113 protein-coding genes, 2 tRNA genes, 1 other RNA gene and 1 pseudogene (2 of these 117 cut by a window edge) are annotated in these 108604 nt (G+C 61.5%); 59 read left to right on the top strand and 58 right to left on the bottom strand.

Going from position 1 to position 108604, the window contains the following annotated elements; genetic code table 11:
- From RHP75_RS01045 to RHP75_RS01060, 5 genes are all read right to left on the bottom strand, one after another.
- Positions 1 to 66, bottom strand: partial view of a hypothetical protein gene (locus tag RHP75_RS01045; protein WP_311090086.1) — the 5' end (the start) only. It extends 333 nt beyond the left edge of the window; only the first 66 of its 399 coding nucleotides appear in the window; it begins with the start codon at positions 64 to 66; its stop codon lies beyond the left edge, outside the window.
- A 76-nt stretch (positions 67 to 142) separates the two neighbouring features.
- Complete coding sequence (locus RHP75_RS01050; RefSeq protein ID WP_311090087.1) at positions 143 to 565, bottom strand: hypothetical protein; 423 nt, start codon at positions 563 to 565, stop codon at positions 143 to 145.
- Between the two features lie 84 nt (positions 566 to 649).
- A complete protein-coding gene (locus RHP75_RS21135) occupies positions 650 to 1045 on the bottom strand; it encodes a lysozyme inhibitor LprI family protein (RefSeq protein ID WP_409079692.1) in 396 nt (131 codons plus the stop codon).
- A 104-nt stretch (positions 1046 to 1149) separates the two neighbouring features.
- Complete coding sequence (locus tag RHP75_RS01055) at positions 1150 to 1500, bottom strand: hypothetical protein (protein WP_311090088.1); 351 nt, start codon at positions 1498 to 1500, stop codon at positions 1150 to 1152.
- A gap of 167 nt (positions 1501 to 1667) precedes the next feature.
- Positions 1668 to 2633 carry a LysR family transcriptional regulator gene (locus RHP75_RS01060; RefSeq protein ID WP_311090089.1) on the bottom strand — a complete coding sequence of 322 codons (966 nt, stop codon included), beginning with the start codon at positions 2631 to 2633 and terminating at the stop codon, positions 1668 to 1670.
- Positions 2634 to 2792: 159 nt separating this feature from the next.
- Between RHP75_RS01060 and RHP75_RS01065 the strand changes: the two genes are divergently transcribed.
- The 4 genes from RHP75_RS01065 (at position 2793) to RHP75_RS01080 (ending at position 5590) form a co-directional block, all read left to right on the top strand.
- Positions 2793 to 3956: an MFS transporter gene (locus tag RHP75_RS01065; protein ID WP_311090090.1), complete on the top strand. Its 1164-nt coding sequence runs from the start codon at positions 2793 to 2795 to the stop codon at positions 3954 to 3956.
- An 84-nt stretch (positions 3957 to 4040) separates the two neighbouring features.
- Positions 4041 to 4610 (top strand): hypothetical protein, encoded by a 570-nt coding sequence (locus tag RHP75_RS01070; RefSeq protein WP_311090091.1) that lies wholly within the window; start codon positions 4041 to 4043, stop codon positions 4608 to 4610.
- A complete protein-coding gene (locus tag RHP75_RS01075) occupies positions 4603 to 5004 on the top strand; it encodes a hypothetical protein (RefSeq protein ID WP_311090092.1) in 402 nt (133 codons plus the stop codon). The genes RHP75_RS01070 and RHP75_RS01075 overlap by 8 nt, the downstream gene beginning before the upstream one ends.
- The gene (locus RHP75_RS01080; protein ID WP_311090093.1) at positions 4997 to 5590 is read left to right on the top strand and encodes an SCO family protein; all 594 of its coding nucleotides are present in this window, start codon (positions 4997 to 4999) and stop codon (positions 5588 to 5590) included. The genes RHP75_RS01075 and RHP75_RS01080 overlap by 8 nt, the downstream gene beginning before the upstream one ends.
- A 100-nt stretch (positions 5591 to 5690) precedes the next feature.
- Here the strand turns inward: RHP75_RS01080 and RHP75_RS01085 are convergent, their stop codons facing one another.
- Both RHP75_RS01085 and RHP75_RS01090 read right to left on the bottom strand, forming a co-directional pair.
- Complete coding sequence (locus RHP75_RS01085) at positions 5691 to 7175, bottom strand: M20 family peptidase (protein ID WP_311090094.1); 1485 nt, start codon at positions 7173 to 7175, stop codon at positions 5691 to 5693.
- 16 nt (positions 7176 to 7191) lie between these two features.
- Entirely contained in the window at positions 7192 to 9567 is a 2376-nt protein-coding gene (locus RHP75_RS01090) for a penicillin acylase family protein (protein WP_311090095.1), read from the bottom strand.
- 206 nt (positions 9568 to 9773) lie between these two features.
- On the opposite strand from RHP75_RS01090, the gene RHP75_RS01095 reads away from it, so the two are divergent.
- Entirely contained in the window at positions 9774 to 10826 is a 1053-nt protein-coding gene (locus RHP75_RS01095; protein WP_311090096.1) for an AraC family transcriptional regulator, read from the top strand.
- 34 nt (positions 10827 to 10860) lie between these two features.
- Positions 10861 to 11646, top strand: a complete 786-nt coding sequence (locus RHP75_RS01100) for a transporter substrate-binding domain-containing protein (RefSeq protein ID WP_311090097.1) — start codon at positions 10861 to 10863, stop codon at positions 11644 to 11646.
- Here RHP75_RS01100 and RHP75_RS01105 read toward each other — a convergent pair whose 3' ends face one another.
- Positions 11647 to 12255: a DUF6436 domain-containing protein gene (locus RHP75_RS01105; protein ID WP_311090098.1), complete on the bottom strand. Its 609-nt coding sequence runs from the start codon at positions 12253 to 12255 to the stop codon at positions 11647 to 11649.
- A gap of 85 nt (positions 12256 to 12340) precedes the next feature.
- On the opposite strand from RHP75_RS01105, the gene RHP75_RS01110 reads away from it, so the two are divergent.
- Positions 12341 to 13273: an alpha/beta hydrolase gene (locus tag RHP75_RS01110; protein WP_311090099.1), complete on the top strand. Its 933-nt coding sequence runs from the start codon at positions 12341 to 12343 to the stop codon at positions 13271 to 13273.
- Here RHP75_RS01110 and RHP75_RS01115 read toward each other — a convergent pair whose 3' ends face one another.
- Complete coding sequence (locus RHP75_RS01115) at positions 13274 to 14041, bottom strand: hypothetical protein (protein ID WP_311090100.1); 768 nt, start codon at positions 14039 to 14041, stop codon at positions 13274 to 13276.
- A gap of 84 nt (positions 14042 to 14125) precedes the next feature.
- Between RHP75_RS01115 and RHP75_RS01120 the strand changes: the two genes are divergently transcribed.
- Positions 14126 to 14749 carry a 2OG-Fe(II) oxygenase gene (locus RHP75_RS01120; RefSeq protein ID WP_311090101.1) on the top strand — a complete coding sequence of 208 codons (624 nt, stop codon included), beginning with the start codon at positions 14126 to 14128 and terminating at the stop codon, positions 14747 to 14749.
- A 6-nt stretch (positions 14750 to 14755) separates the two neighbouring features.
- On the opposite strand, the gene RHP75_RS01125 is transcribed toward RHP75_RS01120, so the two are convergent.
- Positions 14756 to 15313, bottom strand: a complete 558-nt coding sequence (locus tag RHP75_RS01125) for a DUF6160 family protein (protein WP_374529349.1) — start codon at positions 15311 to 15313, stop codon at positions 14756 to 14758.
- A gap of 221 nt (positions 15314 to 15534) precedes the next feature.
- On the opposite strand from RHP75_RS01125, the gene RHP75_RS01130 reads away from it, so the two are divergent.
- The gene (locus tag RHP75_RS01130) at positions 15535 to 16023 is read left to right on the top strand and encodes a DUF523 domain-containing protein (protein WP_311090102.1); all 489 of its coding nucleotides are present in this window, start codon (positions 15535 to 15537) and stop codon (positions 16021 to 16023) included.
- Between the two features lie 136 nt (positions 16024 to 16159).
- On the opposite strand, the gene serA is transcribed toward RHP75_RS01130, so the two are convergent.
- On the bottom strand, positions 16160 to 17389 hold the full coding sequence (serA, locus tag RHP75_RS01135) for a phosphoglycerate dehydrogenase (RefSeq protein WP_167146271.1): 1230 nt from the start codon (positions 17387 to 17389) through the stop codon (positions 16160 to 16162).
- A gap of 185 nt (positions 17390 to 17574) precedes the next feature.
- On the opposite strand from serA, the gene RHP75_RS01140 reads away from it, so the two are divergent.
- The 5 genes from RHP75_RS01140 to RHP75_RS01160 all read left to right on the top strand — a co-directional run bounded on the left by RHP75_RS01140 (position 17575) and on the right by RHP75_RS01160 (position 22434).
- Positions 17575 to 18969 carry an FAD-binding oxidoreductase gene (locus RHP75_RS01140; RefSeq protein WP_311090103.1) on the top strand — a complete coding sequence of 465 codons (1395 nt, stop codon included), beginning with the start codon at positions 17575 to 17577 and terminating at the stop codon, positions 18967 to 18969.
- Positions 18970 to 19240: 271 nt separating this feature from the next.
- Positions 19241 to 19906: a fumarylacetoacetate hydrolase family protein gene (locus RHP75_RS01145; protein ID WP_311090104.1), complete on the top strand. Its 666-nt coding sequence runs from the start codon at positions 19241 to 19243 to the stop codon at positions 19904 to 19906.
- Positions 19907 to 20056: 150 nt separating this feature from the next.
- Positions 20057 to 20992 carry an SdiA-regulated domain-containing protein gene (locus RHP75_RS01150; protein WP_311090105.1) on the top strand — a complete coding sequence of 312 codons (936 nt, stop codon included), beginning with the start codon at positions 20057 to 20059 and terminating at the stop codon, positions 20990 to 20992.
- 84 nt (positions 20993 to 21076) lie between these two features.
- On the top strand, positions 21077 to 21424 hold the full coding sequence (locus tag RHP75_RS01155; RefSeq protein ID WP_311090106.1) for a NirD/YgiW/YdeI family stress tolerance protein: 348 nt from the start codon (positions 21077 to 21079) through the stop codon (positions 21422 to 21424).
- 89 nt (positions 21425 to 21513) lie between these two features.
- Entirely contained in the window at positions 21514 to 22434 is a 921-nt protein-coding gene (locus RHP75_RS01160; protein ID WP_311090107.1) for an SdiA-regulated domain-containing protein, read from the top strand.
- On the opposite strand, the gene RHP75_RS01165 is transcribed toward RHP75_RS01160, so the two are convergent.
- Entirely contained in the window at positions 22415 to 23812 is a 1398-nt protein-coding gene (locus RHP75_RS01165; RefSeq protein WP_311090108.1) for a NorM family multidrug efflux MATE transporter, read from the bottom strand. The genes RHP75_RS01160 and RHP75_RS01165 overlap by 20 nt on opposite strands.
- Positions 23813 to 23950: 138 nt before the next feature.
- Between RHP75_RS01165 and RHP75_RS01170 the strand changes: the two genes are divergently transcribed.
- Both RHP75_RS01170 and RHP75_RS01175 read left to right on the top strand, forming a co-directional pair.
- Positions 23951 to 24877 (top strand): LysR substrate-binding domain-containing protein, encoded by a 927-nt coding sequence (locus tag RHP75_RS01170; RefSeq protein WP_311090109.1) that lies wholly within the window; start codon positions 23951 to 23953, stop codon positions 24875 to 24877.
- Between the two features lie 328 nt (positions 24878 to 25205).
- Positions 25206 to 25994, top strand: a complete 789-nt coding sequence (locus RHP75_RS01175; protein WP_311090110.1) for a gamma-glutamyl-gamma-aminobutyrate hydrolase family protein — start codon at positions 25206 to 25208, stop codon at positions 25992 to 25994.
- Between the two features lie 57 nt (positions 25995 to 26051).
- Here the strand turns inward: RHP75_RS01175 and RHP75_RS01180 are convergent, their stop codons facing one another.
- On the bottom strand, positions 26052 to 27551 hold the full coding sequence (locus RHP75_RS01180) for a YifB family Mg chelatase-like AAA ATPase (protein WP_311090111.1): 1500 nt from the start codon (positions 27549 to 27551) through the stop codon (positions 26052 to 26054).
- Between the two features lie 39 nt (positions 27552 to 27590).
- Entirely contained in the window at positions 27591 to 27860 is a 270-nt protein-coding gene (locus RHP75_RS01185; RefSeq protein ID WP_311090112.1) for an accessory factor UbiK family protein, read from the bottom strand.
- A 426-nt stretch (positions 27861 to 28286) separates the two neighbouring features.
- Between RHP75_RS01185 and glnK the strand changes: the two genes are divergently transcribed.
- From glnK to sutA, 4 genes are all read left to right on the top strand, one after another.
- On the top strand, positions 28287 to 28625 hold the full coding sequence (glnK, locus tag RHP75_RS01190) for a P-II family nitrogen regulator (protein WP_021700071.1): 339 nt from the start codon (positions 28287 to 28289) through the stop codon (positions 28623 to 28625).
- Between the two features lie 36 nt (positions 28626 to 28661).
- Positions 28662 to 29975 (top strand): ammonium transporter, encoded by a 1314-nt coding sequence (locus RHP75_RS01195; protein ID WP_160086663.1) that lies wholly within the window; start codon positions 28662 to 28664, stop codon positions 29973 to 29975.
- Positions 29976 to 30053: 78 nt separating this feature from the next.
- Positions 30054 to 31304, top strand: a complete 1251-nt coding sequence (locus tag RHP75_RS01200) for an ammonium transporter (RefSeq protein WP_311090113.1) — start codon at positions 30054 to 30056, stop codon at positions 31302 to 31304.
- A 329-nt stretch (positions 31305 to 31633) separates the two neighbouring features.
- Positions 31634 to 31963 (top strand): transcriptional regulator SutA, encoded by a 330-nt coding sequence (sutA, locus tag RHP75_RS01205; protein WP_160014953.1) that lies wholly within the window; start codon positions 31634 to 31636, stop codon positions 31961 to 31963.
- Between the two features lie 160 nt (positions 31964 to 32123).
- Here the strand turns inward: sutA and RHP75_RS01210 are convergent, their stop codons facing one another.
- Genes RHP75_RS01210 through lptM form a run of 6 tightly spaced genes read right to left on the bottom strand, consistent with a single transcriptional unit; the run spans position 32124 to position 36664 of the window.
- Positions 32124 to 32819 (bottom strand): HAD-IA family hydrolase, encoded by a 696-nt coding sequence (locus RHP75_RS01210; RefSeq protein ID WP_311090114.1) that lies wholly within the window; start codon positions 32817 to 32819, stop codon positions 32124 to 32126.
- Positions 32816 to 33712, bottom strand: a complete 897-nt coding sequence (gene xerC / locus RHP75_RS01215; protein WP_311090115.1) for a tyrosine recombinase XerC — start codon at positions 33710 to 33712, stop codon at positions 32816 to 32818. Before xerC ends, RHP75_RS01210 begins: the two co-directional genes overlap by 4 nt.
- A gap of 38 nt (positions 33713 to 33750) precedes the next feature.
- Positions 33751 to 34449, bottom strand: a complete 699-nt coding sequence (locus RHP75_RS01220; RefSeq protein ID WP_311090116.1) for a DUF484 family protein — start codon at positions 34447 to 34449, stop codon at positions 33751 to 33753.
- Positions 34446 to 35276, bottom strand: coding sequence for a diaminopimelate epimerase (dapF, locus tag RHP75_RS01225; RefSeq protein WP_311090117.1), 831 nt, complete (start codon positions 35274 to 35276; stop codon positions 34446 to 34448). The genes RHP75_RS01220 and dapF overlap by 4 nt, the downstream gene beginning before the upstream one ends.
- Positions 35277 to 35281: 5 nt before the next feature.
- Positions 35282 to 36529: a diaminopimelate decarboxylase gene (gene lysA / locus RHP75_RS01230; RefSeq protein WP_311090118.1), complete on the bottom strand. Its 1248-nt coding sequence runs from the start codon at positions 36527 to 36529 to the stop codon at positions 35282 to 35284.
- A gap of 9 nt (positions 36530 to 36538) precedes the next feature.
- Positions 36539 to 36664 carry an LPS translocon maturation chaperone LptM gene (gene lptM, locus RHP75_RS01235; protein ID WP_090387640.1) on the bottom strand — a complete coding sequence of 42 codons (126 nt, stop codon included), beginning with the start codon at positions 36662 to 36664 and terminating at the stop codon, positions 36539 to 36541.
- A 413-nt stretch (positions 36665 to 37077) separates the two neighbouring features.
- Here lptM and RHP75_RS01240 point away from each other — a divergent pair, with 413 nt between their 5' ends.
- From RHP75_RS01240 to RHP75_RS01260, 5 genes are all read left to right on the top strand, one after another.
- On the top strand, positions 37078 to 38118 hold the full coding sequence (locus tag RHP75_RS01240) for an AraC family transcriptional regulator (protein WP_311090119.1): 1041 nt from the start codon (positions 37078 to 37080) through the stop codon (positions 38116 to 38118).
- A gap of 52 nt (positions 38119 to 38170) precedes the next feature.
- On the top strand, positions 38171 to 38503 hold the full coding sequence (gene cyaY, locus RHP75_RS01245) for an iron donor protein CyaY (RefSeq protein WP_090254611.1): 333 nt from the start codon (positions 38171 to 38173) through the stop codon (positions 38501 to 38503).
- Positions 38484 to 38690 (top strand): DUF1289 domain-containing protein, encoded by a 207-nt coding sequence (locus RHP75_RS01250; RefSeq protein ID WP_289238443.1) that lies wholly within the window; start codon positions 38484 to 38486, stop codon positions 38688 to 38690. Before cyaY ends, RHP75_RS01250 begins: the two co-directional genes overlap by 20 nt.
- A 118-nt stretch (positions 38691 to 38808) precedes the next feature.
- Positions 38809 to 39219 carry a nucleoside diphosphate kinase regulator gene (gene rnk / locus RHP75_RS01255; RefSeq protein ID WP_311090120.1) on the top strand — a complete coding sequence of 137 codons (411 nt, stop codon included), beginning with the start codon at positions 38809 to 38811 and terminating at the stop codon, positions 39217 to 39219.
- A gap of 39 nt (positions 39220 to 39258) precedes the next feature.
- Complete coding sequence (locus tag RHP75_RS01260) at positions 39259 to 40059, top strand: lipase family protein (protein WP_311090121.1); 801 nt, start codon at positions 39259 to 39261, stop codon at positions 40057 to 40059.
- Here the strand turns inward: RHP75_RS01260 and RHP75_RS01265 are convergent, their stop codons facing one another.
- The 6 genes from RHP75_RS01265 to argH all read right to left on the bottom strand — a co-directional run bounded on the left by RHP75_RS01265 (position 40060) and on the right by argH (position 45945).
- Entirely contained in the window at positions 40060 to 42915 is a 2856-nt protein-coding gene (locus tag RHP75_RS01265; protein ID WP_311090122.1) for a class I adenylate cyclase, read from the bottom strand.
- A gap of 165 nt (positions 42916 to 43080) precedes the next feature.
- Positions 43081 to 43326, bottom strand: a complete 246-nt coding sequence (locus RHP75_RS01270; protein ID WP_090254617.1) for a TIGR02647 family protein — start codon at positions 43324 to 43326, stop codon at positions 43081 to 43083.
- 177 nt (positions 43327 to 43503) lie between these two features.
- Complete coding sequence (locus tag RHP75_RS01275; protein WP_311090123.1) at positions 43504 to 43773, bottom strand: hypothetical protein; 270 nt, start codon at positions 43771 to 43773, stop codon at positions 43504 to 43506.
- Between the two features lie 17 nt (positions 43774 to 43790).
- A complete protein-coding gene (locus RHP75_RS01280) occupies positions 43791 to 44270 on the bottom strand; it encodes a GNAT family N-acetyltransferase (protein ID WP_311090124.1) in 480 nt (159 codons plus the stop codon).
- A gap of 6 nt (positions 44271 to 44276) precedes the next feature.
- Complete coding sequence (locus RHP75_RS01285; protein ID WP_311090125.1) at positions 44277 to 44519, bottom strand: hypothetical protein; 243 nt, start codon at positions 44517 to 44519, stop codon at positions 44277 to 44279.
- Between the two features lie 31 nt (positions 44520 to 44550).
- Positions 44551 to 45945, bottom strand: a complete 1395-nt coding sequence (gene argH, locus RHP75_RS01290) for an argininosuccinate lyase (RefSeq protein ID WP_311090126.1) — start codon at positions 45943 to 45945, stop codon at positions 44551 to 44553.
- 254 nt (positions 45946 to 46199) lie between these two features.
- Between argH and RHP75_RS01295 the strand changes: the two genes are divergently transcribed.
- The 8 genes and pseudogenes from RHP75_RS01295 (at position 46200) to rsd (ending at position 53530) form a co-directional block, all read left to right on the top strand.
- Entirely contained in the window at positions 46200 to 47282 is a 1083-nt protein-coding gene (locus RHP75_RS01295) for a sensor histidine kinase (RefSeq protein WP_311090127.1), read from the top strand.
- A complete protein-coding gene (locus tag RHP75_RS01300; protein WP_160014938.1) occupies positions 47279 to 48025 on the top strand; it encodes a LytTR family DNA-binding domain-containing protein in 747 nt (248 codons plus the stop codon). The genes RHP75_RS01295 and RHP75_RS01300 overlap by 4 nt, the downstream gene beginning before the upstream one ends.
- A gap of 92 nt (positions 48026 to 48117) precedes the next feature.
- The gene (gene hemC / locus RHP75_RS01305) at positions 48118 to 49056 is read left to right on the top strand and encodes a hydroxymethylbilane synthase (RefSeq protein WP_311090128.1); all 939 of its coding nucleotides are present in this window, start codon (positions 48118 to 48120) and stop codon (positions 49054 to 49056) included.
- Positions 49056 to 49760 (top strand): annotated as a pseudogene (locus RHP75_RS01310) (uroporphyrinogen-III synthase); the annotation flags it as partial. The gene hemC and the pseudogene RHP75_RS01310, both read left to right, overlap by 1 nt.
- Before the next feature lie 81 nt (positions 49761 to 49841).
- Positions 49842 to 51047: a uroporphyrinogen-III C-methyltransferase gene (locus RHP75_RS01315; RefSeq protein WP_311092013.1), complete on the top strand. Its 1206-nt coding sequence runs from the start codon at positions 49842 to 49844 to the stop codon at positions 51045 to 51047.
- The gene (locus RHP75_RS01320) at positions 51044 to 52294 is read left to right on the top strand and encodes a heme biosynthesis HemY N-terminal domain-containing protein (protein ID WP_311090129.1); all 1251 of its coding nucleotides are present in this window, start codon (positions 51044 to 51046) and stop codon (positions 52292 to 52294) included. The genes RHP75_RS01315 and RHP75_RS01320 overlap by 4 nt, the downstream gene beginning before the upstream one ends.
- A gap of 23 nt (positions 52295 to 52317) precedes the next feature.
- Entirely contained in the window at positions 52318 to 52860 is a 543-nt protein-coding gene (locus RHP75_RS01325) for a DUF3833 domain-containing protein (RefSeq protein WP_311090130.1), read from the top strand.
- Positions 52861 to 53056: 196 nt separating this feature from the next.
- Positions 53057 to 53530 (top strand): sigma D regulator, encoded by a 474-nt coding sequence (gene rsd / locus RHP75_RS01330; protein WP_311090131.1) that lies wholly within the window; start codon positions 53057 to 53059, stop codon positions 53528 to 53530.
- A gap of 12 nt (positions 53531 to 53542) precedes the next feature.
- Here rsd and RHP75_RS01335 read toward each other — a convergent pair whose 3' ends face one another.
- Positions 53543 to 54187, bottom strand: a complete 645-nt coding sequence (locus tag RHP75_RS01335; RefSeq protein WP_311090132.1) for an FKBP-type peptidyl-prolyl cis-trans isomerase — start codon at positions 54185 to 54187, stop codon at positions 53543 to 53545.
- A 125-nt stretch (positions 54188 to 54312) separates the two neighbouring features.
- Here RHP75_RS01335 and RHP75_RS01340 point away from each other — a divergent pair, with 125 nt between their 5' ends.
- On the top strand, positions 54313 to 55224 hold the full coding sequence (locus RHP75_RS01340) for an AlgP family protein (RefSeq protein ID WP_311090133.1): 912 nt from the start codon (positions 54313 to 54315) through the stop codon (positions 55222 to 55224).
- On the opposite strand, the gene RHP75_RS01345 is transcribed toward RHP75_RS01340, so the two are convergent.
- Positions 55221 to 55685 (bottom strand): TIGR02444 family protein, encoded by a 465-nt coding sequence (locus RHP75_RS01345; RefSeq protein ID WP_311090134.1) that lies wholly within the window; start codon positions 55683 to 55685, stop codon positions 55221 to 55223. The two genes, RHP75_RS01340 and RHP75_RS01345, sit on opposite strands and share 4 nt — an antisense overlap.
- 50 nt (positions 55686 to 55735) lie before the next feature.
- Here RHP75_RS01345 and RHP75_RS01350 point away from each other — a divergent pair, with 50 nt between their 5' ends.
- From RHP75_RS01350 to rhtB, 4 genes are all read left to right on the top strand, one after another.
- Entirely contained in the window at positions 55736 to 57646 is a 1911-nt protein-coding gene (locus tag RHP75_RS01350; protein ID WP_311090135.1) for an ATP-binding cassette domain-containing protein, read from the top strand.
- Between the two features lie 29 nt (positions 57647 to 57675).
- Positions 57676 to 58230: a mechanosensitive ion channel domain-containing protein gene (locus tag RHP75_RS01355; RefSeq protein ID WP_409079753.1), complete on the top strand. Its 555-nt coding sequence runs from the start codon at positions 57676 to 57678 to the stop codon at positions 58228 to 58230.
- A gap of 5 nt (positions 58231 to 58235) precedes the next feature.
- A complete protein-coding gene (locus RHP75_RS01360; protein WP_311090136.1) occupies positions 58236 to 59003 on the top strand; it encodes a TerC family protein in 768 nt (255 codons plus the stop codon).
- A gap of 79 nt (positions 59004 to 59082) precedes the next feature.
- Positions 59083 to 59712, top strand: coding sequence for a homoserine/homoserine lactone efflux protein (gene rhtB, locus RHP75_RS01365; protein WP_269383251.1), 630 nt, complete (start codon positions 59083 to 59085; stop codon positions 59710 to 59712).
- 15 nt (positions 59713 to 59727) lie between these two features.
- Here the strand turns inward: rhtB and RHP75_RS01370 are convergent, their stop codons facing one another.
- Positions 59728 to 60501 carry an SDR family NAD(P)-dependent oxidoreductase gene (locus RHP75_RS01370; RefSeq protein WP_311090137.1) on the bottom strand — a complete coding sequence of 258 codons (774 nt, stop codon included), beginning with the start codon at positions 60499 to 60501 and terminating at the stop codon, positions 59728 to 59730.
- Positions 60502 to 60622: 121 nt separating this feature from the next.
- Here RHP75_RS01370 and RHP75_RS01375 point away from each other — a divergent pair, with 121 nt between their 5' ends.
- Both RHP75_RS01375 and RHP75_RS01380 read left to right on the top strand, forming a co-directional pair.
- Positions 60623 to 62515 (top strand): FTR1 family protein, encoded by a 1893-nt coding sequence (locus tag RHP75_RS01375; RefSeq protein WP_311090138.1) that lies wholly within the window; start codon positions 60623 to 60625, stop codon positions 62513 to 62515.
- A 63-nt stretch (positions 62516 to 62578) separates the two neighbouring features.
- Complete coding sequence (locus RHP75_RS01380) at positions 62579 to 63031, top strand: YaiI/YqxD family protein (protein WP_311090139.1); 453 nt, start codon at positions 62579 to 62581, stop codon at positions 63029 to 63031.
- A 4-nt stretch (positions 63032 to 63035) separates the two neighbouring features.
- On the opposite strand, the gene RHP75_RS01385 is transcribed toward RHP75_RS01380, so the two are convergent.
- Both RHP75_RS01385 and elbB read right to left on the bottom strand, forming a co-directional pair.
- Positions 63036 to 63506, bottom strand: coding sequence for a thioesterase family protein (locus RHP75_RS01385; protein WP_311090140.1), 471 nt, complete (start codon positions 63504 to 63506; stop codon positions 63036 to 63038).
- 136 nt (positions 63507 to 63642) lie between these two features.
- Positions 63643 to 64305 carry an isoprenoid biosynthesis glyoxalase ElbB gene (gene elbB, locus RHP75_RS01390; protein WP_311090141.1) on the bottom strand — a complete coding sequence of 221 codons (663 nt, stop codon included), beginning with the start codon at positions 64303 to 64305 and terminating at the stop codon, positions 63643 to 63645.
- Positions 64306 to 64497: 192 nt separating this feature from the next.
- On the opposite strand from elbB, the gene RHP75_RS01395 reads away from it, so the two are divergent.
- The 3 genes from RHP75_RS01395 (at position 64498) to ppk1 (ending at position 69213) form a co-directional block, all read left to right on the top strand.
- On the top strand, positions 64498 to 65733 hold the full coding sequence (locus RHP75_RS01395) for a sterol desaturase family protein (RefSeq protein WP_311090142.1): 1236 nt from the start codon (positions 64498 to 64500) through the stop codon (positions 65731 to 65733).
- 243 nt (positions 65734 to 65976) lie between these two features.
- On the top strand, positions 65977 to 66990 hold the full coding sequence (gene hemB / locus RHP75_RS01400) for a porphobilinogen synthase (RefSeq protein ID WP_160086719.1): 1014 nt from the start codon (positions 65977 to 65979) through the stop codon (positions 66988 to 66990).
- Between the two features lie 18 nt (positions 66991 to 67008).
- Entirely contained in the window at positions 67009 to 69213 is a 2205-nt protein-coding gene (ppk1, locus tag RHP75_RS01405; RefSeq protein WP_311090143.1) for a polyphosphate kinase 1, read from the top strand.
- Between the two features lie 61 nt (positions 69214 to 69274).
- Here the strand turns inward: ppk1 and ppx are convergent, their stop codons facing one another.
- A complete protein-coding gene (gene ppx, locus RHP75_RS01410) occupies positions 69275 to 70777 on the bottom strand; it encodes an exopolyphosphatase (RefSeq protein WP_311090144.1) in 1503 nt (500 codons plus the stop codon).
- Between the two features lie 279 nt (positions 70778 to 71056).
- Here ppx and trxA point away from each other — a divergent pair, with 279 nt between their 5' ends.
- The 4 genes from trxA to RHP75_RS01430 all read left to right on the top strand — a co-directional run bounded on the left by trxA (position 71057) and on the right by RHP75_RS01430 (position 75469).
- Positions 71057 to 71383, top strand: coding sequence for a thioredoxin TrxA (trxA, locus tag RHP75_RS01415; RefSeq protein ID WP_090241426.1), 327 nt, complete (start codon positions 71057 to 71059; stop codon positions 71381 to 71383).
- Positions 71384 to 71639: 256 nt separating this feature from the next.
- A complete protein-coding gene (rho, locus tag RHP75_RS01420; RefSeq protein WP_160014921.1) occupies positions 71640 to 72899 on the top strand; it encodes a transcription termination factor Rho in 1260 nt (419 codons plus the stop codon).
- Between the two features lie 135 nt (positions 72900 to 73034).
- Entirely contained in the window at positions 73035 to 74501 is a 1467-nt protein-coding gene (gene ubiD / locus RHP75_RS01425; RefSeq protein ID WP_311090145.1) for a 4-hydroxy-3-polyprenylbenzoate decarboxylase, read from the top strand.
- Entirely contained in the window at positions 74501 to 75469 is a 969-nt protein-coding gene (locus tag RHP75_RS01430) for a CDP-6-deoxy-delta-3,4-glucoseen reductase (RefSeq protein WP_311090146.1), read from the top strand. Before ubiD ends, RHP75_RS01430 begins: the two co-directional genes overlap by 1 nt.
- 54 nt (positions 75470 to 75523) lie before the next feature.
- Here RHP75_RS01430 and RHP75_RS01435 read toward each other — a convergent pair whose 3' ends face one another.
- Positions 75524 to 76501 carry an NADPH:quinone oxidoreductase family protein gene (locus tag RHP75_RS01435; protein ID WP_311090147.1) on the bottom strand — a complete coding sequence of 326 codons (978 nt, stop codon included), beginning with the start codon at positions 76499 to 76501 and terminating at the stop codon, positions 75524 to 75526.
- Between the two features lie 158 nt (positions 76502 to 76659).
- Here RHP75_RS01435 and RHP75_RS01440 point away from each other — a divergent pair, with 158 nt between their 5' ends.
- On the top strand, positions 76660 to 77076 hold the full coding sequence (locus RHP75_RS01440) for a flagellar basal body-associated protein FliL (RefSeq protein ID WP_311090148.1): 417 nt from the start codon (positions 76660 to 76662) through the stop codon (positions 77074 to 77076).
- A 28-nt stretch (positions 77077 to 77104) separates the two neighbouring features.
- Here RHP75_RS01440 and RHP75_RS01445 read toward each other — a convergent pair whose 3' ends face one another.
- Positions 77105 to 77554 carry an EVE domain-containing protein gene (locus tag RHP75_RS01445; RefSeq protein ID WP_311090149.1) on the bottom strand — a complete coding sequence of 150 codons (450 nt, stop codon included), beginning with the start codon at positions 77552 to 77554 and terminating at the stop codon, positions 77105 to 77107.
- 171 nt (positions 77555 to 77725) lie between these two features.
- On the opposite strand from RHP75_RS01445, the gene RHP75_RS01450 reads away from it, so the two are divergent.
- On the top strand, positions 77726 to 77860 hold the full coding sequence (locus tag RHP75_RS01450) for a hypothetical protein (protein ID WP_311090150.1): 135 nt from the start codon (positions 77726 to 77728) through the stop codon (positions 77858 to 77860).
- A gap of 51 nt (positions 77861 to 77911) precedes the next feature.
- Here RHP75_RS01450 and RHP75_RS01455 read toward each other — a convergent pair whose 3' ends face one another.
- From RHP75_RS01455 to RHP75_RS01470, 4 genes are all read right to left on the bottom strand, one after another.
- Positions 77912 to 78508, bottom strand: coding sequence for a 5-formyltetrahydrofolate cyclo-ligase (locus RHP75_RS01455; RefSeq protein ID WP_311090151.1), 597 nt, complete (start codon positions 78506 to 78508; stop codon positions 77912 to 77914).
- A gap of 49 nt (positions 78509 to 78557) precedes the next feature.
- Positions 78558 to 78736: non-coding RNA, 6S RNA (gene ssrS, locus RHP75_RS01460), on the bottom strand.
- Positions 78737 to 78778: 42 nt separating this feature from the next.
- Complete coding sequence (locus tag RHP75_RS01465) at positions 78779 to 79084, bottom strand: cell division protein ZapA (protein WP_311090152.1); 306 nt, start codon at positions 79082 to 79084, stop codon at positions 78779 to 78781.
- Positions 79084 to 79290, bottom strand: a complete 207-nt coding sequence (locus tag RHP75_RS01470; RefSeq protein WP_090254694.1) for a TIGR02449 family protein — start codon at positions 79288 to 79290, stop codon at positions 79084 to 79086. Before RHP75_RS01470 ends, RHP75_RS01465 begins: the two co-directional genes overlap by 1 nt.
- Before the next feature lie 280 nt (positions 79291 to 79570).
- On the opposite strand from RHP75_RS01470, the gene RHP75_RS01475 reads away from it, so the two are divergent.
- Genes RHP75_RS01475 through RHP75_RS01495 form a run of 5 tightly spaced genes read left to right on the top strand, consistent with a single transcriptional unit; the run spans position 79571 to position 84402 of the window.
- Positions 79571 to 80125, top strand: a complete 555-nt coding sequence (locus tag RHP75_RS01475; protein WP_311090153.1) for a YecA family protein — start codon at positions 79571 to 79573, stop codon at positions 80123 to 80125.
- A 33-nt stretch (positions 80126 to 80158) separates the two neighbouring features.
- Positions 80159 to 81493 (top strand): Xaa-Pro aminopeptidase, encoded by a 1335-nt coding sequence (gene pepP / locus RHP75_RS01480; RefSeq protein ID WP_311090154.1) that lies wholly within the window; start codon positions 80159 to 80161, stop codon positions 81491 to 81493.
- A gap of 3 nt (positions 81494 to 81496) precedes the next feature.
- Positions 81497 to 82684 (top strand): 2-octaprenyl-6-methoxyphenyl hydroxylase, encoded by a 1188-nt coding sequence (gene ubiH / locus RHP75_RS01485; protein WP_311090155.1) that lies wholly within the window; start codon positions 81497 to 81499, stop codon positions 82682 to 82684.
- A 3-nt stretch (positions 82685 to 82687) separates the two neighbouring features.
- Positions 82688 to 83170, top strand: coding sequence for a DUF4442 domain-containing protein (locus tag RHP75_RS01490; protein WP_311090156.1), 483 nt, complete (start codon positions 82688 to 82690; stop codon positions 83168 to 83170).
- Positions 83171 to 83184: 14 nt separating this feature from the next.
- Positions 83185 to 84402, top strand: coding sequence for a 2-octaprenyl-3-methyl-6-methoxy-1,4-benzoquinol hydroxylase (locus RHP75_RS01495; RefSeq protein ID WP_167146402.1), 1218 nt, complete (start codon positions 83185 to 83187; stop codon positions 84400 to 84402).
- A gap of 167 nt (positions 84403 to 84569) precedes the next feature.
- Here the strand turns inward: RHP75_RS01495 and dctM are convergent, their stop codons facing one another.
- The 5 genes from dctM to RHP75_RS01520 all read right to left on the bottom strand — a co-directional run bounded on the left by dctM (position 84570) and on the right by RHP75_RS01520 (position 91098).
- Positions 84570 to 85853 carry a C4-dicarboxylate TRAP transporter large permease protein DctM gene (gene dctM / locus RHP75_RS01500; RefSeq protein WP_311090157.1) on the bottom strand — a complete coding sequence of 428 codons (1284 nt, stop codon included), beginning with the start codon at positions 85851 to 85853 and terminating at the stop codon, positions 84570 to 84572.
- A complete protein-coding gene (locus tag RHP75_RS01505; RefSeq protein ID WP_160086748.1) occupies positions 85850 to 86482 on the bottom strand; it encodes a TRAP transporter small permease in 633 nt (210 codons plus the stop codon). Before RHP75_RS01505 ends, dctM begins: the two co-directional genes overlap by 4 nt.
- Positions 86483 to 86609: 127 nt before the next feature.
- Entirely contained in the window at positions 86610 to 87599 is a 990-nt protein-coding gene (gene dctP, locus RHP75_RS01510; protein WP_311090158.1) for a C4-dicarboxylate TRAP substrate-binding protein DctP, read from the bottom strand.
- A 293-nt stretch (positions 87600 to 87892) separates the two neighbouring features.
- On the bottom strand, positions 87893 to 89287 hold the full coding sequence (locus RHP75_RS01515) for a sigma-54 dependent transcriptional regulator (RefSeq protein WP_311090159.1): 1395 nt from the start codon (positions 89285 to 89287) through the stop codon (positions 87893 to 87895).
- Positions 89284 to 91098, bottom strand: a complete 1815-nt coding sequence (locus RHP75_RS01520) for an ATP-binding protein (RefSeq protein ID WP_311090160.1) — start codon at positions 91096 to 91098, stop codon at positions 89284 to 89286. Before RHP75_RS01520 ends, RHP75_RS01515 begins: the two co-directional genes overlap by 4 nt.
- A 168-nt stretch (positions 91099 to 91266) precedes the next feature.
- Between RHP75_RS01520 and RHP75_RS01525 the strand changes: the two genes are divergently transcribed.
- Complete coding sequence (locus RHP75_RS01525) at positions 91267 to 92892, top strand: methyl-accepting chemotaxis protein (RefSeq protein ID WP_311090161.1); 1626 nt, start codon at positions 91267 to 91269, stop codon at positions 92890 to 92892.
- On the opposite strand, the gene rfbD is transcribed toward RHP75_RS01525, so the two are convergent.
- The 15 genes from rfbD to RHP75_RS01600 form a co-directional block, all read right to left on the bottom strand.
- Positions 92889 to 93755, bottom strand: a complete 867-nt coding sequence (gene rfbD, locus RHP75_RS01530) for a dTDP-4-dehydrorhamnose reductase (protein ID WP_311090162.1) — start codon at positions 93753 to 93755, stop codon at positions 92889 to 92891. The genes RHP75_RS01525 and rfbD overlap by 4 nt on opposite strands.
- Positions 93752 to 94297 carry a dTDP-4-dehydrorhamnose 3,5-epimerase gene (gene rfbC, locus RHP75_RS01535; RefSeq protein WP_311090163.1) on the bottom strand — a complete coding sequence of 182 codons (546 nt, stop codon included), beginning with the start codon at positions 94295 to 94297 and terminating at the stop codon, positions 93752 to 93754. Before rfbC ends, rfbD begins: the two co-directional genes overlap by 4 nt.
- A 2-nt stretch (positions 94298 to 94299) precedes the next feature.
- Positions 94300 to 95166 carry a glucose-1-phosphate thymidylyltransferase RfbA gene (rfbA, locus tag RHP75_RS01540; protein WP_311090164.1) on the bottom strand — a complete coding sequence of 289 codons (867 nt, stop codon included), beginning with the start codon at positions 95164 to 95166 and terminating at the stop codon, positions 94300 to 94302.
- Positions 95167 to 95177: 11 nt separating this feature from the next.
- Complete coding sequence (gene rfbB / locus RHP75_RS01545) at positions 95178 to 96230, bottom strand: dTDP-glucose 4,6-dehydratase (RefSeq protein WP_311090165.1); 1053 nt, start codon at positions 96228 to 96230, stop codon at positions 95178 to 95180.
- Between the two features lie 129 nt (positions 96231 to 96359).
- A tRNA-Thr gene (locus RHP75_RS01550) sits at positions 96360 to 96435 on the bottom strand.
- Between the two features lie 248 nt (positions 96436 to 96683).
- Positions 96684 to 97958: a methyltransferase gene (locus RHP75_RS01555; RefSeq protein ID WP_311090166.1), complete on the bottom strand. Its 1275-nt coding sequence runs from the start codon at positions 97956 to 97958 to the stop codon at positions 96684 to 96686.
- Between the two features lie 34 nt (positions 97959 to 97992).
- Positions 97993 to 98763, bottom strand: a complete 771-nt coding sequence (locus RHP75_RS01560) for an ABC transporter permease (RefSeq protein WP_311090167.1) — start codon at positions 98761 to 98763, stop codon at positions 97993 to 97995.
- Complete coding sequence (locus tag RHP75_RS01565) at positions 98760 to 99455, bottom strand: ABC transporter permease (RefSeq protein ID WP_090254729.1); 696 nt, start codon at positions 99453 to 99455, stop codon at positions 98760 to 98762. The genes RHP75_RS01560 and RHP75_RS01565 overlap by 4 nt, the downstream gene beginning before the upstream one ends.
- 50 nt (positions 99456 to 99505) lie before the next feature.
- Complete coding sequence (locus RHP75_RS01570; protein WP_311090168.1) at positions 99506 to 100258, bottom strand: ABC transporter substrate-binding protein; 753 nt, start codon at positions 100256 to 100258, stop codon at positions 99506 to 99508.
- An 18-nt stretch (positions 100259 to 100276) separates the two neighbouring features.
- A complete protein-coding gene (locus RHP75_RS01575; RefSeq protein WP_311090169.1) occupies positions 100277 to 101050 on the bottom strand; it encodes an ABC transporter ATP-binding protein in 774 nt (257 codons plus the stop codon).
- A 256-nt stretch (positions 101051 to 101306) separates the two neighbouring features.
- Positions 101307 to 101382: transfer RNA gene (locus tag RHP75_RS01580), tRNA-Phe, on the bottom strand.
- Positions 101383 to 101514: 132 nt separating this feature from the next.
- Positions 101515 to 101787: an oxidative damage protection protein gene (locus tag RHP75_RS01585; protein WP_090379491.1), complete on the bottom strand. Its 273-nt coding sequence runs from the start codon at positions 101785 to 101787 to the stop codon at positions 101515 to 101517.
- Complete coding sequence (mutY, locus tag RHP75_RS01590; RefSeq protein ID WP_311090170.1) at positions 101784 to 102860, bottom strand: A/G-specific adenine glycosylase; 1077 nt, start codon at positions 102858 to 102860, stop codon at positions 101784 to 101786. The genes RHP75_RS01585 and mutY overlap by 4 nt, the downstream gene beginning before the upstream one ends.
- Positions 102857 to 105091, bottom strand: a complete 2235-nt coding sequence (locus RHP75_RS01595) for an AsmA family protein (protein WP_311090171.1) — start codon at positions 105089 to 105091, stop codon at positions 102857 to 102859. The genes mutY and RHP75_RS01595 overlap by 4 nt, the downstream gene beginning before the upstream one ends.
- Before the next feature lie 123 nt (positions 105092 to 105214).
- The gene (locus RHP75_RS01600; RefSeq protein ID WP_311090172.1) at positions 105215 to 106315 is read right to left on the bottom strand and encodes an NAD(P)/FAD-dependent oxidoreductase; all 1101 of its coding nucleotides are present in this window, start codon (positions 106313 to 106315) and stop codon (positions 105215 to 105217) included.
- 133 nt (positions 106316 to 106448) lie between these two features.
- Between RHP75_RS01600 and hisB the strand changes: the two genes are divergently transcribed.
- The 4 genes in view from hisB to hisA are tightly spaced (at most 36 nt apart) and all read left to right on the top strand, a layout consistent with a single transcriptional unit that may run on beyond the window.
- Positions 106449 to 107042 carry an imidazoleglycerol-phosphate dehydratase HisB gene (hisB, locus tag RHP75_RS01605; protein WP_090255169.1) on the top strand — a complete coding sequence of 198 codons (594 nt, stop codon included), beginning with the start codon at positions 106449 to 106451 and terminating at the stop codon, positions 107040 to 107042.
- The gene (gene hisH, locus RHP75_RS01610; protein ID WP_233685471.1) at positions 107043 to 107681 is read left to right on the top strand and encodes an imidazole glycerol phosphate synthase subunit HisH; all 639 of its coding nucleotides are present in this window, start codon (positions 107043 to 107045) and stop codon (positions 107679 to 107681) included. It abuts the gene before it with no gap.
- Positions 107682 to 107942: a DUF2164 domain-containing protein gene (locus RHP75_RS01615; protein ID WP_311090173.1), complete on the top strand. Its 261-nt coding sequence runs from the start codon at positions 107682 to 107684 to the stop codon at positions 107940 to 107942.
- A gap of 36 nt (positions 107943 to 107978) precedes the next feature.
- A protein-coding gene (gene hisA, locus RHP75_RS01620; RefSeq protein ID WP_311090174.1) for a 1-(5-phosphoribosyl)-5-[(5-phosphoribosylamino)methylideneamino]imidazole-4-carboxamide isomerase crosses the window boundary here: on the top strand, positions 107979 to 108604 show its 5' portion. Its footprint extends 112 nt past the window's final position; 626 of the gene's 738 nt are visible here — the first part of the coding sequence; the start codon lies at positions 107979 to 107981; its stop codon lies off the right edge, out of view.

The following is a 108604-nucleotide window of genomic DNA, read 5'->3' on the forward strand; positions in this document are numbered from 1 at the left end:
GGATGCAGTGCCTCCAGCGAAAGCCGAGGACGCAGCAATGATCAGAAGTGCGGCAACGTATTTCATCTTGATGCCTAACGATTAAGCTAAGGGGCCGGCTTCGCCGGTCCCAGCGAACGGAGTGAGCGCTTTGAGCGCATTGTTAGGTGTTGCTCCACTCAAGCTCTATGTTTGATTTTTCACCAGCGGCAAATTTTGAAAGCTGTTTCCCGAAGCTGTTTATTAGTGTTGCTTCGCATGGCATGTAGAAAAGGCCTTCTGCTTTTTCTGGTATTGCGCGCCGATTGTCATATTTTAGCTCGATAACTGGATGCCCGCTTAGGTTACGAAGCTTCGCGGAAAGCTTGAATAGGCAGCAGTAGCTTGGGTCGGTACCGTACTCAAAACTAGCTTGATTGTTCGGAGTAAACGGAAACTCTATAAGCGCTTTAGAAAAATCTGAAATTTCTTCTGGGTACGCATAGAACTCAATGGTCGTTGATTGCGGCCCATTTGAAGCTTGGAAGCTGACTTGGATCATGCCATCAGTATCGGTCCAAGTTTTGTGAAGGCGCATGTAGAACATCAGCTACACCTAACGTTTGGTTAAGGGGCCGGCTTTAGCCGGTCCCGAGTGAGCAAAGCGAACGACTTGAACCATTTGTTAGGGCTAGTACGGAGCATAGTTTGTAAGCTCCTTTATTCGCTGTTTGGCGCGCTCTTCTTTGCAGGCTAGATAGATACTGTTGCGAATAGTGCCTGATCTGTGCATTTCGTATTGAGCGGCGCAGTCCGCTTCTCTGAATTTAATCCATGCCCTTTGAGCGGTTAATAGATGTCTTCTGTATTCTGTGTAGTTGTCATATTCAGTGTTTGGTTGGGAAAGACTATTCACCAATTTCTTATACGTTAAATTCAGCTCTTTCTCTGTATTTTCGAGAGAGATAGATGCGCACTGCTCAATGTCTTGCGTTGAGAATGCATTGGTGCAGTCAATGTTTTTTTCAGGTTCTGCGTATGCCTCAATAGAGAAGGCTAGTAGGCCGGCAGCTAGTAAGCGGTACATTGAGTGCCCTAACTATAATTAGACGACATATCCATATCTGCACACTATTGCCATCGCTGGCAATAAGTATCTAAATCTGGCTATCTCGTATCCATATCTGACCATCAGCTATTGATGATCCGTTCTTGCAGCCCAAGCTCTACTGCTGCTTTGTAGCTCAGCAACCATGCCTTTTCTTCAGGCTGCCACTTACCGCCCGCCTGCTTTACCGCCAGTTGCATGTCTTTCTCATGAAAACTTACGCGCACGAATACCAACGCCGTTGCTTGTTTGGGCGTTTGGGCGCGTGTTTTCGGTGGTTTGTGTTTGCGTTCGACGATCAGTTCGACGGTGGTGTAGCTGATCTGTTGTTCGGCGTCGTGACGGTAGCGTACGGCAATCAGGTCGGCGCCGTAGCGTTCGACAAAGCGTTTGGTGCCGTTTTTACCTGGTTTGAGGCTTTTTACAACGTCCATATCGTGCCCCGCTGGCGTCAGTGTCCTGCAGGCAGTTTGCCCTCATCTGTATGGAGGCTCAAGCCGCGTGGTGTGTTGAGCCGAGCGTGTGTTATTGGCGCTCGCGTTGCGGCAATGCCGGGGCTGGTCCGAGAAAAATAGGGAGTTGTTCTCTATACCGACCTTAATTAACGCTGAGGAAACTCAACGAGTGGCGTTAATTTTTCTGCCCATGTGTGATGAGTGTTTTCCCCCATAGACTCCAGCGCGGCGGTCATAAATTCAGTAAATACTCTGACTTTGGCGGGCAAGTAATCGCGCTTGGGGTAAATCATAAATACGCCATTGTCCGGCTGTGGCGGTCTGTAGCACGGATAAAGCGAGACCAGTGTGCCACTGTCCAAGCCGGGCTTTGCCAGAAAGTGCGGAAGCTGGGCAATGCCCAGGCCATCTGCACACATGTATGCCATGGCCTCACCATCATCCGTGATATGTCGGCGCTCTAGCTCATAAGCAAGGTATTCGCCGTGTCGGTTCGGCAAGAATATCGGCTGCAGTTGTTGTGTTTCTTTGATGCGAAACCCAATCCAGCTGTGCGTGTGGAAATCATCCGCGTGTTGCGGTGTGCCTTGCGTGTTGAGGTAGTGCGGTGAGGCGCAGACGAGAAAGTCCATTGGGCTGAGTCGTCGGGCTATCAGGCGGCTGTCTTTCACGTAGCCGGTGCGCAGGGCGATATCAATGTCGTTGTCGATGACATCCAGGTGCAGGTCATTGATCTCAAGTTCCAGCTTGATCGCGGGATAACGCTGGCAGAACGCGTGTAACAGGGGGCGGACATAGAGGTGGCCGTAGCAGACCGCCGAGTTGATGCGCAGGGTGCCGCAGGGGGAGTCATTCAGGTGCCGCAGTTCGTCCTCGCAGGAGCCGAGGTCTTGGAGCAGCTTGCGTACGGTATCGGCATAGTGTTTTCCCGCCGTGGTGGTACGCAATTGCCGCGTGCTGCGTTGAAACAGTGTGAGTTGCAGTTGAGCTTCCAGGCGGGCAATGGCTTTGCTGACGGTGGAAGGGTCGGTGTCACATACCTTCGCGGCGGCGGCGAAACTGCCGCCATCATGGGTGGCCAGGAATAGTTCTAATAAGCGCAGTTTGTCCATGGGCGAGTAGGCACATGCAGTTTGTCCGTGGGCGGAGCCTAGCATGAGCATTCGTGAATAGTATTCACGACTGATAGGGCAGGCGACCGTATGTTCATCTGGCAAGTACCGCATAAGAATTCAACAGCAGCGGCAGTCAACTCACTTTCATGAGGCGCTATGTTGAATATACGCATCGGTAACTCTCTGTTTACCTACCTGGCCATGGCATTTATTACCATGGCCGGACTTTCCTATATTAATTTTCTGCCGGGTTTGGTTAATGCGCTCGCCGGCGCTATTGGCTTCTCTGATGTGGAAGCGGGGCAGATCATTTCGCTCAACGGTTATGGTGGATTGCTCGGCACTACGGCAGCAATTTTTCTGGTGAGCCGAATTCGTTGGCAGCCTGCAGTTTTTATATGTTTGGCAGTGCTGGCATTGATGGATATAGCCAGCTCCCGAATTGATACCTATGAAGCAATGCTGGGCTGGCGCTTTGTGGCCGGTTTTTTTGGCGGTTTTAGCCTGGGTATTGCCTTTGCTGTACTGGCTCGTTTGAACAACCCTGACCGGGCGTTTGGCTGTTTGTTATTTATCCAGTTCAGTGTGGGTGCGCTGGTTATTTATCTGTTGCCACTCCTTGAGAACTTCACCAATGCTCATGCCGTTTTTTATGTGATGGCCGGTTTGGCGTTGTTGAGTTTGTTGTTTGTCCTGCGAGTGGCAAACATCCCGCTCAATAACGCCTCAAGTGAGCCAGGCATCTTGTTCTCCGGTAAGTATCACCATGCCTTTCTACTGCTACTGGCAATCATGCTTTATCAAGTGGCTGCCAGTGCGATCTGGGCTTATGTCGGGCTGATTGGGCTGGCAGCGGGTCTCGCTGCTGAGCCGGTCAGTGTCTACATCGCAGCCACTGGGTTGTTAGGCCTGCTTGGTGCGATGGCACCGATGTTGATTGGCAAACGCCATGGCCGTTTGCCCTGGTTGCTACTCGGCGTCGCGATCTCGGCAATCGCAGCGTTGCTGCTGATCTTTGCGGCACGCCCTGTTCTTTATGTGCTGGCAATGGTGATGTTGTTTATCGCCTGGCCCGCTGTGCAGTCTTACTTGTTGGCTGTTACTGCTGGGCTGGACGCCAGTGGAAAACTGGCAACAACAGCGGCCGTTGTTTCGTTTGCCGGTTTGGCGACAGGTCCATTACTGGCATCGGGGCTGGTTGGAAGCGGCAGTTATTTATTCATGCTGGTTATTTGTGCCCTGATATTTCTATTGAGCGGCTTTGTTTTGTTTAAGCCGGTGCGCACTCAGGAGATGCGCGAGATTTCAATGGCACGATGATCCTGAATTTCGCTTGCGTTAATGACTCGTTTTTAGTGATTCATTTAACTCACAGTTACTATTCAACTCAATGAGGTGTTTGAAGTGATTCGTTATGCGCTTAATAAAATGTTGCTGGCGTTTAAACGCCGTTATAACTACGACGTAGGTTATCAGCAGGATGTTCTGCAGGCTGACCTGGGTGCGTTTCTGAAGTTTATGGGCTTGCAAACCATGTCTGCGCATGCGGGTAAATTACCCATTGGGCCGCTGTATGCCGCAAGAGTGCGCGCGATTATTTGGGATGATTGCGGGCCCTGTACGCAGCTGGTGGTCAACATGGCCCTGGAGGCGGGGCTTGATCCCGCACTGGTACGCGCACTGATTGATCGGGATTTGCAGCACCTCCCTGCAGAGCTTGCGTTGGTGGTGTGCTTTACAGAACAGGTGTTGGCGCACAACCCCGAAGCCGATGAACTGCGTGAGCAGATTCGCGCGCTGTGGGGTGACAAGGGACTGATTGCCATTGGTTTTGCCATCAGCTCATACCGGGTCTATCCCGCGCTGAAATACGCCCTGGGTTACGGCAAGGCTTGCAGCCGGATTCAGGTCAATGAGTCGTTCCTGACGCCTAACCGTGAGCCTGCTCTGGCTGAGGAGGCAAGAGGTGTCTAACGCGAGCAGCACAGCGCTGGCCTTGCTGCTGGGTCTGGCGGCCATGGGCAATGGCGTCTTTATGACATTGGCGCCTGAGACCTGGTACTGGCTGGTGCCAGGTGTGCCGGATCGAGGGCCTTTCAACCAGCACTTCCTGCGCGACATCGGCATGATCTACCTGCTGATCGGCATCGCGTTTATCTACGGGGCGATTTACCGGCTCCACCGCCTGCTGTTGTGGTTACTGCCGACAGCCTGGTTGGTTGCCCATGCGCTCTTTCACATATGGGAGGTGCTGGTTGGCATCTGTGGGCCTGAATCGCTGCTAGAGGATTTTGCCGGCGTGACATTGCCCGCCTTGCTGGCGCTATGGCTGCTCTACTCAAGCAGCAAGGTGCGGGCCGATGGGTAGGCCGCTACTGGCTCTGTTGCTGCTCGGTTTGGGGCTGCTGTTGGGCGCAGTAGCCGCTTTTGTCGTCCCCCGTCCGGCTGCGCCGCAAGCGATTGAATGGCTGAGTGCACCCCGTAGCCTGGCGTCCTTCAGGCTTGAGTCTGATCGGGGGGCGTTTACCCATCAGTCTTTGCGGGGGCGCTGGAGCATTGTGTTGTTTGGCTTTATGCACTGCCCGGATATCTGCCCGACAGGGTTGACGCAGATGGCAGGCTTAGCTGCTCGTTTAGTCGAGCTGGGCGATGGCGCTGAGATTGCCTTTGTCTTTGTCTCGGTTGATCCGCAGCGCGATTCGGTGGCTGAGGTGGGGCAGTTTGTCAGGCACTTTGACGCGTCATTTCGTGGCGTGACGGGCAGCGAGGAACAATTGCTTCGGCTTGCCAGCAGGCTGGGTATTCAGTTTGCAGTCTCACCCGAGCCGGATGGCTATACGGTCGCTCATTCGCTGACCTTCTCAATTATTGATCCGCAAGGCCGCTTCGTTGGGCGTTTTCGGCCGGGGTTTGCTGCGGATCATCTGGCAAGAGAACTGAGCTTAAGATTTTGAGCGAGCAGCGGGCCTAATAGGTTCCGCTGCTCGTTGGTCTGGCGGCGCTTCTGCGCAGTGTCGCCAGGCGGTATGTGGCGGAGGTGCGCGCCACTGGTAGTCAGTCCGCCAGGCTCTGCAGCAGCCGGTAGTAGAAGCCGCTGGCATTGGCCAACGTATCGATCGCCACGCGCTCGTTGGTGCCGTGCATGCGTGGCAGGTCTTCGCGCTCCATCAGCAGGGGGCTGAAGCGGAAGACGTTGTCGGTGAGCGGCTCGTAGTAACGCGAGTCGGTGCCGCCGACGGTGAGGTTGGGGCTGACCAGGGTGTTGCTGAAGCTCTGGCGGATCACCTCGGCGAACTGCTGATAGGCCTCGCCCCTGACATCGGATACCGCCGAGGGCTCGCGCCCGCCGGGCATGACTTTGACCTGAATCTGCTCATCCGCCACGGCATTGCGCACGTGGGCGGCCACGCTGTCGATGCTGTCGCGCGGATGGATGCGCAGGTTGAGGGTGGCGCGGGCGCTGGGCGGCAGGACGTTTTCCTTGATGCCGGCGCGCAGCAGGGTGGGCGACAGCGAGGTTTGCAGCTGCGCGGCACCGGCTGGCGAGGCGGCCAGTTGTTGTTCCACCAGCGGGCCAAACAGCCAGAGGTTGGCGAAGATCAACCGGTAACCGAAGGCTTGCGCCGGGGTAAAGCTGGCCAGCAGGTCGCCAGTGGGGCCGTCGAAACCACGCTGGAAGGGTGCGTCGCCGACCCGTTGCAGGGCCTGGCTCAAGCGGCCGATGGCGGTTTCAGCAAAGGCTGGCGGCTGCGAGGAGTGGCCACCCTGGGCGCTGGCGGTGAGGGTCAGGCTGACGTAGCCCTTTTCCGCGATACCGACCACGGCGACATCCTGGCTGACGCCGGGGATCTGCCCGCGCACCACAAAGCCGCCTTCATCGCTGACCCAGGCCAGGCGTTTGCCCTGTTCCTGCAACTGCGCGGCGATGCGCCGGTTGCCCTGATGGCCGCCGATTTCTTCATCGTGCCCGAAGGCCAGCAGCACGTCGCGTTGTGGCTGGAAGCCCTGGGCGATCAGGGTTTCCACCGCTTCGAGAATGGCCACCATCGATCCTTTGCTGTCGATGGCGCCACGGCCCCAGACAAAGCCATCTGCAATCGCCCCGGAGAATGGTGGGTGAGTCCACAGCTCTTCGGTGCCAGGCGCGACGGGCACCACATCCTGATGTGCCATCAGCAGGGCAGCGGGCAATTGCGCATCCTTGCCCGGCCAGCGCAGCAGGATGCTCGGGCTGCCGGTGGCGAGCGGCTCGGTGCTGGCGGTGACCTGTGGGTAACGCTGCACCAGCCATTCGCGCAGGCCGACAAATGCTGCATCGCTGGCCGCCAGTTGGCTGGCCGGCGCGCCGACCTGATGCGACAGGGTCGGCAGGCGAATCGCTGCCGCCAGGCTCTCGGCGGCGCGTTGGCCATCCAGCCCTTCAGGCAGGCTGACCGGCGCGCTGTTGTATGCGGCAGCCGGCAATAGCAAAGTGCGGCCGACCACCACGGCCACCAGGCCGAGCAGGATGATCAGTAAAAGCAGTACCAGACGTTTCATCGCCGTTCTCCTTGGCTTATGGGTGCAGGATCAGCTGGCTGCGGCTGTTGGCTTTGATCGCCTCGGCATCCAGGTGCATCGGCACGTATTCGCCACGAATATAACGTTCGGCCTGGTCCTTGTAGTGCTGATCAAACAGCACGCCGCTCTGGCCCACCGGGTTGATGCCCAGGGCGCTGCCGGCATCGGCCAGGTCGATCAGGCGGCGGGTCGAGGGGCCGTACACCACCGACCAGGGCGCTGGGCCGACCGGTTGCGAGAGGTTGTTTGGTGTTTCATGGCCGCCCGGCGCGGCAAAGGCGCCAACGTTGAACAGTTTATCCAGCGGCTTCTGCTGGCCCAGCGGGTGGCCGTGGGTGAGGGTGTGCGCGCTGCCCCAGGCCCATTTCGCGCTGTCTTCACCGAGGGTGCTGCGCAGGTGAGCGAGGCTGGCCTGCCAGGCGGCCTTGACGGTGTCGGCGCGGCTTTCCACGGCATCGCTGCCGCGCTTGTCCCACCAGGGTGAACTGGCATCGGCGGCCAGACGCGGCAGGGCGCTGTCGAGCACGCGGGTTTGCAGCAGGTTGGCGAAGAAGACTTCGCTCAGCTCATCGGCCATGGCTTCGCGTGCCAACTGGTAAACCAGCTGGTTGAACAATGTGGCGGCGGTGTTCTCGACCTGATGCTGGCCATCCCAGCTCAGCAGCTGCTCGACCAGCGCCTGCTCTTCGCTGCCAGTGGCGGCAGCCCGCAGATCATCCGCCAGCGGCGCGAGTAGGCGTTGCGGGTAGCCAGTGCCGGGCTCCAGTTGCAGGGCCTGGCTGTTGTGCACGTCCCACTTCACGCTGTCGTCGCGCAGGCGTTCGTCCAGGCGCTGGCCGCGATCGGCCAGGTTGTAGTAGCCCGGCACTTCCATGCCGGTCGGTGACACGGGCTGGTAGTTGGCGGAGAGGATATAGCCGCGCGCGGGGTTCTCCTCCTGCGGGTTGGCGCTGAACGGGTAGTAGCCGTCTTTGTCCGCCTCGCCGTTACTGCCATCGAGGATAAAGCTGGGGTTCACCCCGGCCGGGCGGCGCGGCAGTTTCGCCGCCGCCCACCAGCCGATATCGCCCGTGGCGTTGGCCCACACCACATTCAGCCCCGGCGCTTCGATGTGCTCGGCGGCGACGCGGGCTTGCTCCAGCGTGGCGGCGCGGTTGAGCTGATAGAAGCCATCGAGGATCGGGTTTTCGGTCTCGAGGAAGGCCCACCACATGGCAATCGGCGTGCTGCCGACGGTTTCACCCAGGGCGCTGTTGATGATCGGGCCGTGCGGCGAGCGGCGGATGGTCAGGCGTACCGGTTCGGCATCCTTGACGCTGATCAGCTCCTCACGGCTTTGCAGCTCGACCCACTGACCGCGATACCAGACCTGGTTGGGGTTGTCCGGGTTGGTTTTCTCGGCGATCAGGTCGAGGTCGTCGTTCTGGAACATGGTGATGCTCCAGGCGAAAGCGTTGTTATGCCCCAGCGAGGCCACCGGGTTGAGCGCCTGGTGATGGCCGTACAGGCTGAAACCGGGGTAACTCAGGTTGGCTTCGTACCACACCGACGGCACGGCAAAACGGATATGCGGGTCGCCGGCCAGCAGCGGCTTGCCGCTGGCGGTGCGGCTGCCGGAGATCGCCCAGGCGTTGCTGCCCTCGAACTGTGGCAGGCCGGCGTCCAGCAGCGCGGCATGGCTCAGCTCGGCGATGGCATTGAGGTCCTGCCAGTCGCCAGCGGCGAGGTGCTGACCGACCACGCCCTGCGGGTGCCAGTCGAGGTCAAAGGCCTTGAGGTAATCGGCGCCCAGCTGATCGCGGATGTGCGTCAGCACCGGCTCGGTGCGGAAGGCGGCAGCAAAGCTGTAGGCCATATAGCCGGCGACGCTGAGGGTGTCGGCGACATTGAACGGGCGTTTTTCAATGCCCAGCACATCGAACTCGATCGGTGCCGGGTGGTTGGCCTGATACTGGTTGACGCCATCCAGATAAGCCAGCAGCGCTTTGCTGGCCGGGGCATTCAGGTCCAGCTTGGCGGCGTAACGGTCGGCGTGTTCGCGGATGCCCAGGGTGCGGAACAGGCGGTCGGTGTCGACCAGTTTGCTGCCGAGCACCTCGGCCAGCTCGCCACGGGCCAGGCGGCGGAGGATTTCCATCTGAAACAGACGGTCCTGTGCATGCACATAGCCCAGCGCGCGGTACATATCGGCTTCGTTCTGTGCCTGGATATGCGGCACACCGCGCTCGTCGTAATCCACCGTGACCGGCGCTTGCAAGCCGCTCAGTGCCAGCTCGCCGGCGCGTTGCGGCTGCTTGCTGTCGATATACCAGTAAGCGCCGGCGGCGCTGGCGGCCACAATCAGGGCAAGGGCAGTCAGGGTGCGTTTCATCTGGGAATCCTTGTTATTGGTTTTATCAGGCTGCGCCGGACAACACGCGTAGGTTGGCGTTGAGCGCAGCGAAGCCCAACGAGCCGTCCTGTTATTGGCATTACACAGCCTGCTTATCAGCCCTGCCATTGTGCGGGCTGCTGCGTGGTCCGGCATTGACCAAATGGCGCAATAGTGAAAGTCTTTGGTCAATCCGAGAGGCCTTTATGCAACACGATCCGCACAACAGCATCGCCAGCGCGCTGACCCATTCCTCTACCCTGCGCCGCCTGCTTTATGAGGCCCTGGCAGCGCTGGGCCTGGACCCAACCGACACCTATCGCCAGGCCTATCAGGGCGTGGTGCTGGCGCCGCCGCTGCTCAATGCCCGTGAGGACCACGACAATGCGCCGCGCTTCTGGGGTGCGCTGGCCGGCATCAGTGGTGATGACGATATCGGCCTGCACCTGGGCGAGCGGATGCAACCACGGCCGATGGATGTGGTGGGTTACCTGCTGCTGGCCAGCCGCGATCTGGGCCAGGCGCTGGAGAGTTTTGTGCGCTTTCAGCACATCCTTTCCGGCGGATTTGCCGTGCGCCTGGAGCTGGAAGGCGAGCAGGCGCGCCTGATCTTCGACCTCAATTACCGTGGCGTCGGCTCGTTGCGCCAGCAGATGGAGTGCCTGGCGCTGTTGCTGCAGAAGATGCTCGCCAGCGTCAACGACGGCGGCTTTGCGCTCGACGCTGTGGAGTTTCGCCACCCGGCCCCACGTCGGCTGAGTGAGCATCGCCGGCTGTTTGGCCTGCTGCCGCGCTTTGCCCAGGCGCATGATGCGCTGATCTTCCCGCGCGCCTGGCTCAGCCGGCCCTCGCGCAGCGCCAACCCGCGGCTGTTCGCGGTGCTCTGGGCACAGGCGGAAGTGGAGCTGGCCGAGCTGGAAGAAAACCAGCTGCTCAATCGCGTGCGCTACTGGCTGGAGGTCAACCTGGGTGTGCAGCTGTGCGACCTGCCGCGCTGCGCCACCGCGCTGGGTTATAGCGTCAGCGGGCTGCAGCGGGCGTTGACCGAACAGCAGCAGAGTTTTCGCCAGCTGCATGATGAAGTGCGTCGCCTGCGTGCACAGACCCTGCTCGACAGCGGCCTGGCCATCCGTGAAGTGGCGCGCGCCTGCGGCTTTGCCGAGCTGTCGCCGTTCTACCGCGCGTTCAAGCGCTGGCAGGGCGCGACGCCAGTGGGCTTTCGCCGACAGTCGGTTGTGGGCATAACGGCGTCAGACTGATCTAGCCTTTCTACACAGGCCAGAGGTAGCGGTTATGTGGCGAATGATGGCGAGTGGAGTATTGGCGCTGATGATGATGCCCTGCCTGGCCGCGCCGCCAGTGCAGATCTGCCTGGGCGACAGCAACGAGTGGCCGCCCTACACCTATTGGCAGCGCAGCGATGGCGAGGTGGACCGCAGCCGTCTGACGGGTTCGGCAAGTACCCTGGTGCTGGAGATTCTGCAGCGTTTGCAGTTGCCTTATGACGTGCACTACATGCCCTGGGCGCGGGTGCAGCAGGAACTGGCGGACTTCGCTGAAAAGGGCCGCTGCGAGCTGACCTGGGATGCCAGCTACAACGCCGAGCGCGCCGCCTATGCCTATTACAGCGCGCAGCTGTATGAAACGCGTCTCGGGCTGTTCTACTCCGCCCAGCGCTTTGCCGAAGTGCCGCTGCCAGCCTTGCTGCAGAACCTGCAGCCCTACCGGGTGTGCGGAGTAATCGGCTACAACTACCAGCCCTACGGTGTGGGTGAGCCGATCAAGCGTTTCCCTAGCATCCAGCAGAATCTGGACATGTTGCAGCGTCAGCGTTGCGACTTTTTCCCCAGTGAGATCGAGCCGTTGTATGGCGGTTTGGCGTTGGGTATCTATCAGGGCCATGAGCAGCTGCGCCATGTGCCACTGGTCGCCAGTAAGGCGTTCTTTCTACTGGTCAGCAAGGGCTCGCCGCGCGGTGAAAGTCTGGTCAGAGAATTTGATCGGCAGCTCGAACAGTTGCAGGCCAGTGGTGAGGCGCAGCAGATATTTCAGCGCTTTACCCCGGATGGCCTGAGATAGTCAGTGGCTCTGCCAGTCACAGAAACAGCCCACCGCCAGGGTATTGCTGGCGTTGACCGGGCGTTCGGCAATCAGCGCATCCAGAATCGGCTCGATAAAGCTGTTGCTGGAGGTGCACACGGCGCCTTCGCTGTAGGGGCCGAAGTAGGCCAGCTGACCATTGCGATCCCAGATCGCCACCGCCGGGCTGGCGGGGATTTGCGCACTGCCCGTCAGCTCAGGCAGCGGTTGTAGGGCGCTCAGGGTGCTGGGCAGTTGGCCGCTGCTGCCAGGTTTTTGCACGGCATAGAAGTTCACGCCCTGGGAGGCGAAGCGTTCGATCAGCTCGGCCAGGTGTTGCTGGTTACCGACATTGCACGGGCAGGCCGGGTCCCAGAAGTGCACCAGACGGATCGGTCCGGGACCGGCCAGCTCAGCTGGCAGGCGCAGCTGCTCGCCGTAGAACAGCGCGGTCTGCTCGTTGAAGCTGCGCAGGTAGCGCGCTTCATACCACCTGTAGGCGGCCAGCATGGCGGCGGCCCAGAACAGAATCAGCAGGCTGGCGAGCAGGGTCTTGCGCGTGGGTCGAGTCATGATGAGTTTTCGCTGAACAGGCGCGCAGCTTGCCATGACTGGCGCGACAGCAGAATATCCGCAACCTGATGACGTCGGCCCGGATGGCCGGAACTTCCCCCGCATGAATGATGGAAAGCCAATGCCTGAGCCGTTTCAGCCGGAAAGCCTGCTTGCCAGTCTGCGACCCTTGGCCGCAGCCGTTGACCTGTCTGCGGGCGAGCAGGCCTACCGGCAGTTCTACGGTTTCAGCGACACCTGGGCGGCACGCAGTCGTATGGGCACGCTGCAGGCTGCGGGCTACCAGATCGCTGTACAGGCCTGGTGGCCGGAGCAGCCGCGCGCCACGCTGGTGCTGCTGCATGGCTATTACGATCACGTTGGCCTGTATCGCCATGTAATCCAGTGGGCGCTGGGTATGGGCTTTGCGGTGCTGGCTTTCGACCTGCCTGGGCACGGCCTGTCCAGCGGTGCGCGCGCCAGCATCGGTGCGTTCAGCGAGTATCAAGCGGTGTTGCAGGCGGTGTTGGCTGAGGCGGCTGCGCTAGAGCTGCCGCAGCCCTGGCACCTGTGCGGACAAAGCACCGGCGGGGCGATTCTGATCGACTACCTGCTGACCGGCAGCCCTGGCGCGGCAATCGGTGAAACCATTCTGCTGGCGCCGCTGGTGCGGCCGCGTGCGTGGGGCTGGTCGCAGTTCAGTTACCGCATCATGAAGCGCTTTGTCAGCGAGATTCCCCGGCGTTTCAGCGTCAATTCCAGCGATGCCGAGTTTATCGACTTCGTTCATCACCAGGACCCGTTGCAGCCACGCAACCTGCCAACCGCCTGGGTGGGTGCACTCAGCCAGTGGGTGCCACATATCGAAGTCGCGCCACGCAGTACACGCAGCCCGTTGATCATTCAGGGAGAAGCCGACATGACGGTGGCCTGGCAGCACAACCTTCAGGTGCTGCAGGACAAGTTTGCTGCGCCGCAGATTTTGCGTCTGCCCGAAGCGCGGCACCACCTGGCCAACGAAGCGCCAGCCTTGCGCCAGCGCTATTTCGAGTTTCTCAGCCAGCGGTTGAGTTAATCAGATACCGCGTGGAGCAGGAGCCAGACTGGCGCTGCTCTGGCCAACTGCCAAGCCACTGCGGATGGCGGCCAGCGCCGCCTGGTAGTAGCTCTTGCCGCTTTCTGACTGGGCAAAGCTGACAAACTCTTCCAGCTCCGGATCGCTCAGCTCGCGGTAGACGTGCAGCAGGGTGTTATCCAGATCCGCACCGATCTGCTCCATCAGGCGCTGGCGCTGGCCATTGAGCATGGCCTGGGCGCTGTCGCCACCGAGCAGGCCTGGGAGCATCTGGCTGAGGCTGTCGGCGGCCACACCGGCTAGCGCCAGGCTGACTTCGGCACCGGCTTCCCGCGCCGGTAGCGCCTGGGCCAGGTGGCGAATCAGCAGGCGGCGGGTGGCGCTGGCTTCACTGCGTGGCAGGCCGTTGGCGTAGCGCGCCAGTTGATCACTGCGCGTCGCGAGCAGCTCGGCATCGACAATCTTGCGTCCCAGTGGCGACTGGAAGAACTGCAGCGCGCTGGCCGGGTTGCTGAGGTTGTCGCGCATGCCCTGTTGCGCACGTTGATCCACCGCCGCAGCGGCAAAACGCTGGTTACTGTTGTTTACCAACGCCTGATACACCGCCGGCGGCAGGCTGCTGCGGTAGCGTTCCTGGGCGGCCTGCAGGGCGTCGCTGAAGTGCATGCGCTGTTGCGGCCAGCCGGCCGCCTGATACAACTGCAGGTAATCGTCAGCCAGGGCGGGCAGGCTAAGCAGCAGGGTCAGTACAACGGAAAGGGCGCGCATTCGGGACTCCATTCAGGGGCGGCTATTTTCTGCGGCATGCTGACGCTTGTCGAGGCTCGGCAGGGCGCTGGTAGAATCGCCGGCATGACGACCGATACCCACAGCGCACTTCTGACCCGCATCGTTGACGACCTGGCCGAACAGGGTTGGTCGCTACAGCCGCAGTTTATTGCCCCCTCTCTGACCCTCGAACTGGCCGAAGAGTGCCGTAAACGTGCCGCACAAGGTGCGTTGGCCCCCGCCGGCGTCGGCCGTGGCGCGCAGCAGCAGATCCGCGAAGGGGTTCGCGGCGATCATATTCAGTGGCTGGAAGCCGGTCAGGCCAAGGCCTGTGATCAATATCTACAGGCGTTTGATGAGCTGCGGCTGGCGCTGAACCAGGGCTTGTACCTGGGGCTGGAGGATTTCGAGGGGCATTTCGCCCTGTATCCACCGGGTGCGTTCTACCAGAAGCACGTGGATCGCTTTCGCGATGATGATCGTCGTGCGGTGTCCGCGGTGTTCTATCTCAATGAGGATTGGCAGGCCGAGCACGGCGGCGCGCTGCGTTTGTATCTGCCGAACGGCGAGACCCGTGATGTGTTGCCGCAGGCGGGCAGCCTGCTGCTGTTTCTGTCTGCCGATATGCCCCATGAGGTCTTGCCGGCCAGACGTGATCGACTGTCGCTGACCGGCTGGTTTCGCCGTCGGGGTAATGGGCCGCTGTAACGCTACTCAGTGGCCCCAGACTTTGAATGTCCCGCGCAGATCAGTGATGTCGCGCATTTCGATGCTGCCCAGACGGCTTTCGCCGACGTACATATCAGCCGCCACTCGTACGCGAATGCGCTGCGCCGGGATGCCGCTGGCCACCAACTGTTCGTTGATGGTGGTGAGGTCGGGCAGGGTCAGTTGCAGTTGTTGCTGACCGCTGCCATTGGTCACCACATCGATCTTCAGGGTGGGCAGGTTGACGCCGAATATCGGCAGGGTCAGGCCCAGCTGCGCCGCACCGAAGGCGAAGCTGCCGCCAGAGCCGTTCGGGCAGCTGGCGGGGGTGAGACAGCCGTTGTCGATTTTCACATTGCGCAACGAAGCGCTGCCGCCATCGTCATTCCAGCTGATCCGGTTGATCGTCGCCAGCACGTCGGCACGGATGCTGATACCGGCCTGACCGCTGATCTCGCTCAGGCTCTGGTTGTCCATCGGCAGCAGGGCCGCCTGGCTTGGCAGGGTGCAGACCGCAAGGCTGGCGGCGAGTGACAGGGCAAGGGTGCGAAGTGGGCGATGCATGGGTGTGTCCTCGACTAGAGTGCCGAGAGTCTGTGCCTGGCCTGACGCGCGCGCCATCAGGTCAGGGTGCTTCCCGCCGAAGGATAGGCCGGCATTGCGCGCGAATGGCGCTGCCGGCGTGATGTGCTTGGCAATCTGCTCGGCAGCCCGTCCCTTTGATCGGCGGCCAGCAGGCGCAGTAACCTGACGGTGTTACGGCGGGTGACTAATGAGAGTGAGTGATGCAGAAGATTCTGGTGAGCCGTTGCCTGTTGGGTCAGCGCGTACGTTATGACGGCGGCGCCCATGGCCCGTTCAGTCTGCTGGAGCGCTGGCAGCAGGAGGGGCGCATTGTGCCGCTGTGCCCGGAAGTCGCCGGCGGCCTGCCAACTCCGCGCGCGCCAGCGGAAATAGCTGGCGGTCAGGGGGCAAAAGTACTCGATGGGAAATTGCCTGTGCTGACGGTGAATGGCGAGGATGTCACGGCGGCTTTTGTTGACGGCGCACAGCAGGCTCTGGCCTTGGTGGCGCAGCATGGCATCCGACTGGCACTGCTCAAGGCACGCAGCCCTTCGTGCGGTAACCGGGAGAACTATGACGGCAGCTTCAGCGGCACCCGCGTCGCTGGTGAAGGGGTGACTGCAGCGGCCTTGCGGCGTGCTGGTGTGCAGGTGTTTAGCGAAGAGGAGCTGGCGGCGGCGGAGGCGGCGTTGCGAGAGCTGGAAGGATAGTCAGCCCCGCGTGCAAAAAATGGCCGGGAGCCATTTTTAACGTCGCGTAGCGACGGCCCGAAGGGTGGCCGCCATGGATGGCAGGCCATATAAAAAAGGGAAGCCGAAGCTTCCCTTTTTCGTATCGCGGTAGCGCTTAGAACAGAACGCGGCTACGGATGGTGCCTTTAACGTGCTGCAGCTTCTCCAGCGCCAGATCGGAGTAATCGGCGTCGACGTCGATGACCACGTAGCCGACCTTATCGTTGGTCTGCAGGAACTGGCCGGAGATGTTGATGCCGTTTTCGGCGAACACGTTGTTGATCTCGCTCATCACGCCCGGGATGTTGGCGTGGATGTGCAGCAGACGGTGCTTGCCCGGGTGCGCCGGCAGGGCCACTTCGGGGAAGTTGACCGAAGACACCGAGGTACCGTTGTCGCTGTACTTGACCAGCTTCTCGGCCACTTCCAGGCCGATGTTGGCCTGGGCTTCGGCGGTGGAACCACCGATATGCGGGGTCAGGATCACGCGATCCAGGCCACGCAGCGGGCTTTCGAACTCTTCGTCGTTGGACTTCGGCTCGACCGGGAACACGTCGATGGCGGCGCCGATCAGGTGCTCGTCCTTGATCGCGGCTGCCAGATGATCCAGCTCAACTACGGTGCCACGTGCAGCGTTGATCAGGATGCCGCCCTTTTTCATCGCGCGGATTTCCTTCTCGCCGATCATCCACTGGGTGGACGGCAGCTCAGGCACGTGCAGCGACACGATGTCGCACATGCCCAGCAGGTCATGCAGCTTGGCGATCTGGGTGGCGTTGCCCAGCGGTAGCTTGGTCACGGTGTCGTAAAAGAACACCTGCATGCCCATGGCTTCGGCCAGTACCGAGAGCTGGGTGCCGATCGAGCCGTAACCGACGATACCCAGCTTCTTGCCGCGGATTTCGAAGGAGTTGGCCGCCGATTTGATCCAGCCGCCACGGTGGCAGGAGGCGTTCTTCTCGGGGATGCCGCGCAGCAGCAGGATGGCTTGAGCCAGTACCAGTTCGGCCACCGAGCGGGTGTTCGAGTAGGGGGCGTTGAAAACGGCGATACCGCGCTCGCGGGCGGCGTCGAGGTCAACCTGGTTGGTGCCGATGCAGAAGCAGCCCACGGCTACCAGGCGCTTGGCGCAGTCAAAGACTTCGGCGGTCAGCTGGGTGCGCGAGCGGATGCCAATAAAGTGAGCGTCGGCGATCTTTTCTTTCAGCTCGTCGTCGGAGAGTGCGCCCTTGAGGTACTCGATGTTGGTGTAACCAGCGGCCTTCAGGGTGTCCACTGCATTCTGGTGGACGCCTTCAAGAAGAAGGAACTTGATCTTGCTCTTGTCGAGAGAGGTCTTGCTCATCGGAGTACCTGTTGTCCCACAAATAGTGTCAGGGAAGAGGCCGAGCGCCGCCGGCCGCAGCCCGCAGATCGGCGCGGGGGCACGATTCACGGGGTGCGTATGCTAGCATACGAGCCCCGCGAAACACCTACCCTGGCAGATGAAGCGTGCTCAGGGTGACCATGAATCGTTTGAGAGTTCCGTAGATGACCAACCCTGCGCTGATCGAAGAGCTGAAGACCCTGGTTGAGCCCGGCAAAGTGCTCACCGATGCCGATTCCCTCAACGCCTACGGCAAGGACTGGACCAAGCACTTCGCCCCAGCGCCGCTGGCAATTGCCTTCCCCAAGAGCATCGAGCAGGTCCAGGCCATCGTGCGTTGGGCCAATCAGCACAAGGTCGCGCTGGTGCCGTCCGGTGGCCGTACCGGCTTGTCCGCCGGCGCGGTGGCAGCCAATGGTGAAGTGGTCGTGGCCTTCGACTATATGAACCAGATTCTCGACTTCAACGAATTTGACCGCACCGCCGTGTGTCAGCCGGGCGTGGTGACCAAGCAGCTGCAGATGTTCGCCGAGGACAAGGGCCTGTATTACCCGGTGGACTTCGCCTCGGCCGGCTCCAGCCAGATTGGCGGCAATATCGGCACCAATGCCGGCGGCATCAAGGTGATTCGCTACGGCATGACCCGCAACTGGGTGGCCGGGCTGAAGGTCGTCACCGGCACTGGTGAGTTGCTGGAGCTGAACAAGGACCTGATCAAGAACGCCACCGGCTACGACATGCGTCAGCTGTTTATCGGCGCTGAAGGCACCCTGGGCTTCGTCGTCGAGGCCACCATGCGCCTGGATCGTGCGCCAAAGAACCTCACCGCCATGGTGCTCGGCACCCCGGACTTCGACTCGATCATGCCGGTGCTGCATGCCTTTCAGAACAAGCTTGACCTGACTGCGTTCGAGTTCTTCTCCGATAAGGCCCTGGCCAAAATCATGGCCCGTGGTGACGTGCCGCCGGCCTTTGAAACCGATTGCCCGTTCTACGCCCTGCTGGAATTCGAAGCCACCACCGAGGAAGTCGCCGAGGCGGCTCTGGCCACCTTCGAACATTGCGTCGAGCAGGGCTGGGTGCTGGATGGTGTGATGAGCCAGAGCGAGCAGCAACTGCAGAACCTGTGGAAGCTGCGCGAGTACATCTCGGAAACCATCAGCCACTGGACGCCGTACAAGAACGATATTTCGGTTACCGTCTCCAAGGTGCCGGCTTTCCTGCACGACATCGACCGCATCGTCGGCGAACACTACCCGGACTTCGAAATCGTTTGGTTTGGCCATATCGGTGATGGCAACCTGCACCTGAATATCCTCAAGCCAGAGAACCTGTCCAAGGACGAGTTCTTCGCCAAGTGCGCCACCGTCAACAAGTGGGTGTTCGAGACCGTGCAGAAGTACAACGGCTCAATCAGCGCTGAACACGGCGTGGGTATGACCAAGCGCGATTACCTGACCTACAGCCGTTCGGAAGCCGAGATTGGCTATATGAAAGCGATCAAGCAGGTATTCGATCCGAACGGGATTATGAACCCAGGCAAGATCTTCCCGCTCTGAAAGCTGCTGCGCTCGGTCATGCTGCGTTGGCGAAGTCAGGAAAAATGCTCATTGGCACAAGCCAACTCCGCTTTTTCCCGACTCCGCCGCCTTGCCTGGCCTTCGCTCGCAACGCTTTCAGCAAGCTGATTAAGTCTTTAGTCGAAACGACAGCCCGTGAAAGGTCGTCCACCATGGGCGATCAACGATTCAGGGCGTAGGGCGGGGCTACCGCTCTACGCCGTCTGCTCGCACAACGAGCGGCGTCATGCATTCCCATCAGGAGTTGCTTATGAGCTACCAGCATCAGTATGTCGATGGCACCCATATCCACTTTCCCATGGGCAAGGTGGTGTGCATCGGCCGTAACTACGCCGAGCATGCCAAAGAACTGAACAACCCGGTGCCGACCGAGCCGCTGCTGTTTATCAAGGCGGGCAGCTGTGTGGTGCCGCTGGATGACGGTTTTACCCTGGTGGAGGGTAAGGGTGATGTGCATTACGAAGCGGAAATCGCCGTACTGATTGGCAAGCCGCTGTCGCGCACGCCGAACGCTGAAGAAGTGCGCGATGCCATCTCCGGCTTCGCCCCGGCGTTGGACCTGACCCTGCGCGACCTGCAGGCCACGCTCAAGGCCAAGGGTTACCCCTGGGAAACCGCCAAATCTTTCGACGGTGCCTGCGTGCTGGCGCCGTTCGTGCCTGGCGATGCAGTCGAAGACCTCACTGATATCGGCATTCGTCTGGCGATCAACGGTGAAGTGCGTCAGGACGGCAATAGCCGCGACATGCTCAACCCAATCCTGCCGATGATCCAGCACATCTGCGGCCACTTCAGCCTGCAGCCGGGTGATGTGATCCTCACTGGTACGCCAGTGGGTGTCGGTCCGCTGCACAAGGGCGATGAGCTGGTGCTGGAACTGGTCGGTCATAGCCGCTTTGCCAGCCGCGCGCTCTAACAGGTCGTTGAAAAACTACCTGTGAACCACGTTTTGAGTCGTCAGGCTTGGCTGATGGGCACCTGGAGGTGCCTGCTGGCCCGGCGGCTTAACAGAAACTTAAGGGTTGCTCTCTAGTCTGATAGCCATCGTTCTGATGAGTTGTGTGCGATGTCGATCTGGATTGCTCGGCTGGTGCGTCTGCGCTGGCTAATTGTGCTGCTGTTCCTGTTGCTGGTTGGCGCTTTGGTGATGAACTATCGCCACTGGGATGACCGTTTGTCCTTCTGGGCAGAGGAACAGCAGGTAAGTGCTATCGAGCAGCAACAGAGCATCTGGCTGCCGGGTTATCGAGCGGTGCTGCAGGGCAAGCCGCTGCAGGGCCTAGAGGGTGACGAGGTGTCCGGGCTGACCTACAGCCCCGATAGCGACACGCTGTTCACCGTAACCGGTAAACACCCGCAGCTGATCGAGCTGACCCTGGATGGTCAGGTGATGCGGCGTATCGACCTGCTTGGCTTTGCCAACCCCGAGGGGGTGGAGATGCTCGCCGATGGTCGCCTGGCGATTATCGATGAGCGCAAGCGCACCCTGACCACTTTCAAACTGGGCGCGCTGACCCGCAGTCTGGAGTTTGCCGATCTGGCGTCCTTCGATCTCGGCTTTATCGATGCCGGTAACAAGGGCTTCGAAGGCATTGCCTGGGACTCGCGCAACGAGCGTGTGCTGCTGGGCAAGGAGCGTGGGCCGCTGGGGCTGTTCAGCCTGCCGTTTCCGGGCGAAGACGGTGCCACTGGCGTTCTCCAGCCGATGAGTTCCGGGCACCTGTTTTTGCGCGATATTTCCTCACTGACCTACGACGCCCGCACGGGCCATGCCTTGGTGCTTTCGGATGAGTCGCGCCTGCTGCTGGAAGTGGACGAGCAGGGCGAACCGGTCAGCTTTATCAGTCTGAGTCGCGGTATGAATGGCCTGCGTGGCGGCATTGAACAGGCCGAAGGGGTGACCATGGATACGGCCGGCAATATCTATATCGTCAGTGAACCCAATCTGTTCTACGTCCTGCGTAAGGAACCGGTGGCCGAACAGTCCACTGTCGCGGATTAAGCTTGGCTTAAGCATCGATTAAGCCTGGCTTCAGCTACGCCCTCTACTCTGGCTCCATCACTTAACTGATTAGAGGGTTACCCCATGAAGCGTTTCACCTTGGCTCTGCTGCTGGCTCCACTGTTCTCCACTGCTGCAATGGCCACCGGTTACACCGGTCCAGGCGCCACTGCTCAGGTCACCACCGTGGCTGCAGCGCTGGATGCTGCCGATGACACCCAGGTGGTACTGCAAGGGCAGATCGTCAAGCGCCTGCAGGATGAGTTGTATGAGTTCAAGGACGCCAGCGGCACCATCAATGTCGAGATCGACGATGAGCATTGGCCCGCTCAGGCCATTTCCGAAAAGGCCGTGGTCAAGATCAGTGGTGAAGTCGACCGTGACCTGACCAGCCGCGAAATTGATGTCGAGTACCTCGAGCTGGTCAAGTAAGTCGCCCCCATTATGTGCCCATGTCAGCCCGAAGCCCTGCTTCGGGCTGACGTCGTTGTGCCACCCGTGACTGTTGAGAGTGAAGCGCCATGCGAGATCATTTCACCCTGAAGCGCCTGTTGCTGAGCCTTGTTGTGCTGGCGTTGTTGCTGCTCGGTCTGTTTGCTCAGGAATACCGCCTGTTTGAGCGGGCCTGGTTCAATGTGCAGCAATGGCAACTGGCTGGCGCCGGCCAGCAGGACTCGGTGTTGTTGTCGGATTATCAGGTGGACCTTGAGGCCAAAGTGATCGAAGGCCTGAATGATGACGTCTCGGCGCTGACCTTCGACCCGAACCGCAATAGCCTGTTTACCGTGACCAACAACAAGCCGCAGTTGATCGAGCTGTCGCTGGATGGCGAACTGCTGCGGCGGATTGATTTGCATGGCTTTGGCGACGCCGAGGCGGTCGAGTACATCAGCCCGGGCTTGTACGTGATAACCGACGAGCGTCTGCAGCGCTTGATCAAGGTTCGCGTGGATGACGCCACCACGGAATTGCATGCCGATCAGGCGCAGCAGTTCTCGCTGGGTATCGGCCTGAATGGCAACAAGGGTTTCGAAGGCTTGGCCTATGACTCGGCTGGGCAGCGCCTGTTTGTCGCCAAGGAGCGCGACCCGATGCGCATCTACGAGATTCACGGCTTCCCGCAGCGTGATCCGCAGCGCCCTTTCGCGGTGCACGTGGTGGATGACCAGAAACGCGATGCCGGGTTGTTTGTGCGTGATCTGTCCAGCCTGCAGTTTGATGAGCGCAGCGGCCATCTGCTGGCGCTGTCCGATGAGTCACGTCTGGTGCTGGAGCTGAATGTAGAAGGTAAGCCAATCAGCAGCCTGTCGTTGCTGGGTGGGCGCAATGGCCTGACCCGCAGCGTGCCCCAGGGCGAGGGCATCGCCATGGATAACCAGGGTGTGCTGTATCTGGTAAGCGAGCCCAACCTGTTTTATCGCTTCAAGAAACCAGACGCTTAGGCTGTGGCGTGAAGCCGGCAAGCGTCGGTTGCAGCAGGCGCGCGGTTTTCCATTCAAAGCCAAGGGTCAGGCCGATGGCGGCGCAGGCCAGGCCGCCGGCCAGCCCCCACCACACGCCTTGGGCGCCCCAGCCCAGCGGGAAGGCCAGCGCCCAGGCCAGTGGCGCGCCAACTGCCCAATAGCAGCCTAGGCCGACCCAGAAGGTGGTCTTGGCGTCTTTGAGGCCGCGAATTGCGCCCATGGCGATGGTCTGGATGCCATCGAAGAACTCGAACCAGGCGGCAATCGCCAGCAGTGCCACGGCCAGGCTCACCACCTCGGCATAGGCGCTGTCCGTGTGGTCGAGGAACAGCCCGACCACCCAGTGCGGCGCCAGCCAGAACAGGCAGGCGAAACCCAGCATGCATAGCGCGCCCAGGCCCAGGCCCAGGCGTCCGGCCTGGCGTGCCTGCAATAGGCGACCGGCGCCGAAGTGTTGACCGATACGGAAGGTCACTGCGTAGGAAATCCCCACCGGCACCATAAAGGCCACGTACACCGACATGATCGCGATTTGGTGTGCGGCCAGTTGGGTGCTGCCCAGCGCGCCCATGCACAGCGCGGCAAAGGCAAACAGCCCGGACTCCACTGCGTAGGTGCCGCCAATCGGCAGGCCCAGGCGCAGCAGCTCTTTCAGTTCGCTCCACACCGGCCGCGAAAGACCGCGCCACAGCGGATAAGGGCTGTAGGCGCTGTGGTGCAACACATGCCAGGCCAGCAGCAGCGCCATGACATTCATCACCACGGCGGTGACCAGGCCGATGCCGGCCAGGCCCAGTGGCGGCAGGCCGAACCAGCCCTTGATCAAGGCATAGTTGAGGACGAAGTTGGCCAGCGCGCCGCCAATGCTGATGGCCATCACCGGGCCTGGGCGGCCGATGGCGCTGGTAAAACCGCGCAGCGCCATAAAGCTCATGTAGCCAGGCAGGGCAAACACCAGGGTGGAGAGAAACTGCATGCCGCCGCTGACGTTCTCCGGCTGCTGGCCGAAATGCAGCAATACCGGGCCGAGGTTCCACAGCGCCAGGCCGGCCAGCAGCGCCAGGCCCCAGCCGAGCCACAGACCGTTCTGCGTCAGCCGGGTGACGCCGGCGGCGTCCTGTGCGCCGTGACGGATCGCCACCAGATTGCCGACCGAGGCAATCACCCCCACGCAGAAGATCGACACAAAGGAATAGCTGGCCGCGCCCAGGCCGCCAGCCGCCAGGGTTGCAGGGCCGAGCAGGCCCATCATCACGGTGTCGGTAAATACCATCAGTACATGCGCCAGTTGCGCAGCAATCAGCGGCCCGGCGAGTTTCAGGATGGCGCGCAGTTCGTCACGAAGCGGATGCGGCATGATGAGTTCTACTCAGTTAGAAGGCTTGCCCGGGTGATCCGCGCAGGCAGAGAATGCGCCTATTCTCATGGGCCAGCCGTGGCAGCACAAAAGGATAATAGCGATGACAGGCATGACTATTACTCATGGATTGCAGTCATGAGCCAGCGCTTGCCGCCGCTCTATGCCCTGCGCGCCTTCGAGGCGGCGGCGCGGCACAGCTCCTTTACCCGCGCCGCCGAAGAGTTGGCGATCACCCAGAGTGCGGTCAGTCGGCATGTACGCACTCTGGAAGAACACTTCGCCTGCCGCCTGTTCGAGCGTCGCGGCCGCAGCCTGCAACTCACCGAAACCGCGCGCATGTTGCTGCCTGGGCTGCGCGATGGCTTCGAGGCGCTGGAGCGCGCCTGCAACACCCTGCGCGTCGACGACGCGGTGCTGCGCCTGAAGGCGCCGTCGACCCTGACCATGCGCTGGTTGCTGGCGCGCCTGTCGCGCTATCGCCTGAGCAGCGCCAGTGAGGTGCAACTGACCAGTGCCTGGATGGACGTGGACAAGGTGGACTTTCTGCATGAGCCGTTCGACTGCGCCGTGCTGCTGAGCCAGGGCGATTTCCCTGAAGAGTGGGAAAGCACCGAGCTGTTTGCCGAATGGTTGATTCCGGTCTGCGCGCCTGAAGCCTTGAGCGAACAGCCTTGGGATCTGCCGCGTCTGCAAGCGGCCGAACTGCTGCATCCCACGCCAGACCGCCGCGACTGGCGGCAGTGGCTGCAGGCCATGGGCCTGGCGGATCAGGTGCCGCTCAAGGGCGGTCAGGTATTCGACACCCTGGAGCTGGGCATGGTGGCGGCGGCGCGTGGCTATGGGGTGTCAATCGGTGATCTGGTGATGGTCGCTGAGGATGTCGCCCAAGGCCGGCTCGGCCTGCCCTGGCCCAGCGCCGTACCCAGTGGTGACAGCTACTACCTGGTCTGGCCCAAGGCGCGCCGAGGCCAGGAGCGCTTTCGCCGCTTGCGCGATTATCTGGTAGCCGATGTGGGCGCTATGCAACTGCCGGTGGTTGAGCGGGTGGCGTGTAGAGCGTAAAAAATATTGGACTGTCGATTGTTGGCTTATTCAGATTATTGCTTTTAAAACATAAGGTTAATCCTGTTTTTAGATTGAGCTGTCTGCTGCTTGTGGTCTGATTTCTTAACAATCTGAGCTTAATTGTTTGACATATTTTACGGCTTTGGCAGACTGGCTCACAGGGTTGTGACTGCCAGGTGAGCGTTTCTAACGCCTCTAAAGCCTCTGATGCCGCTGCGGCGGGCATTTAGACAGGCGCAACCAGCCGTAAAACAGAAGGTGCGCGACAGCAGTCAGCCCTTCTGCACAACAACGGCAGCCAATCCCGGCTGCCCCAAGGTGATGTATGTCCAACAACAATACGAAACAGCGCCCAGGCGCGCGTAAACCGGTTGTCCTGATGTCCATGGGCGCTCAAGAGCGCAAAGGGCATGCCTATCAAGTCATGACTCACAAATACATAACCCCGCTGGTCGAACTGTCGGGCTGTGTGCCGCTGCTGGCACCCAGTTGCTGCGGTGCCGACGACATCGACCAGTACCTGTCGATGGCCGATGGCGTGTACCTGACTGGTGCGGGCAGCAATATCGATCCGGCCCTCTATGGCCAGGAAAACCTGACTCCGACGAAGGGTCAGGATAAGGATCGCGATCTGTTCGATATTCCATTGATTCGCGCTGCACTGGCCCGTGGCCTGCCGCTGTTTGCGATCTGCCGTGGCATGCAGGAAATCAACGTGGCCCTGGGCGGCAATATCCACCAGAAGGTCTACGAAGTCCCGGGCATGAATGACCACCGCGAAGACACCAGTGCGCCGGTGGAGGTGCAGTATGCCGACAGCCATAGCGTGCGTGCGCTGCCGGGTAGCTGGTTTGCCGAGCTGATGGGCGAGGCCGAATTCCCGGTCAATTCGCTGCACGGCCAGGCGTTGGATCAGCTGGGCGAGGGCGTCGAGGCGCTAGCCCATGCCGAGGACGGTCTGGTTGAGGCGATTCATCTGCCGGGTGCCGAGCAGTTCACCCTGGCGGTGCAATGGCACCCGGAGTGGCAGGCGGCGCAGAACCCGCATTCGGTGAAAATCTTCAAGGCATTCGGCGACGCCTGTCGTGAGCAAGCCGCTCGACGCGACCAGTAAGAACTCTAGCTCCCTATAAAAGAAGCCCCGCATGCGGGGCTTCTTTATGGCTGCGGTTCAGGCGCCGCTGTTGCTGGGGCGGTACTGCAAGGCTTCAGCCAGGTGGCTGCGTTTGATGTGCACCGCTTTGTCCAGATCGGCCAGGGTGCGCGCCACCTTCAACACCCGGTGGGCCGCACGCAGGCTCAGGCCCAGGCGCTCGCAGGCATTTTCCAGCCACTGGCGGTCTTCGCCCTGCAGGTTGCAATGTTGCTGCACGCCATTGAGATCGAGGTGGGCATTGGCGCAGCCCTGGCGAGCCAGTTGCTGCTGGCGTGCCTGCACCACCTGCTCGGCCAGTTCGGCGCTGCTTGGGCCGGGCTCGGCATTAGCGTTCAGTCGGGTGGTTTCCCGCGGCACGCTGAGGTGCAGATCGATGCGGTCGAGCAACGGGCCGGAGAGTTTGCCGCGGTAGCGCTGGATCTGTTCAGTGGAACAGCGGCAGCGCCCGGACGGATCGCCCAGATGCCCACAGGGGCACGGATTCATCGCCGCCACCAGCTGAAAGCGCGCAGGAAAACGTACTTTGTCGCGGGCACGGGCAATCACGATCTGCCCACTTTCCAGGGGCTCACGCAGCACCTCCAAAACCTTGCGGTCAAATTCGGGGAGCTCATCGAGGAATAAAACGCCGTGATGAGCCAAAGTGATTTCACCCGGTTGCGGACGACTGCCTCCGCCAACCAGCGCCGGGCCCGATGCGCTGTGATGAGGTGTTCTAAACGGTCTTTGCGGCCAGGTGCTAAGCGGCGTGTGGCTGGCCACGGAATGAATGGCCGCCACTTCCAGTGCTTCGTCCTCGTCCAGCGGCGGTAACAGCCCTGGCAGGCGGCTGGCCAGCAGGGTTTTTCCCGTACCTGGTGGCCCGGTCAATAGAAGGTTGTGCGAACCGGCCGCGGCTACCAGCAGTGCGCGTTTGGCGGCGATCTGCCCCTGCACTTCGGCTAGATCGGGGTAGGGCAGCACTTGGCGCAGCAAGCCCTGGGCCTCATAGGGGGCAATCGGCGTTTGGCCGTTGAGGTGGGCGGCGATTTCCAGCAGGTGCTCGACGGCAATCACCGTCAGTCCCGAGGCGAGGCTGGCTTCCTCGGCATTGGCCTTGGGCACTACTAAGGTGCGTCCGGCTGCGCGGGCTGCCAGCGCGGCGGGCAAGACGCCTTGCACAGGACGAATCGCCCCGGACAACGCCAGTTCACCCAGGCACTCAAGCGGCTCCAGCGCGCTGCTCGGCACCTGGCCGCTGGCGGCGAGAATGCCGAGGGCAATCGCCAGGTCGAAGCGGCCACCGTCCTTGGGTAAGTCGGCCGGTGCCAAATTCAAGGTAATCCGCCTGGGTGGGAACTCGAAGGCGCAATTGAGGATGGCGCTGCGCACGCGGTCCTTGCTTTCCTTGACCGCGGTTTCCGGCAGCCCGACCAGGGCCAGCGAAGGCAGGCCGTTGGCCAGGTGGGCTTCGACGGTGACGGCGGGGGCTTCAACCCCCACCTGGGCGCGGCTGTGGACTATAGCCAGGGACATCGATCACTCCTTGATCGGCTGATGCATCCGCGGTGGGCGTTACTCGCTGGTGGCTGGGGCGTCTGCGCTGCGTGCTTCCATTTCGGCGACCTTGGCTTCGAGAGCTTCCAGGCGGGCGCGGGTGCGGGCGAGCACGACCATCTGGCTGTCGAATTCGTCGCGGCTAACCAAGTCGAGTTTGCTGAAAGCGCTTTGCAGCAGCACTTTGAACTGGGCTTCGAACTCGCCGCGCGGCAAGGGCGCGTCACTGTTGAACAGGCGCGAGGCGTGGGTGGTCAGGGCGTCTAGCAGGGCTTTAGGTGGCAGCATGATGAGGTTCCATTTACAGATGGCGGCAGTGTAGCACGCAGCCTTATCGGGCTTGCCGGCTGCGGCTAGGTCAGGATTGGCGCCATCTGCACAGTTTTCGCGCGCTGCTCCACGGGCTGCTGCACCGTTGTTGTGCGCTGGCTGTTGGCTATTACCGGGCTAAAACGCCCGTTTACCGGGTAACTGCATGAAATGAATCGGTTTTGGCGGTTCTGGCAAGCTTTCTGCTTTGTCTCTTGCGACGCATGCACCGATGCAGTTCCGGTGCGTCAGGCGAAGCGGGGAAGTGTTTCGTCGGGAGCGGTTGGTGAGCATCGGTGCAGCTGAGTCAGGGCTCGATGCATTACAAAAGCCAGGCACTGCGCTTAGACTTGGGCCGGGTTCGTAATTCCTGGGGCAAGTCCACCATACACGGGAGAGAGTTACATGAAGCTAGTCACTGCCATCATCAAGCCGTTCAAGCTGGACGACGTCCGTGAGTCACTGTCGGAGATCGGCGTGCAGGGCATCACTGTCACTGAAGTCAAAGGCTTTGGTCGCCAGAAGGGCCATACCGAGCTGTACCGCGGCGCTGAATACGTGGTCGATTTCTTGCCAAAAGTGAAAATCGACGTGGCCATCGCTGACGATCAACTCGATCGCGTCATCGAGGCCATCACCAAGGCTGCTAACACCGGCAAGATCGGTGACGGCAAGATTTTCGTTGTAAACCTGGAACAGGCGATTCGCATCCGTACCGGCGAAACCGGCACCGACGCAGTTTAAGCCTCCGAACGAACCCCACGCCCCAGGAGTTAAACCATGACTCTGCGAAAAATCGCAGGGCTAGGAGCCCTTTTGTCTCTCGTTCCTGGCTTTGCCATGGCCGAAGAGGCAAGCCTGAACAGCGGCGACACCGCTTGGATGTTGGTCGCCACTGTACTGGTGCTGTTTATGACCATCCCCGGTCTGGCGCTTTTCTACGCCGGCATGGTGCGTTCGAAGAACGTGCTGTCGGTGCTGATGCAGTGTTTTGCAGTAACCGGGTTGATCAGCATTCTGTGGGTCGTTTACGGCTACAGCCTGGCCTTTGATACCACTGGCATGGAGCAGGGAGTCGTCAACTTCAACTCCTTCGTCGGCGGTTTCTCCAAAGCCTTCCTATCTGGTTTGACCCTGGACAGCCTGGTGGCTGGGATTCCAGAGAGCGTGTTCATCACCTTTCAGATGACCTTCGCCATCATCACTCCGGCGCTGATCGTCGGTGCCTTCGCTGAACGCATGAAGTTCTCGGCCATGCTGATCTTCATGGCCGTGTGGTTCACCCTGGTATATGCGCCTATCGCGCACATGGTCTGGGGCGGCAACGGGGCACTGATGTGGGACTGGGGCGTGCTCGACTTTGCGGGCGGCACCGTGGTGCACATCAACGCCGGTATCGCCGGTCTGGTGGCCTGTCTGGTGCTGGGCAAGCGCAAGGGGTTTCCAACGACCGCCATGCCGCCGCACAACCTCGGCTACACCCTGATCGGCGCAAGCATGCTCTGGGTAGGCTGGTTCGGCTTCAACGCAGGTTCTGCGCTGGCAGCCAACGGCAGCGCCGGTATGGCCATGCTGGTAACCCAGATTGCCACCGCTACAGCGGCGCTGAGCTGGATGTTCGCCGAGTGGATCACTCACCGTAAACCAAGCGTTCTGGGCATTGCCTCGGGCGCTGTGGCGGGTCTGGTGGCGATCACTCCGGCGTCCGGTACCGCGGGGCCGATGGGTGCTCTGGCGATTGGTCTGGCAAGTGGGGCGATCTGCTTCTTCTGCGCCACCAGCCTGAAACGCAAGCTGGGTTATGACGATTCCCTCGACGTGTTCGGCGTACACGCCGTGGGCGGCATTGTCGGCGCCATTCTCACCGGGGCGTTCGCCGCGCCGGCCTTGGGTGGCTTCGGCACGGTGGAAAATATTCCGGCGCAGCTGTGGATCCAGTTCGAGGGGGTGGCCTTCACCGTGGTGTACACCGCAGTGGTGACCTTCGTGATTCTGAAAGTGATCGACCTAGTAATGGGCCTGCGTGTCAGCGAAGAGGAAGAGACCATCGGTCTCGATCTCGCCCTGCATAACGAGCGCGGCTACAACCTGTAAGCACACGGAGCGCGTCCGGAGCCAACCCGGACGTCTTAACCGAATAGCGCTAAAAAGCGCAACGGCAAGAGGTGAACCATGGACAACACAGCATTGACTGCACTGCAGTACGGTTTTGATACCTTCTACTTTTTGGTTTGCGGCGCCCTGGTAATGTGGATGGCAGCGGGTTTTGCCATGCTCGAATCCGGTCTGGTGCGAGCCAAGAACACCACTGAAATTCTCACCAAGAACATCGCCCTGTACGCAGTGGCGAGCATCATGTACCTGGTGATCGGCTACCACATCATGTACTCCAGTCCGGAAGGCGGCATCCTGCCAAGCCTGGGTTTCCTGCTGGGTGAAGAAAACAGCGTTGAGTCGGTACTCGCCGGCGGTGACGATGCGCCTTACTACTCGGCGCGTTCGGACTTCTTCTTCCAGGTGGTGTTTGCCGCGACCTGCATGTCGATCGTTTCCGGTGCCGTGGCTGAGCGCATGAAGCTGTTTGCCTTCCTGGCTTTCGCCGTGGTCATGACCGGTTTCATCTACCCGGTACAGGGCTTCTGGAAATGGGGTTCGGGCTTCCTTAACGAAGCTGGCTTCCTTGACTTCGCCGGTTCTGGCGTAGTGCACATGGCTGGCGCTACTGCTGCTCTGGCTGGCGTACTGCTGCTCGGCGCCCGTAAAGGCAAGTACGGCCCGAATGGCCAGGTCAACGCCATTCCGGGTGCCAACCTGCCGATGGCAGCGCTGGGTACTTTCATCCTGTGGATGGGCTGGTTCGGCTTCAACGGTGGCTCGCAGCTGAAGATGAGCACCATCGAAGACGCCAACGCCGTGGCTAACGTGTTTGTTAACACCAACATGGCTGCTGCCGGTGGCTTGATCGCGGCGTTGATCGTGGCACGCATCCTGTTCGGCAAGGCTGACCTGACCATGGCCCTCAACGGTGCCCTGGCTGGCCTGGTCGCTATCACTGCTGAGCCGCTGACTCCGACTGCCCTGCAAGCGACCCTGATCGGTGGCGTGGGTGGCGTGCTGGTGGTGTTCTCGATCCTCGGTCTGGACAAGCTCAAGCTCGACGATCCAGTCGGTGCCATCTCCGTTCACGGTGTGGTCGGTATCTGGGGCCTGCTGGCGGTCTGCCTGACCAATAGCGACGCCAGCCTCGGTGCTCAGCTGCTGGGTATCGGTTCGATCTTCGCTTGGGTCTTCGTCTGCAGCCTGATCGTCTGGTCCATCATCAAGTTGGTGATTGGCCTGCGCGTCAGCGAGGAAGAAGAGTACGAAGGCGTGGACATCGCCGAATGCGGTATGGAAGCCTACCCGGAATTCACCAAGCGTTGATTTCCTCTGGTTTCGACAAGGGCGCCTCAGGGCGCCCTTTTTTATAGCCTGCCATCCCTGGCGGCCACCCTCCGGGCCGTCGCTGCGCGACGTTAAAAATTGCTCCAGGCAATTTTTTCTGAGCACCCATTAAAGGTTGTGGTTTTTCAGCGTGTGCGCGGTTGTGATGGAGCGGCAACAGACCCTAGAATGCGCGCCGTTGAGCGCAGTTCGCCGATGCGCAGTGCTCAACCCTAGGCAAGGCCACGGGATTTTTTATCAGCGACGTTAGAAAGCTGACGCAGCTGGGCTATAACTACTCTGCTTTTCGCAAGTCATGAGGTTGGAACATGAGCGACGAAGATCTGGAACACGACGAATTAGAAGGCGCTGACGAAGACGAAGGCGAGGAGCTGGCTGCCGCCGATGATGGCGACAGCAGCGATGATGGCGATGGTGACGACGAAGTCGTACCCGCCAGCAAAGGTAAAAAAGCCAAAGCCGCCGTCGACGTAGAAGAACTGCCGAGCATCGAAGCCAAGCAGAAAGAGCGTGATGCGCTGGCCCGCGCCATGGAAGAGTTCCTCTCCCGTGGTGGCAAGGTGCAGGAAGTCGAGCCGAATGTGGTCTCTGATCCGCCCAAAAAGCCGGACAGCAAGTACGGCAGCCGCCCCATCTAAGGGCCTGTTGTAAAACAAAAAGCCCGCATGCCATCCGCGTGCGGGCTTTTTTGTGGCCATCCATCCATGGCGGCCACCCCTTCGGGGCCGTCGCTGCGCAACGTCAAAAAACGCTCCTGGCGATTTTTTGTGGCCGTTATTCGTGGCGGTTAAGCGCTGTTTACGCCCAGCTATGCAGCAGCGCCGGCAGCTCGGCCAGGCTGCGGATCTCGCCATCAGGCGTAATCGCGTCGCTCCAGGTCTTACCCTGCGGGTTGAACCAGATCGCCCGCAGCCCGGCGGCCTTGGCTCCGGCGATGTCATCGCTGGGGTGGTCGCCGATATGCACCGCATGTTCGGCGGCAATTCCCGCGCGTTTCAGCGCTTCGGTAAAAGGTTTCGGATCGGGCTTACCGACCCCCAGCTCCTCGGCGCACAGGGCGAACTGGAAGTAGTCGGCCAGACCCAGGCGACGCACATCGGCATTGCCGTTGGTGATGACCCCGAGCTGGAAGCGATTGGCCAAGGCTTCAAGGGTTGGGTGTACCTCGGCGAACAGTTCGACCTGATGGCGCGCGGCGAGAAATACCTGAAAGCCGGCCTCCGCCAGTGTTTGCGCATCCGCGTGCGCATAGCCTGCATCTGCCAGGGCGTGGAAAAGGATGCGCCGCCGCAGTTCGCTAAGGCGATGCTTGAGCATCGGTTCGGCCTGCAGCAGGGTGGCGCGAATCGACCACAGATGCTCCACCGGCACCGCGCCCAGGCGCGGCGCATGCATCGCCAGCCAGTTGCGCAGCGCCGCTTCGGCGTCCTGCATCACCGGGGTGACATCCCATAGGGTGTCGTCGAGGTCGAAGGTAATCAGCTGAATGCTCATTCTGTACTGCCTTTGCGTTTGGCCCGTGGATGAGCCTGGTCATAGACCGTGGCCAGGTGCTGGAAATCCAGATGGGTGTAGACCTGGGTGGTGGCGATATCGGCGTGGCCAAGCAGCTCCTGCACGGCGCGCAGGTCCTGGGAAGATTCGAGCATATGGCTGGCGAAACTGTGGCGCAGCATATGTGGGTGCAGGTGCTGGCCCAGCTCACGCACGCCGGCCTGGCGCACGCGCAGTTGCACCGCGCGTGGCCCTATACGTCGACCCTGCTGGCTGATAAATACCGCGCCATCGGCCGGATTGGCCAGCGCGCGAAGCGGCAGCCATTGCTGCATGGCCTCGCGTGCCATGCGCCCAAGTGGCAGTTCGCGGGCTTTGTTGCCTTTACCGATGACGCGCACCAGGCCGGCGGGCAGATCGAGGCCATCGAGGTTGAGGCCCACCAGCTCCGACAGACGCAAGCCTGAGGAGTAGAACAGCTCCAGCATGGCCTGATCGCGGCGGGCGATAAAGTCATCTTCCAAGGCGCCGTCGAGCAGTTGTGCGGTGCGGTCAGCGTCCAGGGTCTTTGGCAAGCGGCGCTCGCCCTTGGGCGGCGTCAGTCCGCTGGCCGGATCGCTGTCGCAGTGACCTTCACGAATCAGGTAACGATAGAGGCCACGGGTGGCCGAGAGCAGGCGCGCCAGGCTGCGGCTGGACTGACCCAGCATATGCAGGCGGCCGATCATGCGGCGCAGGCGTGGGGTATCGAGCGCGTTCCAGCTGTCGATCTGCTCCTGGTTGCAGAGCGCCAACAGCGTACTCAGGTCGTGGCGATAGCCAATCAGGGTATGGGAAGACAGCTGGCGTTCACTGCGCAGGTGTTCGAGGTAGGCGTCCAGGAGGTCTTGCATGGAAGCTCCCTGCTGCAAGGTCGGTGCGATGTTTAGCGCTAGCGCACCGAGCGCAAAGGTGTGGCAAAGCCGGGTACAACGCGCGCCAGCACTTCGGCGATATAACCGAGGAACAGCGTGCCCAGCGAGCTCTTGTAATGCTGCGGATCGGCACTGCCAATCGCCAGTACGCCATGCAGGCCCTGATGGCTGATGCTGACCACCGCTGCCGAACCCACTTGAGCACCGTCTTCGCTGCCGAAGAGGAAGTTCAGCTCATGCTCGCGCAGCACGCCGCAGATGGTTTTACCGCCGGCCAATAGCCCGCCCACGGCCTGATGCGCTTCGGCGCTGCTGACCGACCGGCCGACCGGCAGCGGTGCTTCGCTAAACAGGATCAGGCTGACAAAGGGCACCTGAAACTCGCGGCGCAGGCTGTCTTCAACGCAGCTGACCACTTCTTCCAGGCTGCTCGCGTCGAGCAGGTCGAGCACCAGGCGACGGGTCTTGTCGAACAAACGATCGTTGTCGCGGGCCACGTCCATCAGTTGCGAGAGGCGGTGGCGCATTTCGATATTGCGCTCGCGCAGCAGTTTCACCTGGCGCTCGACCAACGATACGGTATCGCCGCGTTGGTGCGGAATGCGCAGCTCGGGGATCAACTCGTCGTGGTCGATAAAGAATTCCGGATGCAGACGCAGGTAAGCGGCAACCGTTTCCGAATCCAGTGGCTTGGGTGAATCCTGCTTGTCGGTCATAGGCGAACCTGTCCTTCGTACACGCGTACTGCGGGTCCGGTCATCATAACGGGCTGGCCGGGGCCTGCCCACTCGATGCTCAGCTTGCCGCCGGGCAGTTCGATCTGCACCGGTGAGTCCATCCAGCCCTGGCTGATTGCCGCCACTGCCGCTGCGCAGGCGCCGGTACCGCAGGCCTGGGTTTCCCCGGCGCCACGTTCCCAGACGCGCAGCTTGGCGCGTTGGCGGTCGACCACTTGCAGGAAACCGACGTTCACCCGCTGCGGAAAGCGCGAATGGTGTTCGAGTTTTGCCCCGAGGCTATGCACCGGTGCGTTATCGACGTTGTCGACGCGCAGCACGGCATGCGGGTTGCCCATGGACACGGCAGCCAGCTCAACGGTCTGACCGTCGACGGCCACGCTGTAGCTCAGTGCTTGCTGTTCAGCCTGGAACGGGATGTCGGCGGGCACTAGGCGCGGCGCGCCCATGTTGACGCTGATCTGCCCGTCGTTGCGCACGTCCAGCTCGATGATGCCGCCCTTGGTTTCCACGCGTATCTGCTTCTTCACCGTCAGGCGCTTGTCCAGCACGAAGCGGGCGAAACAGCGAGCACCGTTACCGCACTGCTCCACTTCCGAGCCGTCGGCATTGAAGATGCGGTAGCGAAAATCCACGTCCGGATTGTTCGGCGGCTCGACCAGCAGCAGCTGATCGAAGCCCACGCCGGTGTGGCGGTCGCCCCACTGCTTGGCGTTTTTCGGCTGGATATGCGCGTGCTGGCTGACTAGGTCGAGGACCATAAAGTCATTGCCGAGGCCGTGCATCTTGGTAAAGCGCAATAGCATCAGACTTACTCCGGCAGGCGGCTTTCGCCCGCAAAGAGTTCGCTGAGCGTCTCACGGCGACGCACTTCGAAGGTCTGTTCACCATCCACTATCACCTCGGCGGCGCGGCCGCGGGTGTTGTAGTTGGAGCTCATGACAAAACCGTAGGCACCCGCCGAGCGCACAGCCAGCAGGTCGCCTTCGGCCAGGGCTAGCTGGCGATCCTTGGCAAGGAAGTCGCCGGTCTCGCAGATCGGCCCGACGATATCGTAATTGCGCGTCGCGCTGTCGCGTGGCTGTACTGGCACTACATCCATCCAGGCCTGGTAAAGGGCCGGGCGGATCAGGTCGTTCATTGCCGCATCGACGATGGCGAAGTCTTTGTGCTCGGTGTGCTTGAGGTATTCGACCTGGGTCAGCAGCACGCCAGCGTTGGCGACGATCGAGCGGCCCGGCTCGAACACCAGGGCCAGGTCGCGGCCAGCAATGCGCTCACGCACGGCCTTGATGTAGTCACCGGCCAGTGGCGGCTGTTCGTCACGGTACTGCACGCCGAGGCCGCCACCCAGGTCAAGGTGCTTGATGCGGATGCCGTCTGCGTCGAGCTGATCGATCAGCGCGAGCAAACGGTCGAGGGCATCGAGAAACGGCGGCAACGTGGTCAGCTGCGAGCCGATATGGCAATCGACGCCAATCACCTGCAGGTTCGGCAGCGCAGCGGCGCGGGCGTAAACGGCCGGGGCCTGCTCGATATCGATGCCGAATTTGTTTTCTTTCAGACCCGTGGAGATATACGGGTGGGTGCCAGCGTCGACATCCGGGTTGACCCGCAGCGAGATCGCCGCTGTCTTGCCTAGCTCGGCGGCCACCAGTTGCAGGCGCTCCAGCTCGTCGGTGGATTCGACGTTGAAGCAGTGCACGCCCACTTCCAAGGCGCGGCGCATGTCATCGCGGCTCTTGCCAACGCCGGAGAAGACGATCTTGCTCGGCTCGCCACCGGCGCTGAGTACGCGTTCCAGCTCACCACGAGAGACGATGTCGAAGCCAGCGCCTAGGCGCGCCAGGACATTCAGCACGCCGATATTGGAGTTGGCTTTAACCGCAAAACACACCAGGTGCGGCATGCCCTGCAGGGCATCGGCATAGGCGCGGTACTGCGCCTCGATGTGCGCACGCGAGTAGACGTAGGTCGGCGTACCGAAGCGTTGGGCGATGGCGGACAACGCCACGCCTTCCGCGAACAGCGCACCGTCGCGGTAGTTGAAGGCGTTCATGAGCTGTCCTTATTCGGTTTGCGCAGGCGCTGGCTGGCTTTCTTCCGGCAGGTACAGCGGGCCTTTCTGGCCGCAGCCAGCGAGCAGGGCGCTGACGGCAAGCATCGCGACAAAGGCAGTAAATAACCGCTTCATGGTGGAATCCTTGTAATAAAGCATGATTGCGCCGGAGTATACCGACCCCCCGGCGCCTTGCCTATGCGCCGGGGTTCCCGTCTGGCGGGGCTTTGCCTGTATCTTTGGCGCTAGGGTCTGTTCCCATTTCGTCACGAGCCGCGTTGCCACGGAAAATCTCGCCAGGCTAGGCGGAGGACGCAGGTAATGGTGTTCCCTTGCCAAGTCCTCCAACACCGCATGGCGAGATTTTTCGCGCAACCCGAAGGGCCGGGCTAGTTTTAGCGCGATGCTGCGTTTCTCGACACTTATTTGGAACAACCAAACTTCGTGTCTCGTGCCTTGCCTCGCGCTAAAACTAGCTCCGGCGCGGCCGCGAACGAAACGGGAACAGACCCTCGCTTTGCACCCATCGCCAGCGATCAGGAGACTGGATGGACAACCCCGTACCCGTGAGTAGCTCGGTTTCCGTTGCCTATCTGCAAGGTTTGCTCGACTACCTGGCGCGCCAGGGCGTCGACAGCGCTGAACTGCTCGAGCGGGTGCAGCTCAGTCCGCAGCTTCTCGCCCAACGAGATCAGCGCATCGCCGCCAGCACCTATCTGGAGCTGCTCGGCCATGGCGTAAGGCTGACCGGCGATGAGCAGTTGGGCCTGCATCTGGGCGAGGCCGTGCGCCCCGGTTATTACGGTGTGTTGGGTTATCTGATCATGAGCTGCGCGACCCTAGCCGACGCGTTGCATCGCCAAGCGCGCTATGCCGCGTTGGTGGGCAACCTAGGCCAGGTCGACCTGGCTGACGAGCCGCCGCGCGCTGGGTTGGAGCCACAGGTGGCGCACAGTTGGCAGCCGTTGTTGCCGCAGCAGAAGCGTCAGCTCAGCGAGGAAACCCTGGCCGGCTGGGTAACCTTCGGCCATTGGATCAGCGGCCTGGATATTCCACCGACCGAGGTGCGCTTCCAGCATGCTGCACCGGCGGATACTTCCGAGTACCAGCGGATCTTCCGCTGCCCGGTGCTGTTCGATCAGGCTGATAACGCCCTGGTTTTCCCCAAGCGTCTGCTCGCCACGCCACTCGGCCAGGCCGATGCTCAGGTGCGCCTGATGCTCGATGCCTATGCTGATCGCCTGCTCGGTGAGATCCAGCAGGGCCATAGCGTGCTTGATCGCGCGCGCCTGGAATTGTCCCGCCAGCTGCCGGAAGTGGGCGCCGACCTGCAGCAAATCGCCGCGCGTTTGGCGCTTAGTCCGCGTACCCTGCAGCGGCGTTTGCGCGAAGCCGGGTTATCCTTCAATCAGTTGGTGGATGAAACCCGTCAGCAACTGGTGTTGCATTACCTGCGCGACCCGGCTCTGGAACTGGCAGAAATCGCATTTCTGGTTGGCTTCAGTGAGCCTGGCTCGCTGGCCCGCGCGTTTCGCCGTTGGACCGGGCAAAGCCCAGGCGAATATCGCCGTAGCTTGAAAGAACATTAATCACCGCAGCCCAAGACTTTTGCAGTCGCTGAATTTTTTGAGGTAAGTCGCAATGAGTTTGACCGAAGCCCGCTTTCACGATCTGGTCGATGCCACCCAGCAGGCGGTGGAAGATATCTTCGATGACAGCGACCTGGACCTCGACCTGGAAAACTCTGCCGGGGTGCTGACTGTGCGTTTTGAAAACGGCACTCAGCTGATCTTCAGTCGTCAGGAGCCGCTGCGTCAGCTGTGGCTGGCGGCGCGTTCGGGCGGCTTCCACTTCGATTACGACCAGGCCAGCGAGCGCTGGATCTGCGACAGCAGCGACGAGCAGCTGGGCGAAATGCTGGCGCGTATCACCCTGGAACAATCCGGTGCTGACCTTGAGTTCGAAGAGCTCTGACGGCGCGGGCCAGGAGGTCGCCTCGCCCTGCCGTCGCCAGTGTTGTCTGGATGATCAGGATATCTGCCTGGGCTGTGGCCGTACGCTGCAGGAGATTCTCGACTGGGGCAAAGCCGATATGGCGGGCAAACGCAGCATCTGCGCGGCTGCTGAAGCGCGCTTGCAACAGCGTAGCGCGGCACCTTGACCGGGCGGTCTTGTTTATTTGACTAGCTGTGGTACGGTCAGCCCAAGCCTTGCAAAACCCCGTCTTAGTGATGGGGTTTTGCTTTTTTCACGATCCGTAAAGGGGACATACCCGCACCATGACCAGCGCACCTTCGCTCACCATCACCCGTCTTGACCTGCAGCGCCTGGAGCATCTGCTCGACAGCCTGGACGACTTCGGCCCCAGTGCCATCGCGTTGCAGGCCGAACTGGACCGCGCCGAAGTGGTTGGCCATGACGAGGTGCCGGCCGGGGTGGTGACCATGAATTCGCGGGTGCATTGCCGTGAGGAAAGCAGCGGCAAGGATTACCACCTGACCCTGGTTTACCCGCAGGACGCAGGCGGTGAAGGCTGTGTATCGGTGTTGGCGCCGGTCGGCACGGCCCTGCTGGGGCTGTCCGTGGGTCAGCATATCGACTGGGCCGCGCCCGGCGGCAAAGTGCTCAAGCTGACGCTGCTGGCTGTGGAATATCAGCCGGAAGCGGCGGGCGAATACAGCCGTGCCTAGTCTAGAGTAGAGCTACGCCAATCTCGGCATGGAGGCCGTATGTCCAGTCTACCCATGTACTTTCCCCAGGGTTTTGACCTTTCCAGGGCCCTGCAATGCGCGCAGTTGGTCGGTTTCGCCTACGACCAATACAACCAGTGGCAAGCTCAGCAGCGCCCGCGGCGGCCGCAGGATTTCACCTGGCAGCCGCCTGCGTTGTCCGGCTGGGGATTTTCCGCGCCGATCTGGAGTGTGCTCAGCGAGCTGCACTTTCTCAACGAGTCGGAGCCCTTTGGCTTTGCCGCGCGTGATCCGCAGGGTGAGGTCTACCTGGTGTTTCGCGGCACTGACACAGTGCAGGACTGGCTGGACGATCTGGATGCCGATCAGCGCGCGTATCCCTGGCAAGCTGGCCTGGGCAATGTGCATGACGGCTTTCTCAAACTCTACACCTCGCTACGCGATCAGGCTTTGCAGGCCGTAGATACTCAGCAGCCCAACGGGCCGCTGTGGGTGTGCGCACACAGCCTGGGTGGTGCGCTCTCCAGTCTGGCGGTGTTGGATCTGCGCGAACGCTGGCCGGACTTGCCGCTGCAACACTACAGCTTTGCCAGTCCGCGCCTGGCCGCCCCCGATTTCGCCGCGCATTACAACGGGCAGCAGGTGCCGACCTTCCGCGTGGTGAATGACAGTGATCTGGTGCCACAGGTGCCGCCTGGCGTGACCGGTAAGTGGTTGTATCAACACCTGGGGTTGGCGATGACTTTCAGCGCCAGTTACGCCTCGGTGGGCGACAATCACAGCCTGGCCGGCTGTTACCTGTACGCCTTGCAGAACCCGCAAGCGCCGATGCGCGGCTGATCAGGCCTTTTGCAATGCCTGATTCAGCGCCGCTTCCAGGCGGCTTTTGTACCGTAGGTAATGCACGCTCTGCATATGCCCCTCGCCGAGTACCGCTGACAGGTCGAGGTCGGTGATATAGCAGGGGTAGCGCGCGCCATCGCGGCGTTGCGCGAGGATGTGCTGGGCGACCGCGGCGAACAGGTCGCCGGCGTATTCCAGCTCGGAAAATTCGCGGTGATTACAGTACAAGGTGACGTGCGAGCGCTTGCCATCTGCCGGCTCGACGATGGCCTGCACGTCATAGAACGGGTGGCTGATCGGTGACAGCGGCGGTGGCCTGCGCTCCAGGCGCTGGGCGCGCAGCGGCGCATCTGGCAGCACCTGGTAATACAGCACCTCCAGCGGCTGATGCGCCGGCAGATTATCCAGTGGCAGCAGGGCGTTGCGTCGGTACAGCACCGATTGCAGAAAGCGTTGCAATGGGGTCAGCAGGCTCTGTTCATCGCGGAACGGCATCTGCTGACGCCATAGCGCGTTGTGCTCGTCGAGCACACTGAGTTCGGCCGTGGCGCTGGCTTCGTTCAGCCGGTAGAACACCTGAATGCACTGCGGCCGCCCCACGGGCAGGATCAGCGCCAGGTCTTCACCTTCCAGGGCGCTGCGGTCCAGATGCAGCTCGCTGTAGCCAGGCAGCTCCTCGCCCAGGTGTTCGATCAGCGTGGGCAGGTCTTTCAGGCTGGTGTGGCTGACGTGACCGGGTTTCAGCTCGAGCAGGTGGTAGTGCTGTTTGATCTGCAGCAGGTAGCGGTTGGCCTGTTCGTTGCTGAAGCTGCCCAGCGTTTCGCGGAACAGCTCTTCAACCCGCTCGGCAATCGCCGTGGCGCGGTTGCGGCAGAAGCAACGTACCCGCAGGTTAGGCTTTTTGCCGCTGGCGGGCAGGGCGTTGAGGAAGTCGCGCAGACAGTCGAGCAACGCATGCGGGCCGTCATAGCGGGTCACCAGCAGCTCGTTCCAGCTGTTCAGGGTGACCTGGTCGATGGTCAGAATCAGGTTCTCGCGCACCCCGGAATAGCCGAGGGCATCGGTGCGCTCAGTGGTCATGTGCATGTTCATCTGGCTGAACTGCTTGAGTGGATCGATACCGACGTTGACTAAAAGCATCACTTCACCGGGCACGCTGGCGCTGAGCAGCGCTGCTTCGTCAACTGCGGGCAAAGGCAGCGGCACCACCTGCTGCAGGCTGCTGAGCAGGTTGGACAGCTCATATTCGGTCAGGTCGCTGGAGCCTGGGTGCAGTGACAGCCGCGTGCTGTTGTCGATCACGCCGTTGCGCTGGCACCAGGCGAGCAGCTCGATCAGCTCGCGCGAGCGTTTGAGCGGTGAAAAGTCTTCCAGGTCCTGAGCGTTAACGCTGCCACTGTAGAGCGCCCACAACGTTTCATTGGGCTCATCCGGGCTGGGGTTCTGCGCCAGGGTAAGGGTGTCTTCGGCGAGATCCGGGGCGATGCCCGGGTTGATAAATTCGATCTTGCCTGATTTGCGCTCGAAGGCGGCGTACAGGCGGCGGCCGAGGATGCCCAGGTCGCGGCTGTTGAGCGAGCTGCCCGCGTGTTCGCTGCGGGCGAACTCGGAGAGAAAGCGGTAGCTGTAGGTCAGCTCGTTGACCAGCATGCGCCGCTCGGCGCTGACCTGGCGCACCTTCCACTGGCTGCGGCTGTCGAGCATCGCCAGCTGGCGGCTGTCCCAGTTCCAGTCGCGCGTCAGGCGCTCCAGCAGTAGGCGTTGCCAGCTCTTGCGGTTGTTGCGCGGTGGGCGGCTGAGTTTCTTGTCGACCTTGAGGTACAGGCAGCGGCGGATCAGCTCCAGGCGTTCGTGCTCGCCACGGGCCTTGAGGTATTCCTCCAGGCGGCGGTAGACCACGATATAGGGGTCGAGCTCATCGACATCCAGGCGATTGGCGAACACCGCCTGCTTGAAGCGCAGCGACAGGCACTCGACCTTGGGGTGTTCGCTGGCGTACACCTCGGTGAGCAGTAGTTTGAGCACCGATTTGTAGGGCGACTCGATGCCCTTGAACAGCTGCCACATGCCGGCGCCGATAAACTCTTCCGGCGGGATGCGCGCCAGGTGGCCGAGGTCGAGCACGTCCTCGGCGCGGATAAAACGCTTGGCCAGCAAGGTGCTGGTGTAGTGCTGGTAGCGCTGCTCTTCATACACCGGCACCAGCCACCACAGCGGTGTGCGCCCGCCGAGCCAGATGGCGGTGCGGTAGAACTCGTCCAGCAGCAAGTAGTGCTGGGTAGTGCCGCAGTCGTCCGAGGTCAGTTGCGCCTCGCGTTCGCCCTGAGTGAAACGCGCTGGGTCGATCAGGAAGAAATGCGCCTCGGCGCCGAAGGTGGCCGCCCAGCTTTCCAGCAGCGCGCACTTCTTGTTCAGCTCATGCAGCTGTTGCGGGCTGAGGTCGCTGGCGTGGCACACCCAGAAGTCCATATCGCTCTGTTCGGCTTGGGCGACGGTGCCCAGGCTGCCCATCAGAAACAGGCCGTGGATGGGCAGCGCCTGCTTGCCGCGATAGGGTTTGTAGGCGAACGAGCGGGTCAGACGCTGCACTTCGGAGAGCAGTTCGTCATCCGGCTCGAAACCGCTGAGGCCGGCCGGAGTCAGCCCGGAAACGTAGCCCGGTAGCAGTGGATGATTGACGTGAAACAGCAGCGGTAACAGCTTGAGTACCAGCTGCTGGCGTGTCGACAGCGCCTGCATGGCGCGTTGCAGGCGGCTCTGATTGAGTTTGAGGAAGCGCGCACGCAACTGCGTCAGTACCTTGCGGTCGATACCGTCTTCAATGTCCGGACGAATTTCCTCGGTACGACTCATGCTCAGGCTCTGCAGGGCGGTGCGTGATCATGCCTTGCCAGATGGCTGGCGGATACAGGGTTATCGCCTGCGTCGCGGGCAGCTTGAGTAAGTCGCTGCAACGCAGGCTCGGTTGGCTTGGAAGCGGTTTCGATCGCGCTAGTTGGCGAGATTTGAGGGCGCTTCTCAGGCCGCTTCGGTCACATTGAGAATGGTCAGCAGAACTTGCGCGTGTTCGGCGGCGTCGAGCCCCAGGCTGGTCAGATAACCGCCGTCTGGCTGGTTGATCAGGCCTTTGTCATGCAGGCGTTGGGCAGCGGCAATCGCCGAGGGGGTGGCAGTGTGGTGAACCTTGATTCCTTCCTGAGTTGTGCCCAGGTTGAACAGCGCGAGGATTTCCAGTTCGGCAATCAGTTCAGGGGTAAAGGCCATAAGTACTCCAGCTTCTTGTTTTAGTGAGCTGCGGCCGGCGGCGGCAGCACCCGCTGCGGTAAAACGGCTGAAACAACAGGCAGCCTGCGAAGGCAGTGTAGTGAAGCGCCAGGCAGTCTGCTGTGACTTGATGCTGCCAGAAGTTGGCGTGCAGTGGGGTAAATTTTTCCGTGCCGATTACGGCGCTTGTTCGGGCAGCTCAGGCAGGGCGCGCAGGCCTTGCTCATAGCGGGCGAGATCGAAGGGGCGGTCATCGCGCAGCATGGCGTCGATTTCATCGGCCAGCACCAGGGCCATCAGCTCGATAATCTCGTCGCGTTGGTAACCGACCAGCGTCAGCTTGTTCAGTACAGCCTGGACAAAGGCCGGTTCGCCGGCTTCCAGCTGGTTTTCGATGGCCTGGATTAGGGTGTCCTGGGCAAAATCTTCGTCTTCTTGCTCGCTCATATGCTTCTCCAAAAGGGCTAGCCCTGGGCAAAGTCCAGCAGGGCCTGGCCGGTCAGGCGGTAGGTGGTCCATTCGTCTTGCGGTTTGGCACCGAAGGCTTCATAGAATTCGATGGCGGGCGTGTTCCAGTCCAGCACAGCCCACTCGAAGCGACCACAGCCCTTGGCCACGGCCAGTTGCGCCAGATGCCGCAGCAGGGCTTTACCTGCACCTACGCCGCGCTTTTCCGGGCTGATGTAGAGGTCTTCAAGGTACAGCCCGTGTTTGCCCAGCCAGGTCGAGTAGTTGAAAAAGTACACGGCATAGCCAATGGGTTGGCCGTCATGTTCGCAGATCAGCGCATGGGTGCTGCTCTCGGGGCCGAACAGGCTTGCTTCTATCCCTGCGGCGTCGGTCTGCACTTCATGCTCGGCTTTCTCGTAGATCGCCAGGTTGGTGATAAAGCGCAGGATCAGAGCGGCGTCTGCTGCGGTGGCGGGGCGAATATTCAGGGTCATGGATACTTAGCCATAGAGAAAAACCAGAGCAGTCAGCGGCAGACCGACCACGCAAAGAAAACCGAAGGCGCTGACCCAGCTGCTGCGTGGGCCCATCGGGTCGGATATACGCAGCGGCAGGCGCGGATAGCTGCCCAGCGTCAGTAGGCGCAGTACCAGCCAGCCGCTGGTGTAGAAGAAGTAGCCGAACACCAGCTCCAGTGCGACCTCTGCCAGGACAGTCAGGCCGCGTAGCAACAGCTCGAACATGGGACATCCCTTTCCCTTGGTGAGCTGACGATCAGCGCGTCGCCAGCAGTTCCCTGCCGCGCACAACAGCCGCACGCACCTGATTCGGTGCGGTGCCGCCGATATGGTTGCGGGCATTGACTGAGCCTTCCAGGGTCAGCACGGCAAACACGTCTTGCTCGATCTGCTCGCTGAACTGGCGCAGTTCGTCCAGGCTCATCTCGGCCAGGTCCTTGCCGGACTCGACACCGTATTTCACCGCATGGCCGACGATTTCGTGACAGTCACGGAACGGCAGGCCCTTGCGTACCAGGTAGTCGGCCAGGTCAGTGGCGGTGGAGAAGCCGCGCAGCGCCGCTTCACGCATGACCGCGTGCTTGGGCTTGATCGCCGGGATCATGTCGGCAAAGGCGCGCAGCGAGTCGCGCAGGGTGTCGGCGGCGTCGAACAGCGGTTCTTTGTCTTCCTGGTTATCCTTGTTGTAGGCCAGCGGCTGGCCTTTCATCAGGGTCAGCAGGCCCATCAGTGCGCCGAATACGCGGCCGGTTTTGCCACGTACCAGCTCGGGTACGTCGGGGTTTTTCTTCTGCGGCATGATCGAGCTGCCGGTGCAGAAACGATCCGGCAGGTCGATAAACTGGAACTGCGCGCTGGTCCACAGCACCAGCTCTTCGGAGAAGCGCGACAGGTGCATCATCGCCAGCGAAGCAGCAGCGCAGAATTCGATGGCGAAGTCGCGATCCGACACGCCGTCCAGCGAGTTGCCGCCAACCGCGTCGAAACCCAGCAATTGTGCGGTGATTTCACGCTGAATCGGGTAGGTGGTGCCGGCCAGCGCTGCCGAACCCAGGGGCATGCGGTTGGTGCGCTTGCGGCAATCGACTAGACGCTCATAGTCGCGCGAGAGCATTTCGAACCAGGCCAAAAGGTGATGGCCGAAGGTCACCGGCTGCGCGGTTTGCAGGTGGGTGAAGCCGGGCATGATGGTTTCCGCTTCACGCTCGGCCTGCTCCAGCAAGCCCTGCTGCAGGCGGGTGATCTCGGCCAGAATCAGGTCGATCTCGTCACGCAGCCACAGGCGGATATCGGTCGCCACCTGGTCGTTACGCGAGCGGCCGGTGTGCAGCTTCTTGCCGGTGACGCCGATGCGGTCGGTCAGGCGCGCTTCGATGTTCATGTGCACGTCTTCCAGATCGACGCGCCAGTCGAACTGGCCGGCTTCGATCTCGCTCTGAATCTGCGTCAGACCGTCGACGATGGCATCGCGCTCGGCATCATTCAGTACGCCGACCTTGGCCAGCATGGTGGCGTGGGCGATGGAACCCATGATGTCGTGGCGATACAGGCGTTTGTCGAATTCGACGGAGGCGGTAAAGCGGGCAACAAAGGCATCGACTGGCTCGCTGAAGCGGCCGCCCCAGGATTGGTTGGTTTTTTCAGTGCTCATGGGCTTCGCTCTGCTGGTGCGCTAAAACGGGCTGGCCACGCTGGGGTGGCCGGCAAGACGGAAAAGTGCGCCGATAATAACAGGCTGGCCGGTAAGTTCGCCGCGTCACGTTGTCGGTGGGCACAGCTAGGCTGCAGTAGAGCAATGTTGCGCCGTTCACAGTTTTGTCGCGGCGGGCGCATTTCGGTGCTTTATTTTGCCCGGTCGCAGCTGTCTATCTTGCTGCTGGCGCGGCTCACGCGGAAACTGCGGCGATGAAAATAAAAAGCGCTTTATCAGAAAAACAACCACCACTGGTCGATGACTTTTTTGTGCCCGAACTTTGCCAGCCAGAAGCCCTGTTGAGCATGGTGCTGCTGGCCGAGTTGCTGGTGCTGGTGCTGGTGTTATCCGAGCCGATGCTGCCGGGTTTCGACTGGGTGCGCCTGGCGCTGACGTCGCTGTTTGTGCAATGGATCGTGCTGCTCTCGGCTGCCGTGCTGTGCCGCCTGCGCCCGTTGATGGCGCGCATGCCCGCAGCTACAGCCGGCGCCTTGTGCTGCGCGATTGTGGTCACCCTGAGCCTGATCTGTACTGCCGTGGCGGACTATTACGAGCTGGGTGGGCCGTTGCCGCGTACCGGCGAGGTCAACCTGTATCTGCGGCATGCCTTGATCAGCCTGATCATGTCGGCGTTGCTGCTGCGCTATTTCTACCTGCAGAGCCAGTGGCGCAAGCAGGAGCAGGCCGAGTTGCGCGCGCGTATCGAATCCTTGCAGGCGCGCATCCGCCCGCATTTTCTATTCAACAGCCTGAACAGCATTGCCAGCCTGGTGGTGGTCGACCCGTACAAGGCCGAGCAGGCGGTGCTTGATCTCTCCGACCTGTTCCGCGCCAGCCTGGCCAAGCCCGGCAGCCTGGTGCCTTGGCGCGAAGAACTGGAGCTGGCGCAACGATATTTATCGATTGAGCGCTATCGGCTTGGCGAGCGTCTACAGTTGCAGTGGGAGATTGTCGATGTGCCGGACGATTTGCCGATTCCACAACTGACGCTGCAACCCTTACTGGAAAACGCCTTGATCTACGGCATTCAGCCGCGTATCGAGGGCGGTCTGGTGCGGGTCGAAGCGAGTTATCACGAGGGGGTATTCCAGCTGTGCGTGAGCAATCCATACGAACAACTCGGCGAGACGCCGCCCTCGCGCGGCACCCATCAGGCGCTGACCAATATCGATGCGCGGCTGGTGGCACTTTTCGGGCCGCGAGCCAGTCTCAGCGTAGAGCGCCGTGACGGACGCCACTTCACTTGTCTACGCTATCCTTGTGCGAGACCCAAGCAGGAAGCCCGTGCATTATGAATGTCCTGATTGTCGATGATGAACCCCTGGCCCGAGAGCGCCTGAGCCGTATGGTGGGCGAACTCGATGGCTATCGTGTGCTTGAACCTGCAGCCAGCAACGGCGAGGAGGCCCTGAGCCTGATCGACAGCCTGAAGCCGGATGTGGTGTTACTGGATATCCGCATGCCGGGCCTGGATGGGCTGCAGGTGGCGGCCAGGCTGTGTGAGCGTGAAGCCCCGCCCGCCGTGATTTTCTGCACTGCCCATGATGAGTTTGCCCTGGAAGCCTTTCAGGTCAGCGCCGTGGGCTATCTGGTCAAACCGGTGCGCGCCGAAAGCCTCAGTGAGGCGCTGAAGAAGGCCGAGCGGCCCAACCGTGTGCAACTCGCCGCCCTGACCCGTCCTGCAGTAGACAGCGGTGGCGGCCCGCGCAGCCATATCAGTGCACGCACCCGCAAAGGCATCGAGCTGATTCCGCTGGATCAGGTGATCTACTTTATTGCCGACCATAAATACGTAACCCTGCGTCATGCAGGCGGCGAAGTGCTGCTGGATGAGCCGCTGAAAGCCTTGGAGGACGAGTTCGGTGATCGCTTTGTGCGCATTCACCGCAATGCGCTGGTGGCACGTGAGCGTATCGAACGTCTGCAACGCACGCCGCTTGGGCATTTCCAGCTGTTCCTCAAGGGCATGAACGAGGAAGCGCTGATTGTCAGTCGCCGGCATGTGGCCGGGGTGCGCAAGCTGATGCACAACCTCTAAGGCTGATCAGGCGATCCGGATGACTCCGGGTCGCAGGCCTGATCTGGGCCAGCCTGTTATTATCCTCGGCAGTTCGTTTTCTGGAATTGCCCATGTCTCGCGAAATCCGCATTGCCACCCGTAAAAGTGCCCTGGCCCTGTGGCAGGCCGAACACGTCAAAGCCCGCTTGGAGCAGGCCCACCCTGGCCTCAAGGTCAGCCTGGTGCCCATGGTCAGCCGTGGCGACAAGCTGCTCGACGCGCCGCTGGCGAAAATCGGCGGCAAGGGCTTGTTCGTCAAGGAACTGGAAACCGCGATGCTGGAGAACCAGGCCGACATCGCCGTACATTCGATGAAGGATGTGCCGATGGACTTCCCCGAAGGCCTGGGCCTGTACTGCATCTGCGAGCGGGAAGACCCGCGCGATGCCTTCGTGTCCAATACCTATGCCAGCCTCGATGCCTTGCCCGCAGGCAGCGTGGTCGGCACGTCCAGTCTGCGCCGTCAGGCCCAGCTGCTGGCGCGCCGCCCGGACCTGAAAATTCAGTTTCTGCGTGGCAACGTCAACACCCGCCTGGCCAAGCTGGATGCCGGTGAGTACGACGCCATTATCCTCGCCGCTGCCGGGCTGATTCGCCTCGGTTTTGCAGAGCGCATTCGCTCCTCGATCAGTGCTGAAGACAGCTTGCCGGCCGGTGGCCAGGGCGCGGTGGGCATCGAATGCCGCACTGCCGACAGCGAAATCCATGCCCTGCTGGCGCCCCTGCATCACCGTGATACCGCGCTGCGGGTGAGCGCCGAGCGCGCACTTAACAAGCATCTGAACGGCGGCTGCCAAGTGCCAATCGCCTGCTACGCGGTGCTCGAGGGCGAGCAGTTGTGGCTGCGCGGCCTGGTCGGTCAGCCGGATGGCGGGTTGCTGCTGCGGGCGGAAAATCGTGCTCCGTTAGCACAGGCCGAGCAGCTGGGTGTGCAGGTTGCAGAAGCCTTACTGGCCCAAGGCGCTGCGGCCATTCTGCAAGCCGTCTATGGCGAGGCTGCTGCCGAGTGATGGGTTGGCGTTTGCTGCTGACGCGACCGGCCCAGGAATCGGCCGCGCTGGCAGCAACCTTGGCCGAGCAGGGCATCTACAGCAGCAGCTTGCCGTTGTTGGCCATCGAGGCGCTGAGCGAGAGTGCCGAGCAGCGCGCCACGCTTGCCGATCTGCAGCACTACAGCGCGGTGATCGTGGTGAGCAAGCCGGCGGCGCGGCTGGCGCTTGATCTGCTGGATCGCTACCAAACCCCAGTGTCTACCGAACAACCCTGGTTCAGCGTCGGCGCGGCCACGGCGCAGATTCTCCGTGAGCATGGCCTGCAGGTGCATTACCCGGAACAGGCCGATGACAGCGAGGCGCTGCTCGCCCTGCCGCAGTTGCAGCAGGCGCTGACGGCGGCTGCCAGCCCGCGGGTGTTGATCCTGCGCGGCGAGGGTGGCCGAGAGTTACTGGCCGAGCGCTTGCGCGGCCAAGGCGTGCAGGTGGACTATCTGCCACTGTATCGCCGGGTGCTGCCGGATTACCCGCCGGCTGCGCTCGCCGAACGCATTCAGGCTGAACGCCTGAACGCGCTGGTGGTCAGCAGTGGACACGGCTTTGTGCATTTGCGCGAGCTTGCCGCTGAAGCTTGGGCTGATCTGGCCCAGCTACCCTTGTTTGTACCCAGCCCGCGAGTGGCCGAAATGGCCCGTGCGGCAGGTGCACAATTTGTTGTGGACTGCCGCGGCGCGAGTGCCGCGGCGTTGCTGGCAGCCTTGCAGGCGCAACCTGCCCCGATCTCTGACGCAAAGGATGGATACGTGAGCGAAGCAACTACTCCGAAAGAGCAAGCCCCGCAGGATCACAATGTGAACCAACAGCCGTCCGAGCCTGTGCAGGCTGCGGCGAAACCCGTTACACCCGCAGCGGTTACGGGTAAACCCGCTTCGCGTGGCAACGGCCTGGCACTGTTGGCTTTACTGGTTGCGGCAGCCGGCGCCGGTGCAGGCGGTTGGGGGCTTTGGCAGTTGCAGGCGCTGGACGCTCGCGAGCAACAACAGCAAGGCCAGCTGCAGGCCGCGCGCAGTGAAGCGCAAAGCCTGGCGCAGACGGGTAAGCAACTAGAGGCTCGCCTCGATCAGCTGCCCAGTGTCGAGGAGCTGGAAACCCGTCGCCGCCTGCTGGCGCAGCTGCAGGGCGATCAGCAGCTGCTCAACCAGCGCCTGGAAACCGTGCTGGGTGCCAGCCGGCAGGATTGGCGCCTGGCCGAGGCCGAGCATCTGCTGCGTCTGGCCAGCCTGCGCCTGTCCGCGTTGCAGGACATCAACAGCGCCACTGCGCTGGTACAGGCCGCCGATGAAATCCTCCATGAGCAGGATGATCCCGCCGCATTTGCCGCCCGCGAGCAACTGGCCAAGAGTCTGCAAGCCCTGCGCTCAACCGCCAACCCGGACCGTACCGGGCTGTTTCTGCAACTGGGCGCATTACGCGAGCAGGTTGCGCAACTCAATGCCCTTGCTCCGAGCTTCAGCGGTGAGGGTGGCGTACTCAGCGAGCTGGCCGATGCAGGGGTGGTCGAGCAACAGTGGTGGCAGCGTGGCCTGCAGACCTTGTCGGAATACTTCCGCATCGATTTCAACGCCGATCGCAATATCCGCCCGGTGCTCGCCGGCCAGAGCCTGACTCAGGTGCGCCTGGCCCTCAGCTTGGCGCTGGAGCAGGCGCAGTGGGGCGCGTTGCATGGTCAGAGCGAGGTCTATCGCCAGGCCTTGCAGCAGGCACGTGAAGTGCTGGATGCACACTTCGATGTGGATAACCCCAATAGCCGCGCCCTGCGGGCGCGCATTGATGAGCTGGCCGAGCGGCCGATTGCGGTGACGCCGCCGGACCTCAGCCCGACGCTGAATGCCGTGCAGGCCTATATGCAAGCCAAACAGGCCGCGCGCAGTCAGCAAAAGGTCGAGGCTGAACCTGCCGCTGCGACCAGCGATGATGTCGAGGCGCAACTGCAGGAGGCGCTGCAATGAAGCGCCTCTATTGGTTGCTGTTGATCCTTGCGCTGGTTGTTGGCGTTGCCAGCCTGGTGCTGTTCGGTCTGCCGCTGGCCGAGCACAAGGGCTATGTGCTGATTGCCTTCCAGGGCTTTCGTTATGAATCCAGCCTGTGGGCCTTTGTCGCCCTGGTGCTGGTGCTCTGGTTGCTGATTTACCTACTGCGCCTGAGCGTACGGCTGCTGGTAACGTCCGGCGGCCTGCTCAATCCCTGGTCACGCCTGCACAGCCGTCGTCGCGTGCGATTGGCGTCCGAGCAAGGCTTTCTTGATCTTGCAGAGGGCCGCTGGGCGCGCGCCTTACGCCATCTTAAGCAGGCCGCCAGCAGCTCGCCGCAGCCCTTGAGTTATTACCTGGGCGCCGCACGCGCTGCGCATCAGTTGGGGCATTACAACGACAGCGATGATCTGCTGGAGCAGGCGCTCAATCGTCAGCCGCAGGCGGAACTGGCTATTGCCCTGCAACATGCCGAGCTGCAACTGGCCCGCGGGCAGACCGATGCGGCGCTGGATACCCTGCAAGCCATGCGCTCGCGTCATCCACACCATCATCTGGTGTTGCGTCAGCTGCAGCAGCTCTATCTGCAGTCGGGCGATTGGTCGGCGCTGCTTGGGTTGTTACCTGATTTACGCAAGGAGAAAGCCCTGGGCAATGCCGAGCTGAGCGAGCTTGAGCGTCAGGCCTGGCGTGGGCGCTTGCTGCAGGCCGCTCAACCGGTTGACGGCGACGCTCAGGTGGCGCTGCTGGCGTTGCAGCAAGTCTGGCAGGCCATGTCGGCGGCGCAGCATCAGGTGCCCGAGCTATTGGCGGTGTATGCCGAGCAACTGCGTCAACTGGGTGCCGAAGGAGAGGCGGAAGAGCTGCTGCGGCATTTCTTGAAACAGCATTACGACACCTCCCTGGTGCGCCTTTACGGCTTGCTGCATGGGCGTGATCTGGGCAAGCAGTTGCAGGCGGCCGAGGGCTGGTTGAAGCAACATCCACAGGATGCCGGTCTGTTGCTGACGCTGGGGCGGCTGTGTCTGCACAGTCAGTTGTGGGGTAAGGCCAAGGATTACCTGGAAAGCAGCCTGGCTTTTCAGCGTCATCCAGAAACCTGCGCCGAGTTGGCGCGCCTGCTGGCGCAACTGGGCGAGCTGGAGCGCAGCAACAGCTTGTATCAGGAAGGTCTGCGCCTGCTTGATGCACGTTTGTGTGCGCCGGTTTTACCTGCTGCGACTTGATTTAGCCGTTGATTGAGGTGCTTATGCGGACGCTGTTGATCTGTTGTCTGGTGGTGCTGCTGGCGGGTTGTACCGGCCCGCAGGTGAATGATTACGTCAGCGAGCAGCCTCGCCTGGAACTGAGCGATTACTTCAACGGCGAGTTGCAGGCCTGGGGCATGTTCCAGAATCGCTCCGGCGAGGTGGTCAAGCGTTTCCATGTGGCCATGACCGGCACTTGGGACGGTGATGTCGGCGTGCTCGACGAGCGCTTTACCTACAGTGATGGCAGCACCGAACGGCGCGTCTGGACTCTGACCAAGCAGGCCGACGGCAGTTGGCGTGGTACTGCGGATGATGTGGTCGGGGAAGCTGTCGGTGAGGTTGCCGGCAACGCCTTGCACTGGCGTTACCAGCTACGGCTGAAGGTCGATGACTCAACCTATGTGGTTGATTTTGATGACTGGATGTTCCTGATGGATGGTCAGGTGATGCTCAACCGCGCTCGGATGTCTAAGTGGGGGATCGATCTTGGCCAGGTCACCCTGAGCTTTTACAAGCCTGCGGCGGCTGATAAGGCGGAGTAGTCGCCGGTTAAACGCTTGTATGAAATTTTCTCCAGCGCTACCTTGAAGGCCTAAGCCAGCGGGAATAATCTGGCCCTCAGATACCGCCGGAAAGTTGCCGTTTCACGGTTGTCTTCCCAGACCTTGCACGGACTGACAAAAAACTGTCTCGATGCGGGCGTACAACACTAATAGCAATAGGGAAGTAGAGGTCATCATGCTCGAGAGTTGTCAGAACGCCCAGGAACGTTGGGGTGGGGTTCACCTGCTGATCGACCGCTGGCTGCAAGAGCGCAAGGAGCTGGTGAGTGCCTACGCGGCCATCAATAGCTCGCCGCAAGCGCCGAGCGCCAATGCAGAAGCCCTGCAACGCTTCTGCGAAATTCTCGTTGATTACGTATCCGCTGGCCACTTTGAGGTCTACGAACAGCTGACCAGCGAAGCCAAGGCTTTTGGTGATCAACGTGGCCTCGATCTAGCCAAGCAGATCTACCCACGTATCGAGGTGATTACCGAAGTGGCGCTGGCTTTCAACGACCGTTGCGACAACGGCGATTGCCACGACTCGGTATCCCTGCTTGATGAGCTGAAGCGTCTGGGGCAGTTGCTGCACGAGCGTTTCGAGCTGGAGGACTGTCTGATCGAAGTCCTGCACAACGCCCATCAGGAGCAGGCCACGCCTGCCCTCTGATGCGCTGACGCGTTACTCCTTGGTGTCGAGCAATTCCAGCTCGAACACCAGGGGCGAGTAGGGCGGAATCAAATCCCCGGCCCCTTCTTCGCCATACGCCTGAGCTGATGGAATCACCAAGCGCCACTGTGCGCCCACCGGCATATGCTGCAGCGCGCTGCGCCACCCGGCGATCACACTGTCCAGGCGAAACCACTGCGCGGTCTGACTTTCGTCGAACTGACTGCCATCCGCCAGAAAACCTATGTAACGCACCTGAATGCGGTCTTTCGGACCGGGTTTGCCGCCGCTGCCGGCGCGCAACTCCTGCATCAGCACGCCATCTTGTAGTACGCGTACGCCTGCCTTGGCCTTCTCTGTGGCGAGAAAACGCTGCTCGGCTGTCTTGGCTTTTTCAATACGTTCCGGGGCGCTGACCAACTGCGCTTCATGCTCGGCCAGCAGGCTTTCGATACGCTTGGCATCCAGTGCCAGCGGTTCGTTGCGGTAGGCCTGGCGCAGGCCGTCGAGCAGCGCTTGCAGCTCCAAATCCGGCACTTCGTCACGCAGTCGCTCACCGAGTTTTACCCCCAGGCTATAGGCCAGGTCGTGGGAATGCTCATGTGCTTGAGACAGGGGCGCGAGCAGGCAGAGCAGTAGCAGGGCGAAACGTGGCATGGGTGTTCTCCGGCCTATGGTGCGCCGATTATGCCAGCCAGGCTCGCAAGCTCAATGCGCGAGGTGGCAAGGCGGGCAAAAGGAGGTCTAGTATGACGCCATCTTCATCCGCCAGGAGGCGAGTCATGTCGGCTACAAAGAATGCAAAGAAGAAATCAGTGAGCACTCCGCTGCACTTGTTGCAGCAACTTTCCAGCAGCCTGCTTGAGCATCTTGAAGATGCTTGCACGCGCGCTTTGGTTGATGCCGAGAAGTTGCTCGCCAAGCTGGAAAAGCAACGCGGCAAAGCCCAGGAAAAACTGCATAAAGCCCGCAGCAAAATGCAGGATGCCGCGGTCGCCGGCAAAGCCAAGGCTCAGGCCAAAGGTAAAGATGCCGTGGCGGAACTGGAGCAGCTGCTCGATACCCTGAAAGACCGTCAGAGCGAAACCCGCAGCTATATCGCCAGCCTCAAGCGCGATGCACAGGAAAGCCTGAAACTCGCCCAGGGCGTTGGTAAGGTTAAAGAAGCCGTAGGCAAAGCGCTCGATAGCCGTTCCGCTAAGGCCGCAGTGGTCAAACCGGCTGCCAAGCCAGCCGCAACTAAAGCTCCGGCCAAGCCCGCTGCCAGCAAGCCAGCGGCTAAAGCTGCTGCGCCAGCCGCCAAGGCCCCGGCTAAAGCGCCCGCCAAACCGGCTGCCAAAGCACCGGCCAAGGCTGTCAGCAAGGCTCCCGTCGCGGCTAAGCCAGCAGCCAAGGCATCTGCCAAACCTGCGGCGAAAAAACCAGCAGCCAGCGCGGCCAAGCCTGCAGTGAGCAAGCCGGTGGCACAGCCTGCCAAGGCAGCGGCTAAACCTGCGGTGAAAAAGGCTCCGGTGGCTAAACCCGCCAGTAAGCCTGCGGCCAAGCCAGCTGCAAAACCTGCAGCCAAGCCGGTTGTGAAGAAAGCTGTCGCTAAACCGGCTGCCGCCAAGCCCGCCGTGGCTAACGCTCCGGTTGCCGATGCACCTGCTGCACCTGCCGGTAGCAATGGCAGTACCCCGCCAAGCGCTGTTTAAGCGCTGAGGTGTGCCGCCGCGATGCGCAGCGTTTGCAGCGCATCGCGGTTGTACTGCTGGGGAGCCAGGCTTTCCAGCCAATTCAGCGGCGCGCTCGCCGCGTGGCTTGACCAGTCCTGAGTACAGGCTGCCAAGCGCTCCAACTGCTCGCGCTCTGCGGTCAGCTCCAGCTGTTTGATCTGTTCACGTAATTGCGCCAGGGCATGATCGCTCTGCGCTTGCTCGCGCCAGCTCTGGCGCAATTGGCGCAGTGGCACTACTACCTGCTGTTGCCAGGGTTGCGCGATATTGCGCAACACATCGCAGCGCTCGTTGGTGCAGATAATCTGCCGGCGTTCCAACCAGGCAGCGCAAAGCAGCAGGCACACATCCGCTCCCTGCGTTTGCAGCAGCAGGCACGCGGCTTCGACGCCAGGGCGTTGATACAGTGCTTCGGCGAATCGCCACAGGTCAGTAGGCATGGTGCTTTCCGGGTTTCTCTAAAGGGACTCTGGTAGACTCCGCCGCCATTATGATCCGACTCCAGAACCTGACTTTACAGCGTGGCCCTCAGCGTCTGCTAGAAGACGCCGAGATGACCCTGCACCCCGGCCATAAAGCCGGTCTGATCGGCGCCAACGGCGCCGGCAAATCCAGCCTGTTTGCCCTGTTTCGTGGCGAGCTGAGTGCGGATGCGGGCGACTGCCTGATCCCCGCCGATTGGCGTGTGGCGCATATGCGCCAGGAGATCGATGCGGTCGAGCGCCAGGCAGTCGACTATGTGCTCGATGGCGACCTGCAACTGCGTAAAGTGCAAGCCGAATTGGCCGTGGCCGAAGCGGCGCATGACGGTGCCGCCGTGGCGCGTCTCCACACCGAGCTGGACACCCTCGACGGCTACAGTGCCGATGCCCGTGCGCGCAAGCTGCTCGCCGGTCTGGGCTTTGACAGTGCGCAAATGGATCGCCGCGTCGGTGACTTCTCTGGTGGCTGGCGCATGCGCCTGAACCTGGCCCAGGCGTTGATGTGTCCGTCCGACCTGCTGCTGCTCGATGAGCCGACCAACCACCTCGACCTCGATGCAATCCTCTGGCTGGAAAGCTGGCTGAAAGGTTACCCCGGTACTTTGCTGCTGATCTCCCATGACCGCGATTTCCTGGATGCCGTAGTGGACCACGTTGCTCACCTCGACCAGCAGAAGCTGACCCTATATCGCGGTGGCTATTCGGCTTTCGAGCGCACCCGCGCCGAGCGCCTGGCTCAGCAGCAGCAGGCGTACGAGAAGCAGCAGGCGCAGCGCGCGCACATGGAAAAGTACATCGCTCGCTTCAAGGCCCAGGCCACCAAGGCGCGCCAGGCGCAGAGCCGGATCAAGGCGCTGGAGCGCATGGAAGAGCTGTCGGCGGCGCACGTCGATTCGCCGTTTGACTTCAGCTTCCGTGAGGCCGACAAGATCTCCAGCCCGCTGCTCAGCCTGAGCGAAGGCCGCCTGGGTTACGGTGACAAGGTGGTGCTGGAGAAGGTCAAGTTGAGTTTGGCGCCCGGTGCGCGCCTGGGCCTGCTCGGACCGAACGGTGCAGGTAAGTCGACCCTGATCAAGAACCTGTCGAACGAACTGCAACCGATCAGCGGCCATCTGCAACGGGGTGAGAATCTGGTGGTCGGCTACTTCGCCCAGCATCAGCTCGACGCCCTGGATGACAAGGCCAGCCCATTGCTGCACTTTCAGCGCCTGGCCCCGACCGAGCGTGAGCAGACCCTGCGCGACTTCCTCGGTGGTTTCGACTTCCGCGGCCCGCGTTGCGACGAGCCGGTGCTGAATTTCTCCGGCGGTGAGAAAGCCCGCCTGGCCCTGGCGCTGATTGCCTGGGGCAAGCCCAACCTGCTGCTGCTCGACGAACCGACCAACCACCTCGACCTGGAAATGCGCCTGGCGCTGACCATGGCGCTGCAGGAGTTTTCCGGCGCAGTGGTGGTGGTGTCGCACGATCGCCACTTGCTCAAGAGCACCACCGACGAGTTCCTGCTGGTCGCCGATGGTCAGGTGCAGCCGTTTGATGGTGATCTGGAAGACTACGCCCGCTGGCTGGTGGACTACCGCACGCGGCAGGCGCCGACGAGCAGTGGCGAAAGCAACCCGGACAAATCCGACAAGCGTGTGCAGCGCCAGGCCGCAGCGGCTTTGCGTCAGCAATTGGCGCCGCATAAGCGCGAAGCCGACAAGCTGGAGAAAGAGCTGGGCCAGCTGCATGAGAAGCTTGCCGCCGTCGAAGCCCGCCTGGGTGACAGCGACATCTACGAAGCCGCGCGCAAGGACGAGCTGCGTGACGCCCTGGCCGAACAGGCCAAGCTGAAAAGTCGCGAAGCCGATCTTGAAGAACGCTGGATGCTCGCGCTGGAAACCCTCGAAGCCCTGCAAGCCGAGCTGGAGGCCGCCAGTTGAACATCACCCTGCCGACGCTGGAATGGCTGATGACCTGGCAGGAGCCCTTGCTGCGCACCGGTCAGGTAATCCTGATTGTGCTGCTGGCCTGGTTGTTTCAGCGCATTCTCACCCGTGGCATCACCCGCCTCGGTAACCGCTACCCGCAGTTGCCGGCCGAATTGCTGATGCCGCTGCGCGGCCTGCTGCGCTGGCTGGTTCTCGGTAGCGCATTCATGTTGGTGCTGGAGCGCCTTGGCGTTTCTGCGCAGGTGCTGTGGACCGCACTCACCGGCTTTGCCGCCGTCGCTGCAGTGGCCTTTTTCGCCATCTGGAGCGTGTTGTCCAACATGTTCTGCGCGTTGCTGATCTTCGCCATGGGGCCGTTTCGTATCGGCGATTGCGTTGAAGTGCTGGAAAGCGCCGAAAAGCCTGGAGTGCGCGGCCGAGTGCTGGCGATCAACCTGTTCTATACCACCCTGGAAGATCTCAGCGGTGATGCCCCCGGTGCCTGGGTACAGATTCCCAATAGCCTGTTTTTCCAAAAAGCCGTGCGCCGCTGGCGCAATGGCGAACTCCCACCTGTACGTACTAGCGAGAACTGATTCCTATGGAATGGCTGGCCAGCCCTGAACTCTGGGTCGCGTTTCTGACCCTGACCGCCCTGGAAATTGTCCTGGGCATCGACAACATCATCTTTATCTCGATCCTGGTCAGCCGTCTGCCCAAGCATCAGCAACCCAAGGCGCGCTTCTTCGGCCTGGCCCTGGCGATGGGCACGCGGATTCTCCTGCTGCTATCAATCAGCTGGGTGATGCGCCTGACGGCCGACCTGTTCCATGTGTTCGATCAGGGCTTCTCCGGCCGTGATCTGATCCTGTTCTTCGGGGGGCTGTTCCTGTTGTGGAAGAGTACTGCGGAGATCTTCCACAGCCTGGAAGGCGAAGAAGAAGCCCAAGCCGTGGGTGGCAAGACCTACGGCTTTATGGGGATCATCGTGCAGATCGCGATCATCGACATCGTGTTCTCCCTGGACTCGGTGATCACCGCTGTCGGTTTGGTCGACAACGTACCCGTCATGGTCGCGGCTATTGTGATTTCGGTGTTCGTGATGATGCTGTCGGCCGGCACCATCAGTGATTTCATCGACAAGCACCCGAGCCTGAAAATCCTCGCCCTGTCATTCCTTATCGTGGTCGGTACCGTGCTGATCGCCGAAGCCTTCGAGGTTCATGTGCCGAAGGGTTATGTGTACTTCGCCATGGCTTTCTCGCTGGCGGTGGAGGCCGTCAACATCCGCATGCGTACGGCCCGTGCCCGCGCGCGCAAGGAGGAAGAGCTGGAGCCGGTACAGCTGCGTAAGGGTTCGCCGGACTGATGAGTCGGCTGGGCGAGTAACCCAACAAGGGGTAGGCTAGCGGCCTGCCCCTTTTTATTTTCTGTTTGAGGTATCTGCCATGGCACTGGAAACCTGGCTTGCGTTCTTTGTGGCCTGTTGGGTCATCAGCCTGTCGCCGGGCGCCGGGGCGATTGCCTCGATGTCGGCCGGGCTGCAATACGGCTTTGTGCGCGGCTACTGGAATGCCCTGGGCCTGCAATTGGGTCTGGCCTTGCAGATCGCCATTGTGGCCGCCGGGGTCGGCGCGATTCTGGCGGCGTCGGAATTGGCCTTTAGCCTGATCAAATGGTTTGGCGTGGTGTATCTGGTCTACCTCGGTTATCGCCAGTGGCAGGCGCTGCCCAGTGATATGACCGCGCAGACCGAGCGCCCCATCGGCCGCCCGCTGACCCTGGTGCTGCGCGGCTTTTTGGTCAACTTCAGCAACCCCAAGGCCATCGTCTTTATGCTCGCGGTGCTGCCGCAGTTCCTCAATCCCCAGGCACCACTGCTGATGCAGTACCTGGTGATGGGCGTGACCATGATTTGCGTCGACCTGATCGTCATGGCCGGCTATACCGGTCTGGCCGCGCGGGTGTTGGGTGCGCTGCGTTCGCCACGCCAGCAGAAGCTGATGAACCGCACCTTCGGCGCGTTGTTTGTCGGCGCGGCGGCCTTGCTGGCCAGCGTGCGCCGCGCGCCGGTCTAAGCTGCGCTGGTATCGCTACCAAGGAATCGGCTGGCCATCCCAGCCCCAGAAGCTGCCTGTCTGCGCCGGACCGTGCTGTTCGATCTGCGCCAGCAGGCATTCGGCTGAGTAGTTTGGGGTAAACAGTTTGTCGGCTGGCACATTAGCCTGAAAGGGCTTCGACAGTTCGGTGTCGGTGGTGCCAGGGTGCAGGCTGAGCACGCAGCTGTTGGGGTTCAGACGGCTCAGCTCGATGCTCGCGGTGTGCAGCAGCTGATTCAGCGCAGCCTTGCTGGCACGGTAGCTGTACCAGCCGCCGAGGCGATTGTCGCCAATCGAGCCGACCCGCGCCGACAGCGCCGCCACCGTGCAGGCATGCTGACCGCGCAGCAGCGGCAGCAGGTGCTTGAGCAACAGGATCGGCGCAAAACTGTTGCGCTGAAAGGTCGCCAGTAACCCCTCAAGCGTGATCTGGTTCAGGCCCTTCTCGGCTTTCGCTGCACCATCCTGTAACACGCCCACCGTGCACAGCAGCAGGTGCAGACGCGGGATGGCGGCGCGCAGCTGCGCGGCCAGCGCGCTCAGCGCCGCCTCATCGCATACATCCGCATCCAGACAATGCAGGCGCTGGCCGTATTGCGCTTGCAGTGCAAGCAGGCCAGGCGCCTGACTGGCCTGGCGGGCGATGGCCCACACTTCAGCACTATCAGCGCGCGCCAGCAGCTGCGCAGTGAGGGCCAGACCGATCCCGCGGCTGGCGCCACAGACCACTGCATGTGCCGGTTCTTCCAGGCGTTGCCAAAAACTCATTCCATCACTCCTGCGGCGTTGCGACGATCCGTCGCGGGCCATGGTCGATCAGTGGTTGAGGAAAGTCGTTAGGAGGGTAACAATCGAATGTCATCCATTCGTATTTGGGATCAACTCCTATATGACTTCCGTATTGCGTTTCTGCAGCTGGTTGCTGGTGCCCGTGCTGGCACTGTGCAGCCTGGCTGTTATGGCCGAGCCCATCGAGGGCGCGGCGCAAGCTCTGCATCTGCTCGGTTACCTGGGCGCTGACTACCCGGCCACCGTGGCCAATGGTCAGGTGATCGACTCCAGCGAGTACCGTGAGCAGCTGGAGTTTATGACTGTACTGCAAGGGCTGATCGTTGCGCTGCCAGCGCGTAGCGAACAGGCTGAACTGGAGCAGGGTGTGGCTAATCTGCGTCAGGGCATTGAACAGCGTGTCGAGGGTAGCCAGGTCGCGCAGCAGGCGCGGCAGTTGGCCGCGACCCTGGCCAGCGCTTATGGCGTTAGCCAGACCCCGGCCATCACCCCTGATCCTAGCCGTGGCGCGCCGCTGTTTGCCCAGCATTGCAGCGTCTGCCATGGCGACAGCGGTGCCGGCGACGGCCCGGCCGGTATCGGCCTGGAGCCGCCACCGGCCAACCTGCGCGACCTGGCGCGACTCAATCGTCTGAGCCTGTATGACCTGTTCAATACCATTGGCCTGGGCATCGACGGCACGGACATGGCGGCTTTTGCCGATCAGCTGGATGAGCGTCAGCGCTGGGACCTGGCCAGTTATATCGCCGGCTTTAGTGCCGAGCCGGTTGCTGCCGGCGCGCCGTTCACGATGGCAGCGTTGGCCGGTACAACCCCGGATGAAGTGGCCGCCGTGCAGGGCGATGAGGCGGCTGCACGCTTCCGTGCCCAGCGTGCGCAGCCGCCGGTGCAGCAGCGCGGCCCGCTGCAATTGATCGAACACACCCGCACGACCCTGGAGCAGAGCCTGACGGCCTACCGCGCCGGCGATCACGAGCAGGCTTATGACCTGTCCGTTGGCGCTTACCTGGAGGGCTTCGAGCTGGTCGAAAGCGCTCTGGATAACCTCGACTCGGTGCAGCGCAAGACCACCGAGCGTGCGCTGATGGCTTACCGCCAGGCGTTGCAGGATGGCCTGTCGGTACCCCTGGCGGCGCAGCGGCTGGAGCAGGCCAAGGCCGAGCTGGCGACGTCTGCCGCGTTGCTCGACAGCAATGGTTTGTCTGACTCACTGAGTTTCTTCTCCAGCCTGCTGATCCTGCTGCGTGAAGGGCTGGAGGCGATTCTGGTGTTGGCGGCGATTCTGGCTTTCCTGCGCAACACCGGTCAGCAGCAGGCGGTGCGCAGCGTGCACATCGGCTGGGGCCTGGCACTGCTGGCCGGGGTGGCCACCTGGGCACTGGCGGCGTATCTGATCGACGTCAGCGGTGCGCAGCGTGAGCTGTTGGAAGGTGTGACGGCGTTGTTTGCCAGCGTGATGGTGCTCTGGCTCGGGGTGTGGATGCATGACCGCCGGCATGCGGCGGCCTGGCAGGATTACATCAAGAGCAGCCTGGTCGGTGGCGGTGGGCGTTTCGGCTTTGCCGTGCTGGCGTTCTTCTCGGTGTACCGCGAGCTGTTCGAGGTCATCCTGTTCTATGAAACCCTCTGGCTGCAGGCCGGCCCGCAAGGCCACGGCATGGTCCTGGCTGGCGCGGCGGCGGCGCTGGTGCTGCTGCTTGGGTTGGCCTGGGTGATCCTGCGCGGCTCACGCAAACTGCCGCTGGCAACCTTCTTCGGCGTCAATGCCGTGCTGCTCTGTGTGCTTTCGGTGGTGTTTGCCGGCCACGGTGTAGCGGCGCTGCAGGAAGCTGGAGTGCTCGGTACGCGGCCGGTGGCGTTCTTCGAGTTCGACTGGCTGGGTATTCACGACGATGCTTACAGCCTCGCGGCGCAGGCCACGGCGCTGGCGGCCATTGCGCTGCTGTACGGGCGTAGCTGGTTGGGCGAGCGGCGCCGTTTGTCTCAGGCGTGAAGCGCAGCTGCCGTCGGCATGGCTTACCATGCCGGCTTTGCTGCTTCTGGAGAATGCTGGGTGATGCGAGTCTGGATTGATGCCGATGCCTGCCCCAAGGCGGCCAAGGATCAGGTGGTGAAGTTCGCCTTGAAGCGGCGTTTCGAGGTGCTTCTGGTGGCGGGTCAGGCGCAAATCAAACCGGCCTACAGCTGCGTGCGGTTGATCGTTGTGCCCAGTGGCCCGGATGCGGCGGATGACTATCTGGTGGAGCATGCCGTGCCGGGTGAGCTGGTGATCTGCAGCGACGTACCGCTGGCCGACCGCTTGGTGAAGAAGGGCGTGGCTGCCCTCGACCCGCGTGGTCGCGAGTTCGATGAGCGCAACATGGGCGACAAACTGGCCGTGCGTAACCTGTTTACCGAGCTGCGCGAACTGGGTCAGGTGGGTGGCGGTCAGCCGCCGTATGGCGAGCGCGACAAGCAGGCGTTCGCCAATTCACTGGATCGCATCCTCACCCGTTTGCAGCGTAGTTAGCTTTTTACCCGCACAGATAAGTGCCAGTGCCCACCGCGACCAGGGTGCCGTCATCGCTGTGCAGTTCGCTGCGCACCACTGCCACCTTGTTGCCGGTTCGCAGCAGCACGGCGCTGGCGGTAAAGCGCTGGCCACGGCCGGGGCGCAGGTAGTCGATGCGTAGGTCGATGGTGCCGAGCTTGGACAGCCGCGCCATGCGTTCGGCGCTGGACAAATGCTGGTGCTTATCGAAAGCGCCAATCAGCGCCATGGCGCCGCCGGCTACATCCAGCAGCGAGGAAATCACCCCACCATGCAGAATGCCGTGGACGAAGTTGCCGATCAGCTCGGGCTTCATCGGCAGGTGCATGGTCACGCGCTGGGCGCTCAGCTCGTCCAGCTCGATACCGAGCATCTGATTAAACGGAATACGTTGGAAGAAGCTGCTAACCGCTTGTTGCAGCTCGGCGGTCAGCTCGAAAGGTTGGTTGCTCATGGTGGCGTGCCTGGGCGAGGGGATATTCAACCTGCCGCACTGCAACGGATCTGACCAGTGGCGCGGCCGGAGTACCGCGCGCATTGGCGTGATTGGCTTGCTATCGGCCTGATCGGTGGCTGATCAGGTCGAAGATTTAGGCCGGGTGGCTGAGCTCCAGCACCCGATCGACCAGCTTGTTGATCCCCGAGGCGGCCTCACTGATCGACTGGGCGGACATATAGGCCGGGGTGGTCACAAGCTTGCGTTCGGCGTCTTCAACAATTTCGCTGACTTCGCATTCATGGTGCTCGGCGCCCATCTGCACCAGTGTGGCGGCGGTTTCATGGTCCTTGCCGATGGTGCAAATCACGCCCGCGCCGAAGATTTTTGCTGCCAGCGCCGGGGCGATGCACATTAGGCCCACCGGCTTGCCGGCAGCGACGAAGGCGCGGGTAGCGCTCAGCACATCGGCCTGCACCGTGCAGTTGGCGCCGCTGATGGCGAAGTCGGAAAGGTTTTTCGCCACGCCAAAACCGCCGGGTATGATCAGCGCATCAAAGTCTCCGACGTGCAGCTCCTTGACGTCCTTGATCTTGCCGCGGGCGATGCGCGCCGATTCAACCAGCACGTTGCGCGTGTCGTCCATTTCGTCGCCACTGTAGTGATCGACCACGTGCAGCTGCGGCACGTTGGGGGCAAAGCACTGCACCTGCGCGCCGCGCTGATCGAGACGCAGCAGGGTGATCACGCTTTCATGGATTTCCGCGCCGTCGTAGACGCCACAGCCGGAAAGAATCACCGCGACTTTCTTGTTCATCAAATTCTCCTGAATAACCAGCTGTACCGAATTGAGCCGTGTTCTGTCGTCTGAACCCTAATGTCGCCATATGCCACCCAGGTTGGCATGGCGCGCCGCGAGGCGGATGTGGCGCTGGGCTAGGATTTATTCAGCAATCCTAGCCGTTAGCCTCGTGCAGCGATATGGCGATTCTATGCAACCGGTGAAACCATGAATTACATCCTCTATGCCGTACCGTTCTTCTTTGCTTTGATCGCCCTGGAGCTGCTGCTCGACCGCTGGCGCGGAGTCAGCACCTACCGCTTCTCCGACGCCATCAACAGCCTTAGCGCCGGGGTGCTGTCGACTACCGTGGGCCTGCTGACCAAGGCCATCGGGTTACTCACCTACACCCTGGCCTGGCAGCACTTCGGTGTGTTCGAGTTGTCGGCCAGCAGCCTGTGGGTCTGGCTGTTTGCCTTCGTCTTCTACGACTTCTGTTACTACTGGAACCACCGTCTGGGCCATGAGCGCAATGTGCTCTGGGCCGCACATTCGGTGCATCACCAGAGTGAGGACTACAACCTCTCCACCGCGCTGCGGCAGACCAGCACCGGGTTTATCTTCGGCTGGATCTTCTACCTGCCGATGGCGCTGATCGGTGTGCCGCCGCTGGTATTCCTCACCGTGGCTGCATTGAACCTGCTGTATCAGTTCTGGGTGCACACCCGGCATATCCCCAAACTGGGCTGGTTCGAGTGGTTCTTTATCACCCCGTCCAACCACCGTGTGCACCATGCGCAGAATGCTGTGTATATGGATCGCAATTACGGCGGCGTGTTCATTCTCTGGGATCGGTTGTTCGGCACCTTTCAGGAGGAATTGGACGAAGAGCCGGTGATCTTTGGCGTGACCACGCCGCTGGCCAGCTGGAACCCGCTGTGGGCCAATGCGCAGTTCTATGTCGCGCTGTGGCGTGATGCGGTGCGGGCCGAGTCCTGGTGGGACAAGCTGCGCATCTGGTTTATGCGCACCGGCTGGCGTCCGGCCGATGTCGCGGCCAAGTACCCGCAAACCAAACCGGACCTCAGCCAGTTCGTCAAATTCGACGTGCCGCTGGGCCTGGCGCAGAAACTCTATGCCGGTGTGCAGTTCAGCCTGTATGTGGTGGCGGGCACCGTGCTGCTGGGCATGGGTGACACATTGAGCCTGGCGCAGGCGCTGCTGGGCATCGTCTGGATGGCCGTGGGGTTGACGATCATCGGCAGTTGGCTGGAAAACCGGCCGACGGCCAGGCGCTGGGAAATGTTGCGCCTGCTGCTCAACCTGCCGGCGGTCTGGCTGGCCCTGCAGCTTGGTCTGTTGACCGCGCAGCCACTGCTCTGGGCGCTGCTGCTGGGCTACAGCTTGCTGAGTCTGGGCGCGCTGTTCTGGGCCCCGCGCGGGCAGGATGCTGTGCCAGCCTAAACTTTATTCATGGCTGGCCTTACAACGGTGGACAGGTGCAGGCCTGTCCACCGTTGTGCTTTCCGGGTCGGGGAAACGACTGTGGTGTATACGCGTGATACATATCTTCGCCACAGTTGCGGCGCTATGCTTGCTGGGCTTGCGGCAAGCGGTCGCAGCGCTGTCGTGCGTTGTCATACTTTGGTCATAATGGCCGCTTATAACTGTCACACTCGCCCGTTGCTACGGGCTTCGGAGCCTGCCGTGAGCTTTACCCCCGCCAATCGTCTGTTTCCCGCCACTCGCCTGCGTCGCAACCGCCGTGATGATTTTTCCCGGCGTCTGGTGCGGGAAAACCGCCTGAGTGTCGATGACCTGATTCTGCCGGTGTTCGTCCTCGACGGCGAAAACCGCCGCGAAGCGATTGCCTCGATGCCCGGCGTCGAGCGTCTGTCCATCGACCTGCTGCTCAAGGAAGCCGAGCACTGGGTGGCACTGGGCATTCCGGCGCTGGCGCTGTTCCCGGTGACGCCGCTGGAGAAGAAATCCCTGCTCGCCGAAGAAGCCTGGAACCCGGACGGCATCGCCCAGCGCGCCATCCGCGCCCTGCGCGCCAAGTTTCCCGAGTTGGGCGTGATCAGCGACGTGGCGCTGGACCCGTTCACAACGCACGGTCAGGACGGCATCCTCGATGAATCCGGCTATGTGCAGAACGACGTGACCGTTGATGCGCTGGTCAAGCAGGCGCTGTCACATGCCGCGGCCGGTGCTCAGGTGGTGGCGCCCTCGGACATGATGGATGGCCGCGTGCAGGCGATCCGCGAGGCGCTGGAACTGGCCGATCACAGCAATGTGCGCATCATGGCCTACTCGGCCAAGTACGCCAGCGCCTACTACGGCCCGTTCCGCGATGCGGTGGGGTCGGCGGCCAATCTGGGTAAGGCCAACAAGGCCAGCTACCAGATGGACCCGGCCAATGGCGATGAAGCGCTGCATGAAGTGGCCGCCGATCTGGCCGAAGGCGCGGACATGGTCATGGTCAAGCCGGGCATGCCCTACCTGGACATCCTCTGGCGGGTCAAAGCGGAATTCAAGGTGCCGACCTTTGTCTATCAGGTCAGTGGTGAGTACGCCATGCATATGGCGGCGATCCAGAATGGTTGGTTGGGCGAGGCGGTGATTCTCGAATCACTGACTGCCTTCAAACGTGCGGGTGCCGATGGCATCCTGACTTATTTCGCCGTGCGCGCGGCAGAACTGCTGAAGCAGGGGCAGTAGGCCCCACAGGAACTCCAGATGAACACCGAAGGACTCAGTACCCCTGAATTGCAAGACGCCCAACCGGTCGTCGATGAGGTTGTAGCCGTGGAAACCGCTGTCATCGAGGCCCCAGCGCCGGTCGCTCCGGCGCCTGTGGTGATCCACAACCTGGATGACAGCAGCCTGTATATCCACCGCGAGCTGTCGCAGCTGCAATTCAATATCCGCGTGCTGGAACAGGCGCTGGATGAGTCCTATCCGCTGCTCGAACGCCTGAAGTTCCTGCTGATTTTCTCCAGCAACCTCGACGAGTTCTTCGAGATCCGCGTAGCCGGCCTGAAGAAGCAGATCAACTTTGCCCGCGAACAGGCCGGCGCCGACGGTCTGCAGCCGCATCAGGCGCTGGCGCGGATTGCCGAGCTGGTGCACGAGCAGGTGGATCGCCAGTATGCGATTCTTAACGACACCCTGTTCCCGGCGCTGGCCAAGCACAACGTCAACTTTATCCGCCGGCGTTTCTGGACGGCCAAGCACAAGGCCTGGGTACGCCGCTATTTCCGTGATGAGATCGCGCCGATCATCACCCCGATCGGTCTCGACCCGACGCACCCGTTCCCGCTGCTGGTGAACAAAAGCCTGAACTTTATCGTCGAGCTGGAAGGTATCGACGCCTTCGGCCGCGACTCCGGTCTGGCGATCATTCCGGCGCCGCGTCTGCTGCCGCGCATCATCAAGGTGCCGGAAGAGGTCGGCGGCCCTGGCGATAACTTCGTATTCTTGTCGTCGATGATCCACGCCCACGCCGATGACCTGTTCCAGGGCATGAAGGTCAAGGGTTGCTACCAGTTCCGCCTGACCCGTAACGCCGACCTCTCGGTGGACACCGAGGACGTCGAAGACCTGGCCCGCGCCCTGCGTGGCGAGCTGTTCAGCCGTCGTTATGGTGATGCGGTGCGCCTGGAAGTGGTCGACACCTGCCCACGCCCGCTGCTCGATTACCTGCTCAAGCAGTTCAGCCTGACCGAGGCCGAGTTGTACCGGGTCAATGGTCCGGTCAACCTGACTCGCCTGTTCAGCATCACCGGTCTGGAAAGCCACCCGGAGCTGCAATACACGCCGTTTACCCCGGTGATCCCCAAGCTGTTGCAGAACGCCGAGAACATTTTCAGTGTGGTCAGCAAGCAGGACATCCTCCTGCTGCACCCCTTCGAGTCGTTCACCCCAGTGGTCGACCTGCTGCGTCAGGCGGCGAAAGACCCGCACGTACTGGCCATCAAGCAGACGCTGTACCGCTCCGGGGCCAACTCGGAGATCGTCGATGCGCTGGTGGAGGCCGCGCGCAACGGCAAGGAAGTCACCGCGGTGATCGAGTTGCGCGCGCGCTTTGATGAAGAGTCCAACCTGCAACTGGCCAGTCGCCTGCAGGCTGCTGGTGCGGTGGTGATCTACGGTGTGGTGGGCTTTAAAACCCACGCCAAGATGATGCTGATTCTGCGCCGCGAGAACGGCGAAATTGTTCGCTACGCCCACCTGGGCACTGGCAACTACCACGCCGGTAACGCCAAGCTGTACACCGACTACAGCCTGCTCACCGCTGATGTGGCGCTGTGTGAAGACGTGTCCAAGCTGTTCAGTCAGCTGATTGGCATGGGCAAGACCCTGCGCATGAAGAAGCTGCTGCACGCGCCGTTCACCCTGAAAAAGACCTTGCTCGACATGATCGCCCGCGAAACCGCGTTGGCGGCCGAGGGTAAGCCGGCGCATATCATTGCCAAGTTCAACTCGCTGACCGATCCGAAGATCATCCGCGCGCTGTACAAGGCCAGCCAGACCGGGGTGAAAATCGACCTGGTGGTGCGCGGCATGTGCTGCCTGCGTCCAGGGATTGTCGGAGTTTCGCACAACATTCAGGTGCGCTCGATCATTGGCCGCTTCCTGGAGCACACACGGGTGTTCTATTTCTCCAATGGCGGCGAAGAGAAGATCTACCTGTCGAGTGCCGACTGGATGGAGCGCAATCTCGACAAGCGGGTCGAGACCTGCTTCCCGGTGGAAGGCAAGAAGCTGATTCTGCGGGTGAAGAAGGAGCTGGAAAGCTACCTGACCGACAACACTCAGGCTTGGGTGCTGCAATCCGATGGGCGCTACCTGCGTACCAGCCCTAGCGGCAACCAGAACCCGCGCAGTGCGCAGGCTGGCCTGCTGGAGAAGCTGACTGCTCCGCTGATCAGTGCCCGCTAAGCAAGGCTGCTGGCATCTCTCTGCATTGCCCCCTCCCCAATATTGGGGAGGGGCGTGAGCATCAGCTCACGCTCAGTTCAATCCCGATGCGCTTGAGCCACTCCGCTTCCTGGGTGAAATCTGCCTGGGTCAGCGGGTTGCTCTCCAGCCAGCCTTCAGGGAACTGAATCTCCAGACCCTGTTCGGCCGCTTTGAGCTGCACGTTGGGCATTTCCTGAGTACCACGGATGTGGTGGAACAGGATGGCAAAGCGCAGCAGCACGCACAGGCGGATCAGCTTGATGCCTTCGGCGCCGAACTCGGCAAACTTGTCCTTGGGGATATTGCGTCGATGGCCGCGCACCAGTAGAGCGAGCATCTGCTGATCCTGTCGCGAGAAGCCGGACAGGTCCGAGTGCTCGACCAGGTAAGCGCCGTGCTTGTGGTACTGGTAGTGGGCAATGTCCAGGCCGACTTCATGCACCTTGGCCGCCCAGCTGAGCAACTCGCGGTGCCAGTCGTCTTCCAGCTGCCAATCCTGAGCGACCTTATCCAGTGCCGAGAGTGCTTTGCTTTCGACTCGTGCCGCTTGTTCCAGGTCGACGTGATAGCGCTCCATCAGCGAGCTCAGCGTGCGTTCACGCACGTCTTCATGCTGATGGCGGCCCAGCAGGTCGTACAGCACACCTTCACGCAGCGCGCCTTCGGAATGGCTCATGCGCTGGATATCACAGGCATCGAAGATCGCTTCGAGAATCGCCAGGCCCGCCGGGAAGATGCTTCGGCGATCTGGTTTGATGCCATCGAGGTCGAGTTTTTCCACCTCACCGGCCTTGAATACTTTGCGTTTCAGCCAAGCCAGGCCCTGAGCGTTAACTTCGCCTGCGCCAAGGCCCGCCGCTTGAATGGTCAGGCCGATGGCCTTGATGGTGCCGGATGCCCCCACCGCATCTTCCCAGCCCAGTCGGCGCAGAGCGTGCTCAATGCCCATGATCTCCAGCCGCGCCGCGGTGTAGGCCTGGGCGTAACGTGCCGGGGTGATCTTGCCGTCCTTGAAGAAACGCTGAGTGAAGCTCACGCAGCCCATCTGCAGGCTTTCGCGCAGCAGTGGCTCGAAGCGCTGGCCGATGATGAACTCGGTGCTACCGCCGCCAATGTCGGCAACCAGGCGCTTACCAGGGGTGTCGGCGATGCTGTGTGACACGCCGAGGTAGATCAGGCGTGCTTCTTCACGCCCGGAGATGACTTCAACCGGGTGGCCGAGAATTTCCTCGGCGCGGCGGATAAATTCGCCACGGTTACGCGCCTCACGCAGGGCGTTGGTGCCCACCACGCGTACCGCACCTTCTGGAAGGCTGGCGGTCAGCTGGGCAAAGCGGCGCAAGCAATCGAGCCCGCGCTGCATGGCTTCTTCGCTGAGCAGGCGTTGCTCGTCGATACCGGCGGCCAGCTGCACCTTGTCGCCGAGGCGTTCGAGGATGCGGATCTCGCCGTGATCGGCTTTGGCCAGCACCATATGGAAGCTGTTGGAGCCCAGGTCGATAGCTGCAATCAAAGGAAAAGACTCGGCAGGGGTATACGGCATGGCAGAACCATCTCAATGCGGAACCGCGCCATCGTGCCACGATAGGCTGGCCCCGCCAACGCATACTGATGTCGCAGGTACAGGCCAAACCGGCTGCGCTATGGCTCGCACGGCGGCTGGCCAGGGGTTGCCGGCTGTCTGAATAAATTTTGACGCAGGCAGTTGCGTGGCTGGCTTGTGGTCAGGCCATAGAGAAGCTCAATTGCCACCGCCTTCCTGTGTGGGAAAAGCCGGGCTATGATGTCGCCCATCTTTTGCTTACGAACTCGGAGACTTTCCATGAGCGAATTCATCACCAATGTCAGCGATGCCAGTTTCGACCAGGATGTTCTCCAGGCCGAAGGGCCGGTGCTGGTCGACTACTGGGCTGAGTGGTGCGGCCCGTGCAAAATGATCGCCCCGGTGCTCGATGAGATCGCTCAGACCTATCAGGGCAAACTGAAAGTCTGCAAGCTGAACATCGATGAAAATCAGGACACTCCGCCGAAGTTCGGCGTGCGTGGTATCCCGACCCTGATGCTGTTCAAGAACGGCAATGTTGAGGCCACCAAAGTGGGCGCACTGTCCAAGTCGCAGCTGGCTGCGTTCCTCGACAGCAACATCTAAGTTGCGCTGAGCTGGCAACAAGCCCTGAAAGCCCTGCACATTGCGGGGCTTTTTTCTGTCTGGGCGCTGGACGTATGAATAAAGCCGGTGTTACATTCGGCCTCGCTGCATTTCCTATGCAGCCCCCTGCAAGCCGTCGCCGACGCATTCCTATTCGAATCTTTCGATATACAAGCAGGCGATCAAGTCGCCTCCCAGCGGCGCGGCCTCCCAAGCTAAATAGCTTATTCCCCTCCTTCATGATTACGTCATTCCTATGAATCTGACCGAACTCAAGCAAAAGCCGATTACCGAACTGCTGGAACTCGCTGAACAACAGGGCCTGGAAAACATGGCCCGTTCGCGCAAGCAGGACGTGATTTTCTCCCTGTTGAAAAAACACGCTAAAAGCGGTGAGGAAATCTCCGGTGATGGCGTGCTGGAGATTCTCCAGGACGGTTTCGGCTTTCTCCGCTCTGCGGATGCCTCGTACCTCGCTGGCCCCGATGACATCTACGTCTCGCCGAGCCAGATCCGCCGCTTCAACTTGCGTACTGGCGATACCATCGTCGGCAAGATTCGCCCGCCGAAAGAAGGCGAGCGTTACTTCGCGCTGCTCAAGGTTGACACGATCAACTACGACCGCCCGGAAAACGCCAAGAACAAGATCCTGTTCGAAAACCTGACGCCGTTGTTCCCCAACAAGCGTCTGGTGATGGAGGCCGGTAACGGCTCCACCGAGGACATCACTGGCCGGGTGATCGACCTCTGCGCCCCGATCGGCAAAGGTCAGCGCGGCCTGATCGTCGCACCGCCGAAAGCCGGTAAGACCATCATGCTGCAGAACATCGCGGCGAACATCGCGCGCAACAATCCCGAGTGCCACCTGATCGTTCTGCTGATCGACGAGCGCCCGGAAGAAGTGACCGAGATGCAGCGCACCGTGCGCGGTGAAGTGGTCGCCTCGACCTTCGATGAGCCGCCGACCCGCCACGTGCAGGTTGCCGAAATGGTCATCGAGAAGGCCAAGCGCCTGGTTGAGCACAAGAAGGATGTGGTCATCCTGCTCGATTCCATCACTCGTCTGGCGCGCGCCTACAACACCGTGATCCCGAGCTCCGGCAAGGTGCTCACCGGTGGTGTTGACGCCCACGCCCTGGAGAAGCCGAAACGCTTCTTCGGCGCCGCGCGGAACATCGAAGAAGGCGGTTCGCTGACCATCATCGCCACCGCGCTGGTGGAAACCGGCTCGAAGATGGATGAAGTGATCTACGAAGAGTTCAAAGGTACCGGCAACATGGAGCTGCCGCTGGACCGTCGTATCGCCGAGAAGCGTGTATTCCCTGCGATCAACATCAACCGCGCCGGTACTCGCCGCGAAGAACTGCTGACCGCTGATGACGAACTGCAGCGCATGTGGATTCTGCGCAAGCTGCTGCACCCGATGGATGAGATTGCCGCCATCGAGTTCCTCACCGACAAGCTGAAAGCGACCAAGACGAACGAAGAGTTCTTCCAGTCGATGAAGCGTAAGTAAGGCGTTCTTCGCTTTATGACAAAAGCCGGGTAAGCCCGGCTTTTGTGTGTCTGAAGGCTGGCTTTCCCTTCTGAAAGACCCAGTTCGGCGCTAAACTTTGCGCCCCTATTGCTCGGCCCGAAACGAGGCATCTGCATGCAGTATCGTGACCTGCGCGATTTTATTCGCGGTCTGGAGACGCGCGGCGAACTCAAGCGCATCCAAACGCCGGTTTCCCCTGTGCTGGAAATGACCGAAATCTGCGACCGCACCCTGCGTAAAGGCGGGCCGGCGCTGCTGTTCGAAAACCCCACAGGCTTCGATGTGCCGGTGCTCGGCAACCTGTTCGGCACGCCCAAGCGCGTGGCCTTGGGCATGGGCGCGGAAGAGGTCAGCGAGCTGCGTGAAATCGGTAAGCTGCTGGCCTTTCTCAAGGAGCCCGAGCCACCTAAAGGCCTCAAGGACGCCTGGAACAAACTGCCGATCTACAAGAAGGTGCTGAGCATGGCGCCCAAGGTGCTGAAGGATGCGCCGTGCCAGGAAGTGATCGAAGAGGGCGATGACGTCGACCTCGGCAAACTGCCCGTGCAGACCTGCTGGCCCGGCGATGTCGGCCCGCTGATTACCTGGGGCCTGACCATCACCAAGGGCCCGAACAAGGAACGGCAAAACCTCGGTATCTATCGCCAGCAGGTGATTGGCCGCAACAAGGTGATCATGCGCTGGCTGAGCCACCGTGGCGGCGCGCTGGACTACCGCGAGTGGTGCCAGAAGTACCCGGATCGCCCCTACCCGGTGTGTGTGGCCCTGGGTGCCGATCCGGCGACCATTCTCGGTGCGGTCACTCCGGTGCCCGATACCTTGTCCGAATACGCGTTCGCCGGTTTGCTACGCGGCCACCGCACCGAATTGGTCAAGGCGCGTGGCAGCGATCTGCAGGTGCCGGCCAGCGCTGAAATCGTCCTCGAAGGCGTGATTCATCCAGGCGAGACGGCGCCAGAAGGGCCGTACGGTGATCACACCGGTTATTACAACGAGGTCGATACCTTCCCGGTGTTTACCGTCGAACGCATTACCCGTCGGCAAAAGCCGATCTACCACAGCACCTACACCGGTCGTCCGCCGGATGAGCCGGCGATTCTCGGCGTGGCACTCAACGAAGTGTTCGTACCGATCCTGCAGAAGCAGTTTCCCGAGATCATCGACTTCTACCTGCCGCCGGAAGGTTGCTCGTATCGCATGGCGGTGGTGACCATCAAGAAGCAATACCCCGGTCACGCCAAGCGCGTAATGCTCGGTGTGTGGTCGTTCCTGCGACAGTTCATGTACACCAAGTTCGTTATCGTCACCGACGACGATATCAACGCGCGGGACTGGAACGACGTGATCTGGGCAATTACCACGCGCATGGACCCCAAGCGCGACACAGTGATGATCGATAACACGCCGATCGATTACCTCGACTTCGCCTCGCCGATCTCAGGCCTCGGTTCGAAGATGGGCCTGGACGCCACCCATAAGTGGCCCGGCGAGACCACGCGTGAGTGGGGCCGGGCTATCGTTCAGAATGAGGCGGTCAAGCAGCGCGTCGATGCGCTGTGGTCTGAGTTGGGAATTGATTGATGAAAGTCACCCTGAACCCTTCAGGCGCGGTACTGGACGTACAGCCGCACGAACGCATTCTCGATGCCGCACGACGTCTGGGTTATGACTGCCCGCAGAGCTGTCGCAATGGCAACTGCCATATCTGCGCGGCGCTGCTGGTTGAAGGGCGCGTGCAGCAGGGTGGGGTCGAACTGAGCCAGGGCGAGCTGTTCACCTGCCTGGCCGAGCCGCTGCAGGACTGTGTGCTGCATTGGGATGGCGTGCTGGCGCCGGGCGAGTTGCCGGTACGCGAGCTGGCCTGTCAGGTGGTCAGCTGTGACGAGCAGGGCGGCGATGTGTTCCGTCTGCGCCTGCAGGCACCGGCTGGCAAGGCGCCGCGCTACCACGCCGGGCAATACCTGCTGCTGCAGCGCGATGGTGACGATTACGCGGCGTTCTCCCTGGCCTCGGCGCCGCATCGTGGGCGCGAGTTGGAGCTGCATGTGCTGGCTCGCGATGAGGCCACAGTTGCGCTGATTACCCAGCTGCGCCGCAGCGGCCTGGTGCGAGTGAAAATGCCGTTCGGTGATACTCACCTGGCCGAGTTGCCGGATGGGCCGCTGGTGCTGATTGCAGCGGGTACCGGCATGGCGCAAATGCACAGCCTGATCGAACATTGCCGCGCTGCCGGTTTTGCCCACCCGGTGCACCTGTACTGGGGCGCACGTCGCCCGGAGGACTTCTACGAGCTGGAGCATTGGGCGCAGTGGCAGCAGGTGCCCAACCTGTTTCTGCATCAGGTGGTCAGCGACCAGTGCGGCTGGCAGGGCCGTTGCGGCCTGCTGCACGAAGCGGTGCGCGAAGACTTTCCTGACCTCAAGGCGCTGCATGTCTACGCCAGTGGTTCGCCGGCGATGGTCTACGCCACCCTGGATGCGCTGGTGGACGCCGGGATGGACGCCCACCAGATGCGCGCCGATGTCTTCGCCTACGCGCCGCGCGGCTGAAGCCTGCGCATAAAAAAGGCCGCCTGATGGGCGGCCTTTTGCTACGCGTTGGGTTTAGCGCACGCTGACGACAACTTTACCAACAGCCTTGCGCTGGCCGAGGGTGTTGATTGCCTCTGCTGCCTGGGCCAGAGGGAAGGTCTGCGATACCAGCGGCTTGAGCTTGCCTTCGGCGTGCCAGGCGAACAGTTGCTGGAAGTTGGCGGCGTTGTCCTGCGGCTGGCGCTGGGCGAAGGAGCCCCAGAACACCCCGACCACGGCCGCGCCCTTGAGCAGGGTGAGGTTGACCGGCAGTTCGGGGATGCGCCCACTGGCAAAACCCACGACCAGCAGGCGGCCGTTCCAGGCGATGGAGCGGATTGCGGCATCGAACAGATCGCCACCCACCGGGTCATAGATCACGTCTGCACCCTGGCCGCCGGTCAGGCGCTTCACTTCGTCCTTCAGGTTGCTTTCGCTGTAGTTGATTAGTTCATCCGCCCCGGCAGCTTTGGCCACTTCGAGTTTTTCCGCGCTGCTGGCAGCTGCAATCACCTTGGCGCCCATGGCCTTGCCGATTTCCACCGCCGCCAGGCCAACGCCACCGGAGGCGCCGAGTACCAGCAGGGTTTCACCTGGTTGCAGGTTGGCGCGCTGCTTGAGGGCGTGCATCGAGGTGCCGTAGGTCATGCCGAAGGCGGCCGCGCTGGGGAAATCCATGCTCGCCGGGATTGGCATGACGTTGTAGCCAGGCACTGCCACTTCTTCGGCAAAGCTGCCCCAGCCTGTGAGTGCCATCACCCGGTCGCCGACTTTCAGATGGCTGACTTTTTCACCAACGACCGTGACTACGCCAGCGGCTTCGCCACCCGGAGAGAAGGGGAAGGGCGGCTTGAACTGGTATTTGCCTTCGATGATCAGGGTATCGGGGAAATTGACCCCGGCCGCATGCACCTGCAGCAGTACTTCATTCTTCTTCGCTTCGGGGCTGGCGATTTCTTCCAGTACCAGGGTTTCGGCGGGGCCGAAGGCTTTGCACAGCACGGCTTTCATCGGGCTTTTCCTCTGCGGTTGATGGCCATGCAGTGTAGGTGCGGGCGGTGTCCGGTCAACGAGCATGCCTGTGCCTGATAGCTATGCATAAGCTTGGGGCTTGGGCCGCCGCCTGACAGTGGCTATGCTAGGGGCTGAACTCTTGAGGAATACCGCCTGTGAAAGCCTGGATCGCATTGTTGTTGGTTCTGTCCCTGCCCTTGGCGGCGTACGCCTCGGAAGATAAAGAGGCTAAGGAGGGGGAAGGGGCCGCTCCGGTGGTGGCTTATGTCTCTCTGTTTCCTGCGTTGGTGGGGAATTTTGGTGAGGGGCCGAAGCTCAAGTTCTTCAAGGCCGATATTTCCCTGCGGGTAACTGGCGCGGATGTCGAGGCCAAGGTCAAGCACCATGATCCGCTGATCCGCAATCAACTGGTTATGCTGTTTTCCCAGCAGACCGAGGAGGCCATGTCGGCCCCAGGCGCTCGCGAAACCTTGCGTGCCGAGGCGCTCAAGCAGGTGCAGGAAGTGCTCACCCAGGAAGAAGGCAAGCCGCTGGTGGAAGACCTGCTATTCAATAACCTGATTATTCAATAATCCCGCATGGGGCAGGCGCTGCGCTATTTCAGCGCAGCGCCAGTACGGCTGCCCACTCCTCGGCGCTGACGGGCATCACCGAAAGGCGGCTGCCCTTCTGCACCAGCGGCAACGCCAGCAGCGCGCTCTGCGTTTTCAGCTGCGCCAGCGGGATCACCCGCTTGAACGCTTCGACAAACGCCACATCGACCGCGCTCCAGGGGTTCTTGGCGTCGCTGGCCTTGGCGTCGAAGTAATGGCTAGCAGGCTCTAGCGCAGTGGGATCGGGGTAGTGCGCCGAGGCGATACGGGCGATTCCGGCAATGCCCGGCTCCGGGCAACTGGAGTGGTAAAAGAAGAACAAATCCCCTGGCTGCATGCTGCGCAGGAAGTTGCGCGCCTGGTAATTGCGCACACCATCCCAGCGTGTCTGCTCCAGGCGCTGCAGATCGTGAATCGAGAGTTCGTCGGGTTCTGACTTCATCAGCCAATAAGGCATGAACTTTGCTCCTGTGATTCAGTCCGTTAGCGGGCAGGTGCTGTTTGCCTGGTGGTGCCCGGCGTGTTGCAGTGTTGCGCCCGGCGCGTGTGGATGGCAGCCGCTGTTGGACCTATAAAAATAATCGCCGCGAATACAGCGTGCGCTATGCCTTTAAGGGGGAGGCATTCGATGAAACGTAAACCAGATATGTTGTTGATTTTGGTAATACTGTTCAGCCTGGGTGTGGTTACTACCGGTTATACCCAGAGTTTGTGGGATCGCCAGGCTGATACGCCGGTCACTCAGTCGCAAGCGGCGGGTTGATTCTGGTACGTACCGCAGGGAGTGCGGTACAGCCTTTACTAACGGCTTGATTCAATACCACGCCTTGTCCGTCACTGTGCCTTGCAGTGGCACATCCCAACTGGCCATGGTCAGTCGATCTACCTGCTGACACTCATGTGCCAAGCCCAATAATGTCGGTTTGTGCCAATTTTTGCGCAGTGCGAGATACGCCAGGCTGCGGTCATAGAACCCGCCGCCCATACCCAGGCGCGCGCCGTGGCGGTCGAAACCGACCAGCGGCAGCAATACCAGATCCAGAGTCCAGACCTTGCGTTGCTGTTTGCAGTTGCGCCGAGGCTCGTCAATGCCGAAGCGGTTTTTCTGCAAGTGTTCGCCAGGTCGGATGCGTTGAAACACCATCTTGCTGCGCGGCCAGGGGCTGAGCACTGGCAAATAGGTCGACTTGCCGCGTTGCTGTGCGGCACGCAACAGGGGACGCGGGTCGATCTCGCCATCATTGGGCAGGTACAGGGCAATGTGTCGCGCGCGGCGAAACAGCGGGTGCTGCGCCAGCTGTTTATACAGGCCTTGGGCAGCTTGGCGCTGGGCGTGGCGGCTGAGCGCGCGACGCTGTACGCGCAGATGGCGGCGTAACTGCGCGCGGCTTAGTGCTGAGGTGTCGAGCATGGGCTGTTGCGGTAGCGATTGCCGCAGAGAGGCAATCGGCTGAAAAAGGTGACTCCCCGACGTGCCGCTGTCGGCTTAGCCCTTGAACCCGAAAGTTCAAGGTGGAGGTTGCAGGAGGCGTTAAGGCTTTCCGTCAAGCGGACATGCACACCGGCTTCAACGTGCAACCTCCGGGGTTGTGCGAATCGGCTCAGGGACATCACCAACTGGCGCACACTCCAGGGAGCGGCGGCCAGTATACCCGAAAGCGTCGGCACGCAATCAGCTGCCTTACTCATCGGCATCCCGAGCCAGAGCGCTGTCGACCCGATTGAGCAGGCTACGCACCTGATCACGGTTGGCGCCGGCCTGTTGATCAAGGTGTTGCTGTTTGTGTAGCAGGTCGTGGGTGATGTTCAGGGCAGCCATCACCGCAACGCGGTCGGCACCGATCACTTTGCCGCTTGAGCGGATCTCCCGCATCTTGCCATCCAGATAGCGCGCGGCGCTTTCCAGGTTGCTGCGTTCATCGCTCGGACAGGCGATGCAATATTCTTTGTCCAGAATCTGGACGGTCAAGGTATTCGACTGGGTCATTAATCCTGCTCCAGGGCTTTGAGGCGCGAAATCATGGATTCGACCTTGTGCCGGGCCATTTCGTTCTTTTCGATTAGATGGGCACGTTCTTCGCGCCAGGCCTTTTCGCTTGTCAGAAGCTGTCGGTTTTGCGCCTTGAGCTGTTCGACCCGCTGGATCAGCAAGTCCAGCTTGGTCGTAAGAGCCTGCAGGTCGACGTCTTCCATGGTTCTCTACTCGTACTAGGTGAGTGGGCTGGCAGGTGAAAAATAGCGTCTTTGCGGCGTCTTCGACAGTACCAAGCGGTGCGCGGCACAGTTGTTTGCCAGTGTGAGGCAGTTCAGTGCGCCAGAGATTGATGCAATTTACCCATGGATCACGATGCGGCAATTTTTGCGCTGGCTGAGCGGGCTCCGTCGAGCCGCTTGCATAGTCTTGGCACGCCTGCCGGTGCTAGGATACAAGGCCTCCATTCTAGTGATCGCGCAGCTTTGCGCCTAGTTATCTATGCCAACTTCAAATTCTCCGTACTCCGCGTTTGCCGCCCTGCTCGCCAGTAGCGGCCACACCATTTCCCCTGCCGAGTTGCATGGTCTGTTGCTCGGTCGCAGCTGTGCTGGTGCGGGCTTTGAAATCGATTCCTGGCTGGTGGATGCCGCCGAGCTGCTCGGCGCGGCACCGGAAGACACCGTGCGCCAGGCGCTGATCGGCCTGCAGGAAATGGTCAAGAACGAGCTGTCCAGCAATGACGTCACCGTGGTGCTGTTGCTGCCCAGCGACGATGCGCCGCTTAGCGAGCGTGCCGTGGCTCTGGGACAATGGTGTCAGGGCTTCCTCGGCGGCTTCGGTCTGACTGCCCGTGACAGCGCCCTGAGCTCCGAAGCCATGGAAGTGCTGCAGGACCTCTCGGCGATTTCCCAGGTGCAGAACGCCCTGGACGAGTCCGATGATGGCGAAAACGATTACATGGAAGTGATGGAGTATCTGCGCGTTGCGCCGCTGCTGCTGTTCAGCGAGTGCGCCAAGCCAGTGGTTGCCGCGGCGAAGCCGTCGCTGCATTGATTTTCATGCAATAGAAGTGGACTCAATCTGCCCATGATCAGCATCCCCAAGTCGGAATACGCCCGTCGGCGCAAGGCGCTGATGGCGCAGATGGAACCCAACAGCATCGCGATTTTGCCGGCTGCGCCGGTGTATATCCGCAACCGCGATGTTGAGCATATCTACCGCCAGGACAGTGACTTTCAGTACCTCTCCGGCTTTCCCGAGCCGGAGGCGGTAATCGCGCTGATTCCCGGGCGCGAGCATGGTGAGTACGTACTGTTCTGCCGCGAGCGTGACCCGCTACGCGAACTGTGGGACGGCCTGCGTGCTGGCCAGGATGGCGCAATCAGCCAGTATGGCGCGGATGACGCGTTCCCGATTGGTGACATCGACGACATCCTGCCGGGGCTGATCGAGGGCCGTGATCGGGTCTATTCCTCCATGGGCACCAACCATGAGTTCGACCGCCAGCTGATGGAGTGGATCAACGTGATCCGTTCCAAGGCGCGTCAGGGCGCGACGCCGCCGAACGAGTTCATCACCCTTGAGCACCTGCTGCATGACCTGCGCCTGTACAAGTCGGCGGCTGAGGTCAAGGTGATGAAAGAGGCGGCGGAGATCAGCGCGCGCGCGCATGTGCGGGCCATGCAGGCCAGTCGTGCCGGCTTGTTCGAGTATCACCTGGAAGCCGAGCTGGATTACGAGTTCCGCAAGGGCGGGGCAAAGATGCCGGCCTATGGCAGCATCGTCGCGGCCGGCAAGAACGCCTGCATCCTGCATTACCGTGAGAATGATGCGCCGCTGAAAGAAGGTGATCTGGTGCTGATCGATGCCGGTTGCGAGATCGACTGCTACGCCAGCGATATCACCCGCACCTTTCCGGTCAGTGGCACCTTCTCGCCGGAACAGAAGGCGATCTACGAGCTGGTGCTGGCGGCGCAGGAAGCCGCGTTCAAGGAAATCGCCCCCGGTAAACACTGGAACCAGGCTCATGAGGCCACTGTGCAGGTCATCACTGCCGGGCTGGTAGAGCTGGGGCTGCTCAGCGGCGATGTTGATGAGCTGATTGCCGCTGAAGCCTACAAACCTTTTTACATGCACCGCGCCGGTCACTGGCTGGGCATGGATGTGCACGACGTCGGCGAGTACAAGGTTGGCGGCGAATGGCGCGAGCTGGAAGTCGGCATGGCCATGACCGTTGAGCCCGGCATCTATATCGCCGTGGACAATCAGGACGTGGCGAAGAAGTGGCGCGGCATTGGTGTGCGCATCGAAGACGACGTGGTGGTGACCAAGACCGGCTGCGAGATTCTCACTGGCGGCGTGCCGAAAACCGTCGCCGAGATCGAAGCGCTGATGGCTGCCGCCCGCAGCGTGGCGGCCTAGAGCATGCCACGCGCCGACATTGCGATTATTGGCGGCGGCCTGGTCGGCGCGAGTTTGGCCGTGGCGTTGCAGGCCGAGGCCAAGCAGCGCGGCTGGCGTATTTGCCTGATTGAACCCTTCACTCCGGGCAACGGTTACCAGCCCAGCTATGACGCACGTTCGACTGCGCTGTCGTTTGGTTCGCAGCAGATTTATCAGCGTCTCGGCCTGTGGCAGCAGATCAGCCAGCGTGCCGAGCCGATCAAGCAGATTCATGTTTCCGACCGTGGCCGTTTCGCTGCCGCGCGCTTGAGTGCCGAGGAAGAAGGCGTGCCGGCGCTGGGGTACGTGGTGGAAAACGCCTGGCTCGGCGAATGCCTGTGGCAGGCGCTGGATCAACAGGTGGTGAGCTGGCGCAGCCCGGCCCAGGTCACGCGGATGCAGGCCCTGGCCGATGGCTACCGGCTGACTTTGGATGACGGCGGCGAATTGGAATGCAGCCTGGCGATTCTCGCTGAAGGTGGCCGCTCCGGGCTGCGTGAGCAACTGGGCATCGCCGTCAGCAACACGCCTTATGGCCAGAGCGCGCTGATCGCCAACGTCAGCCCGCAAGAGGCGCATAACGGCCTGGCCTTCGAGCGCTTTACCGAAGAAGGGCCGATGGCCATGCTGCCGCTGGCGGATAACCGCTGTGCGCTGGTCTGGACCCGCGCCAGCCTGGAGGCCGAACGCCTGTCGACACTCGACGATGCGGCGTTTCTCGCCGAGTTGCAGCAGGCTTTCGGTTACCGCCTGGGCAGTTTGCGCCAGGTCGGCACGCGGCACCTTTATCCGCTGGCGCTGACCGCGGCCAAGGAGCAGGTGCGTCAGCATCTGGTGGTGCTCGGCAACGCCGCGCACAGCCTGCATCCGATTGCCGGGCAGGGCTACAACCTGTCGCTGCGCGACACCCTGGTGCTGGCCGAAACCCTGCTGGCCAGCCACGCGCCCTTGGGTGATCTGGCCACGTTGCAGCGCTACCTGAATAGCCAGCAGATGGACCAGCAGTTGACCGTCGGCTTCTCTGATCAGGTAACCCGTCTGTTCAGCACCGGCCAGCCGCTGTTGGCCGCCGGGCGTAACCTCGGTTTGCTTGGTCTCGATCTTCTTCCTCCGGCGAAACGCTGGTTTGCCCGCCAGGCCATGGGCCTCGGCACCCGCTCGGAGCATTGATTCATGTCGGCAAACAAACTGGCGCGCAAGGCGCGGCTGCTGCGTTGGGTGATGAACTTGTATCCGCCCTACCTGGGGGCTGGCGTGCGGGTGCGACAGATCAGCGCGGACTTCCGTCAGGTGCAGGTCAAAATGGGCCTGGGTTGGTATAACCGTAACTATGTTGGCACCCAGTTCGGCGGCAGTCTGTATTCGATGACCGATCCGTTCTTCATGCTGATGATCATGGAAAATCTCGGGCGCGATTTTATTGTCTGGGACAAGTCCGCGCGCATCGACTTTATCGCCCCCGGCAAAGGCCCGGTGTACGCCGACTTCAGCATCGACCAAGGACTGCTTGACGATATTCGCCAGCACACCGCAGACGGTGACAAGTACCACCCCGAGCTGCATGTAGAGGTGCGCGATGGCAGCGGTACCTTGGTGGCGCGGGTGCATAAAACTCTCTACGTGCGACTAAAACCGCGCGCTCGGCAGGCAGCCTGAACAAGGAATATGTGATGCAAGCGGATCTGATCATCGTAGGCGCAGGCATGGTGGGCAGCGCCCTGGCGCTGGCTCTGCAGGATCAGGGCCTGGAAATTCTGCTGGTCGATGGCAGCCCGCTGAGCGTCAAACCCTTTGATCCGCAGGCTGCCTTCGAGCCCCGAGTTAGCGCGCTGTCGGTTGCCAGCCAACGCATTCTTGAACGCCTGGGCGTGTGGGAAGGCATCGCCGCGCGGCGTGTCTGCCCCTATGGCGAGATGCAGGTGTGGGATGGTTCCGGTACCGGGCAGATTCACTTCAGCGCGGCCAGCGTGCATGCCGAATCCCTCGGCCATATTGTCGAGAACCGTGTGGTGCAAGACGCGCTGCTTGAGCGCCTGCATGACAGTTCGATTGGCTTGCTCCCCGGCGCGCGTCTGGAGCAGCTGCGTCGCTCGGGCGAGGGCTGGTTATTGAGCCTCAATGATGGGCGTGAGCTGCGTGCGCCATTGGTTATCGCTGCGGATGGGGCCAACTCAGCGGTACGCCGCCTGGCAGGTTGCGCCACCCGTGAATGGGATTACTTGCACCACGCCATTGTCACCAGCGTGCGCTGCGCCAAACCGCACCAGGCCACTGCCTGGCAGCGCTTTACCGATGACGGCCCGTTGGCCTTTTTGCCGCTGGCGGGTCCTGAAGGTGAGCATTGGTGCTCGATTGTCTGGTCGGTGACCCCAACTGAAGCCGAACGACTGATGGCGCTGGATGATGCAGGCTTTCGCCGCGCTCTGGGCTTTGCCTTCGAGCATCGTCTGGGAGAGGTGCTGCAAGCTGACCCGCGCCTGTGTATTCCGTTGCGTCAGCGGCACGCCAAGCGTTATGTCGAGGATGGCCTGGCACTGATTGGCGATGCCGCGCACAGCATCCACCCGTTGGCCGGGCAGGGCGTCAACCTGGGCTTTCTTGATGTCGCGGTATTGGCTGAGGTGTTGCTGCACGCCATGCAACGTGGCGAGCGTCTGAGTGATGTAAAGGTGCTGAGCCGCTACGAGCGTCGACGCATGCCGCACAACTTGGCGATGATGGCGGCGATGGAAGGCTTCGAACGGCTGTTCCAGGCTGATCCGCTGCCTGTGCGCTGGCTGCGCAACAGCGGCCTCAACTGGGTCGACGACCTGCCCGAAGCCAAGGCGCTGTTCGTGCGCCAGGCCCTGGGTTTGTCTGGCGATCTGCCAGAGTTGGCGCGGGTTTAACTCTCTAGCCCAGTGATGTGTGTTCCGCCGAGGGTGGTTTACGCCGCACGGCGTAAACCTGGCCATGGCGCATGGCGCCAATCCGCCTGACAAAAAACTGCAAGCAAAAAAAGCCCGGCACTGAGGCCGGGCTGAAAGTGTGTAGGGAAGTACACACGGAGTTGCTGTCAGGTCATGCCCAGCCAGTTCGGCAATGCCATAGAGACAGCCGGCACGTACGTGATGATCATCAGGAAGCTCAATAGCAGCATCAGCCATGGCCAGGCGGCTTTGACCACGGCGGTCAGCGGCATGCCGGTCACCGCCGAGGTGACGAACAGGTTCAGCCCCACCGGTGGTGTGATCAGTCCGATTTCCATGTTCACCACCATGATGATGCCCAGGTGGATCGGGTCGATGCCCAGCTGCACGGCAATCGGGAAGAGGATCGGTGCGAGGATCAGGATGATCGCCGACGGCTCCATAAAGGCGCCCGCTACCAGCAGCACGATGTTCACTACCAGCAGGAACTGCCACGGCTGCAGGCCCATCTCCACCACCCAGGCGGTGATGGTCTGTGGGATCTGCTCGGTGGTCAGCACGTGGGCGAAGAGCATGGCGTTGGCGATGATGAACATCAGCATGATGGTCAGCTTGCCGGATTCCAGCAGCACCCGTGGGCACTCGCGGATGGTCATGTCCTTGTACACGAACAGCGCCACGAAGCCGGCGTAGACTGCTGCCACAGCAGCTGCCTCGGTCGGGGTGAACATGCCGGTGTAGATGCCGCCGAGGATGATCACCATCAGCAGCAGACCCCAGATGGCCTTGCGTGCCGCCGTGATGAACTCACGGAAGCTGGCGCGCGGCATGGCCGGCAGGTTCATCTTCCGCGCAACGATATAGATCGCCACCATCAGCGCCACGCCCAGCAGCAAGCCAGGTACGACACCGGCCATAAACAGCTTGCCTACCGACTGTTCGGTCGCGGCGGCGTACACCACCATGACGATCGACGGCGGAATCAGGATGCCCAGGGTGCCGGCGTTACACACGATACCTGCGCCGAACGCCTGTGGGTAACCCGAGCGCACCATGCCGGCGATGGCAATCGAGCCCACTGCAGCCACGGTGGCTGGCGAGGAGCCGGACAGCGCGGCAAACAGCATGCATGCCAATACCGCCGAGATAGCCAGGCCACCACGGATATGGCCGACGCAGGCGTTGGCGAAGTCGATTAGGCGCTTGGCCACGCCGCCAGTGGTCATAAACGCACCGGACAGCAGGAAGAACGGGATCGCCAGCAGGGTGTAGTGTTCGCTGGTTTCGAACAGTTTGATCGCCAGCGAACGCACCGAGTCTGGGCTGAACAGCATGATCGTCACCGAGCCGGCCAGACCCAGCGAGGCGGCAATTGGCACGCCGATAAACATCAGCAGGAACAGCAGAATGAAGAGGAACAGGATGGTCATTGTTTGTGCTCCCCGTGCTCATTGATCTTCAGCGCGTCGGCGGCTTCATCAGCCAGGCCCAGGCCGGTCTGCTGGTTGCGCAGAATGCGTACGAAGATTTCAAAGAAGCGGATAAAAACCATGGCGTAGCCGAACGGTACGATCAGGGTGATATGCCATTGCATGATGCCGTAGTGACCGAGGTCTTCCGCACCGATGCCGGCGGTGAACAGGGTTTTCACCCAGTCGAAGCTGGCGACGGTGATCAGCCCGGCATAGCCCAGGCAGGCCAGGCAGGCGATCAGACCGATAACCCGTTGCACCGGTTTGCTGGCCAGCTTGACCAGCGCGTCGACGCCGATATGCCCGGCGGTGCGCACACCGTAGGCCAGGCCGAAGAAAATCAACCAGGCGAATAACGCCTTGGTCAGGGCAATGCTCCAGGTCATCGACTGGGCCATGCCGAGAATGCTGTCGCCAATGGCGAAGAAAAACTCACTGCTGCCTTCCCAGCGATCCGCCAGGTTGTAGAACAGTGTGTAGAGGTTGTTGAGGATCACGTAGACGAAGGTCACCAGCGTCATGGCGGCCAGCAGGAACGCGATAAAGCCTTCCTCGAAGTGGTCCCAGACGCGCCGCAAGGCGTTCATCAATAGAGTCTCCAGTGGTTAGGGGCGGCGTACCCAAGCAACCCGTGAAGGGGTGCCTGGGTATTCGGCCAATCGCGCAGCAGCATGGCTGCGCTGTGGTTGGGTGCAGGCCGCAGCCTGCTCCGCCTTACTGGTTGGCTGCGTCGGCAGCTTTGATCAGGTCAGCACCGATTTCAGCTTCGAACTTGCTCCACACCGGCTTCATGGCATCGCGCCATTCATTACGCTGCTCAGGGGTCAGGGTAATGATTTCGGTGGTTTTCGCGTCGATGATGCGCTGCTTGTCGCCATCGTTCAGCGCGCCAGCCTGCTTGTTCACTTCAGCGGTCACTTCCACGATGATCTTGTCCAGCTCGCTGCGTACATCGGCAGGCAGGCTGTTCCAGAACTTGGTGTTGGTGATCAGCATGTAGTCCAGAACACCGTGGTTGGATTCGGTGATGAACTTCTGCACTTCATGCATCTTCTGGCTGTAGATGTTCGAGTAAGGGTTCTCGGCACCGTTGACCACGCCAGTCTGCAGACCCTGGTAAACCTCGGCGAAGCTCATTTTGCGCGGGTTGGCGCGCACAGCCTTGAACTGCTCTTCCAGTACGGCGGAAGCTTGTACGCGGAATTTCAGGCCACGGGCATCCTTCGGCTCACGCAGCGCCTTGTTGGCGGACAGCTGCTTGAGGCCGTTGTGCCAATAGGCCAGACCGGTGATGTTTTTCTCTTCCATGGACTTCAGCAGCGCCTGACCTTCCGGGCTGAGCTGGAAGCGGTCGACGGCGGCCATGTCCTTGAACAGGAACGGCAGGTCGAATACCTGGATTTGCTTGGTGTACTGCTCGAATTTGGCCAGCGATGGGGCGATCAGCTGCACGTCACCGAGCAACAGCGCTTCCATTTCCTTGCCGTCACCGAACAGCGAGGAGTTCGGGTAAACCTCGACCTTGACCTTGTCGCCCAGACGCTCTTCAGCGAGCTTCTTGAACAGCACGGCACCCTGGCCTTTAGGGGTGTGGTCGGCGACCACATGGGAGAACTTGATCACGATCGGGTCGGCCGCTTGGGCCATGCCGGCGATGCTCAGCGACAGGGCGCACGCGAGCGCCTTGGCAGTCAGTTTGAACATGGAGTCTTTCCTCTTGTTTTTGTATAGCGTGATGCGCCGCAGCGCTACAAGTTGGGCGAACAGGCTCAAGTCTAGGCGGCCTGTCAGAAAATGACGGGCGTCGGGCAGATTGCCTAGAGCTGTGCGTTGTCGAGTCGCCTGCAGGAGGCTAGAGCAACCGCCATGCCAGGCACTGAAATGGCCGCTGTGAGCAATGTGAAACGCAGCAGCGACAAGGCCTGGCGGGTTGTTGCAGGAGATTTCGCGCGCTGCTGCGCAGGTCGTTTGCGCAGCTTTTGGCGGAAATCCGCCTGCTAGTCGAGGCTGTCTGGCGAGCTTCCGCCAGCGTCGGCGAAACTCAGGCCGTGTTTACGCAGCTTGTCGTGCAGGGTTTTGCGCGGCACGCCCAGCGCCTCGGCCAGGCTGCGCAGCGAGCTGTGCGAACGACTCAGTTCGGCGCTGATCAGGCTGCGCTCGAAGGCTTCTACCTGGGCGTTCAGGCCGCCGCTGCTGCCGTCTTCATCGGGCATGGGCGCAGCAGCCTGGGCTTGCAGGTCGAGGTCCAGTTCCAGGCCGAGGGCAAAGCGTTCGGCGGCGTTCTGCAGCTCGCGCACGTTGCCCGGCCACGGATGGCGCAGCAACGCTGCGCGCTGACTCGGCTGCAGGCTACGTTCAGCCAGGCCATGGCGGCTGCTGGCGGCTTCGGCAAAGTGCTGAAACAGCAGCAGGGCATCTTCACCGCGCTCACGCAGGGCCGGGATACGCAGCGGCGCGACGTTCAGGCGGTAATACAGGTCGGCGCGGAAACGTCCTTGGTCGGCGGCCTGGCGCAGGTCTTCCTTGGTCGCCGCGATCACCCGAATATCCAGCGGGATCAGCTGATTGCCGCCGAGGCGCTCGACCACCCGCTCCTGCAGCAGGCGCAGCAGCTTAACCTGCACTTCCAGGCTCATGCTTTCGATTTCATCGAGGAACAGGGTGCCGCCATTGGCGAATTCGAACTTACCGATGCGGCGTTTCTGCGCCCCGGTAAAGGCGCCTTGCTCATGGCCAAACAGCTCGCTTTCCACCACTGATTCAGCCAGGGCGCCGGCGTTGATTGCCACGAATGGCCCGGCGCGGCGGCTGGACAGGTCGTGCAGCGCACGCGCCACCACTTCCTTACCGGCGCCGGTTTCGCCGAGGATCAGCACATCGCTGTTGATCCCGGCCAGGGCGCCAATCTGTTCACGCAGGCGTTGCATGGCCGGGGATTGCCCCACTAAACGCGCCGACAGGGTGTGGCGATCGGCCAGGGCCATGCGCAGGCTGCGGTTATCCAGTACCAGGCGACGCAGGGCCAGGGCGCGGCGCACGCTGTCGAGCAGGTCGTCGCTGGCGAAGGGTTTTTCCAGAAAGTCATAGGCGCCGGCGCGCATGGCCTGCACGGCCAGCGGTACATCGCCGTGGCCGGTGATCAGCAGTACCGGCAGTTCCGGGTCCTGTTCCTGCAGCAGTTGCAGCAGTTGCAGGCCGTCGATGCCGGGCATGCGGATATCGCTGACCACCACGCCCGGCCAGTCGCGCTCGATGCGTGCGGCAACGCCATGGGCATCGGCCAGACTGCTGACCTTGAGCCCAGCCAGGTCGAGGGTCTGGCTCAGCGCCTGGCGCAGGTGGGGGTCGTCGTCGATCAGCAGCACCTGGGTACGGGAGTCGATCATGCTCATACAACAAAGTCCTCTGGCGACTGGGTTTTGATGCCCTGATCCGCGGCGCGCAGGCGCAGGGTCAGCAGGGCGCCGCCGTCAGGGTGGTTGGCGAACAGCAGTTCGCCGCCCAGGGCGCGCATCAGGGTATCGCAAATGGCCAGGCCGAGGCCTAGGCCCTGGGCGCTGGTCTTGGTGGTGAAAAATGGCTCGCGGGCGCGTTGCAGCGCCTCCTGGCTAAAGCCGGGGCCATTGTCCCGCAGGTGTAGATCGACGCCCTCGGCGGCAAGTTCGGCACTTAACCACAGGCGGCGTGGCTGCGGCACTTCGCTCAAGGCATCGAGGGCGTTGGCCAGCAGGTTGCCGAGCACCTGGCGCAGGCGGGTTTCCCCGGCCTGCACCCACAGAGTGGCGTTGGGCAGGTCGCGGATCAGCTCGACCTGCATGGCCTGGCGGCGCTTGGCCAGCAGTGCCAGGGCGTCATCGATGGCCGGTTGCAGGGCCACGCTTTCCGGTGCGTGACGGTCGCGGCGGGCGAAGGCGCGCAGGTGCGCGATGATCGAGGCCATGCGCTCGGTCAGTTGGCTGATCAGCTTGAGGTTGGCGCGGGCGTCGTCGCCGCGCTGGTGGTCGAGCAGCACGCAGGCGTTATCGGCATAGCTACGGATGGCTGCCAGCGGTTGATTGAGCTCATGGCTGATGCTCGCACTCATGGTGCCCAAGGCCGAGAGTTTGCTGGCCTGTACCAGTTCATCCTGCGCCTGTACCAGCTCCTGCTGGGCCTGTTCGCGCTCCAGCACTTCCTGCTTCAGCCGGCTATTCAGCCGTTCCAGATCGAGGGTGCGCTCCAGCACGCGCTGCTCCAGCTGCTGACGGGCCTGGCTGTCGAGGGCGATGCGTTCCAGGTAGTGACGGCGGCGCTGCATGAGCAGGCCGAGCAGCAGCATCAACAACAGCAGCATGCCGCCGCCGGCTACCAGGGCGGTACGTACGGGGCGGTCGAGCAGGCTGCGCGGGGCGAGAATGCTGACAGTCCAGCCGGTTTCCTTGAGTTCACGATCCTGGCGAATCCAGTTCTGTGCATCCAGCTTGATCGGCGGCGGCGCCTGGGTCGGGTAAGGCAGGTTGGCGGCGATTGCCGCGCGTTCGGCGGCGTCCAGCGGGCGGCTGGCGGTAAAGCGCCACTGGCTGTTGGACGTGAGGATCACCACGCCGTTGGCATCGGTTACCAGCAGTTGTTCCGGGGTGTTGCCCCAGAGGGTTTCGGTGTGGTCGAGGTCAACCTTGACCACCAGCGCACCGAGGTTGCGCTCACCGTCGCGCACGGCGGCGGCGAAGTAGTAGCCGCGTTTGCCCGAGGTAGTGCCGAGGCCGAAGAAGCGCCCTGGGCGGCCGGCGATGGCTTCGCGGAAGTACGGGCGGAAGGCGAAGTTGCGGTCGACGAAGGAGTCGGCCTGCTCCCAGTTGGAGGCCGCCAGGGTGTTGCCGTTGGGGTCCATCAGGTAGATCACGTCGGCGCCAGTCTGCGCGCTGACTTGATCCAGCAGGCGGTTGGCGCTGTCGCGGGCGCTCTGCTGGTCGGGCTGTTGCAGGGCCAAACGCAGTGCGGGTAAGTCGCCGAGAATCGGCGGTAGCACCTCGTAGCGGCGCAGCGTACCGAGCAGGTTGGCGACGTAGAGGTCGAGGGTCTGACGGTTCTGTTCGACCAGTACGCCGCTGTAGTAGCGCTCGGCCAGTTGCTGCAGCGGCCACAGCAGGGGCGTCAGCAGCAGGGCGAGAACGGCCAGGCTGCGCCAACGCGGACGACGGGGGTGAGGATGAGCGGTGGACATGCGCTTACTCGGGCAGGGTGATCAGTTCAGAGTGGCGGTTATGCAATAAGTGGGCAAGCTCGCCGATATGGGTCAATACTCAAATCGTTCGGCATCGCCCTGGAGTAATGGTGTCGCCCGCTTGCGCCCTGCATGGACGGCCGCGCTTTAGTCCCTGGAGATATCCTGATGCTGGCTCAATTGACGGTAAGGGCGAGGTTGTTGCTATTGGCGGTGGTGCCGCTGCTGGTGCTGATTGTGGTCATCAGCATGGCGCTGTCCAATGCCAGCAAACTGAATGACAGTTTTGATGAATTGTTTACCGATCGTATGCGGCCGATCAGCCAGCTCAAGGTGGTGTCCGATGCCTATGCGGTGGCGATGGTCGATGCGCTGCATAAGTACCGTGCCGGGGTGTTCGATGAGTCCGCGTTGCGTAAGGCATTCAGCGATGCCCGCAGCCGCGGTGACAAAGCCTGGGCCGAGTACATCGCCACGCGCCTGACCAGCGATGAAAGTAGCCGGGTCGAGCGCACCAAGCCGCACCTGCTGCGGGTGCAGCAATTGGCCGATCAGTATCTCGGGCAGCTCGGCGGCGGCCAGTTGCTGGCCGCCGAGGCCGGCCCGTTCAACCGCACCCTGTATGACACCTTTGATCCGCTGGGTGGCGAGTTGGAAGGTTTGATCAGTCTGCAGCTGAGCGAAGGCGAGCGGCTTAACGTTGAGACTACGGCGCAGTACCAGATGATCCGCAACACCTTTGTGCTGATCGGTGCTGTGGCGCTAGTGCTGGTGCTGGTGGCCGCGTTGTTGATCAGTCTGTCGATCATTCGTCCGCTGGCGGGGCTGCGCAGCCTGATCAGTGAAGTGCAGGAATCTTCCAATCTGACCCTGCGTGCCGACGCCCGTGGTCGCGATGAGGTGTCCGATACCGCGCGCGCCTTCAATACCATGCTTGAGCACCAGCAGGCGCTGATTCGTCATTTGACCGATACCTCCACCCAGCTGGCCGCCGCGTCCGAGGAGATGAGCGCGATCAGCGCCCAGGTCAGCCAGGCTGCCACGGCCCAGGGCGACCAGACCAATATGGTTGCCACCGCCGTACATCAGATGAGCGTGGCCGTGCAGGAGGTGGCGCGCAATGCGCAGTCCACCGCCACGAATGCGGCGGACGCAAACAAGGAGGCGCGTCAGGGCAGCGAGTTGGTGCAGTCCAACCTCAAGTCGATTCAGGGATTGTCGGTGTCGGTGGAAAAAGCCGGCGAGGTGATCGACACCCTGCACAGCCAAAGCGATGAAATCAGCAAGGTGCTAGGGGTGATCCAGAGCATTGCTGAGCAGACCAACCTGCTCGCGCTCAACGCGGCGATCGAAGCTGCGCGCGCCGGTGAGGCGGGGCGCGGCTTTGCCGTGGTGGCTGATGAGGTGCGCAGTCTGGCGAGTAATACGCAGAAGGCCACCGAGTCGATCCGCAGCATGATCGATGCCCTGCAGGGCGGTGCGCGCAGTGCGGTCAGCGCCATGCAGCTCTCGCGCGAGCAGGCGCAAAACAGCGTCAGCCATGCCCGTGAAGCGGGTGAGGTGCTCAATCATATTGCCCATGCCATTGAGGGTATTGCCGACGGCAACGTACAGATTTCCGCTGCCACCGAGCAGCAGACGGCAGTAGCCAATGAGATCAGCCAGAACATCAGCAGCCTCAACGACAGTATTGGCGAAGTGGTTAATGGCGCTGAACAGAGCTCGATTGCCAGTCGCGATCTGGCGCAACTGGCCACAGGTTTGCAGCAACAGATTCAGCGCTTCAGGGCTTAGCGATGAGCTAGGCACTGCTCCAGCGCGGCTTGCCAGGTCGGCAGTTGAACCTGCCAATCCTGCTGCAAACGGTTGCAGTCCAGGCGCGAATTAAGTGGGCGCTGTGCGGGGGTTGGATAGGCGCTGCTGGGTATGGGGTGCAGCGCCGCCACGGTTTTGCCTTGGCTGTGCAGGTGCGTAGCAATCGCGCGGGCAAAACCGAACCAGCTGGTTTCGCCCTGTGCGGTCAGGTGATACACGCCCCACGGGCCGGCATGTCTGCTGCGCCACTGCTCGATCAGCTGTGCTGTGGTCTGGGCAATAGTGCCGGCCCAGGTTGGTGCGCCGATCTGGTCGTCCACCACGGACAGGCTTTCGCGCTCCTGCAGCAGGCGTTGCATGGTCAGCAGAAAGTTTTTGCCGTACTGCGAGTAGACCCAGCTGGTGCGCAGAATCAGATGCATGCCGCCCACGGCCTGAATCGCCTGCTCCCCGGCCAGCTTGCTACGCCCGTATACGCTCAGCGGGTTGGTGGCGTCGTTCTCGCAGTAAGGCACAGCATGGTTGCCATCGAATACGTAATCGGTGGAGTAATGGATCAGCAGAGCGCCTAGCTCGGTAGCGGCCTCGGCGAGGATGCCCGGGGCCGTGGCATTGATCGCGAAGGCCAGCTCCGGCTCGCTCTCGGCCTGATCCACCGCGGTGTGCGCGGCGGCATTGATGATCAACTCGGGGTGCAAGCGTTGAACCTGCTGGCGAATCAGTTCGGGCTTAGCCAGATCCAGCTGCTCACGCCCCAGTACTGTCAGCTCGCCTGCGCCTTGCAGGGTACGCTGTAGTTCCTGGCTGACTTGGCCATGCTGGCCGAGCAAGAGAATCTTCACGGGAAGACCTGCGCATCGACGAAGCTGAGACCGGCCTGATCCTTGGCCGATAGCTGCGGTGCGCCATCCAATGGCCAGTCGATGGCCAGTGTCGGGTCATCCCAGCGGATGCAGCGCTCATGCTCGGGGGCATAGTAGTCGGTGGTTTTGTAGAGAAATTCGGCGAATTCGCTGAGTACTACAAAGCCATGGGCAAAACCTTCAGGTACCCACAATTGCCGGTTGTTTTCGGCGGAAAGGTGCACGCCGACCCAGCGGCCGAAGGTTGGCGAGCTGCGGCGTAGATCCACTGCTACGTCATAAACTTCGCCCGCGGTGACCCGCACCAGTTTGCCCTGCGCTTGCTGCACCTGGTAATGCAGGCCGCGCAGTACGCCACGTTGCGAGCGTGAATGGTTGTCCTGGACGAACTCGCGCTGCAGGCCGGTGGCCTCGGCAAAGCTGCGGGCGTTGAAACTTTCGAAGAAAAACCCGCGCTGATCGCCGAACACCTTGGGTTCGAGAATGATTACGTCGGGTATTTCGGTGTTAACCGCTTGCATGGTCAGTCCTCGGCCAGCTTGAACAGGTACTGGCCGTAGCCGGTTTTGCCAAAGGCTTTGGCTTGGGCCAGCAGTTGCTGGCGATCAATCCAGCCCTGCTGATAGGCGATTTCTTCCAGGCAGGCGACTTTCAGGCCCTGGCGGTGTTCGATGGTCTGCACGTATTGCGAGGCGTCCAGCAGGCTGTCGTGGGTGCCGGTATCGAGCCAGGCGAAGCCGCGGCCGAAACGCTCGACCCGCAGATCGCCACGTTGCAGATAGGCATTGTTCACGTCGGTGATTTCCAGCTCGCCGCGTGCCGAGGGTTTGACCGCCTTGGCGATTTCGACCACGTCGTTGTCGTAGAAGTACAGGCCGGTCACTGCATAGCTGGACTTCGGCACTGCCGGTTTTTCCTCGATGGAGATGGCCTTGCCCTGAGCGTCGAACTCAACCACGCCAAAGCGCTGAGGATCATTGACCCAGTAACCGAAGACGGTAGCGCCCGAGGGTTCGGCTGCAGCACGCAGGAGTTTCTCGGTGAAGTGCTGGCCATGGAAGATATTGTCGCCAAGGATCAGGCACACCGAGTCCTTGCCAATAAAGTCTTCGCCCAGCACAAAGGCCTGGGCCAGGCCGTCGGGTGAGGGCTGTTCGGTGTAGTCGAAACGCACGCCAAACTGGCTGCCATCACCGAGCATCTTGCGGAAATTCGGCAAGTCCTGCGGGGTGGAGATAATCAGAATTTCGCGCACACCCGCGAGCATCAGCACCGAGATCGGGTAGTAGATCATCGGCTTGTCATAGATCGGCAGCAGTTGCTTGGACACGCCCAAGGTAATCGGATGTAGGCGGCTGCCGGAGCCGCCGGCGAGAATGATGCCTTTCATTGTGCTGCTCCTTAAAGTGCGCCGAGACGCTCGCGTTGGTAACTGCCATCCTGTACGCGGCGGCACCAGTCGAGGTTGTCTAGGTACCAGAGTACGGTTTTGCGCAGGCCACTGGTGAAGGTCTCGGCGGGTTTCCAGCCCAGCTCGCGTTCGATCTTGCTGGCATCGATGGCGTAGCGCAGGTCATGCCCCGGGCGGTCGCTGACGAAACTGATCTGCTCTTTGTATGAGCCGTTCTGGCGGGGGGACAGCTCGTCCAATAACGTGCAGATACTCTCCACTACATGCAGGTTCTTCTGCTCGTTGTGCCCGCCGATATTGTAGGTTTCACCGACCTTGCCCTCGCTCACCACCTTTAACAGCGCGCGGGCATGGTCTTCCACATACAGCCAGTCGCGTACCTGTTGGCCATTGCCGTAAACCGGGAGTGGCTTGCCATCCAGGGCATTGAGGATCACCAGCGGGATCAGTTTTTCCGGGAAGTGGTAAGGGCCGTAATTGTTCGAGCAGTTGGTAATCAGCACTGGCAGGCCATAGGTGCGTTGCCAGGCACGCACCAGATGATCCGATGCGGCCTTGCTCGCCGAGTAGGGCGAGCTGGGTGCGTAGGCCGTGGCTTCGGTGAACAGATCATCTACACCGTGCAGGTCGCCATACACTTCATCGGTCGAGATATGGTGAAAGCGAAACGCGGCTTTGCGTGCCGGCTCCAGCTGCATCCAATAGCTGCGCGTGGCTTCGAGCAGCGCATAGGTGCCGACGATATTGGTCTGGATAAACGCCGCCGGGCCGTCGATGGAGCGATCGACATGCGACTCGGCCGCCAGGTGCATGATCGCATCCGGCTGAAATTCAGCCAGTGTCTTGCTGACGGTAGCGCTGTCGGCAATATCCGCCTGCACAAAGCGATAGTGCGGATGATCAGCAACACTGGCCAGCGATTCGAGATTGCCGGCATAGGTCAGCTTGTCGAGGTTGAGCACCTGATGTTCGGTGTGATTCAGCAGATGGCGAATCAGCGCCGAACCGATAAAGCCGGCGCCGCCGGTGATAAGGATGTGCACGGACCTATACCTTCCTTTTTATATGCTCGGTGAACATTGCTGGGCAGTGTTACAAGCCGTGCAGGATGGGGCAAGTGCAGTATTTTTCGGCAAAAAAAAGCCCCGCATCGCTGCGGGGCTTTCTTTATATGGTGCCGGCACCAGGAATCGAACCCGGGACCTACTGATTACAAGTCAGTTGCTCTACCAGCTGAGCTATACCGGCCTTTGAGGGTCGCCATTATATCCATTCATTTGGCTGAGTAAAGCCGTCTGAGCGTAGTTCTGTGCAGGCATTGTTATCAGCAGCCAAATCGTTATGCACATAAGCAGGGCATCTGGCACGAGCGTGCGCAGACTTTGTGGGCTGGTTCGCGGTATTGGCTAAGTGTCTGTTTTTACAAACTATATTTTCAGATTAAAAAATGCGCAGCTTGGCAATGTTCAGCTGGGGCGGGCATTTGCGCGGTTTGCTCAGATTCTGTCAACAGAGTTATCCACAGATGCTGTGGGCAAGTTTTGCTGGCGTTCTGCCAGCAGTAGGAGGTTTCTCGGGCTCTGTTGGCGGCTGCAAAAGGTGCCAAGGCGCACGGTGTAGCCGTGTTCCTGCAAGTAGAGGGCGCGGTCGAGCAGTAGCCAGAGTTCCATTGGGCGGCGGAATAGTCCGCGCAGCAGTTCCAGATTGCGCACCTCGGCCAGGCGTTGCCAGCCTTGTTGTTCGAGCTGTTTCCAGTCTTGTTTCGCGGGGGTGGGCAGCTGTTTAAGTGCGGCGAGGTCGTGGCAGTAATTGGCAAACGATTTGTCGAGCCAGGCTGGCGGCAGGGATGGCGTTGGCAAGTACTCGTCGATGCCACGCAGTTGGCGCTGTAACAGATCGAAGGCCAGACGCCAGGCCATGGATTGATCGCGCTGCCGGCGAACGCGGGCGCCTGCAGTGACGGTTTCGCTCAGGGGTAGGCCGAGATCGTCGATAGACAGTTGCAGTGATGAGGCCTGGGCGCTTGCCGAAAGTGGCTTATAGGTCGCTGTGCTGATGCGGTTGTAGCAGCAGGGCGCCACGGCCACGTGCTGGCAGCCGGCCTGGCTGGCCAGTTGCAGCAGGCGCGTATGCAGTTCGCCGCAGGCATGCAGCGCCACGGGGGTGTGCTGCGCCTGCAGTTGCTTCGCGGCGTCGGCGGCCAGCACATCCTGCTCGATATGCTGCGCGGCGATGCCGAGTTTGTGGCTGAGCTGTTGGCCACTGCTGACTAGTTGTGGGTTGTATTCCAGGCAAGTCAGGCTGCCGCCGCCGTGTGCAAGCATCCGGCCGAGGTGGCCCTTGCCGGCGCACCAGTCTAGCCAGTGTTGCGGTGTTTGGCTGAAGCGCAGGCTGCGGGCGAAGGCGTCGATCTGTTGCCACTTGCGCCCCGGCACATCTGCGCTAAAGCGCGTTGGCAATACCGTCGCGGGTGACTGTGGCAGTTCACCGAGCTGGCTTAGTTCGTCAGCCTGAGCGGCCAGTTGCGGGAAGGGCGCAGGTGCTTGCAGCAGGTGCGGCTGGTTATGCGCGGCTTCGGCATGCTCCAGGCTTTGTGCTCGGAGCCAGGCGGCCAGTTGTGGGTGCCCGGCTTCCCAGGGCAATGCCGGGTAATGCACAAAGGGCCGTGGTCGCCACAGCGCCTGGTGTTCGATAAGAAAACTGTCGAGTGCTTGAAAACGCTGCAGCAAGGCAGCGCCTTGCAGGATCTGGGCGGGAGTGGTGGTTGGCATGATGGCGGTGCCTGAGGGGGCGAGCCCTCAGGAATCAGCGGCCCTGGCAAGCGTCGACGCGCAGCCAGCGTTCCAGCAGCTTGAAGCCGCGCACCAGCAGGAAGGCGATCAGCAGGTAGAACATGCCCGCAGCAAAGAAGATCTCTACCGGCAGATAGGTGCGGGCGATGATGGTGCGGGCCATGCCGGTGAGTTCCAGCAGGGTCACGGTGCTGGCCAGGGCGCTGGCCTTGAGCATCAGGATCACTTCGTTACTGTAGGCCGGTAAGCCGATACGCGCGGCGCGTGGCAGGACGATATAGAACATGGTCTTGGCGCGCGACATGCCCAGCGCGCGAGCGGCTTCGATCTCGCCCGGTGGCACAGCCTGAATCGCCCCGCGTAGAATTTCGGCGATATAGGCGGCGGTGTGCATGGTCATGGTCAGCACCGCACACCAGTACGGGGAGCGCAGATAGGGCCAGAGCGGGCCTTCGCGCACTGCATCGAACTGCGCCAGGCCGTAATAGACCAGGAACAGTTGCACCAGCAGTGGTGTGCCACGGAAGAAGAAGATGTAGCCGTAGGGCAGGGCGCGCACATACCAGTGCCGCGAGGCGCGAGCGATGCCCATCGGCAGGGCGAGAATCAGCCCGGCGAGAACCGCGATAGCCACCAGCTCCAGGGTCAACAAGGCGCCTTCAGACAGGCGCGGCAGCCACTTGATGATCACGTCCCAGTTGAGGGCGGTTAGGCCGCCCCACAGCGCATAAGCAATAAGCGCAATGGCAACCGACCAGGCTGCTATTTCAGAGATCTTTCTCATGACGCGCTCCTGACAAAGCCACGGCTGGAGCGTTTTTCAAGGAAGTGCATGCCGATCATCGCCAGCACGGTCAGGCCTAGGTAGATAAAGGCCGCCACCATATAAAAGGTGAAGGGCTCCTTGCTGGCGGTCACGGCGATTTGCGAGCGGCGCATGATTTCTTCCAGGCCGATCACCGAGACCAGTGCGGTGTCCTTCATCAGAATCATAAACAGGTTGCCCAGGCCAGGCAGGGCGATGCGCCACATCTGCGGCAGGATCAGGCGCCAGAAGATTCGCGGCTTGGACATGCCCAAGGCTTGGCCGGCTTCGCGGTGACCTTTGGGGATGGCCAGGATCGCGCCGCGAAACACTTCGGTTGCGTATGCGCCGAAACAGATGCCGAGGGCAATGGTGCCGGCGGCGAAGGCGTTCAGCTCAAGGCTTTCGATGCCGAGCAGGTCCGCCAGGTTGCGCATCAGCTGCACGGTGCCGAAATAGATCAGCAACACCCAGAGCAGCTCGGGAATCCCGCGCACGATGGTCGAGTAAGTACCGCCAAGCCATTGCAGCGGCTTGTACGGGGAAGTCTTGGCGAGGGCGCCGAGCAAACCGAGCACCAGACCCAGGCAGAGCGCGCTGAGCGCCAGCTTGATGGTCATCAGGGTGCCAGCAGCCAGGGCCGGGCCGAATCCGTAGAGGTCGAAATTCATAGGGGCTCAGAAGCCTGCGCCGCCCGGGCGGGCGACGCAGTGCCGGCAGCTTAGTAGATGCTGAACGGGAAGTACTTGTCGTTGATCTTCTTGTAGGTGCCATCGGCCACGATCTCGGCCAGTGCGGCGTTCAGCTTCTCGCGCAGGGCGTCGCCCTTGCGTACGGCGATGCCGATCTTGTCATTGTCGAATACCGGGTCGCCCTTGAATTCGAAGCTCTTGCCAGCGTCGCTCTTCAGCCATTCCCAGTTTACGAAGGTGTCAGCCAGCACGCCATCGAGGCGGCCCGAGGCCAGGTCGAGGTAGGCGTTTTCCTGGGTGTCGTACAGCTTGATATCGACCACACCATTGAGGTTGTCTTCCAGCCAGGTGCCGGCGATGGTAGCGCGCTGGGCGCCAATCACTTTGCCTTTCAGGCTGGCTTTGTCAGTCTTGAAGTCGCCGCCTTTTGGCGCGATGAACTGCAGCTTGTTGGTGTAGTAAGGCTCGGTGAAATCAACCGCGGCCTTGCGCTCTTCGGTGATCGACATGGAGGCGATCAGGAAGTCGAATTTCTTCGCGTTCAGCGCCGGGATGATGCCGTCCCAGTCGGAGGTGACCACTTCGCACTCAGCCTTCATCTTGGCGCACAGGGCCTGGCCGATTTCCACGTCAAAACCGCCGACCTGACCGCTGGCGTCAATCAGGTTGAATGGCGGGTAAGCGCCTTCGGTACCCAGTTTCAGCTTGTCCGCTGCGACGGCGCTGGTGCCGAAGGCCAGGGTGGCGACAGCGGCCAGCAGGATATTCTTGTAGTTCTGCATGCGTAGTTGCTCCGTGTTTTAGTGATTGCTGGACATGAATTGTTTGCAGCGCGCCGAGTTCGGGTTGTCGAATACCTGCTCCGGGGAGCCCTGTTCTTCAACCAGGCCCTGGTGCAGAAACACCACCTCGCTGGACACCTGACGGGCAAAGCCCATTTCATGTGTTACCAGCAGCATGGTGCGGCCTTCTTCGGCGAGTGCGCGGATCACATTAAGCACTTCTTGTACCATCTCCGGGTCGAGGGCCGAAGTGGGCTCATCGAACAGGATGACTTTCGGCTGCATGGCCAGGGTGCGGGCAATCGCCGCGCGCTGTTGCTGGCCGCCGGAAAGCTGATTCGGGTAAACGTGGCGCTTGTCGGCGATGCCGACCTTGGCCAGCAGCGCCTCGGCCACCTCGATGGCCTCGGCCTTGCTTTGCCCCAGCACGCGGCGCGGCGCCTCGATAATGTTGTCGAGCACGCTCATATGCGGCCATAGATTGAAATTCTGAAAGACAAAGCCGATCTCGCTGCGCAAGCGATTGATCTGGCGATTGTCGGCGGCGACCAGCTCGCCATTCTTCGCAGGCTTCAGCTTGAGTTCTTCGCCGGCGACGATGATCTGCCCCTTGTGCGGGTTTTCCAGCAGGTTGATGCAGCGCAGAAAGGTCGATTTGCCGGAACCGGAAGAGCCGAGGATGGAAATCACATCGCCGTCGCGAGCGGTGAGGGAGATGCCCTTGAGCACCTCAAGGTCGCCGTAGCGTTTATGCAGGTCGCGTATTTCCAGCGCGGGCGTGGCCTCGGCCATGGAGTGTCCTCTTATTCTTCGGTTGCGCTCAGGCGTTGCGTGGCCTTCCTGGCGAGGCGTCAAGCTAGCATAGCGTTTCGCTGACCGCCAAGCCGTTTACCGGCCTGGGAGCGCTCACTCGGTCACGCTGTCGCTTGGCTGCAGTTGGCTGTCGCGCGTGCACAATTTCACTGGGGTTAGAAGCTGTTGCTCGGTAAATCACAGGCATGAAAAAACCCCAAGGAATTTAACTTCGCTTGGGGTTTCTCGGTATTCATGGTGCCCAGGGACGGAATCGAACCGCCGACACGGGGATTTTCAATCCCCTGCTCTACCGACTGAGCTACCTGGGCCAACGGGGCGCTATTAGACGGATTTGAAGGGTGGGTGTCAAGCGTGAGTTTGAAAAATATTTAATTATTACGGGCGCTTAGGTTCGGGCGAGCATTGCGTGGGGCGGGTGAAGGTACGCCCCGTCTGCCCGTTTACTCGCTGGGTGGCACATAACCTTCGGCCTGGGCGTATTCCTCGCCGGAGAGGAATTTGTCCATTTCAGCCTGGAGGAACTTGCGGTCTTCGGCGTTCATCATGTTCAGGCGGCGTTCGTTGATCAGCAGGGTCTGGTGCTTCTGCCATTCGTCCCAGGCTTGCTTGGAAACGTTGTTGAAGATGTCCTCACCTTTGGCGCCCGGATACGGTGGGCGGTCCAGGCCGGGGAGTTCCTGCTTGTGTTTGCGGCACTGTACGGTGCGGGTCATGGTGTTTCTCCAGTGATCGGGGTTGCGAGTGCATCGGCCGCGCGCTTCAGTAGTTTTTTTACCGGGGCGGCGAGGCCCAGGCGTGGCGGGGTGGCGAGGTTATACCAGAGCCAGTCAGCCTCGGCCACGGCAGCCGGCGCGGCGTCGACCTGGATCAGCCAGGGTTCGATGGCCAGCTGGAAGTGGCTGAAGGTATGAGTCAGGCCGCTCAGTTCGCGCTGTGCGCCGAGCTGCAGGCTGTGGTGGCTGGCCAGTGTGGCGATGGCCGTTTCTTCGTCCAACTCCGGCAAACTCCATAGGCCGCCCCAGAGGCCGCTGGACGGGCGGCGGTAGAGCAGCACCTCGCCGTTGCGGTTGGCGAAGATCGGCATCAGTGTGCGTTTCTGCGGCAGCGCCTTGCGTGGCTTGGGGATTGGGTAGCGGATTTCCAGGCCGAGCAGGTGCGCCTGGCAGCCACTTTTCAGCGGGCATAACAGGCAGCTGGGTTTGCTGCGGGTACACAGGGTGGCGCCCAGATCCATCATCGCCTGGGTGTAGTGGTTGACCCGGGCGTGCGGGGTAAAACGCTCGGCCACATCCCACAGCTGTTTCGCCACCTTTGGTTCGCCCGGATAGCCTTCCTGGGCCACGTAGCGCGCCAGTACGCGTTTGACGTTGCCGTCGAGGATCGGCGCACGCAGGCCCATGCTCAGGCTGGCGATGGCGCCGGCGGTGGAGCGGCCGATGCCGGGAAGTTCGGTGAGCTGCTCGACATCGCGGGGGAATTCGCCGGCATGTTCGCGCATCACGATCTGCGCGGTTTTCTGCAGATTGCGCGCGCGGGTGTAGTAGCCGAGGCCCGTCCACAGGTGTAGCACTTCATCTTCCGGTGCTGCGGCCAGGTCATTCACCGTGGGCAATGCGGCCATAAAGCGGTCGAAGTAGCCGAGCACGGTGCTGACCTGGGTCTGCTGCAGCATGATCTCGGATACCCACACGCGGTAAGGCGTGATGCCCTGTTGCCAGGGCAGGTCCTTGCGTCCGTGGCTGTCGTACCAATTCAGTACCGCGCCAGAAAATTGCTCGGGGCTCATCGGTTGAACAGGCCCTTGAGCGCGTCTTTCAGTTCGGGGCTGACTTTATCACCGAGTTTCTCTTCGATTTTTTCGCTGAGCTTGTTGCCGGCGAGTTTGGCGGCGACTTTACCCAGGCCGTCCTGATCCAGGCGGCAGGCCTTGCCGCCCATTTCCAGCGGGCCGCGGCAGCGCACCGGCCATTCGATGCCGACATAGCGCTCGTTGACCTGGCAGGCCGGGTCGGGCATTTCGCGCTGATCACCGACAACGGTGATGCCGACACGGTAGTCGAGGCCGAGGATGCGCAGGTCCAGGTCGCCCTTGCCGCTGACGGCCAGGCCCGGAATGACGGCCTTGAGGTCGGGGTTGTGCGCCACACCGTTGCGCAGGATCAGGCTGCCTTGCAGGGTCTCGAAGGGCGTGTCCTTGCCGCGCGGGTCGCTGCTCAGGGATTTGCGGTTGAGCGTGGCGATGCCACGGCACAGCTGCTGTTCCAGATTGGCGTCGACCAGTACGCCGTCATTCAGCATGAAGCTGGCGTCGCCTGTCAGGCCATCAACCCAGGCGCGCTGGCTGTTGCCGCTGGTGGTCAGGTTGGCGTTGAAGTCCAGCAGGCCTTTGACGGGTGATGGTTGGTCGGGCTTTTTCAGGAATGGCTCAACCGGGATGCTGCTGAGATTCTTCTGCACGCTGAGCAGCGGCACTGCTGGGCGTACATCGATGCTGGCCTTGGCATTGAAGCTGCCGTTGCCGATAGTGCCGCGCACATCCTGCAGGGTCAGCAGGCCGCCTTTGCTTTGCGCCTTGGCGCTGAAGTTACTGATCACCTGCTGCTGGGCGGTGAGTTGATCGAGACCGAGGTCGAGCTGTACGTCGAGCTTGCGCAGCGTCTCTATCGGCAGCACTTCGCTGCTGCTCCAGGCGTGCTGGGTCGGTGCGTCGGGCAGCGGTGTGCTGCCGCTCTGCCCGGCACTGGCGACGCTGGCCTTGACCTCGGCCTTGCGAGCGGCGCCGGCATCCTGGGTGTCCTTGGATGGCGCCGGCAGGTAACGGTCGAGGTTCAGTTGGTCACCCTTGAGCTGCACGCGCAGGGTCTGTTTGGCGAAGTCGGCTACCGCCAGTTGCCCGCTGAAGTGGCTGTCATCCAGGGTCAGCTTGAGGTCTTCAAGAGTCAGGCTGTTGTCGGTGCCGCTGAGGCGGGTGACCAATTCGAACTGGCTGAGGGTCTTGTCATCGTTCATCGGTGGCAGTTTCTGGCCGATGGTGGCGAGGAACTCGCGCAGGTTGAGTGGGGCGATGGACAGGCCTCCACTGAGTTTTGGCTGCTTATCGAGGTCGCGGACTTTCAACTCGCCGAGGGCGCGCAACTGGTTGCCGGAGAGTTTCAGGCCGTTCCATTCAGCAACTTGAGCGGCCAGATCAACCAAAAGCTGGCCCTGTGCCGAGTAGGTCAGGGTCTGGCCGTCGAAAGGCTCGCCGGAGACCTCCCCGGAAAACTTGGCGTCTTCCAGCTGATAGCGCTTGAGAGCGCGGTCGAAGCGCAGTTCGCCTTGCAGCTCGCTACGGGCGCGCAGTACCGGTTTGTTGAGGCCGAAGAAGGCGCTGAGTTTGACCGGGATGCCAGCACCTTCACGGATCGCCCCGGTGGTCAGCTGGATGCTTTCGGCGCTGAATTGCTGGCCTTTCTGCGCGTCGTGGTAATCGATGCGCGCGCTGTTGACGATCAGGCTGTCGATATCCAGTTTCAGCGGCTGGCTGCTTTCGCCTGGCTCGATGGCTGGGCTTTCGGTCTCTGCGCTGTCTGTGCTCGCTGCTGGTGCGTCGGTTGTTGCGGTCGCGGCGTTGGCCGGTTTGCCGACATCTTCCCAGTTGCTGCGGCCTTTCTCGTCGCGCTGCAGGTTGAGGTTGAGGCCATCAATGCGGATATCGCTCATCTGCACTTCTTTGCGCAGCAGCGGCAGCACGCGCACCGACAGGCCTAGTAGGCGCAGATCGGCGAACGGTTTGTCCGGGGTGCTGGGGCTGGCGAGGGTGGCGTCGGTCAGCTCCAGGCCGAGCCAGGGGAACAGGCTCCAGCCGATATCGCCCTTGAGGGTCAGCTCCAGATTGGCCTTGTCGCGGGCCAGTTGGCGGATTTCGTCTTTGTAATCGTTGGGATCGAACAGGTGGGTGAGGGCAAAGCCCAGCGCCACGATGATCAGCAAGAGCCCGAGAAAAAACAGGCCGAGAATTTTGCCGAGCGCTTTCATGTGCGAATCCTTGTTTCGAAACTGGATGGTGAAGAGCAGCAATTCAAGCCGGCGAGTATAGCGCCAGCGTTTTTACCTTGACCGCCGACAGTCCCGTTTACACGGTGATTTTGCAAGCGGCTTTTACAGGGCCTGCGCCACGCGCTCGGCAATCGCCAGGCTGGCGGTGAGGCCGGGCGACTCGATGCCGAACAGGTTGACCAGGCCTGGCATGCCGTGATCATTGGGCGTTTGGATAATGAAGTCGCCGGCCGGTTCCCCGGGTCCTGCGAGTTTTGGCCGGATGCCGCTATAGCCCGGTACCAGGCGCGCGCTGTCGATAGCGGGGAAGTAGCGGCGGATGGCATCGGCGAACGGCTCGCGCAGGCTTTCTTCGACCTGATAGTCGATCTGTGTGAGGTAGTGGGTGTCAGGGCCGAAACGCAGTTGGCCGCCGAGATCCAAGGTGGCGTGTATGCCAAGGCCAGCGGTGTTGGCTTCCGGCATCGGATAAATCAGGTGCTGGAACGGCGAGCGGCCGCTGTAGCTGAAATAGCGGCCCTGGCACAGATGCAGCGGTGGCACGTTTTGCAGGCCTTGGGTTTGCCTGGCCAGTTGCTGGGCGAACAGCCCGCCGGCATTGATCACCCGCTGAGCTTTCAGCTGGAACGGCTCGCCGTTGCTCTGGCCGTGGGCTATCCAGCCATCGCCGTCCGCTTCGAGCTGTTCGACGCGGGTGTGCAGAACCAGCTGCGCGCCGCGCTGCTCGGCTGCGGCCAGCAGCGATTGCAGGTAGGCGTGGCTGTCGATAATCCCGGTGCTGGGCGAGAGCAGGGCGCAAACGCCGCGCACGGCGGGTTCCAGGGCATTCAGTTGGGGCTGTTCGATGGCCTGTAGGTCATGCACGCCGCACGCTTGGGCGTTGCGCTGCAACTGTTCGAGCTTGGCGATTTCTGTGCTTTCCACGGCTACCAGCAGTTTGCCCAGCCGGCGGTGCGCCACCTGATGGCTGCTGCACCAGGCATACAGGCGTTCGCGACCTTCCAGGCACAGTTCTGCCTTGAGCGAGCCGGGCGCGTAGTAGATGCCGGCGTGGATCACCTCGGAGTTGCGGCTGGAGGTGTGGCTGCCGACCAGGCTTTCCGCCTCGACTATCAAGCTGATCTGCCCAGGCTTGCTCAGGCGCGCGGCGCAGGCCAGGCCGAGGGCGCCGGCGCCAATAATCAGGGTGTCGATACTGTCCATGTGCGTTCCGTTGGTTGTCTGACGTGGGGCTATGCGGTCGATAGCGGTGCCTCTGATCGCCGCTGGTAGCCGCCTGGGTGGATGCCCGCCTATAATGCCAGCCTTTTTCCGTGGGCAATTTCTGGAGCTGGTGATGGCCGAACGTACGGCATCCGTCGAGCGCAATACCCTGGAGACCCAGATCAAGGTCTCGATCAACCTGGATGGGACTGGCAAGGCCAAGTTCGATATTGGCGTGCCGTTCCTTGAGCACATGCTCGATCAGATCGCCCGTCACGGCCTGATCGACCTGGATATCCAGTGCAAGGGCGACCTGCATATCGATGACCACCACACCGTCGAAGACGTCGGCATCACTCTTGGCCAGGCCTTTACTCAGGCCATCGGCGACAAGAAGGGCATGACCCGTTACGGCCACTCCTACGTGCCGCTGGATGAAGCGCTGTCGCGCGTGGTGATCGACTTCTCCGGTCGTCCGGGCCTGCAGATGCACGTGCCGTTCACCCGCGCCGTGGTGGGCGGTTTCGATGTGGACCTGTTCCAGGAGTTCTTCCAGGGCTTCGTCAATCACGCCCTAGTGTCGCTGCATATCGACAACCTGCGTGGCACCAACACCCACCACCAGATTGAAACCGTGTTCAAAGCCTTCGGCCGCGCGTTGCGCATGGCCGTGACGCTGGATGAGCGCATGGCCGGGCAAATGCCGTCGACCAAGGGCTGCCTGTAAATGCAGACGGTTGCAGTAATCGACTACGGCATGGGCAACCTGCATTCGGTGGCCAAAGCCCTGGAGCACGTGGGGGCTGGCAAGGTGCTGGTGACCAGCGATGCCCAGGTGATTCGCGAAGCCGACCGGGTGGTATTTCCCGGCGTTGGCGCGATCCGCGATTGCATGGCCGAGATCAAGCGCCTGGGCTTCGACAGCCTGGTGCGGGAAGTCAGCGCGGATCGGCCGTTTCTCGGCATCTGCGTGGGTATGCAGGCGCTGCTGGAACGTAGCGAAGAGAACGATGGCGTCGACTGCATCGGCCTGTTCCCTGGCCAGGTGCGTTTCTTCGGCAAGGACATGGTCGAAGACGGCGAGCCGCTGAAGGTGCCGCACATGGGCTGGAACGAGGTGGCACAGTCGGTCAAGCACCCGCTGTGGCACAACATTCCGGACCTGGCGCGCTTCTACTTTGTGCACAGTTATTACATCGAGGCCGGTAACCCCAAGCAGGTGGTCGGTCGCGGTCACTACGGCAAGGATTTCGCCGCGGCGCTGGCTGAAGGTTCGCGCTTTGCCGTGCAGTTCCACCCGGAAAAGAGCCACACCCACGGCCTGCAGCTGCTGCAGAACTTCGTCGCCTGGGATGGCCGCTGGTAAATGAGCCGGGGCAAGGCGAAACCGCCGATCATGACCTTGAGTGCCGAGCAGGAGCGTGAAGCCTGCCTGGTGCTCAAGCGTTTTATGGCCGAGCGCTTCGAGCTGGAGCTGGGCAGTTTCGAGGCCGCCGAGGTGCTCGAACTGTTTGCCCGCGAGATTGCACCGCACTACTACAACCGGGCGATTTTCGATGTGCAGACTCACCTGAAAGAACGGTTCGAGAGCATCGAAAGCGACCTCTGGGCGCTCGAAAAGAGCTGACCCACCGAATTCACACGACTTGAGCAGGTTCAACCGATGCTGATTATCCCCGCTATCGATCTGAAGGACGGCGCCTGCGTGCGCTTGCGCCAGGGCCGCATGGAAGACTCCACGGTGTTTTCCGATGACCCGGTGAGCATGGCTGCCAAGTGGGTTGAGGGCGGCTGCCGTCGTCTGCACCTGGTTGACCTCAATGGCGCCTTCGAAGGTCAGCCGGTCAACGGCGAAGTGGTTACTGCTATCGCCAAGCGTTACCCGACCCTGCCGATCCAGATCGGCGGCGGCATCCGTACCCTGGAAACCATCGAGCACTACGTACGCGCCGGCGTCAGCTACGTGATCATCGGCACCAAGGCGGTAAAAGATCCGCAGTTCGTCACCGATGCCTGCAAGGCTTTCCCGGGCAAGGTGATCGTCGGCCTGGACGCCAAAGATGGTTTCGTTGCCACCGACGGTTGGGCGGAAGTCTCGACGGTGCAAGCCACTGACCTGGCCAAGCGTTTCGAGGCTGATGGTGTGTCGGCCATCGTTTATACCGACATCGCCAAAGACGGCATGATGCAAGGCTGCAACGTTGAAGCCACCGCTGCCCTGGCCGCTGCCAGCCGCATTCCGGTGATCGCCTCCGGCGGTATCCACAACTTGGGTGATATCGAGAAGCT

This window comes from Pseudomonas sp. SG20056 (assembly GCF_031764535.1).
In the GTDB taxonomy this organism is placed as follows: Bacteria; Pseudomonadota; Gammaproteobacteria; order Pseudomonadales; family Pseudomonadaceae; genus Aquipseudomonas.

What these genes read in the sequence shown, in the direction of transcription:
- mutY (WP_311090170.1), bottom strand. Translation starts at nt 102,860, where the DNA reads ATGAGCCCCGAGCAATTTTCTGGCGCGGTACTGAATTGGTACGACAGC.
- RHP75_RS01260 (WP_311090121.1), top strand. Translation starts at nt 39,259, where the DNA reads ATGTCCAGTCTACCCATGTACTTTCCCCAGGGTTTTGACCTTTCCAGG.
- hisH (WP_233685471.1), top strand. Translation starts at nt 107,043, where the DNA reads ATGCAGACGGTTGCAGTAATCGACTACGGCATGGGCAACCTGCATTCG.
- RHP75_RS01320 (WP_311090129.1), top strand. Translation starts at nt 51,044, where the DNA reads ATGAAGCGCCTCTATTGGTTGCTGTTGATCCTTGCGCTGGTTGTTGGC.
- lptM (WP_090387640.1), bottom strand. Translation starts at nt 36,664, where the DNA reads ATGAAGCGGTTATTTACTGCCTTTGTCGCGATGCTTGCCGTCAGCGCC.
- hisB (WP_090255169.1), top strand. Translation starts at nt 106,449, where the DNA reads ATGGCCGAACGTACGGCATCCGTCGAGCGCAATACCCTGGAGACCCAG.
- RHP75_RS01360 (WP_311090136.1), top strand. Translation starts at nt 58,236, where the DNA reads ATGGAATGGCTGGCCAGCCCTGAACTCTGGGTCGCGTTTCTGACCCTG.
- RHP75_RS01505 (WP_160086748.1), bottom strand. Translation starts at nt 86,482, where the DNA reads ATGAACGCCTTGCGGCGCGTCTGGGACCACTTCGAGGAAGGCTTTATC.
- RHP75_RS01280 (WP_311090124.1), bottom strand. Translation starts at nt 44,270, where the DNA reads ATGACCCTGAATATTCGCCCCGCCACCGCAGCAGACGCCGCTCTGATC.
- xerC (WP_311090115.1), bottom strand. Translation starts at nt 33,712, where the DNA reads ATGCAAGACCTCCTGGACGCCTACCTCGAACACCTGCGCAGTGAACGC.
- pepP (WP_311090154.1), top strand. Translation starts at nt 80,159, where the DNA reads ATGATCAGCATCCCCAAGTCGGAATACGCCCGTCGGCGCAAGGCGCTG.
- RHP75_RS01375 (WP_311090138.1), top strand. Translation starts at nt 60,623, where the DNA reads ATGACTTCCGTATTGCGTTTCTGCAGCTGGTTGCTGGTGCCCGTGCTG.
- RHP75_RS01080 (WP_311090093.1), top strand. Translation starts at nt 4,997, where the DNA reads ATGGGTAGGCCGCTACTGGCTCTGTTGCTGCTCGGTTTGGGGCTGCTG.
- rhtB (WP_269383251.1), top strand. Translation starts at nt 59,083, where the DNA reads ATGGCACTGGAAACCTGGCTTGCGTTCTTTGTGGCCTGTTGGGTCATC.
- elbB (WP_311090141.1), bottom strand. Translation starts at nt 64,305, where the DNA reads ATGAACAAGAAAGTCGCGGTGATTCTTTCCGGCTGTGGCGTCTACGAC.
- argH (WP_311090126.1), bottom strand. Translation starts at nt 45,945, where the DNA reads ATGAGCACTGAAAAAACCAACCAATCCTGGGGCGGCCGCTTCAGCGAG.
- RHP75_RS01180 (WP_311090111.1), bottom strand. Translation starts at nt 27,551, where the DNA reads ATGTCCCTGGCTATAGTCCACAGCCGCGCCCAGGTGGGGGTTGAAGCC.
- RHP75_RS01560 (WP_311090167.1), bottom strand. Translation starts at nt 98,763, where the DNA reads ATGAGAAAGATCTCTGAAATAGCAGCCTGGTCGGTTGCCATTGCGCTT.
- RHP75_RS01435 (WP_311090147.1), bottom strand. Translation starts at nt 76,501, where the DNA reads ATGAAAGCCGTGCTGTGCAAAGCCTTCGGCCCCGCCGAAACCCTGGTA.
- ubiH (WP_311090155.1), top strand. Translation starts at nt 81,497, where the DNA reads ATGCCACGCGCCGACATTGCGATTATTGGCGGCGGCCTGGTCGGCGCG.
- RHP75_RS01200 (WP_311090113.1), top strand. Translation starts at nt 30,054, where the DNA reads ATGGACAACACAGCATTGACTGCACTGCAGTACGGTTTTGATACCTTC.
- RHP75_RS01275 (WP_311090123.1), bottom strand. Translation starts at nt 43,773, where the DNA reads ATGAGCGAGCAAGAAGACGAAGATTTTGCCCAGGACACCCTAATCCAG.
- RHP75_RS01060 (WP_311090089.1), bottom strand. Translation starts at nt 2,633, where the DNA reads ATGGACAAACTGCGCTTATTAGAACTATTCCTGGCCACCCATGATGGC.
- RHP75_RS01470 (WP_090254694.1), bottom strand. Translation starts at nt 79,290, where the DNA reads ATGGAAGACGTCGACCTGCAGGCTCTTACGACCAAGCTGGACTTGCTG.
- RHP75_RS01155 (WP_311090106.1), top strand. Translation starts at nt 21,077, where the DNA reads ATGAAGCGTTTCACCTTGGCTCTGCTGCTGGCTCCACTGTTCTCCACT.
- RHP75_RS01105 (WP_311090098.1), bottom strand. Translation starts at nt 12,255, where the DNA reads ATGGCAAGCTGCGCGCCTGTTCAGCGAAAACTCATCATGACTCGACCC.
- serA (WP_167146271.1), bottom strand. Translation starts at nt 17,389, where the DNA reads ATGAGCAAGACCTCTCTCGACAAGAGCAAGATCAAGTTCCTTCTTCTT.
- rnk (WP_311090120.1), top strand. Translation starts at nt 38,809, where the DNA reads ATGACCAGCGCACCTTCGCTCACCATCACCCGTCTTGACCTGCAGCGC.
- RHP75_RS01570 (WP_311090168.1), bottom strand. Translation starts at nt 100,258, where the DNA reads ATGCAGAACTACAAGAATATCCTGCTGGCCGCTGTCGCCACCCTGGCC.
- rfbC (WP_311090163.1), bottom strand. Translation starts at nt 94,297, where the DNA reads ATGCAAGCGGTTAACACCGAAATACCCGACGTAATCATTCTCGAACCC.
- rho (WP_160014921.1), top strand. Translation starts at nt 71,640, where the DNA reads ATGAATCTGACCGAACTCAAGCAAAAGCCGATTACCGAACTGCTGGAA.
- RHP75_RS21135 (WP_409079692.1), bottom strand. Translation starts at nt 1,045, where the DNA reads ATGTACCGCTTACTAGCTGCCGGCCTACTAGCCTTCTCTATTGAGGCA.
- RHP75_RS01465 (WP_311090152.1), bottom strand. Translation starts at nt 79,084, where the DNA reads ATGACCCAGTCGAATACCTTGACCGTCCAGATTCTGGACAAAGAATAT.
- RHP75_RS01325 (WP_311090130.1), top strand. Translation starts at nt 52,318, where the DNA reads ATGCGGACGCTGTTGATCTGTTGTCTGGTGGTGCTGCTGGCGGGTTGT.
- RHP75_RS01565 (WP_090254729.1), bottom strand. Translation starts at nt 99,455, where the DNA reads ATGAATTTCGACCTCTACGGATTCGGCCCGGCCCTGGCTGCTGGCACC.
- hemC (WP_311090128.1), top strand. Translation starts at nt 48,118, where the DNA reads ATGTCTCGCGAAATCCGCATTGCCACCCGTAAAAGTGCCCTGGCCCTG.
- RHP75_RS01185 (WP_311090112.1), bottom strand. Translation starts at nt 27,860, where the DNA reads ATGCTGCCACCTAAAGCCCTGCTAGACGCCCTGACCACCCACGCCTCG.
- RHP75_RS01350 (WP_311090135.1), top strand. Translation starts at nt 55,736, where the DNA reads ATGATCCGACTCCAGAACCTGACTTTACAGCGTGGCCCTCAGCGTCTG.
- RHP75_RS01475 (WP_311090153.1), top strand. Translation starts at nt 79,571, where the DNA reads ATGCCAACTTCAAATTCTCCGTACTCCGCGTTTGCCGCCCTGCTCGCC.
- RHP75_RS01515 (WP_311090159.1), bottom strand. Translation starts at nt 89,287, where the DNA reads ATGAGCATGATCGACTCCCGTACCCAGGTGCTGCTGATCGACGACGAC.
- RHP75_RS01585 (WP_090379491.1), bottom strand. Translation starts at nt 101,787, where the DNA reads ATGACCCGCACCGTACAGTGCCGCAAACACAAGCAGGAACTCCCCGGC.
- RHP75_RS01450 (WP_311090150.1), top strand. Translation starts at nt 77,726, where the DNA reads ATGAAACGTAAACCAGATATGTTGTTGATTTTGGTAATACTGTTCAGC.
- RHP75_RS01395 (WP_311090142.1), top strand. Translation starts at nt 64,498, where the DNA reads ATGAATTACATCCTCTATGCCGTACCGTTCTTCTTTGCTTTGATCGCC.
- RHP75_RS01085 (WP_311090094.1), bottom strand. Translation starts at nt 7,175, where the DNA reads ATGAAACGTCTGGTACTGCTTTTACTGATCATCCTGCTCGGCCTGGTG.
- dctP (WP_311090158.1), bottom strand. Translation starts at nt 87,599, where the DNA reads ATGTTCAAACTGACTGCCAAGGCGCTCGCGTGCGCCCTGTCGCTGAGC.
- RHP75_RS01370 (WP_311090137.1), bottom strand. Translation starts at nt 60,501, where the DNA reads ATGAGTTTTTGGCAACGCCTGGAAGAACCGGCACATGCAGTGGTCTGT.
- RHP75_RS01110 (WP_311090099.1), top strand. Translation starts at nt 12,341, where the DNA reads ATGCCTGAGCCGTTTCAGCCGGAAAGCCTGCTTGCCAGTCTGCGACCC.
- RHP75_RS01210 (WP_311090114.1), bottom strand. Translation starts at nt 32,819, where the DNA reads ATGAGCATTCAGCTGATTACCTTCGACCTCGACGACACCCTATGGGAT.
- RHP75_RS01455 (WP_311090151.1), bottom strand. Translation starts at nt 78,508, where the DNA reads ATGCTCGACACCTCAGCACTAAGCCGCGCGCAGTTACGCCGCCATCTG.
- RHP75_RS01555 (WP_311090166.1), bottom strand. Translation starts at nt 97,958, where the DNA reads ATGCCAACCACCACTCCCGCCCAGATCCTGCAAGGCGCTGCCTTGCTG.
- rsd (WP_311090131.1), top strand. Translation starts at nt 53,057, where the DNA reads ATGCTCGAGAGTTGTCAGAACGCCCAGGAACGTTGGGGTGGGGTTCAC.
- RHP75_RS01160 (WP_311090107.1), top strand. Translation starts at nt 21,514, where the DNA reads ATGCGAGATCATTTCACCCTGAAGCGCCTGTTGCTGAGCCTTGTTGTG.
- RHP75_RS01170 (WP_311090109.1), top strand. Translation starts at nt 23,951, where the DNA reads ATGAGCCAGCGCTTGCCGCCGCTCTATGCCCTGCGCGCCTTCGAGGCG.
- RHP75_RS01335 (WP_311090132.1), bottom strand. Translation starts at nt 54,187, where the DNA reads ATGCCACGTTTCGCCCTGCTACTGCTCTGCCTGCTCGCGCCCCTGTCT.
- RHP75_RS01270 (WP_090254617.1), bottom strand. Translation starts at nt 43,326, where the DNA reads ATGGCCTTTACCCCTGAACTGATTGCCGAACTGGAAATCCTCGCGCTG.
- RHP75_RS01295 (WP_311090127.1), top strand. Translation starts at nt 46,200, where the DNA reads ATGAAAATAAAAAGCGCTTTATCAGAAAAACAACCACCACTGGTCGAT.
- cyaY (WP_090254611.1), top strand. Translation starts at nt 38,171, where the DNA reads ATGAGTTTGACCGAAGCCCGCTTTCACGATCTGGTCGATGCCACCCAG.
- RHP75_RS01050 (WP_311090087.1), bottom strand. Translation starts at nt 565, where the DNA reads ATGTTCTACATGCGCCTTCACAAAACTTGGACCGATACTGATGGCATG.
- trxA (WP_090241426.1), top strand. Translation starts at nt 71,057, where the DNA reads ATGAGCGAATTCATCACCAATGTCAGCGATGCCAGTTTCGACCAGGAT.
- RHP75_RS01615 (WP_311090173.1), top strand. Translation starts at nt 107,682, where the DNA reads ATGAGCCGGGGCAAGGCGAAACCGCCGATCATGACCTTGAGTGCCGAG.
- RHP75_RS01285 (WP_311090125.1), bottom strand. Translation starts at nt 44,519, where the DNA reads ATGTTCGAGCTGTTGCTACGCGGCCTGACTGTCCTGGCAGAGGTCGCA.
- RHP75_RS01430 (WP_311090146.1), top strand. Translation starts at nt 74,501, where the DNA reads ATGAAAGTCACCCTGAACCCTTCAGGCGCGGTACTGGACGTACAGCCG.
- RHP75_RS01145 (WP_311090104.1), top strand. Translation starts at nt 19,241, where the DNA reads ATGAGCTACCAGCATCAGTATGTCGATGGCACCCATATCCACTTTCCC.
- dctM (WP_311090157.1), bottom strand. Translation starts at nt 85,853, where the DNA reads ATGACCATCCTGTTCCTCTTCATTCTGCTGTTCCTGCTGATGTTTATC.
- RHP75_RS01095 (WP_311090096.1), top strand. Translation starts at nt 9,774, where the DNA reads ATGCAACACGATCCGCACAACAGCATCGCCAGCGCGCTGACCCATTCC.
- ppk1 (WP_311090143.1), top strand. Translation starts at nt 67,009, where the DNA reads ATGAACACCGAAGGACTCAGTACCCCTGAATTGCAAGACGCCCAACCG.
- ubiD (WP_311090145.1), top strand. Translation starts at nt 73,035, where the DNA reads ATGCAGTATCGTGACCTGCGCGATTTTATTCGCGGTCTGGAGACGCGC.
- RHP75_RS01595 (WP_311090171.1), bottom strand. Translation starts at nt 105,091, where the DNA reads ATGAAAGCGCTCGGCAAAATTCTCGGCCTGTTTTTTCTCGGGCTCTTG.
- RHP75_RS01120 (WP_311090101.1), top strand. Translation starts at nt 14,126, where the DNA reads ATGACGACCGATACCCACAGCGCACTTCTGACCCGCATCGTTGACGAC.
- RHP75_RS01575 (WP_311090169.1), bottom strand. Translation starts at nt 101,050, where the DNA reads ATGGCCGAGGCCACGCCCGCGCTGGAAATACGCGACCTGCATAAACGC.
- RHP75_RS01240 (WP_311090119.1), top strand. Translation starts at nt 37,078, where the DNA reads ATGGACAACCCCGTACCCGTGAGTAGCTCGGTTTCCGTTGCCTATCTG.
- glnK (WP_021700071.1), top strand. Translation starts at nt 28,287, where the DNA reads ATGAAGCTAGTCACTGCCATCATCAAGCCGTTCAAGCTGGACGACGTC.
- RHP75_RS01380 (WP_311090139.1), top strand. Translation starts at nt 62,579, where the DNA reads ATGCGAGTCTGGATTGATGCCGATGCCTGCCCCAAGGCGGCCAAGGAT.
- RHP75_RS01600 (WP_311090172.1), bottom strand. Translation starts at nt 106,315, where the DNA reads ATGGACAGTATCGACACCCTGATTATTGGCGCCGGCGCCCTCGGCCTG.
- RHP75_RS01175 (WP_311090110.1), top strand. Translation starts at nt 25,206, where the DNA reads ATGTCCAACAACAATACGAAACAGCGCCCAGGCGCGCGTAAACCGGTT.
- RHP75_RS01520 (WP_311090160.1), bottom strand. Translation starts at nt 91,098, where the DNA reads ATGTCCACCGCTCATCCTCACCCCCGTCGTCCGCGTTGGCGCAGCCTG.
- RHP75_RS01130 (WP_311090102.1), top strand. Translation starts at nt 15,535, where the DNA reads ATGCAGAAGATTCTGGTGAGCCGTTGCCTGTTGGGTCAGCGCGTACGT.
- RHP75_RS01445 (WP_311090149.1), bottom strand. Translation starts at nt 77,554, where the DNA reads ATGCCTTATTGGCTGATGAAGTCAGAACCCGACGAACTCTCGATTCAC.
- lysA (WP_311090118.1), bottom strand. Translation starts at nt 36,529, where the DNA reads ATGAACGCCTTCAACTACCGCGACGGTGCGCTGTTCGCGGAAGGCGTG.
- RHP75_RS01150 (WP_311090105.1), top strand. Translation starts at nt 20,057, where the DNA reads ATGTCGATCTGGATTGCTCGGCTGGTGCGTCTGCGCTGGCTAATTGTG.
- RHP75_RS01355 (WP_409079753.1), top strand. Translation starts at nt 57,676, where the DNA reads ATGACCTGGCAGGAGCCCTTGCTGCGCACCGGTCAGGTAATCCTGATT.
- ppx (WP_311090144.1), bottom strand. Translation starts at nt 70,777, where the DNA reads ATGCCGTATACCCCTGCCGAGTCTTTTCCTTTGATTGCAGCTATCGAC.
- RHP75_RS01300 (WP_160014938.1), top strand. Translation starts at nt 47,279, where the DNA reads ATGAATGTCCTGATTGTCGATGATGAACCCCTGGCCCGAGAGCGCCTG.
- RHP75_RS01065 (WP_311090090.1), top strand. Translation starts at nt 2,793, where the DNA reads ATGTTGAATATACGCATCGGTAACTCTCTGTTTACCTACCTGGCCATG.
- RHP75_RS01385 (WP_311090140.1), bottom strand. Translation starts at nt 63,506, where the DNA reads ATGAGCAACCAACCTTTCGAGCTGACCGCCGAGCTGCAACAAGCGGTT.
- RHP75_RS01090 (WP_311090095.1), bottom strand. Translation starts at nt 9,567, where the DNA reads ATGAAACGCACCCTGACTGCCCTTGCCCTGATTGTGGCCGCCAGCGCC.
- RHP75_RS01265 (WP_311090122.1), bottom strand. Translation starts at nt 42,915, where the DNA reads ATGAGTCGTACCGAGGAAATTCGTCCGGACATTGAAGACGGTATCGAC.
- RHP75_RS01345 (WP_311090134.1), bottom strand. Translation starts at nt 55,685, where the DNA reads ATGCCTACTGACCTGTGGCGATTCGCCGAAGCACTGTATCAACGCCCT.
- RHP75_RS01525 (WP_311090161.1), top strand. Translation starts at nt 91,267, where the DNA reads ATGCTGGCTCAATTGACGGTAAGGGCGAGGTTGTTGCTATTGGCGGTG.
- dapF (WP_311090117.1), bottom strand. Translation starts at nt 35,276, where the DNA reads ATGCTATTGCGCTTTACCAAGATGCACGGCCTCGGCAATGACTTTATG.
- RHP75_RS01495 (WP_167146402.1), top strand. Translation starts at nt 83,185, where the DNA reads ATGCAAGCGGATCTGATCATCGTAGGCGCAGGCATGGTGGGCAGCGCC.
- RHP75_RS01140 (WP_311090103.1), top strand. Translation starts at nt 17,575, where the DNA reads ATGACCAACCCTGCGCTGATCGAAGAGCTGAAGACCCTGGTTGAGCCC.
- RHP75_RS01055 (WP_311090088.1), bottom strand. Translation starts at nt 1,500, where the DNA reads ATGGACGTTGTAAAAAGCCTCAAACCAGGTAAAAACGGCACCAAACGC.
- RHP75_RS01115 (WP_311090100.1), bottom strand. Translation starts at nt 14,041, where the DNA reads ATGCGCGCCCTTTCCGTTGTACTGACCCTGCTGCTTAGCCTGCCCGCC.
- RHP75_RS01340 (WP_311090133.1), top strand. Translation starts at nt 54,313, where the DNA reads ATGTCGGCTACAAAGAATGCAAAGAAGAAATCAGTGAGCACTCCGCTG.
- RHP75_RS01490 (WP_311090156.1), top strand. Translation starts at nt 82,688, where the DNA reads ATGTCGGCAAACAAACTGGCGCGCAAGGCGCGGCTGCTGCGTTGGGTG.
- RHP75_RS01100 (WP_311090097.1), top strand. Translation starts at nt 10,861, where the DNA reads ATGTGGCGAATGATGGCGAGTGGAGTATTGGCGCTGATGATGATGCCC.
- rfbA (WP_311090164.1), bottom strand. Translation starts at nt 95,166, where the DNA reads ATGAAAGGCATCATTCTCGCCGGCGGCTCCGGCAGCCGCCTACATCCG.
- RHP75_RS01220 (WP_311090116.1), bottom strand. Translation starts at nt 34,449, where the DNA reads ATGACCGACAAGCAGGATTCACCCAAGCCACTGGATTCGGAAACGGTT.
- RHP75_RS01125 (WP_374529349.1), bottom strand. Translation starts at nt 15,313, where the DNA reads ATGCATCGCCCACTTCGCACCCTTGCCCTGTCACTCGCCGCCAGCCTT.
- RHP75_RS01195 (WP_160086663.1), top strand. Translation starts at nt 28,662, where the DNA reads ATGACTCTGCGAAAAATCGCAGGGCTAGGAGCCCTTTTGTCTCTCGTT.
- RHP75_RS01165 (WP_311090108.1), bottom strand. Translation starts at nt 23,812, where the DNA reads ATGCCGCATCCGCTTCGTGACGAACTGCGCGCCATCCTGAAACTCGCC.
- sutA (WP_160014953.1), top strand. Translation starts at nt 31,634, where the DNA reads ATGAGCGACGAAGATCTGGAACACGACGAATTAGAAGGCGCTGACGAA.